The sequence below is a fragment of the Clostridioides sp. GD02367 genome (assembly GCF_045900275.1).
GTDB lineage: Bacteria > Bacillota > Clostridia > Peptostreptococcales > Peptostreptococcaceae > Clostridioides > Clostridioides difficile_A.
Genome location: NZ_JBJODK010000002.1, coordinates 288,357 through 403,699, shown reverse-complemented (window position 1 = coordinate 403,699; position 115,343 = coordinate 288,357). Strand labels below are relative to the sequence as shown.

The 115,343-nt window shown below is 27.8% G+C and carries 96 protein-coding genes, 1 pseudogene and 1 other annotated feature (2 of these 98 cut by a window edge); of the genes and pseudogenes, 25 read left to right on the top strand and 72 right to left on the bottom strand.

The annotated features are described in order from the left end of the window. The 6 genes from pgmB to Q3223_RS03740 all read right to left on the bottom strand — a co-directional run. Positions 1-378, bottom strand: partial view of a beta-phosphoglucomutase gene (gene pgmB, locus Q3223_RS03765; RefSeq protein ID WP_054276956.1) — the 5' portion only. 303 nt of this gene lie to the left of the window's left edge; the window shows 378 of its 681 coding nt (coding positions 1-378); it begins with the start codon at positions 376-378; its stop codon lies off the left edge, out of view. Positions 379-472: 94 nt separating this feature from the next. Beyond that, on the bottom strand, positions 473-1,357 hold the full coding sequence (locus Q3223_RS03760; RefSeq protein ID WP_054270660.1) for a hypothetical protein: 885 nt from the start codon (positions 1,355-1,357) through the stop codon (positions 473-475). A gap of 192 nt (positions 1,358-1,549) precedes the next feature. Beyond that, on the bottom strand, positions 1,550-3,433 hold the full coding sequence (locus Q3223_RS03755; RefSeq protein ID WP_074179609.1) for a glycoside hydrolase family 13 protein: 1,884 nt from the start codon (positions 3,431-3,433) through the stop codon (positions 1,550-1,552). Positions 3,434-3,689: 256 nt separating this feature from the next. Beyond that, positions 3,690-4,511 carry a histidinol-phosphatase HisJ family protein gene (locus tag Q3223_RS03750; protein WP_219673342.1) on the bottom strand — a complete coding sequence of 274 codons (822 nt, stop codon included), beginning with the start codon at positions 4,509-4,511 and terminating at the stop codon, positions 3,690-3,692. A 175-nt stretch (positions 4,512-4,686) separates the two neighbouring features. Further along, positions 4,687-5,049 carry a hypothetical protein gene (locus tag Q3223_RS03745; protein ID WP_222153423.1) on the bottom strand — a complete coding sequence of 121 codons (363 nt, stop codon included), beginning with the start codon at positions 5,047-5,049 and terminating at the stop codon, positions 4,687-4,689. Between the two features lie 59 nt (positions 5,050-5,108). Next, positions 5,109-6,551, bottom strand: coding sequence for a cell wall-binding repeat-containing protein (locus tag Q3223_RS03740; RefSeq protein WP_054270663.1), 1,443 nt, complete (start codon positions 6,549-6,551; stop codon positions 5,109-5,111). A gap of 605 nt (positions 6,552-7,156) precedes the next feature. Between Q3223_RS03740 and Q3223_RS03735 the strand changes: the two genes are divergently transcribed. Beyond that, positions 7,157-8,368, top strand: coding sequence for an ROK family protein (locus Q3223_RS03735; protein ID WP_407811663.1), 1,212 nt, complete (start codon positions 7,157-7,159; stop codon positions 8,366-8,368). Between the two features lie 91 nt (positions 8,369-8,459). Next, complete coding sequence (locus Q3223_RS03730; protein ID WP_021385062.1) at positions 8,460-8,975, top strand: ferritin; 516 nt, start codon at positions 8,460-8,462, stop codon at positions 8,973-8,975. Between the two features lie 262 nt (positions 8,976-9,237). Here Q3223_RS03730 and Q3223_RS03725 read toward each other — a convergent pair whose 3' ends face one another. From Q3223_RS03725 to Q3223_RS03695, 7 genes are all read right to left on the bottom strand, one after another. Continuing rightward, positions 9,238-11,337, bottom strand: coding sequence for an acetate--CoA ligase family protein (locus Q3223_RS03725; RefSeq protein ID WP_227832138.1), 2,100 nt, complete (start codon positions 11,335-11,337; stop codon positions 9,238-9,240). A gap of 122 nt (positions 11,338-11,459) precedes the next feature. Continuing rightward, positions 11,460-11,999, bottom strand: a complete 540-nt coding sequence (locus tag Q3223_RS03720) for a 2-oxoacid:acceptor oxidoreductase family protein (protein ID WP_054270666.1) — start codon at positions 11,997-11,999, stop codon at positions 11,460-11,462. Positions 12,000-12,001: 2 nt separating this feature from the next. Beyond that, entirely contained in the window at positions 12,002-12,742 is a 741-nt protein-coding gene (locus Q3223_RS03715) for a thiamine pyrophosphate-dependent enzyme (protein WP_407811662.1), read from the bottom strand. A gap of 1 nt (position 12,743) precedes the next feature. Further along, entirely contained in the window at positions 12,744-13,793 is a 1,050-nt protein-coding gene (gene vorB, locus Q3223_RS03710) for a 3-methyl-2-oxobutanoate dehydrogenase subunit VorB (RefSeq protein WP_021385064.1), read from the bottom strand. A gap of 16 nt (positions 13,794-13,809) precedes the next feature. After that, on the bottom strand, positions 13,810-14,028 hold the full coding sequence (locus Q3223_RS03705) for a 4Fe-4S binding protein (protein ID WP_021385063.1): 219 nt from the start codon (positions 14,026-14,028) through the stop codon (positions 13,810-13,812). Positions 14,029-14,060: 32 nt separating this feature from the next. Then, entirely contained in the window at positions 14,061-15,164 is a 1,104-nt protein-coding gene (gene hisC, locus Q3223_RS03700) for a histidinol-phosphate transaminase (protein WP_054276961.1), read from the bottom strand. Between the two features lie 104 nt (positions 15,165-15,268). Next, positions 15,269-16,699 (bottom strand): MFS transporter, encoded by a 1,431-nt coding sequence (locus Q3223_RS03695; protein WP_054270669.1) that lies wholly within the window; start codon positions 16,697-16,699, stop codon positions 15,269-15,271. A gap of 657 nt (positions 16,700-17,356) precedes the next feature. Here Q3223_RS03695 and Q3223_RS03690 point away from each other — a divergent pair. Together Q3223_RS03690 and Q3223_RS03685 are read left to right on the top strand one after the other, a co-directional pair. Further along, positions 17,357-18,721 (top strand): sodium:solute symporter family protein, encoded by a 1,365-nt coding sequence (locus Q3223_RS03690; protein ID WP_054270670.1) that lies wholly within the window; start codon positions 17,357-17,359, stop codon positions 18,719-18,721. Positions 18,722-18,744: 23 nt separating this feature from the next. Continuing rightward, positions 18,745-19,398, top strand: a complete 654-nt coding sequence (locus Q3223_RS03685; protein ID WP_054270671.1) for a TetR/AcrR family transcriptional regulator — start codon at positions 18,745-18,747, stop codon at positions 19,396-19,398. A 118-nt stretch (positions 19,399-19,516) separates the two neighbouring features. On the opposite strand, the gene Q3223_RS03680 is transcribed toward Q3223_RS03685, so the two are convergent. The 10 genes from Q3223_RS03680 to Q3223_RS03635 all read right to left on the bottom strand — a co-directional run bounded on the left by Q3223_RS03680 (position 19,517) and on the right by Q3223_RS03635 (position 32,523). After that, positions 19,517-20,299: an alpha/beta hydrolase family protein gene (locus Q3223_RS03680; RefSeq protein WP_054270672.1), complete on the bottom strand. Its 783-nt coding sequence runs from the start codon at positions 20,297-20,299 to the stop codon at positions 19,517-19,519. A gap of 118 nt (positions 20,300-20,417) precedes the next feature. Beyond that, the gene (locus Q3223_RS03675; protein ID WP_054270673.1) at positions 20,418-21,584 is read right to left on the bottom strand and encodes an AI-2E family transporter; all 1,167 of its coding nucleotides are present in this window, start codon (positions 21,582-21,584) and stop codon (positions 20,418-20,420) included. 149 nt (positions 21,585-21,733) lie between these two features. After that, positions 21,734-23,098: an aldehyde dehydrogenase gene (locus tag Q3223_RS03670; protein ID WP_223152882.1), complete on the bottom strand. Its 1,365-nt coding sequence runs from the start codon at positions 23,096-23,098 to the stop codon at positions 21,734-21,736. 290 nt (positions 23,099-23,388) lie between these two features. After that, complete coding sequence (locus Q3223_RS03665) at positions 23,389-23,928, bottom strand: flavodoxin domain-containing protein (protein ID WP_407811661.1); 540 nt, start codon at positions 23,926-23,928, stop codon at positions 23,389-23,391. 50 nt (positions 23,929-23,978) lie between these two features. Beyond that, positions 23,979-24,470, bottom strand: coding sequence for a MarR family winged helix-turn-helix transcriptional regulator (locus Q3223_RS03660; RefSeq protein ID WP_054270676.1), 492 nt, complete (start codon positions 24,468-24,470; stop codon positions 23,979-23,981). A 673-nt stretch (positions 24,471-25,143) separates the two neighbouring features. After that, complete coding sequence (hflX, locus tag Q3223_RS03655) at positions 25,144-26,409, bottom strand: GTPase HflX (protein ID WP_176702534.1); 1,266 nt, start codon at positions 26,407-26,409, stop codon at positions 25,144-25,146. A 638-nt stretch (positions 26,410-27,047) separates the two neighbouring features. Next, complete coding sequence (locus Q3223_RS03650) at positions 27,048-28,880, bottom strand: ABC transporter ATP-binding protein (protein ID WP_054270678.1); 1,833 nt, start codon at positions 28,878-28,880, stop codon at positions 27,048-27,050. Beyond that, positions 28,873-31,119: an ABC transporter ATP-binding protein gene (locus tag Q3223_RS03645; protein ID WP_074179746.1), complete on the bottom strand. Its 2,247-nt coding sequence runs from the start codon at positions 31,117-31,119 to the stop codon at positions 28,873-28,875. The genes Q3223_RS03650 and Q3223_RS03645 overlap by 8 nt, the downstream gene beginning before the upstream one ends. A gap of 67 nt (positions 31,120-31,186) precedes the next feature. Then, complete coding sequence (locus Q3223_RS03640) at positions 31,187-31,648, bottom strand: MarR family winged helix-turn-helix transcriptional regulator (protein WP_054270680.1); 462 nt, start codon at positions 31,646-31,648, stop codon at positions 31,187-31,189. 308 nt (positions 31,649-31,956) lie between these two features. Then, on the bottom strand, positions 31,957-32,523 hold the full coding sequence (locus tag Q3223_RS03635) for a carbonic anhydrase (RefSeq protein WP_054270681.1): 567 nt from the start codon (positions 32,521-32,523) through the stop codon (positions 31,957-31,959). A 714-nt stretch (positions 32,524-33,237) separates the two neighbouring features. On the opposite strand from Q3223_RS03635, the gene Q3223_RS03630 reads away from it, so the two are divergent. The 3 genes from Q3223_RS03630 (at position 33,238) to Q3223_RS03620 (ending at position 34,743) form a co-directional block, all read left to right on the top strand. Further along, positions 33,238-33,576, top strand: coding sequence for a helix-turn-helix domain-containing protein (locus Q3223_RS03630; protein WP_054270682.1), 339 nt, complete (start codon positions 33,238-33,240; stop codon positions 33,574-33,576). A gap of 12 nt (positions 33,577-33,588) precedes the next feature. After that, positions 33,589-33,915, top strand: a complete 327-nt coding sequence (locus tag Q3223_RS03625; protein WP_223195593.1) for a helix-turn-helix transcriptional regulator — start codon at positions 33,589-33,591, stop codon at positions 33,913-33,915. 150 nt (positions 33,916-34,065) lie between these two features. After that, entirely contained in the window at positions 34,066-34,743 is a 678-nt protein-coding gene (locus Q3223_RS03620; protein WP_284182054.1) for a hypothetical protein, read from the top strand. 67 nt (positions 34,744-34,810) lie between these two features. Here Q3223_RS03620 and aroD read toward each other — a convergent pair whose 3' ends face one another. Continuing rightward, positions 34,811-35,578, bottom strand: coding sequence for a type I 3-dehydroquinate dehydratase (gene aroD, locus Q3223_RS03615; RefSeq protein ID WP_054270684.1), 768 nt, complete (start codon positions 35,576-35,578; stop codon positions 34,811-34,813). A 282-nt stretch (positions 35,579-35,860) separates the two neighbouring features. Between aroD and Q3223_RS03610 the strand changes: the two genes are divergently transcribed. Continuing rightward, entirely contained in the window at positions 35,861-36,766 is a 906-nt protein-coding gene (locus Q3223_RS03610) for a LysR family transcriptional regulator (protein WP_054270685.1), read from the top strand. A gap of 66 nt (positions 36,767-36,832) precedes the next feature. Here Q3223_RS03610 and eis read toward each other — a convergent pair whose 3' ends face one another. Continuing rightward, positions 36,833-38,044 (bottom strand): enhanced intracellular survival protein Eis, encoded by a 1,212-nt coding sequence (eis, locus tag Q3223_RS03605; protein ID WP_054270686.1) that lies wholly within the window; start codon positions 38,042-38,044, stop codon positions 36,833-36,835. A gap of 416 nt (positions 38,045-38,460) precedes the next feature. On the opposite strand from eis, the gene Q3223_RS03600 reads away from it, so the two are divergent. Further along, positions 38,461-39,093, top strand: a complete 633-nt coding sequence (locus tag Q3223_RS03600; RefSeq protein WP_054270687.1) for a CatB-related O-acetyltransferase — start codon at positions 38,461-38,463, stop codon at positions 39,091-39,093. Between the two features lie 164 nt (positions 39,094-39,257). Here Q3223_RS03600 and Q3223_RS03595 read toward each other — a convergent pair whose 3' ends face one another. The 20 genes from Q3223_RS03595 to Q3223_RS03500 form a co-directional block, all read right to left on the bottom strand. Then, positions 39,258-41,258, bottom strand: coding sequence for an FAD-dependent oxidoreductase (locus tag Q3223_RS03595; RefSeq protein ID WP_219673337.1), 2,001 nt, complete (start codon positions 41,256-41,258; stop codon positions 39,258-39,260). A 257-nt stretch (positions 41,259-41,515) separates the two neighbouring features. Continuing rightward, positions 41,516-42,385, bottom strand: coding sequence for a radical SAM protein (locus Q3223_RS03590; RefSeq protein WP_054270689.1), 870 nt, complete (start codon positions 42,383-42,385; stop codon positions 41,516-41,518). A gap of 96 nt (positions 42,386-42,481) precedes the next feature. Next, positions 42,482-43,342 (bottom strand): alpha/beta hydrolase, encoded by an 861-nt coding sequence (locus Q3223_RS03585; RefSeq protein WP_054270690.1) that lies wholly within the window; start codon positions 43,340-43,342, stop codon positions 42,482-42,484. A 220-nt stretch (positions 43,343-43,562) separates the two neighbouring features. Continuing rightward, a complete protein-coding gene (locus Q3223_RS03580) occupies positions 43,563-45,581 on the bottom strand; it encodes an FUSC family protein (protein WP_407811660.1) in 2,019 nt (672 codons plus the stop codon). A 272-nt stretch (positions 45,582-45,853) separates the two neighbouring features. Further along, positions 45,854-46,630, bottom strand: a complete 777-nt coding sequence (locus Q3223_RS03575) for a formate/nitrite transporter family protein (RefSeq protein ID WP_054270692.1) — start codon at positions 46,628-46,630, stop codon at positions 45,854-45,856. A 60-nt stretch (positions 46,631-46,690) separates the two neighbouring features. Then, positions 46,691-47,659, bottom strand: a complete 969-nt coding sequence (gene asrC / locus Q3223_RS03570) for a sulfite reductase subunit C (RefSeq protein ID WP_054270693.1) — start codon at positions 47,657-47,659, stop codon at positions 46,691-46,693. Positions 47,660-47,671: 12 nt separating this feature from the next. Then, complete coding sequence (asrB, locus tag Q3223_RS03565; protein ID WP_054270694.1) at positions 47,672-48,463, bottom strand: anaerobic sulfite reductase subunit AsrB; 792 nt, start codon at positions 48,461-48,463, stop codon at positions 47,672-47,674. Continuing rightward, positions 48,464-49,471: an anaerobic sulfite reductase subunit AsrA gene (asrA, locus tag Q3223_RS03560; RefSeq protein ID WP_054270695.1), complete on the bottom strand. Its 1,008-nt coding sequence runs from the start codon at positions 49,469-49,471 to the stop codon at positions 48,464-48,466. Between the two features lie 183 nt (positions 49,472-49,654). Further along, the gene (locus tag Q3223_RS03555; RefSeq protein ID WP_054270696.1) at positions 49,655-52,519 is read right to left on the bottom strand and encodes an EAL domain-containing protein; all 2,865 of its coding nucleotides are present in this window, start codon (positions 52,517-52,519) and stop codon (positions 49,655-49,657) included. A gap of 109 nt (positions 52,520-52,628) precedes the next feature. Continuing rightward, complete coding sequence (locus Q3223_RS03550; RefSeq protein WP_407811659.1) at positions 52,629-55,268, bottom strand: GGDEF domain-containing protein; 2,640 nt, start codon at positions 55,266-55,268, stop codon at positions 52,629-52,631. Positions 55,269-55,448: 180 nt separating this feature from the next. Beyond that, positions 55,449-56,138, bottom strand: coding sequence for a Crp/Fnr family transcriptional regulator (locus Q3223_RS03545; protein WP_054270698.1), 690 nt, complete (start codon positions 56,136-56,138; stop codon positions 55,449-55,451). A 66-nt stretch (positions 56,139-56,204) separates the two neighbouring features. Next, the gene (locus Q3223_RS03540) at positions 56,205-57,050 is read right to left on the bottom strand and encodes a MurR/RpiR family transcriptional regulator (protein ID WP_054270699.1); all 846 of its coding nucleotides are present in this window, start codon (positions 57,048-57,050) and stop codon (positions 56,205-56,207) included. Between the two features lie 18 nt (positions 57,051-57,068). Further along, positions 57,069-57,956: an ROK family protein gene (locus Q3223_RS03535; RefSeq protein ID WP_054270700.1), complete on the bottom strand. Its 888-nt coding sequence runs from the start codon at positions 57,954-57,956 to the stop codon at positions 57,069-57,071. Positions 57,957-58,013: 57 nt separating this feature from the next. Further along, positions 58,014-58,817, bottom strand: a complete 804-nt coding sequence (locus Q3223_RS03530) for a sialate O-acetylesterase (protein ID WP_054276984.1) — start codon at positions 58,815-58,817, stop codon at positions 58,014-58,016. 160 nt (positions 58,818-58,977) lie between these two features. Beyond that, a complete protein-coding gene (locus tag Q3223_RS03525; protein WP_407811658.1) occupies positions 58,978-59,430 on the bottom strand; it encodes a YhcH/YjgK/YiaL family protein in 453 nt (150 codons plus the stop codon). Between the two features lie 135 nt (positions 59,431-59,565). After that, complete coding sequence (locus Q3223_RS03520) at positions 59,566-61,068, bottom strand: sodium:solute symporter (protein ID WP_054270703.1); 1,503 nt, start codon at positions 61,066-61,068, stop codon at positions 59,566-59,568. A gap of 32 nt (positions 61,069-61,100) precedes the next feature. Then, positions 61,101-61,982, bottom strand: a complete 882-nt coding sequence (locus Q3223_RS03515) for an N-acetylneuraminate lyase (protein WP_054270704.1) — start codon at positions 61,980-61,982, stop codon at positions 61,101-61,103. Positions 61,983-62,051: 69 nt separating this feature from the next. Further along, positions 62,052-62,723: an N-acetylmannosamine-6-phosphate 2-epimerase gene (locus Q3223_RS03510; RefSeq protein WP_054270705.1), complete on the bottom strand. Its 672-nt coding sequence runs from the start codon at positions 62,721-62,723 to the stop codon at positions 62,052-62,054. Between the two features lie 275 nt (positions 62,724-62,998). Next, a complete protein-coding gene (locus tag Q3223_RS03505; protein ID WP_054270706.1) occupies positions 62,999-63,490 on the bottom strand; it encodes a zinc ribbon domain-containing protein in 492 nt (163 codons plus the stop codon). Between the two features lie 21 nt (positions 63,491-63,511). Further along, complete coding sequence (locus Q3223_RS03500) at positions 63,512-64,876, bottom strand: zinc ribbon domain-containing protein (RefSeq protein WP_074179735.1); 1,365 nt, start codon at positions 64,874-64,876, stop codon at positions 63,512-63,514. 444 nt (positions 64,877-65,320) lie between these two features. On the opposite strand from Q3223_RS03500, the gene Q3223_RS03495 reads away from it, so the two are divergent. From Q3223_RS03495 to Q3223_RS03485, 3 genes are all read left to right on the top strand, one after another. Then, entirely contained in the window at positions 65,321-65,662 is a 342-nt protein-coding gene (locus Q3223_RS03495; RefSeq protein WP_054270708.1) for a helix-turn-helix transcriptional regulator, read from the top strand. Between the two features lie 76 nt (positions 65,663-65,738). Next, positions 65,739-66,245 (top strand): ImmA/IrrE family metallo-endopeptidase, encoded by a 507-nt coding sequence (locus tag Q3223_RS03490; RefSeq protein ID WP_054276988.1) that lies wholly within the window; start codon positions 65,739-65,741, stop codon positions 66,243-66,245. A gap of 392 nt (positions 66,246-66,637) precedes the next feature. After that, entirely contained in the window at positions 66,638-67,813 is a 1,176-nt protein-coding gene (locus tag Q3223_RS03485) for a GGDEF domain-containing protein (RefSeq protein ID WP_054276989.1), read from the top strand. A gap of 223 nt (positions 67,814-68,036) precedes the next feature. On the opposite strand, the gene Q3223_RS03480 is transcribed toward Q3223_RS03485, so the two are convergent. The 4 genes from Q3223_RS03480 to Q3223_RS03465 form a co-directional block, all read right to left on the bottom strand. Continuing rightward, positions 68,037-69,980, bottom strand: coding sequence for a YARHG domain-containing protein (locus Q3223_RS03480; protein ID WP_223195587.1), 1,944 nt, complete (start codon positions 69,978-69,980; stop codon positions 68,037-68,039). Positions 69,981-70,158: 178 nt separating this feature from the next. Beyond that, positions 70,159-70,620 carry a hypothetical protein gene (locus Q3223_RS03475; RefSeq protein ID WP_223195586.1) on the bottom strand — a complete coding sequence of 154 codons (462 nt, stop codon included), beginning with the start codon at positions 70,618-70,620 and terminating at the stop codon, positions 70,159-70,161. A 176-nt stretch (positions 70,621-70,796) separates the two neighbouring features. Next, entirely contained in the window at positions 70,797-72,194 is a 1,398-nt protein-coding gene (asnS, locus tag Q3223_RS03470) for an asparagine--tRNA ligase (protein ID WP_054270713.1), read from the bottom strand. 77 nt (positions 72,195-72,271) lie between these two features. Beyond that, positions 72,272-72,506, bottom strand: a binding site (T-box leader). A gap of 201 nt (positions 72,507-72,707) precedes the next feature. Next, entirely contained in the window at positions 72,708-72,902 is a 195-nt protein-coding gene (locus tag Q3223_RS03465) for a DUF3787 domain-containing protein (RefSeq protein WP_021385202.1), read from the bottom strand. Between the two features lie 608 nt (positions 72,903-73,510). On the opposite strand from Q3223_RS03465, the gene Q3223_RS03460 reads away from it, so the two are divergent. Continuing rightward, positions 73,511-73,684, top strand: coding sequence for a hypothetical protein (locus tag Q3223_RS03460; RefSeq protein WP_227832466.1), 174 nt, complete (start codon positions 73,511-73,513; stop codon positions 73,682-73,684). Positions 73,685-73,712: 28 nt separating this feature from the next. Here the strand turns inward: Q3223_RS03460 and Q3223_RS03455 are convergent, their stop codons facing one another. Continuing rightward, a complete protein-coding gene (locus tag Q3223_RS03455; protein WP_207644673.1) occupies positions 73,713-73,850 on the bottom strand; it encodes a hypothetical protein in 138 nt (45 codons plus the stop codon). On the opposite strand from Q3223_RS03455, the gene Q3223_RS03450 reads away from it, so the two are divergent. The 6 genes and pseudogenes from Q3223_RS03450 to Q3223_RS03425 form a co-directional block, all read left to right on the top strand. Beyond that, positions 73,843-74,907 carry a conjugal transfer protein gene (locus tag Q3223_RS03450; protein WP_207644672.1) on the top strand — a complete coding sequence of 355 codons (1,065 nt, stop codon included), beginning with the start codon at positions 73,843-73,845 and terminating at the stop codon, positions 74,905-74,907. The two genes, Q3223_RS03455 and Q3223_RS03450, sit on opposite strands and share 8 nt — an antisense overlap. Before the next feature lie 87 nt (positions 74,908-74,994). Continuing rightward, positions 74,995-75,615 carry a Crp/Fnr family transcriptional regulator gene (locus Q3223_RS03445; RefSeq protein ID WP_009897384.1) on the top strand — a complete coding sequence of 207 codons (621 nt, stop codon included), beginning with the start codon at positions 74,995-74,997 and terminating at the stop codon, positions 75,613-75,615. Positions 75,616-75,770: 155 nt separating this feature from the next. Beyond that, positions 75,771-76,553, top strand: a complete 783-nt coding sequence (locus Q3223_RS03440) for an aminoglycoside 6-adenylyltransferase (RefSeq protein ID WP_054273873.1) — start codon at positions 75,771-75,773, stop codon at positions 76,551-76,553. Between the two features lie 58 nt (positions 76,554-76,611). Then, positions 76,612-77,538, top strand: a complete 927-nt coding sequence (locus tag Q3223_RS03435) for a hypothetical protein (protein ID WP_074179690.1) — start codon at positions 76,612-76,614, stop codon at positions 77,536-77,538. A 13-nt stretch (positions 77,539-77,551) separates the two neighbouring features. After that, positions 77,552-77,818: a hypothetical protein gene (locus Q3223_RS03430; RefSeq protein WP_227832463.1), complete on the top strand. Its 267-nt coding sequence runs from the start codon at positions 77,552-77,554 to the stop codon at positions 77,816-77,818. Between the two features lie 12 nt (positions 77,819-77,830). Continuing rightward, positions 77,831-78,076 (top strand): annotated as a pseudogene (locus tag Q3223_RS03425) (GNAT family N-acetyltransferase); the annotation flags it as partial. A 75-nt stretch (positions 78,077-78,151) separates the two neighbouring features. Here the strand turns inward: Q3223_RS03425 and cspC are convergent. From cspC to Q3223_RS03405, 4 genes are all read right to left on the bottom strand, one after another. Beyond that, positions 78,152-79,825, bottom strand: a complete 1,674-nt coding sequence (cspC, locus tag Q3223_RS03420) for a bile acid germinant receptor pseudoprotease CspC (RefSeq protein ID WP_074179689.1) — start codon at positions 79,823-79,825, stop codon at positions 78,152-78,154. A gap of 9 nt (positions 79,826-79,834) precedes the next feature. Then, positions 79,835-83,230, bottom strand: coding sequence for a bifunctional germination protease/germinant receptor pseudoprotease CspBA (cspBA, locus tag Q3223_RS03415; RefSeq protein ID WP_074179688.1), 3,396 nt, complete (start codon positions 83,228-83,230; stop codon positions 79,835-79,837). A 241-nt stretch (positions 83,231-83,471) separates the two neighbouring features. Then, entirely contained in the window at positions 83,472-84,668 is a 1,197-nt protein-coding gene (locus Q3223_RS03410) for a VWA domain-containing protein (RefSeq protein WP_054270718.1), read from the bottom strand. Between the two features lie 20 nt (positions 84,669-84,688). Continuing rightward, complete coding sequence (locus tag Q3223_RS03405; protein WP_054270719.1) at positions 84,689-85,510, bottom strand: MoxR family ATPase; 822 nt, start codon at positions 85,508-85,510, stop codon at positions 84,689-84,691. A gap of 469 nt (positions 85,511-85,979) precedes the next feature. Between Q3223_RS03405 and Q3223_RS03400 the strand changes: the two genes are divergently transcribed. Both Q3223_RS03400 and Q3223_RS03395 read left to right on the top strand, forming a co-directional pair. Beyond that, entirely contained in the window at positions 85,980-87,074 is a 1,095-nt protein-coding gene (locus Q3223_RS03400; RefSeq protein ID WP_054270720.1) for an AI-2E family transporter, read from the top strand. 150 nt (positions 87,075-87,224) lie between these two features. Then, positions 87,225-87,581 carry a hypothetical protein gene (locus Q3223_RS03395; RefSeq protein WP_407811651.1) on the top strand — a complete coding sequence of 119 codons (357 nt, stop codon included), beginning with the start codon at positions 87,225-87,227 and terminating at the stop codon, positions 87,579-87,581. 92 nt (positions 87,582-87,673) lie between these two features. Here Q3223_RS03395 and eam read toward each other — a convergent pair whose 3' ends face one another. Both eam and Q3223_RS03385 read right to left on the bottom strand, forming a co-directional pair. Then, a complete protein-coding gene (gene eam / locus Q3223_RS03390; protein WP_054277022.1) occupies positions 87,674-88,942 on the bottom strand; it encodes a glutamate 2,3-aminomutase in 1,269 nt (422 codons plus the stop codon). 379 nt (positions 88,943-89,321) lie between these two features. Then, on the bottom strand, positions 89,322-90,725 hold the full coding sequence (locus tag Q3223_RS03385) for a PLP-dependent aminotransferase family protein (protein WP_054277023.1): 1,404 nt from the start codon (positions 90,723-90,725) through the stop codon (positions 89,322-89,324). A gap of 125 nt (positions 90,726-90,850) precedes the next feature. Here Q3223_RS03385 and Q3223_RS03380 point away from each other — a divergent pair, with 125 nt between their 5' ends. Next, positions 90,851-91,552 carry an aspartate/glutamate racemase family protein gene (locus Q3223_RS03380; RefSeq protein WP_054270723.1) on the top strand — a complete coding sequence of 234 codons (702 nt, stop codon included), beginning with the start codon at positions 90,851-90,853 and terminating at the stop codon, positions 91,550-91,552. A gap of 134 nt (positions 91,553-91,686) precedes the next feature. Here Q3223_RS03380 and Q3223_RS03375 read toward each other — a convergent pair whose 3' ends face one another. Then, complete coding sequence (locus Q3223_RS03375; RefSeq protein WP_054270724.1) at positions 91,687-93,222, bottom strand: hypothetical protein; 1,536 nt, start codon at positions 93,220-93,222, stop codon at positions 91,687-91,689. 274 nt (positions 93,223-93,496) lie between these two features. Here Q3223_RS03375 and Q3223_RS03370 point away from each other — a divergent pair, with 274 nt between their 5' ends. Then, entirely contained in the window at positions 93,497-94,546 is a 1,050-nt protein-coding gene (locus Q3223_RS03370; RefSeq protein ID WP_074179687.1) for a PTS transporter subunit IIC, read from the top strand. A gap of 48 nt (positions 94,547-94,594) precedes the next feature. On the opposite strand, the gene Q3223_RS03365 is transcribed toward Q3223_RS03370, so the two are convergent. Both Q3223_RS03365 and Q3223_RS03360 read right to left on the bottom strand, forming a co-directional pair. Continuing rightward, on the bottom strand, positions 94,595-95,629 hold the full coding sequence (locus Q3223_RS03365; protein ID WP_074179686.1) for a DUF6398 domain-containing protein: 1,035 nt from the start codon (positions 95,627-95,629) through the stop codon (positions 94,595-94,597). 17 nt (positions 95,630-95,646) lie between these two features. After that, complete coding sequence (locus tag Q3223_RS03360; RefSeq protein WP_054270727.1) at positions 95,647-95,994, bottom strand: cupin domain-containing protein; 348 nt, start codon at positions 95,992-95,994, stop codon at positions 95,647-95,649. A 255-nt stretch (positions 95,995-96,249) separates the two neighbouring features. Between Q3223_RS03360 and Q3223_RS03355 the strand changes: the two genes are divergently transcribed. After that, complete coding sequence (locus tag Q3223_RS03355; RefSeq protein WP_054277028.1) at positions 96,250-97,632, top strand: peptide MFS transporter; 1,383 nt, start codon at positions 96,250-96,252, stop codon at positions 97,630-97,632. An 83-nt stretch (positions 97,633-97,715) separates the two neighbouring features. Here the strand turns inward: Q3223_RS03355 and Q3223_RS03350 are convergent, their stop codons facing one another. The 5 genes from Q3223_RS03350 to Q3223_RS03330 form a co-directional block, all read right to left on the bottom strand. Further along, positions 97,716-99,509, bottom strand: coding sequence for an aminopeptidase P family protein (locus tag Q3223_RS03350; protein ID WP_074179685.1), 1,794 nt, complete (start codon positions 99,507-99,509; stop codon positions 97,716-97,718). A 235-nt stretch (positions 99,510-99,744) separates the two neighbouring features. Beyond that, positions 99,745-101,136 carry a peptide MFS transporter gene (locus Q3223_RS03345; protein WP_054270730.1) on the bottom strand — a complete coding sequence of 464 codons (1,392 nt, stop codon included), beginning with the start codon at positions 101,134-101,136 and terminating at the stop codon, positions 99,745-99,747. Between the two features lie 454 nt (positions 101,137-101,590). Continuing rightward, on the bottom strand, positions 101,591-102,733 hold the full coding sequence (locus tag Q3223_RS03340) for a peptidylprolyl isomerase (protein WP_054270731.1): 1,143 nt from the start codon (positions 102,731-102,733) through the stop codon (positions 101,591-101,593). Positions 102,734-102,843: 110 nt separating this feature from the next. Beyond that, complete coding sequence (locus Q3223_RS03335; protein WP_407811644.1) at positions 102,844-103,950, bottom strand: hypothetical protein; 1,107 nt, start codon at positions 103,948-103,950, stop codon at positions 102,844-102,846. Between the two features lie 82 nt (positions 103,951-104,032). After that, positions 104,033-104,467 carry a hypothetical protein gene (locus tag Q3223_RS03330; protein ID WP_407811642.1) on the bottom strand — a complete coding sequence of 145 codons (435 nt, stop codon included), beginning with the start codon at positions 104,465-104,467 and terminating at the stop codon, positions 104,033-104,035. Positions 104,468-104,732: 265 nt separating this feature from the next. Between Q3223_RS03330 and Q3223_RS03325 the strand changes: the two genes are divergently transcribed. Beyond that, on the top strand, positions 104,733-105,110 hold the full coding sequence (locus Q3223_RS03325) for a PadR family transcriptional regulator (RefSeq protein ID WP_054270734.1): 378 nt from the start codon (positions 104,733-104,735) through the stop codon (positions 105,108-105,110). 59 nt (positions 105,111-105,169) lie between these two features. Here the strand turns inward: Q3223_RS03325 and Q3223_RS03320 are convergent, their stop codons facing one another. The 8 genes from Q3223_RS03320 to Q3223_RS03285 form a co-directional block, all read right to left on the bottom strand. Beyond that, on the bottom strand, positions 105,170-106,036 hold the full coding sequence (locus Q3223_RS03320; RefSeq protein WP_407811640.1) for a hypothetical protein: 867 nt from the start codon (positions 106,034-106,036) through the stop codon (positions 105,170-105,172). A gap of 122 nt (positions 106,037-106,158) precedes the next feature. Next, the gene (locus tag Q3223_RS03315; protein WP_054270736.1) at positions 106,159-106,419 is read right to left on the bottom strand and encodes a hypothetical protein; all 261 of its coding nucleotides are present in this window, start codon (positions 106,417-106,419) and stop codon (positions 106,159-106,161) included. Positions 106,420-106,445: 26 nt separating this feature from the next. After that, positions 106,446-106,808 carry a hypothetical protein gene (locus Q3223_RS03310; RefSeq protein WP_054270737.1) on the bottom strand — a complete coding sequence of 121 codons (363 nt, stop codon included), beginning with the start codon at positions 106,806-106,808 and terminating at the stop codon, positions 106,446-106,448. A gap of 242 nt (positions 106,809-107,050) precedes the next feature. After that, positions 107,051-108,289 (bottom strand): hypothetical protein, encoded by a 1,239-nt coding sequence (locus Q3223_RS03305; RefSeq protein ID WP_407811637.1) that lies wholly within the window; start codon positions 108,287-108,289, stop codon positions 107,051-107,053. Then, positions 108,290-109,999, bottom strand: coding sequence for a hypothetical protein (locus tag Q3223_RS03300; protein ID WP_407811635.1), 1,710 nt, complete (start codon positions 109,997-109,999; stop codon positions 108,290-108,292). Further along, entirely contained in the window at positions 109,999-112,125 is a 2,127-nt protein-coding gene (locus Q3223_RS03295) for a hypothetical protein (RefSeq protein WP_243192614.1), read from the bottom strand. The genes Q3223_RS03300 and Q3223_RS03295 overlap by 1 nt, the downstream gene beginning before the upstream one ends. Next, the gene (locus tag Q3223_RS03290; protein ID WP_223153180.1) at positions 112,122-113,885 is read right to left on the bottom strand and encodes a virion structural protein; all 1,764 of its coding nucleotides are present in this window, start codon (positions 113,883-113,885) and stop codon (positions 112,122-112,124) included. Before Q3223_RS03290 ends, Q3223_RS03295 begins: the two co-directional genes overlap by 4 nt. 10 nt (positions 113,886-113,895) lie before the next feature. Beyond that, positions 113,896-115,343, bottom strand: partial view of a hypothetical protein gene (locus tag Q3223_RS03285; protein WP_407811632.1) — the 3' portion only. Its footprint extends 733 nt past the window's final position; only the last 1,448 of its 2,181 coding nucleotides appear in the window; its start codon lies beyond the right edge, outside the window — the gene reads right to left on this strand; the stop codon is at positions 113,896-113,898.

Here is a 115,343-nt window from a genome sequence, read left to right as displayed (position 1 = left end):
ATGATTTAGCACATTTGTTGCATTCTTACTTGCAGATGATAAACCTATTTTTATGTTATTAGATTTTATATCACCTAATAAATTTTCTATTCCAGGCAAAATATCATTTGAAGTTATCTCATCTATCAATGATACATAATAATTGTTTTTTTCTTCGGCCATTCTCACTTTTTCTTCTTCTGAAAATAAATATTTCTTATTTCCAAATTCTAATATTCTGTCCAATGACTCCATTCTACTTATGCCTTTTAAAGATTCATTAAATTTTGTATCTATATCTATCCCAACCTTATGAGCTAGTTTTCTCCAAGCCATATAATGATAATATGCAGTATCTGTAATTACACCATCCAAATCAAATATAAATGCTTCAATCATTCTTATTTCCTCTTTCTACAAGAAATTTTTAGACTAATAATCAATTTATTTTATACCTTCTCTCTTACATTTAAGGTATTATTTATAGAATTTTCTATTCTAATTCAGTCTTTAACTCAAAATCTATTTCCATTTCACTTTCTTTTACACCTTGTTTTTTTATTGCTCTACAAAAATTTGACCACATTCTTCCAGAAAAGGCATTTAAATAGTTTATATTGCAAATAAACTTTCCTTTTTCAATTTCTTTATTATATAATTGTGGTCCAACTATATATACTGGAAATATAGCCCATGCTTCTTTTCCCCTGTATTTTTTTACAAATTTTGTATAGTTTTCATTCTTCATAATACACACTAAAAATACACATACAAATGGATTTTCTTCAACATCCATACCAAAAGAAAAAGATATATCTGTTCCCAACTCTTTTTCTATTTTATGCAGATTTTCCCGAATCTGATTTTCAAGTTTTAGTGATGCTTCATTACAGAATTCTTTAATTTCATTATCTCGAATTGGAACCCATAATGAAGTATCTGATATATAGTCTATGGCTTTATTATCAAAAGGTAACTCTCTTCGCTTCATCTCAGCTATAGCAGACATGTAATTTTTATCAGATATAAAAAAAGTTACAATTTTACTTTTATCTACATATATTTTAACTGGACACCCTTGTTTTTTATTATTTATTGAAATCCTAGTGATATCATGATATGAATACTCTTTTTCACTTCCTATACATTTACGAACTTTAATATTATGTAAATCAAAAATAATATATTTTCTTGTATAATCAAAAATTGAAAATAATCCATACATTGTAAATATAAAAGTGATTACTGCTATATAATACTGTTTAACATATAGAAGTAATACATTTATAACGATTCCAATTAATAAAAATATAACACCTAAAATTAAATTTACAGTTCCTGATTTTACTATAACTATATGTTCTTTATAGTCATTCATATCGCTCCTTCCCCCTACCTATTCAGTAATTACTTTTCTTATTGAATTACAGAATGATTAGAAGTGTTAATATTTGTTTTTATTCAAATAAAAAGCATACTGAATCTATTTTACTGAAAATAGTTTCTATTTGAACTAGCACTTACGTCTATGATAGCGTATTTCATCTATCTTCTATAAATACATTTTATATTATTTTAAAATGATGAACTTGTATTTTTCTACTCTTATTTCTTCTTTTAAGTCTACTATTTTTTCTTCATACAAATCTTTTACTTTTCTATTAGACAAATAATCTGGTAATTTTAAAGTTATATCTTTAGATGAATTATTTATTATTATGGAAATGGATTCTTTTTTTAGTAGAATAGTTCCATTTTCCTTATCTGCTAATATCCATTCATTTGACATAGACCTAAGTTCTTTATTTTCTTTACGAAGCCTAATAATCTTCTTCATAAAATCAAATATATCCTTATTCCATTTTTCTTCATTCCATTCCATACATTTTCTTTGTCCTTCAGATATTGAACTCAGTTCTCCATCCATTCCAATTTCGTCACCATAGTATATACAAGGACTGCCTGATTGTATAAACATAAACAAATATGCAAGTTTAACTCTATCAACATTTCCTCTAGCATAATTCAGTATCCTTGTAGTATCATGACTTCCAAGTAAATTAAAAATAACTTCACTAACTTGCATTGGATAACTTACCATTATATCATTTATCATGTATTTAAACTCTTCAGCATTTATCTCATCTGTACAAAAGAATTTTTTCATAGCTTCTGACATCAAATAGTTCATAACTGAATCAAATTGGTCCCCCATCAACCATGGTAAACTACCATGCCAAATTTCGCCCAGTATATATATATCTGGTTTTATTTTTTTAAGTTCTTCTCTAAACTTTCTCCAAAAAACGTGGTCTACTTCATTTGAGACATCCAATCTCCATGCATCTATATCAAACTCCTGTATCCAGTACTTTCCTACACCTAATAAATATTCTATTACTTCTAAATTTTCTGTGTTAAGTTTAGGCATATACTTTTCACAGCCAAAAGTTTCATAAGGTATATTTTTTTCATCTATTTGTTCTATTGGAGTATCAACTTTGCTCATGTCTTTTATATAGAACCACTCTTTATACCTAGAATTTTCCTTATTTTTAATTACATCTTGCCACTGTTTAGAATAGTATCCTATATGATTAAAAACAGCATCCAGCATTATTTTTATATTTCTCTTATGAGCTTCTTTTATTAGCCTTTTTAAAGTCTCTTTATCTCCTAATGAAGGGTCTATCTTCATATAATCAATTGTATCGTATCTATGATTTGTATTTCCAACTGTAATAGGGCAAAAATAAATTCCATTTATCCCTAAATCACTCAAATAATCTAAGTGTTCTATCACACCTTGCAAATCTCCACCTGTAAAATTATCTCTTGTTGGAATAGCTCCCCATTCCTCCACTCCTACTGGATTTATAGATGGGTCACCATTTGCAAATCTATCTGGAAATATCTGGTACCAAATAGTCTCTTTAACCCAATCTGGTACTTTAGGTACATCTATATAATTTAAATATGGGTATCCAAAAAAATTACTTATCTCACACAATTCTTTTTTGTCATTTTCATTGCCCAACTCTATTATCCTTTTTTCTGTAAATAGAATCTTTTCCTCTTGGCCTTCTATTATAAACCCATATCTTGAACGTTTGTTTAATGGTTTGCACTTAGCTATCCAATAATCAAATAATTCAGTTTCTACTTCTTTATCCATTATTATATTTGAACCACCAGACCAACCAATCCCAGATGCATTTAAATTTCCTCCTCCTGCACCACCTTTGTCCCATACATATTGGTCTCCTATTCTCAAAATCACTTTTTTTGCTTCATTTTTTTTAGTTCTAAGTCTTATATGTAATGTTTCTCTATCATAACCATAGGCATAGTTACTCATTGGTATATGTAATATGGCTTCTTTTGTTAAATTTTTTTTAGTAGTTTCTTTGATTTTATTGCTTAAATTTATATTCTTTTTATTTTTATTAGACAATTTAAATTTCTCCCTCCTTTATAATAATTTACATAATTTAAAGATAGGTTAATATATTTTATTATTATATCACAATAAAAATATATAATAGTAAAATATATTAACAATATGCTATCCAAGTTAAAATAAATTATATTATTAAATTTAATTTTATCCAGTTATTTTTGCAAAATAAAAACCTCTAGTATTTTTCTAGAGGATACAATATTATACTATTAACTTTTTTACTATCTGTTAATTCATTTCAAAACATACTCTAAGCTATATTGTTAGATTTAACTTTTTCTATATTTATAAAATAAGTTTCTCTTTCTTTAAATAAAGATACATATTTAAAATCAAGATACTTAAGCATATCATAAGCCACATCAAAATCTCTACATATATCTTCTACTCTGTGAGAATCAGAACCTACAGTAACTATAAATCCGCCAAGCTCTTTATATCTTTTTAATATATCTTCATTTGGATGTATAGCATTTAATCCATATCTATAACCAGAAGTATTTAACTCTATACCACTTCCATTATCGATTATTGATTTTAAAACTTCATCAATAACATCTTTAAAATCATTGTATATAACTCTATTATCTGAATAGATTCCATATCTAGATATATAATCTAAATGACCATATATGTTATAGTCTCTAAATTCACGATTAGTTTCAAGTATACTATTAAAATATTTATAATATGCATCTTCTTTGCTAAGCCCTTTAAAATACTCCTTTGATGGAACAGGTATATTATCAATTGTATGAGTTGAACACAATATGAAATCAAAAGGATTAGAGTTTATTATTTCATCTATTTCATTTTTTAGATGTTTTCTATAACCAACTTCAACTCCTAATAATAACTCTATGTCCTTTTTATATTTTTCTTTGAACTTATTAAACACTGGAACATAGTCATTATAATTAATGCAAAAACCTCTACCTTCATCATGCTCTAAATGGTCTGTAAAAGTTAAATATCTAACACCAATACTTATAGCCTTTTTTATTGTATCTTCCATCGAATCCTTTCCATCACTTGAAAAATTAGTATGAATATGATTATCTATTAAATTCATATTATCCCTCCCTTTATTTTATCTATCTCAATTATACTACGAGTTCATTGTATACAAGTGTTAAAAGAATATTATAAGAGTTAAATTTTATTTACATAATCTTTCATAAAAAAGAAGCATCTATTTTGATTTTAGAAAATCATTAAAGATGCTTCTCTTTCATACACTTTTTTATTTAACTTTTAAAAGTCTTAATTTTGTAATAGAGTTTAGCAGTTATATGCCCAATCATATAGAAAGCTGCATAAAGTAAAACATATACATATGCTGAATCATTTAAAAATATATACATTAATATTATATAAGTTACTAAAGACACTACAAGTGATAAAATCCAATTAGTTTTATTTAATACACAAACTATCCCCTGCATTAAAAAGGCAACTGGAAAAATCAATACCATTCCTATTACAAAAATCCCTTTAGCTTGAACATTTGGTATATTAAATATATCTGTAGCAAAGGTTAAAAACATTAATATCATTATAATTGTGGGAAATATGATACTAAAAATATTACTCTTTTTCACAATAATCATTCCTTATTTGTCAGCTATTTGATAATCTTTAATAAGCATATCTTAAATTAATGCTTTAATTACTTTGTAGCCTCAATTTCCCCCATCATTCTAACTAAATCTTGTCCATATTGACCTCCAGCCCAATTATTAGAAAGACCTTCAACTGTTTTAGCTTTCCCAAATAAAGATTTTTCATGTCTAGGGTCTACTGGATTTGAAAGTGGATAACCATCTTGTCCTGCATATAGGCATAAATGTTGAATCTGAGCTAAGATTCCTTCTTCCCACGTACCAAATCTTGAGTGGGCATTCTTATCAGTATCAGAACCTCCTGAAGAAGTCTTAAGTCCACAAGGATTCTTGAATGATGCATCTAATACCCCACCAAAATTACAGAAACCAGTTTCTTTTGCAGATTGAGCTACTGCTAATACAGGATTTACACCTTCTTGAACAGCAGTATCATACAATATTGGTATTAATTCTATAAATAAATCATTAGCTCTTTTAGATTTAGCCCATTTTAAACAAGCTTCTAAACTAGCTGTTGGTTCACCTAATATGCTTGTCTCATTTTTCATAGGAGAATCACCTTTTGTAGATGAGTCACCATTATTCTGTGCAGCAGAAACACATTTATTATATATGCTATCACTTATTGTACCTAATCTAGTAATTTTGTCTGCTCCTGCTAATATAGATTTATCACTACTTTCTGACACCAACACAATTGGATTTTCTTTAGCAATTGTAGAACCTGTAAGTGCATTTACTAAATCATATCCATCACTTAAATAAAATTCTGACGCATCTGGATAAAATTCTTTTATAACTTTCTTATTTGTATCATATCTATCTGAGCCACCAAGTCTTTTAGAGTTAGTCTTATTAACTAAGCTAGTACTCATAGATATACTTCCACCTACTGCATATGATTTTACATCACTTGTTGAAAAAGGAACACTCTTTCCATCTGTAAGTACTATAGGAGCTACATCTCTTACTGACACAGGTGCTGCACTTATAGTATCAGCTTCTCCTTTATATGCATTAGTTAATATCACTTCATCAACTTTTTTAATACTACTTACCTCTTTAGCAACACTATAACTAGTCTTTATTCTGTCATCTCCACCTAATCTAGTTACTTGTGCTCCTGTGTTTTTAAGTTCAGTTTCTACTGATTTGCTTATTGATAATTCTTTACCTATTATGTATATTTTTTTGACATTTTTTAATCTTTGTTTCGTTTCATTTGGTATGTTATTTTTTTGTGCAAGTAAAATTGGAGCATCAACAGCACCAGCAAGACCACTTGCTGAAAGACCATCTGCTATCGAACTATCCATATTTACCATAATCGCTGTATCATAACTCTTTTTGTCTGCTATTAATCCAGCCGTCTCATATATATTGTTACCTTTAATAGTATCTGATGTTAATGCATTTACATTAGGCACATTTATTAGAAATATAGCTAATGTTAAACCTAATGCTAAAACTCTCTTAATTGTTCTCATATTCTTCCCCCTTGATATATCAAGTTTAATTCAAAAATGACTATAGCATAGTACTACATCTATGCTATAGTCATTTATTATAATTTAATAATTATATATTTGTTATTATATCATAAATTACAAAAAGTTTCCATAATATTAGATAGATTAGAGGAAAAATTTACATTTTAGTTACAATTTCTAAGGTTTCAGTTCATATGTACATATATTTAGTAACAATTTGTAATAAAAATCGACATTTATATCTCATATTTATTATATTTTTTTACAAAATGAAAATTTATTGTATACAACAAACAGATTGTATTTTTACAGAATCTATTCATTATTAAGTAAATTCTTTATCAATATTATTAAAAATACACCTTCTAACAAATTTATTATGTGTCAATTTTTTTATTAAGTACATACTGTTTTTACTATATAATATGTAAACATATTTTCAATTTTAATTTAATTCTAACATATTTTTATGTGTCTTATGATATATAATGTGATATATTCTAATTAATGGTATTTTCAAATTAAAAAATGTTACTGTTTTATAAAGTGACATTGTGCTTGAAAATAAATAAAACACTTAACTTTATTTAAGGAGATTTACGATGAGCAACAAACAAGGTTCTAACATAAAAGATGTAAAAATTAAAAATAAGTTAATAATATTGAAATTACTTTCTACAAATACACCTATGTCTAGGGTTGATTTAGCAAAATCTACAGGACTTACCAAAATGACTTTATCAAATCTAGTTACAGAACTTATTAATGAAAATATGATTAGAGAAATAGAGTCATCAACTTTAAATGCACATTCATCAGGTCGTAAACCTATTTTATTAGATATTTCTAATATATCACCTTGTATCTGTGGAATTCTAATAAGAAGAAATATATGTAAGGTAATTATTTCAGACTTGAAAGGTACTATTGTAAAACAACTTTCTGAAACTTACCCTAAGTATCTATCAAATGAGGTCTTAAAAGATATAATAAAAAGAATGTTTACTAAGATAATGAAGAATAATAAAAGAGATATAATTGGAATTGGTATTTCTTCAATAGGTCCAGTAGATAATATAAATGGTATTATATTGAATCCTCCAGACTTTGGAAATGTATCAAATCTAAATATAGTTAATTTTATAGAAGAAATGTCTGATTTGCCAATATTTTTGATAAATGATGCTAATTCAGGTGCTTTAGCTGAAAAAATGTATGGTTTAGGTAAAGATATATCAAATTATATATACTTGCACATAATGAATGGTATTGGAGCTGGTCTAGTACTGGAAAATAGGCTTCATACTGGTAATCTGGGTCAGAGTGGAGAAATAGGACATACATCTATTAATTTTAGTGGACCATTATGTAGTTGTGGTAATAATGGATGCTTGGATTATTACACAAGTGTTAGTAATTTAATTAAAAGAATTGAATCATTGAGCCATATTTATCCTGACTCTCCATTAATTAACTGTAAAGACTTTTCTCTAGTTAAGTTAATAGATGAGGCAAATAATAAGGATACTCTTGCTATGTTTTTACTTGATGAATTTTGTACATATATATCATACGCATTAGTAAATACACTTACATTGATTGACTGTAGTTCTATAATAATAGGCTATGATTTTAATATACCAGGCACATTCATAGAAAATACATTATTAAAAAAACTAACTGCTTCGGCAAGTTTTTCTAAATATAAAAAAATAAGTGTAAAACATTCAAATTTTGGAGCAAATGCACCATTAATCGGCTCTATAGCTATTGTCAGCTACAAATTTTTTAATGGAAGTATAAATTTTTATTAAATATGTAAAATATTTAAACACTTTTATTGAATATTTTTCCATTTAATATTATTATATTTTATAAGAGCGTTTAAAATTTGGAGGTATGAAAATGATTTCAGCTAAAATGGAAAAATTACTTAATGAGCAGATTAACCATGAATTATATTCTGCATATCTTTATCTTTCTATGTCTTCTTACCTTGAAGCAGAAGGACTTAAAGGATTTTCTAATTGGTTTTATGTTCAATATAAAGAAGAGACAGACCATGCTATGTTTTTCTACAAATATTTACATAATGTAGGAGGAAAAGTTCAACTTGATGCTATCCCAATGCCAGATTCAGACTTTACTTCTGCAATGGATATTCTTGAGCGTACATTAGCTCATGAAAAAAAGGTTACATCTTTAATAAACAATTTAGCAGCTGTAGCAAACTCTGAGGCAGACTTTAGAACTTCTCAGTTCTTACTTTGGTTTATATCTGAACAAGCAGAGGAAGAAACAAATTGTGAAGACAATATAAAGCGTGTTAAACTTGCTGGAGAAGGTGGTCTATTCTTTGTTGACCAGGAATTTGCTAATCGTACATATGCAGCCCCAACAAATCCACCTGTAACAATATAGTATTTAAAACCTTTTAATATAATAAAGTAGGTGTCTTAATGAAAATCAACATTGATTATTTACATTAAGACACCTTTTATTATTCGTTTTATATGTAGTATTTTATTGTTTATACAGTTCTATTTTATAATTTTTAAAAATCTATTTTCACTTTAAGATACTTAAATTTAAAATTTGGGGTGACTGAAAATCACACTACTCAATTTATAAATGTGATTTTCAGCCAGTACTTTGATTATGGTTGAATACCAAAACTTATGAGCTATTTATATTTAACTATTAAAGCATCTACTGCACATACACCTTTTCCTTTAGGGTATACAAACACTGGATTTAAATCTATTTCCTTAACTTCATCTTTATTTTCATAGGCATATTTTCCTAACTTAACCATCATATCTGCAAGGGCTTCAACATCACAAGGTTCGCTTCCTCTATATCCATCTAAAAGCTTAAATGACTTCAATTTTCTAAGCATCATCATAGCTTCATCATGATTTATAGGTAATGGATATAAAGTAGTATCCTTAAATACTTCTACAAATACTCCTCCTAGACCAACTAGTAACATTGGACCAAATTGGTCATCATTAGTAATACCAATAATAATTTCTATACCACTTTCCACCATTTCTTGAACTAATATACCATCAATTTTAGCATTTGGTTTTTCTTTTTTTACATTGGCTAAAATCTCATTATATGCATTTATTGCCTCATCTCTATTTTTAATTCCTACTTTAACTCCTCCAACATCAGATTTATGCAATATTTCGGAAGAATTTATTTTTAAAACAACAGGATAGTTAATATATTTCAAAATTTCATCTAATTCATCAATACTTTTTGCATTACCTTGCCCTGGCACTGGTACTCCATATTTCTTCATCTCAATCTTACTATCTAACTCTGATAGAGCTACTACATTATTTGATTCTCTTTTCTTAATAGCCTCAAACTCTAAAGTTCTCTTTGAATAATCATAATCTACAAATTTAGCCATTTTATTAAAACAAGTAAACGTAGTTCCAACTGATGACATTATAGGTACTTGATTATCTTCTAATCTAGTTCTATAATTTAGATATCTATTTCCTTCAAGTGTTGGAACTGCAAACACAGGCTTCCTTAACCCTTGTTCTCTTGCTTCACTTACAGCTTGACAAAGTGTCTCATGCATTTCATTTTCTTCATCTCTTATATTTGCACCTACCATAGTAAATCCAACACTATCATCTTTTTCAAATGTATGTAATAGACCTACTATCATATCCTTTTCATGGAATAACGCAGTTGTAGCATCTAATGGATTTTTAGGTGTCGCAAATCCTGGAAGATAATTTTTCATTTCTTCTTTCGTTTCAGAAGATATTTCTGCAAGGTCTACACCATTTTCTTCTGCTAAATCTGCACAAATAGTATTTTCTCCTCCTGAGAAGTTTATTGCTGCGAAATTAGAATTTGTAGGCAAGTTACCATCTAGAACACTAAAAGCCTGTGCTAAACACATAAATTGTTCCAAGTTCTCTACCGAAATCACTCCATATTTTTCAAAAATACTTTCAAAAGCCTTACTCGAGCCAGCTAAGTTTCCTGTATGAGAAGCAGCAGAAATAGCTCCTTTTTCTGACCTTCCTGATTTTAATATTATTACTGGTTTTCTCTTTTGTGCAGCTCTTTTTAGAGAGTCTATAAATTTTTGAGGATTTTTTAAGCCTTCAAGATAGATGGCTATTACTGATGCGTAATTATCATCTACAAGGAAGTCAACAGCATCTTCTAATGTAACTATATTTCCATTTCCCGTTGAGAAACCATAAGATATATTAAAATAATCACTTGAAACAATCTCTGCAGTTATAAATCCACTTTGACCTACAATTCCTATCCCAGGTTTTTTAGTATCTAAATCCCATTTAGAACCACCTGCCCATAGATTAACTTTATCTATACAATTTAATAATCCCATACAATTTGGACCTAATATTTTCATATCATATGTATTTGATATTTCTATAAGTTGATTTTCTAAATCTATTCCTTCTTCTGTTCCTTCTTCTGCAAATCCACTAGCATATACTACAGCTGCTTTTGTTCCCAATTCTCCAGAATCTTTTAATACAGATGGAACTATATTTCTAGGTGTACATACTACTACACAATCTACCACTTCTGGTACTTCTTGTATCGTTTTATAGCACTTTCTTCCAAACAATTCATCTCTTTTAGGATTTACATAATATACTCTATCTGTATCTTTACTTTTTACTATACTAAGTGCTGCACTTCTACCAAAACCAAGCTTATCAGTAACTCCTACTATAGCAATGCTCTTTGGTCTAATAAGTTTTTCCAAGCTCATAAATTCACTCTCCTATATTTTATAGTTGTGATTTTAAATGAATTTTATCTCAAGATGAAACTTATCTTGGCACTAAAGATTATTAAATCTTGAGATAAATCATTTAAGATAAGGGTAATTTATTAAATGGCGTTATTATAGCCTTCCATGAATGCTGCTTTATTTTGAATATTGAATTTACCTTTTCCTTTCTCTTCAAAGAAATCACACATAGTTTTTAAAGCTAATTCTTTTTCAAGTAATCCAGTTTTAGCAATTAATGCTCCAAGTACTACTATATTTGCTGCCTTGGGATTGTTTACTTTTTGAGCTAATTCTTGACAATTTATTTTAACTACATTTATATCTTCTCTTAATGCTATATTATCATCTATTACAGATGTATTAATAACTACTGTTCCACCTTCCTTGACTAAGTTTATATAATCTAAAGATGGCTTATTCATTGCTACTAAAACATCTATTTCTTCCATATCAGGTCCACCTATACTCTCATCAGAAAACTTTACTACACTATATGCTTTTCCACCTCTCATAGTTGGACCATATGCAGGCATCCAAGTTACCTGTTTTCCTAATTCAAGTGCTGACTCAGCTACAATTAGACCAAGAGTTAAAACTCCTTGACCACCAAACCCTGCAAATACTAACTCTTTTTCCATAACTATTCACCATCCCTTTGCTTAAATTCGCCAAGAGTGTAATATGGCACTATTTCTTCTTCCATCCACTTGATAGATTTCTCTAATGATACACCCCAGTTAGTTGGACAAGGTGCTAATATTTCAACTAATGAATACCCCTCTCCATTCAATTGAGCTTCTACTGCATTTTTTATATATTTTTTTAGATTAATTATTTCCTTTGGACTATGAACTGAACCTCTTGCTACATATGCTACATCAAAGAAGTCTGCCATCATTTCAGGAACTTTTAATGGACTACCAGTAGTGTTTATATCTCTTCCATTTACACTTGTTGTTGTAACTTGACCTGGCATAGTAGTCCATGACATTTGCCCACCAGTCATCGCAAAGTTATTGTTATTTATTACAAATACAGTAACATTATGATTTCTATATGCGGTATTTAAAGTTTCAGAAAGACCTATAACATAAGCATCTCCATCACCTTGATAAGTCATTACTAATGTTTCTGGAAGTGCTACTTTAATTCCTATAGCTGTTGATGAAGCTCTACCATGTGCAGTTTGCATCTTATCTCCATTCCAGCTAAAATTCATATTACAAACACAACCAACTCCTAAAGTTAATACATGATTTTTTTCATATCCATGTTCTTCTATTACTTCTGCTATTATACGGTTTACTATTCCATGACCACAACCTGGGCAAAATTTGTTTGGTATTGAAACAACGCTAGGTGTTAATTTTTCTGTAGCCATATTAGAACACCTCCTTGATTTCGCCAGATTTTATTTTGCTATAAGTGTCCATTACTTGCAGTGTTTTTGGTATATGATTTCCACTGAATAGTCCATAAACAGGTACATTTTCTTTACATACTTTTTTTGATGCTAAAGCAACATCTTCTACTAACTGACCTGTATCTGTTGACTCTACTGATATAAATCCTTTTACATTCTTATTTACCTTTTCAAATGCCTTATATGGGAAAGGCCACACTGTTATTGGTCTTATTATTCCAACTTTTTCACCTTGTTCTCTAAGTCTTCTAACAGCATTCATAGTTGTTCTTGATGGTATACCGAACGCTACAAACACATATTCCGCATCTTCGACTTGATAATCTTCCCATTGCTGTTCATTTTCAGTTATTCTCATACGTTTTTCCATACAAAAAGCTGGTTTTTGGTTATCTGCAACTTTTGCATGGTCTCTATTACTTCCATCATAAGTCCAACCTAAATCTTCTTCTCTCTTCTTGAACTCTGGAAATTCTACTGGTTCCATCATTTGACCTAAAGCTGCTTCTGTCAAAATTTCAACAGGTACTCTATATTTCTCTGCTACATCAAACGAATTGTACATTAAATCCACAGTTTCTTGGATACTGTTTGGTGCATAAACAATTAAATGGTAATCTCCATTTCCTCCCCCTCTAGTATCTCTTAAGTAGTCTGTCTGTGCTGAATCCAGTGAACCAAGTCCAGGTCCCCATCTTTGTACATTTACGATTACACAAGGATAGTGATTTGCACATAAATATGAAATTCCTTCTTGTTTTAGAGATATTCCTGGTCCTGAGGAACTTGTCATAGACCTCATTCCACTTGCATATGCTCCATATACCATATATATAGCAGCCATTTCATTTTCAGATTGTATAAAAGTTCTTCCAAGTTCAGACATTCTATGTGATAAAAATTCCATTACCTCTGTTTGTGGTGTAATTGGATATCCTGCATAAAACTCACAACCACCTCTTAGAGCTGCTTCTGCAATGGCGTGGTTCCCCTTCCACATCTTCTTCATATTATTCCAACTCCTTCTAAGCCTCTTGACATGCTTCTTCTTTAATTATTTCAAAAACATTATCTGGACACACTTGATAGCAAATTCCACAAAGTATGCATTTACTTTCATCAACTTCTACATGAGCATATCCTTCTTTATTTATGTTATCTGATATTTTTAATGCTCCTTTTTTACAAGATATAACGCAGTATTCACAACTTTTACATCTCTCTGCGTTTATTTTTAAGCTCATATCTACACCCCATTTCGTAATATTTCTACCTATTATCCAATGCTTGGTTCTTCTTTAAAATTTAATATTTCCTTCAAAACTGCTACAAATTTTTGGTTTTCTTCCATAGTTCCAATACTTACACGTGCATGTGTAGCACTTGGTCTTATTACAAACCCTCTTTTTTTCAAATCTTCAAATAGCTTTGGTACATCTGTCTTCATGTCTACATAAAGGAAGTTTGATTGTGAATCAACAACATCAAATCCCATTTTTGTAAACTCTTCTTTAAAATAAGCCATTCCTGCTCTATTCAAGTCATATGTTTCTTTTATAAATTCATCATCATCAAGTGCTGCTGTTGCTCCACTTATGGCAACACGATTTGCAGAGAAAGGCTCTTTTACTGTAAATAAAGTTCTTATTATCTCATCTTTAGCAATACCATACCCGACTCTAAGACCTGCAAGACCGTATATTTTAGAGAAAGTCCTTGTTACTATAACATTGTAATTTTCTCTTACATACTTAAGTCCATCTACATAATTAGGTACTGTTAAAAATTCTATATATGCTTCATCTAATATAGTTATAATGTTTTCAGGGACTTTCTTTAAAAATGCTTCCAACTCTTTATCATCCACAATTGTTCCTGTTGGATTATTAGGATTACATACACATATTAATTTTGTTTTATCTGTAATTTTATCTAATATACCTTGTAAATCATACTTATAATCTTTTGTTAAAGGTACTTCTACTGGTATTCCTTCATTTTTTACAGTTGCAGTTCTATATGATGGGAATGTTGGGTCACAGTATATAACCTCATCTCCTCTATTTATAAAAGCTTCACCTATTAATGTGATAACGTTATCCGCACCATTAGCAACAATAAAGTTTTCTGGTTTTAAATCTAGCTTGTCAGCTAATTTTCTTCTAAGTTCATTAGCTTCTGGTTCTGGATAAAGTTGACCTTGTTTTAACATTTCAATCATAGCTTCCATTGCTTTTGGTGATGGACCTAGAGGATTTTCATTTGAAGCTAGTTTTATTATTTCTTTTACACCATATTTCTCTTTAACTTTTTCTATTGGTTCACCTGGAACGTATTGATGTAACTCTTTTACTGTATTTCTCAATAATTTTTCTATCATTTTTTAAAAGCCCCCTCTGTATATGTATTTTCATTTATATAAACGCCATCGCGTCTACTTACTTTAATATTTTAAAATTAATCATCTATTTAAATCTCTTTTAACTAAGCATTTCTTTGATTTAATTCTTCTCTTATTTGATTTAGTTTCTTATCACTTACTGGATATAAGATGGCTATAACAACAGCTATTATTAAAGGTATTGCCATAGAATAAGAAATCATGTTTATGAAGCCACTTTTAACTGCTTCTGTAACTACCATATCAGCTTGATATCCCATTGAATTCATCAAAACTGTTCTTATAGTAGTTGCAAGTAACACGCCCACTTGTATTGCAACTGGATATAATGACATACTTAAACCAGGTAAATCTTTTCCTGATTTCCAATGTCCATAGTCACAAGAACCAGCAAAGAAGTTAAGGTTTATTATTGATACTACATTTGCAAAACCACCACCAATTGCCAGTAACATAGTTACACCTAAAGTAGTTTTTCCCCAAGGAGTCCATGCAACTAATAAGTGACATATTGCACATATAGAAAAAGAAATTATTGAAGCTAGTTTTTGTTCTCTACATATTTTTATAAATATTGGTGCGAAGAACATGAACGCTACACTTACTAAAGGCATTATTGATAAAAATACGGCTAACCCACGTTCATCTTCTATTACATATTTAAAATAATATGGAGCTAAAGGCCCTAGACCTATAGATCTTATACATATAAGAAATTCTAGACAAAATGCCATCATAAGTGGAACATTAGTAAATAGAGCTTTTGCCATCTCACTTGCTTTAATCTTTGGTTTTTCTTCTTTTTGAAGAACCTCATCTTCTGCACCAGATTTTATTATCTCTGTTGAAGAAAACCAAAATACTAAAAGACATCCTGCTGCAAAGAATAAATAGGTACCTAGATAACCCATTCCTTCTCCACCTAATACATCTGCAAATAAAACTAATAATAACGGATATGAAAAACCTACTAAAAATTTACCGACTTCTTTAAATATGTTTGTAGTAGTTGAACCTATAACTCTATCTTTAGGTGTTTTAGCTACTACAGGGTAAATAGCATAAATTATAGTAAAAACTACTTGTTGAGCACAAGATGCTATTAATAATAAAGCGGTCATTAAAGGTAAAAGTAATGCTGGACTTATTTTCATCAATGGAACTATGAAAAATATCCCATATGTCAATGCCAATGCTGCGGGTGTATATCTAAGCCATGGGTAATATTTTCCTTTTTTAAATGGTTGCTTGTCAAATACTGTACCTGTTATAGGAGCTACAGCAATTTTTATGAAAGATTGTACAATTTGCATACCACCTGCCATAATTACACCAAGCTTTGCTACATCAGTTAAAAAGATATTTGTTACTGTTGATACAAAATAACCTATAAAATTGTATGCTAGGTTTATAGAACTTGAATATGTGTATATTGCTCTTTTCTTAGGGTCTCTCATATCATCTCTAAAATTTGATATAAGGTTTCCTTTTGGTTTGCTTTCTTGACTACTCACATCTACCCCTCCCTTATAAAATTTAATTACTTTTTATTATTCACGTATAATATTTTATATTCTGAATCTTTTCCTTTTTCTTTTTGATTCAGTTTATTTTTTTATATGTGTATAATTTTAATTTAATTATATTCTCAAAATTCATAATTGTCAAACACTTTTTTATTTTTATTTTCCGCCTTTAAAATTAACTGAAAAGCTGATTTAACTTAATTTAAGTTTGTTTTTTATTGTTTTGCTGTTTTAAAACATCATAAAAACATATATTTCAAATTATTTTATCAAATTTTTGATAATTTTAAATTTCAATAAATTTATTCAAGAATAATTTATTCAAGATTTTTTTATACTACATCTAGATATTAAAAATATTTTTTTCTCTTTTAAATTTCTTTTATTTTTATACATGTACTATTGATTTAAAAATAAAAGCATGTTACAATTACAAAAAGAATCTATCAGACAAACATCATTATAAATATAAATTTCAGAATTTTCAATTTTTTCTTTTTATGTAATTCTACATAGTACTATAAGTTATTATAACTATACTAATCCAAAACTAATAAAAATAAATATTGTGCTACTTTTACATAAAATATATTTAAAATATATTTTATAAATTTTATTAAAATATTTTATAAAGGAGAAGAAACTATGTTACTTTTAATTGCTACGTGTGCAGTGTACATATGGATTGGTTTTTATTTTTCTAAAAAAGTTAAAACGGCATCTGATTTCCTAATTGCAGGTAGAAATCTTCCTTTACCCATACTCGCCGCAACTATCGCTGCTACATCTTTTGGAGGAGGATGCTTAGTAGGTGGAGTTCAATGGGGAGCTGAAAGAGGGTTATGGGTTGGTATGTACTCTACTATAGGTGCGGCTTTGGCTTGTTTTATAAACGCATTTTTTGCAGGAAAGTTAAGGAGTTTATCTTGTGATATAACACCTGCAGACTATATTGAAACTAGATATGGTCATAGTGTATTTTTAAGAACTTATCAAAGTCTTGTGACACCAATATCAATATTAGCCATCATGGGCAGTCAATTAATATCTTTTGGTTCTGTATCTACTGCATTTGGCATCCCTTATGATGTAGCAGTAATTATAGGAGTCATAGTAATCATTATATATACTTATACATCAGGAATGTGGGGAGTTGCAGTATCAGCTTTTATTCAACTTGCTATTTGTATAGTATTTTTACCAATAGTGGCTTATATAAGCTTAAAATTAGTTGGCGACAACCCTTTACTTATGTTACAATCAATGGTAAAAGAACCATTCTTTCCAGGAAATAAATCGATTAGTGATTTTATGTATACAGTTTTACCATTAGTTTTAGGCTCAATATTTTCTTATGAAAGTTTTTTAAGATATCAATGTGCTGATAATGCTAAAAATGCAGTTAAAAGTAGTATAATTGCAGGATTTATACTATTGTTTCTTGCTTTTCCTATAGGAATAATTGGAGCTATTGGTGGTAGTTTATTTCCAAACATATCATCTGTCCAGGTTTTACCTCAAATGATATCAACAACTTTACCACCTTTAATTTCTGTATTATTCTTAGCTGCTATATTAGCTGCCATAATGTCTACTGCAGATTCATTAATGACTTCAATGAGTGCTATCATATCAAGAGATATTTACAACAAATTATTACATCCTGATATAGAATTTAATGATTTGAAAAATACTTTAAAATATTCTCAAATTGCTTCAGCTTTAACAGCTGTAGCAGGTGCAATTATAGCACTTAAATTTGATAGTTTATTAGAATTATTATTTTGGCCAGCACCATTATGTACAGGTGTAATATTTGCACCATTTGTAATTGGCCTTTGCTGGAAAGGTGCTACAAAAAAAGGTGCTATCTATGCTGTTATAGTAAGTATGATATTGGCATTATTAAATATGGTTGGCATTCTTACTGTCTTTGACAGAATTTTAATTCCTATAATAGGTGGTTCTATTACAATATTTATAGTTAGCAAATTTTCAAAAAAAGATTGAAAAGAGAGGTATATACAGTAAATATGTCAAAATCAGAAAAAGGAAAAGAGACAAAAGCTAGTATTGTAAGTGCTGCTAGAGAATTATTTTTTGAACAAGGTTATCATAAAACGACAACTAGGCAAATTGCAGAAAGAGCTAATATAAATTTAGGTCTAATAAGTTATTACTTCTCAAGTAAAAGCGAAATAGGGGCTATAATATATGAAGATATAAGAGACGAAATGCAGTCTTTAATCTATAATTATCATGAAGAAGGTACTATGATGATGTTCTTTCTTGCCATGAACGCTGACCTTTGTTTTCTTCTAAAAAATGAAGCGTATAGGAATTTTTATTTAGATATAGCTTATGAAGAAGCTATTTTAAGCTATCAACGAAGTGTAACTGAAATGGTAATGAAGAGATATGTTAATGATAAAGAATCTATAGAACATGACGAGTTAATACTTTCTTGTATTGGTATACTTGCCATGAAACCTGAGATAATTAGGGTTTATATTTCACACAAGTATGATATATCTTCTCAAGCTGTAATAAGATATTTTACAAAACAATTCCTCATTAACCTTGGTCATAGCACTGATTTATGTGAAGATATTTTAGAAGAATTGAGTAAATACTATATAGATATAGTTGATAACTTCACACCAATAATAACTCGTATAAGAACTTAATAAAACTTTATTGAACTTTTAGAGACTGAAATATTAGAATCATAATTAGATTTTAGGATTTCAGTCTTTATTATATTTAAAGATATTTTTTAATATTTTTTCTTAATACCATAAGTACCTACACAATCATATCTATAAACTTCTTTATCCATAAATTCCAGAGACGCCACTCATGACCTCCAACACACTCTTCATATATAACATCTACATTTAAAGACTCTGCATATTTCTTAAATGTCTGATTATTTTCATATAAAAAATCCCTATCACCACAGAATTGATAAATTTTAGGAATATCTTCATTTCTTTCTTTAAGTTTCTTAAGTATGTAAAGTAAATCGTTATCACTATTTCTAGCATCCTCTGGTCTTCCAAAATCATGAAATAGAATATCTGCATTAGTTTCTATTTGTTGATTTTCTAACTCATGAATCATGTCAGGTGAACCAGAAAAACTTGCAACTGCTGAAAATTCTTTTGGTTTTGAAAGTGCTAACTTTAACGCACCATATCCACCCATAGACATGCCAGCTACAAAATTATCTTCTCTCTTGTCTGATAAAGGAAATATAGCTCTAACAAACTTAGGTAATTCCTCACTTACAAAAGTAAAATACTTGTGCCCATACACCATATCTGTATAAAAACTAGTTTCTACTCTTGGTATTACAAGAGCTATATTTTTATTTTTAGCATAATGTTCCACATTAGTATATCTAATCCATGAACTTTGGTCATCTTCTAAACCATGAAATAAGTATAATGTTTTAAACTTACCCTCAAAGTCATATATCTCTTTACCACTAAAAAGTTCTTTTCCATTTGCTACAGGTAAAACTACAATTACATCAGTTTCTCCTCCTGTATATTTAGATTTAAATTTACATTCTATAAACGCCACAAAAAACACCTCTTCTATAATGATTTTATATCTAAAAAGCACCAAGAGTTTAAGCTTCTCAGTGCTTTAAAGATTTCTTAATTTATATATTTTTAATTACACATAATATCTGTTTTGGCTACATATAATCGGAGGTATCTGTTGGTAATCCCTTTTTATCCAATTTACCTTCAACAACATCTTTAATTATAGAATAAATTACAGCAAACATTGGAACTCCTATAACCATTCCAACAAACCCTAATAATTTTCCTGCAACCAACAATGAGAATAAAATCCAAAATGCAGATATACCAATTGAATCTCCAAGTATTTTAGGCCCTATAATATTTCCATCTATTTGTTGTATTATTAATATAATTAACAATAACCATAAAGCTTTTATAGGAGATACAAACAATACTATTAGTGTTGATGGTATAGCTCCAAATAAAGGTCCAAAGAAAGGTATTATATTTGTAATACCAATTATAACTGATATTAATAATGTATATGGCATTTTAACTATTGTAAGTATTACAAATGTTAGAATACCTATAATAAATGAGTCTAATATCTTCCCACCTAGAAATCTTCCAAATGTATAATTACTTCTATGAGTCAATTCTAAAATTCTCGCAGCTTGTGTTTCTGTAAATACTGCATAAGTTATTTTTTTACTTAATCCATAGAATTTTTCTTTATCGATTAGTAAATACACTGAAACAATTAATCCTAAAACAATATTCCATATACTAGAAGCTACATTCTTTAACATATTTCCTAATATCGGTATTAAATCAGTTACAAATTTTATAATATATGCAACAAATTCATTCCATTTATCTACTGCTAAATTAAAATATTGTTCATCAAGATTTAAATCAGTCATTAATTTATCAATAAGCTTAGTTGCATTATTTACATACATAGGTATATCATTTGCTAGTCCAACAATACTCTCAATTACTTGAGGCAACACGAAATACATAAATAAGTAAAGTATCAATGCGGCTGTTGCATATGTTAATAAAAGACCCAGTCCTCTTTTTGATTTTTGTTTTAGGTTTTTTAATTTCTCACTTTTTATAAAAACTCTATCTTCATAAAATTTCAAAATAAAATTAAGAAGATATGCAATAGCAAATCCTATTATAAAAGGCTGTAAAGTTGTAAATATAGCATCTAAATTATTAGAAAACACATCGATTTGTGATGATACTAGATAAAATATAATACTACAAGCAGCTATTATAAATGTATAAATTGCTATTGTTGTGTACTTTGTATTCCAATTAATTTTCATTTTTTCCTCCTTATTTCTATATAACTAAATTTTATCACAAAATCACTACTTTTATAACAAATATACCAAATTAAAATTTTAAATTCTATAAAGTATAATTAGAATACAAGTTCTCAATTTTATTTATATTCATCTTTTTACAATATAATCTACATTATTTTTTTTAGAATCTTAATTAATTTATCATTATATGGTGCATATCTGATAGGAATATCTAATTTTAATTTCTTTAAGACACTCTTATAGTGAGTAAATGTATCAAACCCAGCTTTTCCATGATATGAACCCATTCCGCTCTCACCAACTCCACCAAATGGCAAGTAATTTGTAGCTATATGTGTAATTGTATCATTGATACAACATCCACCTGCTGGAATCATTTCTAAAATTTTATTTTCTAGCTTCTTATCTTTTGTAAAAATATAAAGTGCCAATGGATTTGGTCTTTGTATAATTTCTTGTACAACTTCATCCAAGTCTTTATAAATTAAAATAGGAAATATAGGTCCAAATATTTCTTCCTTCATTATATTGTCATCCCAAGTAACATCATTTACTATAGTTGGCTCTATTTTTAATTTCTCATTATTATAATCTCCACCATATACTACTTTATCTATATCGATAAGAGATACTATGCGATTAAAATGTCTTTCATTTATAATTTTAGGAAATTGTTCATTATTACATGGATTATCTCCAAAATACTTAATAATATAGTATTTTATTTTTTCTATTAATTCATCTTTCCTATCTTCATGTACTAATACATAATCTGGCGCTACACAAGTTTGCCCTGCATTTATTAGTTTTCCCCATGTAAGCCTTTTTGCAGTAAGGTCTATATCTGCATCTTTTAAAATAATACAAGGGCTTTTTCCTCCAAGTTCTAAAGTTGTAGGAGTCAAATACTCTGATGCTGATTTCATTACTATTTTGCCAACATTAGTGCTTCCTGTAAAAAATATATAATCAAACCTTTCTAATAATAATTTTTCACTTTCTTCTTGACCACCTTGAACAACTGCAACGTACTCTTTTGAAAAAATCTTTTCAATTATCTCTTTAACTATACCAGATGTTGACACAGAATATTCAGATGTCTTTAATATAACACAATTACCTGCTGCCACTGACCATACTAATGGTATAAGTGCTAATTGAAACGGATAATTCCAAGGTGACATTATAAGTGTAACACCATAAGGTTGTGGAATAATCTTAGATACAGATGGAAAGTTAACCATACTTGATTTAACTCTTTTTGTCTTACCCCATTTTCTTATATTTTTTATAGCAAAATCAAGTTCACTATAAAACATACCTACTTCTGTCATAAAACCTTCAAAATTTGACTTATTTAAATCTTTCTTTAATGCCAAAAGTATTTTTTCTTCATTTTCTAATACAACTGACTTCAATCTTTTTAACTTTTCTAGGCGAAATGATATATCTCTTGTTTTTCCTGTATTATAATATTGCCTTTGAAGCATCACTAACTTATTTATATCCATTATTTAAAATCCCCTCTTGAAGAATTTTTCTATTTTATATTGTAGATAAAATTCTATATACTTTTATTTTACCAATTTATATTCTAAGAAATTCACATAAATATAACATAAATTTATCAATAAAAAAAGCCCCTTTAATTAAATAAGTAGGCTAGTAATCATATTTTAAAATTGAATGATTTTTAAATTATAACACTATAATGAACAATCAAATTATAGGTTATCATTCATAAAATTATTTTGTAAATATTCTATAATGTATTTTTATAACATCTCATATTTAAAGATACTTATAAATTTATACTTTTAATATTGTCTAAATATTCAAGTATTGGCTTTAAGTATTCTTTATCACACCATTCAAAACTTTCTCCTGACAACAATGGCGCTTCTGCTGGTTTAAGTCCTTTACGCTCTTGTTTGGCTATAGCTTTTTTTAAAAAACCACAAAGTACACTATCTAACCATGACATTTTTGTTTCATTCCATTCTCCACGGCAATAAAAACAAGGAATTTCATTTAATTCATCTTTAAGGTTAGCTTCTCTTAATTTTTTTAATACTTCATCACTATATGGGGATGCTCCTACACCAAAAACTATTAGATTTTTTCCTTTTAATTCTTCATAATGCTTCTTTAGAAAAGAAATCCCTGCTATATTACAAGCATAAAGACCTCCTCCTAAGATAATAGTATCGTATTTCATAATTTTTTCTATGTTTATATCTTTAATCTCAAAACTATCACAAATCAATAATTCTGAAAGCCATTTAGCATATTTTTTTGTTGCTCCATATTTACTTTTGTAAATCACTACTGTATTTTTCATAAATTATCTCCTTTTGATGCCATACCAAGTTGATTTTTTACTTTTCTATCTTATAAATTATTGTCTTCTACATAATCTCTTACATACTCAATTCCTCTGCTTAATTTCATAATCCCAGAAAATAATTGTTCTACCTCTTTTTCTGTAAAATCTTTAAATAAAAGCTCTAATACTTTAATTTGCATATCTCTTACTCTTTCTGAATACTCTTCTACTCTATCCTTTGTTAAAAGGCAAGTAGCTCTTGAATCTTTTTCATTTTTTTCAATTTGTACAAACCCCTTTTTTTCTAAAGCAACAGCTAATTTCTTTACATTTTGTCGTGAGCATCCCATAAGCTCTCCAAGCTTAGTCAATGTCACAGTCTCATCTATAGATTCTGCAAGTGCTAAAAGTAACCATTGTTTCATTGTAAGTTCTGGGTCTAACTTGTCACATGCAGTTTGAAGTTTATTTTGCATTACAAATAGATTTGCAAATATAGCTTGTTTCCTACTCTCATCATCCACCACAATTTTTTTCATTAAAGTTTCTATATCCATTTTTTGTCCCTCTCTATATGCTAATCCTCAAACTTTCCATCACTATTTACAAATAGTAATTAGTTACTTTTTATTATAGTAACTAATTACTATTATGTCAATAATTTTATATTTGTTGCTTCTTTATTCATTATATCACGGAATTTTAATTACAACTTGCTATTGTAATTAGTTATTTTAATTCTTTACTTTACAATCTAAAATGTTGTACAATTTTTTTGTGTAAACACAGTAATATTGTTATTATTATTTAGGTTATAGATTGCCTTTTTCTCAATACTTTGTTTAATCAAATAATATGTTATTATATTCTTTTCTTTCATATTTTCCACAGTACATCATAAATATAATTTCCAAAAAATGTATTGAATATACATATTATAATATATATTAATTACTATCACTTTCTCCTATTGATGACAAATATACTAATTTAATAGTTATATTGCATATGAATCATTCAAAAAAATATGTATGTTATATATGAATAGTAAAATACACCTGTATTTTCTATAATCATAATGTAAGTTTTGATTTTTCATAGAACAATTATCATATATAAAAAGGGTTCTTAAGAACCCTTTTTATATATTTATATTTTATGAGTATAATTTAACTCATATTTAAACTATTTGCATTAAATACATTTTAAGTTATATTAATTTTTTAAAATCTACTCTAAAACATATTTTCTGTACTTATTAAACTCTATATCACTACATTCAACATCTAAAACGGTTCCTTCTTCGGTATATTCTGTACTTATTATGCTTGCATTATCATTAAAATAAGATGCTATATAACCCTCACTGTATGGGATTAAAATCTTACATCTTATATAATCCTTAAATATACTATCACAAATACATTTTATCATTTTGTCCATATTTATATCTTTTTTTACTGAAACAAAGATTCCATCTATATCGTCTACAATATTATTTAAAACTTCTTCACCTATTAAATCAACTTTATTGTATACATTTATCATAGGTATACAATCAGCACCTATCTGTTTTAAAGTATCTTCAGTTACTTTAATATGATTTTTGTAGCTTGGATTTGAAATATCAACAACATGTAATAATATATCTGCTTCACATGCTTCTTCTAAAGTTGACCTAAATGCCTTTACTAAGTCATGTGGAAGATTGCTTACAAACCCAACAGTATCAGATAATAAAAACTCTTTGTTATTTGAAAGAACTATATTCCTAACAGAAGTCTCTAACGTAGCAAATAGCATATCTTTCTCAAAAACTTTCTTTTCTTCAGAATTTTTAAATGTATCCACTAATTTATTCATGATTGAAGATTTCCCAGCATTTGTGTACCCAACTAAAGCAACATTTGGGAGATTTGATTTTCTCCTCATACTTCTTTGGGTTTCTCTTTGAAATTTTAAATCATCAAGCTCTTTATTTAGAAAAGTTATCTTTTCTTCTATTCTTCTACGGTCAAGTTCTAACTTTTTCTCACCAGAACCCCTATTTTTAGTACCAACACCACCACTTTGGCGTCCTAAATTTTCATTTGAACCTATAAGCCTTGGTAACATATATTTTAAACTAGCAACTTCTACTTGAAGTTTAGCTTCTCTAGTTTTTGCCCTCTGTGCAAATATATCAAGTATTAATGCTGTCCTATCTATAATTTCGCAATTAAATTTTTCTTCAAGGTTTTTGAGTTGTGATGTAGAAAGTTCATTGTAAAATACTACTATATCTGTATTTTCTTTCTTTATTAAGTCTAATAACTCATCGACTTTACCTGTACCAATGTAATATGCTCTATTGACTTGCTTTGCATTTTGAATTATACTTCCCACAACATCAATATCACATGCTGAACACAAGTTTTTAAGTTCAATCATCAGTTCATTAAAATCCTCAGATTTATTATTTATGTTTAGTCCTACTATTATTCCTTTTTTCGCCATATCCATATTCTCCTTATCTGCTATTTTTATTTAATATATAGCACGAGATTATGGCTCTATAATTAAATTCATTAAGAATTATACCTTTATTTTATCCTTAAATGACACTTCTAATTTAACATTATAATAACCATAATCGTGCATTATTTTCTCAATCTTATAGAAAAAATCACTTTCATACACCCCCTCTCAATTATATTATGTAGTTTTTTCAATAAAAAAACTCCTTACAAATCTAAGTAATACAAACAAGCTACTTATATCATAAGAAGGATTAAAATTCTAAATATATATTAAAAATATGCCAATTTAATTGACTAACATGTAATTATCATATTATATTTAACCCAATTCTTAAATTTAAGTAGTTTTTACATGATTAATAAAAGTAATAGAAATATACACTTTTATACAATCAACAACTATTAAAATTAAATTTTATTTATAATAAAATTTAAAGAATACGATTAAATATACATTTTGATAACCACCTCCAACATTTTCCTTATTACATAGTATAATAAAATACATACTTTGTAAAGACATAAAATAATAGATAAGACTATACTTATAAAATATAATCTTATCTATTTAGCTTATCTTAATAAATTACATATCTGTTCTAAAACAATTTTTTGTTACATTGCTTCATCTTCTTCAAATTGAGAATTATAAAGATTGGCATAGAATCCGCCTTTCTTTAGAAGTTCCTCATGATTTCCTTGTTCAACTATGTCTCCTTCATTCATAACAAGAATCATATCAGCATCACGTATAGTTGATAATCTATGAGCTATAACAAAACTTGTTCTACCTTCCATAAGATTATCCATAGCTTTTTGAATCAATACTTCTGTTCTAGTATCAACAGAACTTGTAGCTTCATCTAATATTAATATTTTAGGGTCAGCTAAAATGGCACGAGCTATAGTCAATAATTGTTTTTGACCTTGAGAAACGTTACTTGCTTCTTCATTTAGTTTCATCTTATATCCATCTGGCAATGTCTTGATAAATCTATGAACATGTGCAGATTTAGCTGCCTCTATAACTTCTTCATCTGTAGCATTTAATTTACCATATCTTATATTCTCCATAATGGAACCACTAAATAACCATGTATCTTGAAGAACCATACCAAACATTTCTCTGAGTTCACTACGATTGAAATCTTTAATATTATGACCATCAATCAGTATTGCACCACTATTAACATCATAGAACCTCATTAAGAGCTTAACTATTGTAGTTTTACCTGCTCCTGTAGGCCCAACAATGGCAACTTTTTGGCCTGGTTTAACATTTACAGAAAAATCATTTATTATAGTCTTGTTTGAATTATATCCAAAGTTGACATTTTCAAAATCAATTTTGCCTTCTAAACCATCTATTGAAACTGCATTTTCAACAATTTGGTCTTCTTCTTCCTCTTCTAAAAACTCAAATACTCTTTCAGAAGCTGCTGCTGTTGATTGTAGCAAGTTAGCAACCTGTGCAATCTGAGTCATAGGTTGTGTAAAGTTTCTTACATATTGTATAAATGATTGTATGTCCCCAACTTCAATTGTTTTCTTAATCGCAAGCCAACCTCCTAAGATTGAAACCATTACATATCCTAAGTTTCCAATAAACATCATAAGTGGTTGCATTATCCCTGATAAGAATTGAGATTTCCATGCTGAATTATACAAATTATCATTTAATTTATCAAACTCTTCTATTACTTCTTCTTCACGGTTAAATGCTTTTACTATTGTTTGACCACTGTAAGTCTCCTCAACCTGACCATTTACATTTCCTAAATATTCTTGTTGAGACCTAAAGTATTTTTGTGATTTCTTTACTATTCTCGAAATTACAAACATTGATATTGGCAATATTAAAATTGCTACCAATGTCATAATACCACTTATGGATAACATCATTATCAAAACACCTATCATAGTTGTCACTGATGTTATAAGTTGTGTCATACTTTGATTTAAACTTTGGCTTAAAGTATCTATATCATTTGTAATTCTTGATAATATTTCACCATGTGTCTTAGTATCAAAATATTTCATTGGCAATCTATCCAATTTTACTGAAATCTCTTTTCTTAAATTATAGGATACTTTTTGAGAAATTCCACTCATTATAAATCCTTGTACAAAAGAGAATAATGCACTTATCAAGTAAAGGCAAAGTAAAAATACCAAGATTTTTCCAATTGCATTAAAATCTATACCTACATTACCTCCAGAAACTTTGCTCACTAATCCTTCAAATATCTTTGTAGTTGCCTTACCTAAGATTTTTGGACCTACTATGGAAAATGATGCACTTCCAATAGCAAATACAATTACCAAAATTATTGATATTTTAAATTTAGATAAATAAGCAATTAGTTTTCGCATAGTTCCTTTAAAATCATTTGCTTTTTGACCTGCTCCCATAGATTTTCCCATAGGGCCTCTTCCCATTCTACTCATTATCTAGCTCCTCCTTTGAAAGTTGTGATAAAGCTATTTGCTCATAAACTTCGCAATTTTTTAGAAGCTCTTTATGTGTTCCTATTCCAACTATTTTTCCTTCATTTAGAACAACTATTTGTTCTGCATGTAGGATTGTGCTAATTCTTTGTGCAACTATTAGTACTGTACTTTCAGCAGTTTGCGATTTTAAAGCCTTACGAAGAGCTGCATCAGTCTTTAAGTCAAGAGCTGAAAAACTATCATCAAATATATACACTTCTGGATTTTTTGCTATTGCTCTTGCTATAGAAAGTCTTTGTTTTTGACCTCCAGATACGTTTGTTCCACCTTGAGAAATTTCAGTTTTGAAAGCTTCTGGTTTAGAATCAATAAATTCTGTAGCTTGAGCTATTTCAGCTGCAGTTCTCATTTCTTCATCTGTTGCGTCTTTTCTACCATATTTTAAGTTGGACTCTATAGTACCAGAGAATAATATTCCTTTTTGAGGTACATACCCAATTTTCTCTCTTAAGTCATGTTGAGAAACATTTTTTATATTAACTCCATCAAATAATATTTCTCCTTCTGTAACATCAAAGAAACGAGGAATTAAGTTTATAAGAGTCGACTTACCACTACCAGTACTTCCTATAAATGCAGTTGTTTCTCCTGGTTTTGCTGTAAAAGATATATCTGTCAATATAGGTTCTTCTGCATCTGGATACATAAATGAAACATTTTTAAATTCAACAAGACCTTTTTTATCTTCTTTAAATTCTTGCACTTCTGTTTTTTGAGGGTCTTTAATACTTATATCTGATACTATTACTTCATCTATACGTGTAGCTGAAACAGATGCTCTTGGAAGCATAATAGATACCATTGATATCATCAAGAATGACATTATTATCTGCATTGTATATTGTATAAATGCCATCATATCTCCAACTTGCATTGCCCCAGAATCAACACTATATGCACCTCTCCAAACTATAAGAACTGTGATAAGGTTCATTATAAGCATCATAGCAGGCATCATACATGTCATAACTCTATTTACAAAAAGATTTGTTTTAGTTAAATTTGTATTTGCTTCATCAAATCTTTCTTCTTCATGTTTTTCAGTACTAAAAGCTCTAATGACTGGTATACCAGTTATTATTTCACGGCTGACTAAGTTTAACTTATCAACAAGCTTTTGAACTAGTTTAAACTTAGGCATAACCACTGAGAATAATACTACTATTAATGATAAAATAGCAACTACTGCTACTGCTATAATCCATGCCATTGAAGTATTTGTATTTAGAACTTTTATTATTCCACCTATAGCCATTATAGGTGCATAGAATACTATTCTAAGTAACATAACCATCAACATTTGAATTTGTTGAATATCATTTGTACTACGAGTAATTAATGAAGCTGTAGAAAATTCATTCATCTCAGTATTTGAGAATGACATAACTTTTCTAAAAACTCCACTTCTTAGATTTCTACCAACACTTGCTGCTACTCTTGCTGCTAAGAATCCTACTGTTATTGTAGCTACCATACTAACCATAGCTATACCAAGCATTTTAGCACCAGTAAGTAATATATAATTATTTTGAGTTTTTTCTGTATCAATACCTATTTTCTCATACTCTGCCTTTACATATGATACCGAACTTTGTGTTATCATACTTTCTGGCATACCTTCAAAACCTTTACTCATCTCTTTAGTTAATGTTTCTAATTGCTCTTTTGGCATTGCAGATAACAACTTAAACATATCGATATCTCCACCTTGAGTAGCTTGTGGTGGAAGTTGGCTCATTAGTTGAGCTTTCATCGCTTTTACTTCTTTACTATCACCTTCAAGTCCTGCTACTATTAAAATGGCTTTACCAAAGATAGAATTTAAATCATCTATAGTATCTTCATCTTTAGTATTTAACTCATAAAGAGATTCATCTTTTAGACCTGGATACTTATCTTTATACTTACTATAATCTTCTTTATTCAATAAAGTATAGTTATCTAATACTTTATCCTTACTACTTTTATCCATGAATAAAGTAATTTTATCTAACTCTCCCTTTCTAATCACAGATGGAACAGAGTTTTCTACTCCACCTTGTTGTATACCTATATTTACTATATTGGATGTGTATTCTGGTAAAGAAAGGTCACATACTGCTTGAACTACCAATAGACATACTATTACCACTATTGATAATGCTGACTTCTTTAAATATTTAATTAATTTAAACATACATTTCTTCCCTTCTGTAATATTAATTAGTCTAATGACATTAAATTGAAAAATATTATTTTAAAATTTAAAAATATTTTTCATCCTCATGTTTATGACATCCTGCTTTTAAATTATCTCTTACTTGCATTAGGAGTCTTCTAAGTACTATCTTTTCTTCTTCACTAAATCCTAAAAAGAATTCTCTTTCTAATTCCTGATTAAATTCTTCAACTTTATTACATGTTTCTAAACCTTTATCTGTCAAAAAAATTCTAGACACTCTTTGGTCCTTCTCATCTTGTTTTCTTTCTACGAGTCCAGCTTTTTCCATTCTTTTTATCATAACTGTAGTAGTGGATGCTTTTACTTTTCTTTTATCTGCTAATTCTTTTTGACTTTGCCCATTCTTCATCTTTAGTGAAAAAAGTATTTGTGGCTGACCATGATATAAGCCTAATTTATCAAAATAAAAATGAGTTCTTATAAAATATATTCGCATTAATTGCAAGAAAACATCATTCAATTTTTCTTCAGAATTATTATTCATACTTCCCCTCCTTATTTTTATATTACTTAGTCGGCTAAGTGTTATTCTACTATATCATATACTTTTTTTCAATATATTTATAAAAAATTCATATAAATTTCATTTATTAAATGTTTTCGTATAGTTTAGTTATAATTTTAATAATTAATAGTAAGTTTTTTAATTAGCTAGCTACTTATAATTTTTTTTATTAGAAAGCTTAAAATAAACCTTTTCATATATTTTCAAATAAAAAAGTTGTTCCAAAATAAACTTGAAACAACATTTTATTTAACACTGTATTATTGCTTATATACTACTATAATATTTTATTTGTCTTCATACCCATTTACAACAGTATCTAATTTTCCGGTTTCTGGTGATATTATTAGACCATGTACAATAATTCCTTCAGGAATCAAAGGGTGTCCTTTTATTAAATTAATACTATCTTTTACAGATTCTTCCGCAGAATCAAATCCATGTAACCATTGCTTGGTATCAATTCCAGCACTACGAAGTGTAAGTATTACATCTTTAGATATCCCTCTATCTAAAATTTTGCTAAGTAGTTTATCTGTGTCAACATTACACATACCACATCCATGATGCCCTACAACTATAACCTCATCTACATCAAACTCATAAATTGCAACTAAAATACTTCTCATAATACTGCCAAACGGATGCATTATAGTAGCTCCTGCATTTTTTATTAGTTTTACATCTCCATTTTTTAAATTCATAGCTTTAGGCAAAAGTTCAGTTAATCTTGTGTCCATACAAGATAAAACTACTATTTTTTTATTTGGATGTTTTGATGTAGCATACTTTTCGTATTCTTTGTTCTCTACAAATGATTTATTATAGTCTAATATTTCTTCTAATTTTCTCATATGTACTCTCACTCTCTTTAAATTTTTTTATTATTATATCATTATTGAACTACAATATATATACATATAATGTAATTTATAGGGTATTAAATATTTTTATAAAATTATCACTCTTAGATAAGATTACATATAACTTCTATTTCTAAAGAATTGTATACTTATCTTTTTATTATTAAAACTAACACCATATATTTCCATTATTTATTTAATTATATATTTTTATTATCCATTTAATTATATATTTTTATTAAATCCTATTGTATACATTCTCATCTATTATAATAACTTTTCTATTTTATATCTATTTATTATATTTAAAAATACCAAATCTACTAACATAATAATCATATTTCAAATACTTATCAAAAAATTTTTACATATTTCAATCATCTAACATTGTCAAATACAAAATTATTCAAATTTTCAAAATATATTCTACATATATAATATGTAATTATAATAAAAAATGCTATAATTAACATATTATTAATTCGTTTTATTATTGTAGTACGGGTATGAAATTATGAAAAATATTTGTCTAATTAAAAATGTAATTTATCCATATTTGTTTATTGTAGATACAGACTATGCAAAATAAATAGCATATATTTCAGTTTAAAAACATATATAGTCTATATTCAGACTAAAAAAGTATAAATAGTCTATATAAAACAACTTAAACTATGAATATAATCTAAGGTGGAGGGATAATAATTGGCAAATATAGGAAAAATAATAGGAGATAGAATAAAAGTCTATAGAACAAAAATGGGATATAGTCAAGAATTTCTAGCAGAAAAAGCAGGTTTACATACAACATATATTGGTCAGATTGAGAGAGCTGAAACAAATACATCCATCAATATTATAATGAAAATCGCTACTGCTTTGAATATACCACTTGAATTGTTATTTGCAAATATTATTACAGCAGAAGGCATTGATAACTCTATACCTTTGGAATGTTATGAAATGATTAATAAATTAACTGAAAAGGAACAAGCCGCAATGTTAGAGTTAATAAAATGCATTATTAAATACAAAGAAATATAAGTGAGGAAAGTAATGACAGTAATGAATTGTATAGGTAAAAGACTTAAAGAAGAACGTAAAAAAGCGAATTTAACTTCAAAAGAGTTTGCAAATATGGTTGGAGTATCACCTTGGTATATAAATCAAATAGAAAGTGGTAAGAAGAATCCAAGTCTTAAAACATTCATAAAATTTGTAAGTGTATTAAATATCTCTGCAGATACTCTTATAAAAGATATTACTCCCATTGGAAAGACATATTTAGAAAATGATATAAATGAAGCGTTAAAAGACTTAAATTCGAGAGAGCTAAATCTGATATTGCAGATTATAGATATAGTAAAAAAGAATAGAATATAGATTCTTTATATTTTATATAAACAAAAAGGTTATTTGAAATAAATAACCTTTTTTTGTCTTTTTGTGTTAACATTGTCTTATAGTGCTAATTAGCACTATTAGACCATGTTCTATGGCCTTATTTTAATATAAAACGATTGGAGATAGGCTATGATTGTGATTGAAGGTAGCGATAAATTTAAGATTGCAAAAGAATATATTGATGTAGAATATACTCTTTTTAGCAAAATCAATTTTAGGTATGAAAAGTTGAAATTTAAAGATAACACTGAATTAGAAAAAATCAAGATGTTTAAATATAAAAATGACTACATACTTAATAAGTTAAACCTTATTTTGGGAAATGAGCTTTGCTCTTATAAAAAACAGATAATTAGAGAAACTGTAGATACTCTAAGATTGACAGAACTTTTTTCAAGTGACAATATAGAAGATATTAAATTCATAAAAGACGATATAGAAAAATTAGAAATTAGCATAGAAAAAGTTGTGAAATTTAAACGTCGAAAAAACAGAAATTATGTTTGTTGTTACTGTCCTGATATGTATAGAGATGTAAAACTAGATAAAGAATCCGTCAATAAAATATATAGTAGAAAAATAAAAATTGAAAAAGAAGTTAATATTTTTGAAGATGAAGATATTATAATAAACAAAAAAGTATTTAAATTCCCAAAATCTTGGACTAAGAATATGCAAAAATATTGGTTAAATGAAAATAAGTATCCTGTACATTCTAGTGTAATAGATGATGATAGATACAAATGTTGTAATGTACAATACTCAAAAAACAGAGTAATACTCTTGTATTACATATATAATTTATAGTGTTTTAATGGCATATTTCAAATATGCCATAGTTGATTTATAAGATATTACTTTTCACGTTTTTAAATCATTTAATACTATTATGTAATAAACTAAGTACTGAATTCAACTCTTTAAATGATATTTGCCCTGGCGCTGAACTATTCTTAGAAGCTCCAAAAGTCAATGCAGAACCGAATATTTCCCCACATAATCGACTTATAACTCCAATTCCTGACATGGACATTGTTATGATTGGTCTATCTGCATAAACTCTAGCCATTTCATTTGTAGCTTCAAGTAACACTAGCACATCGTTTTTATTTTGTGGCATAACAGCTATTTTAGGCAGATCTGCTCCTAGCTCTTGCATTCTACATAAACGAGATATAATTTCTTCTTTTTTTGGTGTTTTATAAAAGTCATGATTAGAGATGATTACTTTCACTCCATTTTTATGAGCAAAACCAACCATTTCATCTACAATTTCATCTCCTATAAATAACTCTACATCTATTAAATCTACCAAACCAGTATTAGAAATCTCTTTATTCAATGTAATATAATAATCTTTTGATATTGATTTTTCTCCCCCTTCCTCTACATTTCTAAATGTAAATAATAAAGGTATATCAGATATGTAACTTTTTAATTCATAAAGCATATCCTTAACTTCCTGAATATTTTCCACATTCTCAAAAAAATCAACACGCCATTCTATAATATCCAAACAAGTTTCTTTTAATAATTTAACCTCTTTTATAATATCTTCTTTGTTTTTCCCTATAACTGGTACACAAATCTTAGGTATGCCTTCTCCTATATTAATATTTTTTACTTGAACTATCTTATTCATACTCTCCTCCATGCATAAAAATCCTGTAGGATTTTAGATTCTCTTTTTTCCACAACTTTATTATACAGTAAAAATGATATACATTATATATAATAAATCTCATATATTAAGTATATTTAAAGTTAAATTTACTGTGATACTTTATAATATTCATAATATTCTTTAAATTGTATTTTATATAATATATATTATTCTCGATGTTGATAGAATTAATCTACAAATTATGGTATAATTATGTAGAAATAACTCGAATTTCATTACTTATGAAGGGATTGAATATCAATGAACCTAAATCATTTGCATTACTTCAGAGTTTTAGCTAAAGTTGAGCATTATACAAAAGCAGCTACTCAATTATCTATAACTCAACCAAGCTTAAGTCATGCTATATCAGCTCTTGAAAAAGAATTGGGTACTTTTTTATTTGAAAAGCAAGGCAGAAATGTTCGTCTTACTAAATATGGTAAATTTTTTCTAACCTATGTTGATAAAGCATTAGGTGAATTGGAAAGAGGAGAAAAAAAACTTAGAGAATATACTAGTATATCAAAAGGTGTTGTAGACCTAGGATTTATTTACACATTAGGTGCTCACTTCATTCCAAATATAATTGGTAATTTTTTAGAAAAAGAGTCAAATAAAAATATCTCATTTTCATTTGGTCAAGGTACTACAAAGAAGATTATACAAGGTCTAAAGGATGAGAAATTTGATTTGGCATTTTGTTCTTTTGTTCCAAATGAATCCAATATAGATTTTACAGCTATACTTCAAGAAGAATTGGTTGTAATAGTACCATATAGCCATCCTTTAGCATCAAATGATAGTGTAGATTTAAAGGATACAGAAAATTATCCGTTTATATTCTTCAGCGAAGATAGTGGGATTAGACCAATCATTGATAATCTATTTGAAAAGGTCAATGTAAAACCTCAAATTATCTGTGAGACAGAAGAAGATACTGCCGTTGCAGGACTAGTCTCCATTAATTATGGAATAGCTGTCGTTCCAAATATCTTTGCACTTAAATACTTTAATGTAAAAATTTTATCCATAGCAAACCCTATCCATGAAAGATACATATACTTAGCTACAATGAAGAATAAATATTTAACGCCTGCCGTTAGTGAATTTAAGAATTTTGTTATTGATTATAGCAAAACCAATAATTTAATAGATATAAACTAAGAAACGAACTAGAAAAGGGATTGTATCATATACTATGACACAATCCCAGGTAAATTTTAAAATTTATTAAAAATAGTCTGAGAAGTATGGATTTTCACGTTCAATAAGATTTTCTAACAAACAGACTATACCTTTATCACAAATAATCCGTTTTATTTTATGAAGATACGTTGGTCTTTTATAGCCAAGTAACATAGTTGTAAGTGTTTGTATATCAAGCATTAAATCAACCTTATTACCACCAACAGTTAAGATACCTTTCCCATCTTTAGAAACATTTAGTGTAAATACTCCTGTATTCCAATCTAGTAAAGGGTCTTTCAACTGAAAAACTAATTTTACATCACTTTCTTGTCTCTTAAATGGGTATTGACTTATAAATTGTTCTATGTCAACAATTCTTCCCATAAAATATGGTTTTATATTTTCTTCAATATCTCCATCTTCAAGTAAAAATGCCAATGGTTCATCTGTATATGTATTGCCAACTACTTTATTTATCATTGAAAAGTGAGCACTTATAAAATTCCATAATCCTGTACGTGCTTCTTCTTCTACAAATACCATCTCTTTAATATAGAATATTTCTTCAGAAATCCAATACAATACATAACCTTGTGCGTTATGATTTTTATCATAATAAATAGCACAAGTCAGTTCTTCTAAATCCCAACGCCAGTATTCTTCCCATGCTAGTTCACTTCTAATCATGCACGCATGGTTCATTTTAGAAAAACGTTCATAGACACTTCGTATATCTTTATGTTCTATGCTTGCACGTTTAACTTCTCCTGAAACAACTTTTGTTTTTGGTAATTGAGTATCCTTAATTTCAAAAGATATTTTATCGGATATTATTTCCCATCCCTTACGACGATAGTATGGAATTGAATATGGAAATAAGTAAGATATAGATTGTTTTCTTTCTCGCATATCTGCTAATGCTTGTCTCATTAATTTATCCATAAGACCTAGATTAGAATATTCTGGATATGTTCCAACACCAGTGAGACCACCCATATCATATTCTTTACCAAATATGTTGATTTTAAATGGATAAACGGCTATTTGAGATACTAGTTTATCTTCATCAAACCAACCAAGCACATCGGCTTGTCTTAATACAGGTAATTTAGCAAGTGTTATTTCTCTTTCTTCCCAACCAACTTGTTGTAAATCATGGTTTGTCACTTGAAATACATAACGTAACAATTGATTGAATTCTTGTAAATGCTTAGTTTCTACATTCTTCATTTCGAGTCTCTCTAGTCGACTCATAATAAAACCTCCTAAAAATAAGTACATATAAATACTATCTATTTACTTAACATAGATAATAAGTTTATACAAATACTAAGTTAATATTTATATAATCATAATTCTACCATACACAAGATATTATAGTCAAATTACTATTAAAAATTAAGTATCTCTAAGATACTCGTATAATTCAAATTAAAAATTATTTTTTATTTAATCTATACTAAGTGGTTGCAAGTTTTATGGTCTTGATATATAATCAATTAAATATACAATTGTTATAAAATGTTATATAGTCAAAAGTCTGTTTTTAAATATCAAATATATGGATTTAAATTTAAATATAAATGCTATTTAAGGAGTGATTCTGTGAAGAGATGTATTGCAATAACGGAATAGTCAAACATAACATATTATAAAGGAGAGATTTAAACATGACTATTCCAAATTCAAATAAAATATACCCAAGAAGTAATGATTATCAAACTGTATACCTTAAAAATATAATCACAAAAGAAAATATAGAAGTTGGAGATTATACAATATATAATGACTTTTATAATGACCCAAGAGATTTTGAGAAAAACAATGTATTATATCATTACCCAATAAATAACGATAAATTAATAATTGGTAAGTTTTGCTCAATAGCATGTAATTCAAAATTTTTAATGACTAGTGGAAATCATACAATGAAATCACAGTCTACTTATACCTTTCCTATCTTTTATGAAGAATGGGGCTTAGATGTCTGCCATATAAAAGATGCATGGGACAATAAAGGCGATATTGTAATTGGAAATGATGTATGGATAGGATATGATTCCATAATTATGTCAGGAGTACATATTGGTGATGGTGCAATTATTGGAACAAGAGCAGTAGTTACTAATGATGTTCCACCATATTCTATTGTTGGAGGCATACCTGCAAAAGTCATAAAAAAAAGATTTAGTGATGATACAATTTCAAAGTTATTAGAAATTAAATGGTGGAATTGGCCATACAAAAAAATTCAATCAAATATTGATTATATCCAATCAGGAGATATTGATAAATTAGTTTAATATTTGATGACTATTTATATTAAACTTAATTTTAGTTATTATCTTTATAAGAGATTATTTAGAGCTATTGTATTGCCTTTAATACATAAAAAAATAAAATAGTATTAAAATTCATAATCAAAAAGTAAAGTAACTTTATACAAGGTTACTTTACTTTTTATTACCTATAAAAGATTTAATTTTTCTAATGTTGTTATTATATTTCTTCCTTCCCTAACCCCATCTATTATTCTTCTAGCAACTTTGCTATCTCCTATGTTTAAAATTTCCACATTTCTTGGTTCAAAATACTCCTTTAAATCACTTAAAATTGGATTATTAGAACTCATACCTAAGCATATAAATCCGTAATCAAAATCTAGCAAAAATTCTTCTTCATCTTTCTTTACTTTAAAAGTATTTTTCCCAACTTCTAATAATCGTGTATTTGTATATACATCAACATTGTAATCTTTTAGCATTTTATCCATTGTCACCTTTGTTATAGGGTCTAAATCTTTTCCTACTACTGGCAACATCTCAACTATACAAGTTTTAGCCTTATTTTCTGAAAAGAATTCTACAACATCTAATCCAACAGCTCCTCCTCCTATAACAACTACTTTCTTAGCTCTCAAATCTTCCGTTTTGAAAGATTCTATATCATCAAACAGTTTGAATATGGAACTTACATTTTCTCCTTCTCTATCTATTCTATCCAATAAGCCAGTTATTGGAGGAATCAATGGTCTTGAGCCTGTAGCATTTACAATTATGTCAGGCTTTAAATTTTCCAAGAACTTAATATCAGCTTTTGTATTTCTAAATATAATTAAATTTTTTAATTTATTAACTCTTTGTGTCAAGTACTTTGGAAAATCGTGTATTCTCATTTTATCTGGAAAAGTCGATATTACTTTAGCAAGTCCTCCTATCTCTTCTTTTTCTTCTACGAGAAATACATTACATCCCACTTCTGCTGCTGTGGCTGCTGCTTCAAGACCAGCAGTTCCTCCTCCTATAATAACTACATTTGTTTTTTTGTTTACCTTCCTTTGTGTATATTCTTCTCCATTTATTAAATCGGGATTTACTGTACATCTAATAGGTCTATTGGAGCCAATCCTATTACCTGCACATCCTATATTACATGAAATACACTTTCTTATTGAATCTTCTTTTCCATTTTGTACTTTTTCAACCCAATTAGAATCAGCTATGAGACCTCTACCAATACCTATAAAATCTGCTTCACCATTTTCAAGTATTTTTGATGCTATTTCTGGATTTCGTATATTTCCCGTTACTATAGTTGGTCTACCAAATTTTTCTTTAACTGCTTTAGATATGTATGAACGCCATCCATCTTCCAGTGTCATCTTATCTATTTGAAATTGTATAGAATCATTTAATGCTACTGATACATTGTATATATCCACTTCTTCATCTAAATATTCTAGAACTTTTAGAGTATCAGCCAGAGTATTTCCTTCTTCCATAAATTCATCAGCACTTATTCTTAAAGATATTGGAAATAATGGACCTACCTCTTCTCTAACTTTATCAATCACTAGTTTTGCAAATCTACTTCTATTTTCAATATTTCCACCAAAGTCATCAGTACGCTTATTATAAATTGGAGATAAAAATTGACTTATTAAGTATGAATGACCTGCATGTATCTCAACTGCATCAAAACCTGCTATTTGAGCCCTCTTAGCTGCTTCTCCATATTTTTTTGCGATATTTAAAATTTCTTCTATATCTAGTTCTCTAGGAATTGCTCCTCCTTTTTTTGAAGGTACATTTGAAGAAGATACAGGAACTAAACCATCTATCCTATCTGGCATAGCAGAAGCTCCTGAATGATTAATTTGTATTGCTACACATGTGTTATACTTATGTAGGGTCTCTGTTAATTTATATAAAGCAGGTATATATCTATCATGGTCTATTCTTATCTGTGTTGTTCCATTAGAACCTAAAGGGAAATCCACACAAGCATTTTCTACTATTATAAGCCCTGTTCCCCCTTTTGCTCTTTGTTCATAATATTTGATATGTTCATCTTTAAATTCTCCACTTTCACCACCAAAATTTGTCCCCATTGGTGGCATAACTATTCTATTTTTTACATTCATCCTTTTTATAGTTAATGACTCAAAGATATTTTGATATTTTTTCATTTCTATTCCTCCACACATTTTATATTTGCAATTTTTATAAATTAAATTTATGTATTTATTATAATGCTAAGAAATATATTAAACCAGTGCATGTTTTAATCATTATTAATAGATATTTTCTATGAATCATCCTTATATCTTCTTACAAAAAAATCATGCTACATTAATAGTAAATGGCTATTAATGTAGCATGATTTTTTCAATCTAGACAATTTTAGCATTTTACTTATCAATCAATATGTATTGATAGGTAAAAGCTACAACCTTCTATATTCTTCTCTTTTTAATTTTTGATTACTTAGATAGTAATCAATCTCATCAATTAAACGCTGCTTATCATCAGGTAATATACCTTTTAAGTTAACATAATTAGATGCATGATTACTTCTAAATACAATTTTTTCACTGGCATCTATATTTTTTATCATCTCTTTAATTTCTTGTAATACAGCTTTATCTTCCAATATTGTAAACTCTCCTGCCTGAAGTAAATCATAAAGTTCAGTATTAGGTTCTACCATTAAACTAAGTACACCAACATAGTCTGGAGAAATTGCTCCTAACATTTTTCCAGTGTCAACTGCATGCTGATGTGTTTTTTTAGTTCCTCCAATACCTGCTATTACTGTAGATGATAATTTGATACCACTTTTTTTAACTTTTTTACCAACTTTTATTAATTGTTCACTATTAAATCCTTTTTTAATATCTTCTAATACATCATCATTTCCACTTTCAAGTCCTAAATAAATCATCTTAACACCAAGTTCTCTTAACTCTTTAAGTTCAGCATCAGATTTTTTCTCTATAGATTTAGGTGAGCCATATAAAGTAATTCTTTCACATTCTGGAAAAACTTCTTTTACATATAAGATTATATCTCTTAATTTCTCCATTGGTATTATCAATGCATCTCCATCTGCTAAAAATATTCTTTCTACATGTCTATAATGTCTTCTAAATATATCAATTTCATTTTTTATTACTTCTAATGGCTTTATTTTAAATTTTTTTGACTTGTACATGCTACAAAATGTACATTTGTTGTGAGAACATCCTAGTGTGACTTGTATTATAAGACTATAAGCCTCACTTGGTGGTCTATACAGTGGCATATCATATTCCATATTAAAATCCCCCTTGTAATCGAATCTTCATTCTATTATATTATTAATATTTAATTAAAATAATACTTTATATAATTATAGACTTTAAATTTTAATTTAAGATATATTCTTTAAAAATTTAATAATACTATTAGCAGTAATATTAAGTTGCTTTTCTTGACTTATAATAGCATCGTTATCTCCTTTTTGTTTTCCATAATCTCCAAATTGTGCATGATTTCCACCTTCAATTTCAACATAAGTTGTATCATCAGGAAGTTTTTGTTTTGATTCTACAAGACTTTTAAAATTGACTACACCATCTTTACTTCCCCATATAGATATAACTTTTTTGCCTAGCTGTTTCAGCTCATCACCCATTGGATAAGAAGATAAAAATACAACTCCATCGATTAATTTATTATCACGTGCAAAATTTGCTGCTGCAACTCCTCCTAACGAATGGCCTCCTATTACCCAATGCTCTATATTGTTGTAAGAATCCATAACTTTCTGAGCTTTGTTGGTTCCAAGTAAGGCTATATTAAGTGGCATCTTTACAATTACTACCTCATATCCACTTTCTGCTATTTTTCTAGCAAGTGGTGCATAAGATTCTATTTCTACTTTAGCCCCTGGATAGAAAATTAAACCTTTTGAAACTTTTCTTCCTTTTGGTGTAAATGAAATATTTCCATTTACAGTTACCTCTACTTTACTATTACTAACCAAAGCTTCTTTTGCTAGTTTTTGAGGTTCATATGTTTTATTTATCCATATGAAAAAACCAAGTAAAATCAATACAAATAGTATACCTATTCCCTTGAATATTTTATTCTTTATATTAAGTTTTTTATTATTATTATTTTTATCATCTTTGTTTTCAACCTCATCATAAAGTAAAGGTCTCTCAAGTTCCATAGTTATACTAAATGTATCATATTTCTTATTACGCTTTACCTTTACATCTTTACTCATAAATCTAACCCCCATAATATTTGAATACTATTATAGTTTATCCTAAGTAAATTGTTTTTTCAACCAATGAAAAAAATCAATATTTTAACTATTTTCATACAAAATTCATAAATATATGTTTTTTGCTTTTTATATACTATTTTTTTAATCTTATATAAAATAAATAGTCATATATTTATTCTAAATATATGACTATTTCATGGTTTAATTAAATCAATATCTATGCTGTTTCTTCTATTGAAACTCTAGTGATATCACTTATTCTATACATTTCGTTGACACCATTTAAAGTCTGTAGCAAATTTAGACAAATTATTTTGTCACCTATATTCTTAGAATTTTTAATACTTTCTAAAATTATCATTCTTCCTTCATCATACTTATCTACACTGTAATTTGAAATATAATTAGTATCTCTCAATATTTTTTCTATATCTTCATCTTTAATTTTATTCTTATTAATATTTATATATAGATTATACATATTACTTATTAGTAATCTCTGATTTTCTAAAAAATCTTCTTGATATTTATCTTTATATATAGCATTTATCAACATAATTCTATCTTCAATAAGTGATGGTACCAATAATAAATTCTTTATGTAATAAGTATTAGTCACATTTTCTATAGAATTATTGACTTCATCAATTATATTTTTAACTATTCCTTTATACATGTCTATGACATGTTGATAACCAGTTTTAGCATCATATGGTAATATAAACTTATTTACTATTAATGCAATAATGGCTCCTAATGCCACATATGAAATCCTACTTATGGTTAAAACATTAGGGTCTCCCATAACTACTGCTGAGCCAAGAGCTGAAACAGTTACACACATCATTAATTTCCTGTAATCAACTACATAAGAGTTTATATATCCTGCTAAGAGAACTATTAATGACCTTAATGTACTATCTTTTATTATTGAAAATGAAACAATAAATATTATAGCTCCCACAAGTGTACCTTCTATTCTTTTTCTAGACCTTTGAATGCAATTTTCTGCATAAGGTTGTGTTAATGAGAACACAGTTAACATTATCCATCTCCCATCTCTTAAATGGAAATAGTCCATAATAAATCCAGCTATAGATGTAGCTAAAGCAATCTTTACTGCATAAGAAAATCTTATAGAGTTTAAATTGAAGTTTTTCTTGTATATTGATAGTCTTTTAAATTCCTTTGGTATCTTTGATTTTCTTTCAGCCTTTTTTTCATCTCTTGTTTTTACTTTTTTATAATCTAATAAAAATTCATATAAATTTTCTAACACATTATAAATTTCTTTTAAATTTATATTTTTAGTATCTTGAGCAATAACATAATCTCTAAATCCTAATATTTCTTTATCACTTATTGTATCTTTATTTTCTAAGCACATTTTAATATAGTTTACTTCTTTAAACCCTACAGTTAATACGTCTGCTTTACTATCGGTGTTACTTTCTTCTATAATATTTTTTATATCTTCATCCTCAAATTCTTTACTATCTGTCTTATATCTGTCCAGTATTAAATTTATTCTTTCTAATGAAAATAAAATATTTATTATGTCTATTCCTTTAATACTTATATAAAAGTCATCTTTTCTGTTATCAAAAATAACCATTTTAAGACTTTTGGATATAGAGTTTATTCTATAATTACAACTATCCATTTTTCTAATATGAGATTTATTTATAGAATTATCATCATTAATAATATTTTTTAAAAGACTAATTTTTTCTAACAGTTCATCACATATAGATATTAGTTCCTTATCACCAACGTTTTTCATTCTATTTCTGTTCATAACAAACTGGGCAATCATTATTGTAACTGCGCCAATAGCTAAAGCTGACAATCTCATAGGAAGTTCACTTATTCCTACAGGTATACTTACCATAAATATATACATTAGACCAAAAGGTACATATACTGCTCTTTTTAGGTCATAACTAAACACATATCCTATTATAAATAATGCTATAAAATTTAATAAAATTCCTAAATACATATTTTGTACTGCAAAAAATGATAATACTCCTAAAATTATATTTATTGCTAAATATTTTAGTAAATTTTTAATTGGAGAAATGGTTAAATCTCTTTCTAATAGTGTCAACATAGCCGTTACTATACCTACGCCTATTAGTGTATTCTTACTTCCAAATAAATATATAAATACAGAAATAAATGCTATTATAAAAATAAACATTTTTGTTTTTGATATTACCAGTTTTTTTGTCATCATATCCCCCCTAAAAATTTCAACAAGACCTATTTTATCACATTTGTTGCCTTATTCAAAATCGTCTTTTTTACGGCAGGATTCTAACTTTTATAATTCATAATATATATATAATTCATAATATCACACACTTTATTATGTATATATACATATAAATTCATATGCTCCCATATGATTTCTCTTTCAAATATTTTTTCAAAAAATAAAAATAACTCTCTTAATAATACTGAAGTTATATCTATTAAAAGAGTTATTTTGTTTATACAATAAATTTATTTGAGTTTTTCTTTACCTAATATATAAGTACCCAACCCCATAAATAAAGCTCCTCCAACAATATTTCCAAGTGTAACAGCTACTAAATTATAAATAGCTCCTCCAATACTAACTGTTTTTATTGCTGATGAAAATAATGAAACACTATAAACTGTCATATTTGCTACACTGTGTTCAAAACCTGATGTTATAAAAGCAAATAAACATAAGAATATCATAATTATTTTTGCACTATCACTATTAGTTCTAAATGAACATAATACTGATACACATACTAGAATATTACATAAAATTCCTCTAAAGAAAAGAGCCATAAACGGCATGGAAGCTTTACTTGCTGCCGTATTCGCAAAAAATTCAGCTACAGGTCCTTTGTCTACTAGACCAGTTCCTACAAATATAAGACCTAAAATCAAAGCTCCAATTAAATTTCCTACCCAACTATATATCCATATCTTTGAAGTATCTTTTATACTTACACCTTTATTTAACATACCAGCAGACATAACCATATTATTACCAGTAAATAGTTCAGTCCCTGTCATTACAACCAAACTAAGTGCTATTGCAAATGATAATCCCATTACTATCTTAGTCATAGGTGAGCCTGCATCAGTTAAAAGTCCTCCAATAGTAAATATTAAAAGTATACCTATTCCTACATAAAGGCCCGCAAATGCAGAAGATACTAAATATTTTACTTTACTCATATTTAATAAATTTACTTTATTTATAGCTGCATTAGTTAATTTATCCAAAGTTTCTTTATGCATAATTCCCTCTTCCTTCTATTTAATTTTTAATTTACTCAAACATGTATTTTAATTAATTTATTAATATTTAACACCACTCCAGTATATATTTTCATGCATCTTAGTTACTTCTGGAAGTTGAACTCCTTCAAGTGCCCACTTTTTAAACTCCATAAATCCTGTTCTATCAATTATATATCCTATATGCTCTTTTCCTCCTGGAGCATCTTTATCTATATACTTTTCTACATATTTATAAGTATTAAGTATTATCTTTATTATGCTATCCTCATCTGCCCATAAAAGAAAATCTTCTGCTAACCTAGGATTTTTCTTTCCTGTTCTGCCCATTATGGCTAACCTATAGTATTTTTTCTCATCTCTAGTCCATGCATTTGTTGGACAATTAAGCACACATTCTCCACATCCTATACATTTATCTCCATCTCTTACGACCTTATTATTTTCTGTTTTTAATGCTCCAACAGATATTTTAGAACATTTTTTTACACATGCTCCACAATTTACGCATCTATCTTTTTCATATACTGGTAAAGCCATACCAATAATTCCAAAGTCATTCATTCTAGCTTTTATACAATCATTTGGACATCCAGTTAAAGCCACTTTAAAATGTAAATCATTTGGGAATATTGCTTTTTCTATTCTTTTAGCAAATTCAGTTGTATTATATTGCGCTTTTGGACAGACCTTGTTTCCTATACATGCGGCTATATTTCTTGTTCCTGCTGCTGGATACCCTGCATTTTTCTCATTTTGATTTATATTCATTTTTTCAATGACAGGCTGTATAATTTTATTTATTTCTTCCATATCTTCCATATCTATCCCTAATATTTCAAAGCCCTGTCTTGTAGTTATGTGTATCTGACCATTACCATATTCACTTGCAATTTTAGAAACTATAGTTAAACTTTCAGGGTCAATAAGACCACCTGGTACTCTAACTCTTAAAGAAGTTTTATATTTTGTTTTTGTAATTCTATAAGCATTTTTCATTACTTTTTTAGTATTTAAATCTCTTATCACAAATTCCGCCCCCTAATCAATAAGATTTTTAGCATATGAATAATCAAATACTGGTCCATCTAAACATATATAAGTATCATCCATCTTACAGTGTCCACATTTACCTATTCCACAACACATTTTTCTTTCATAAGAAACCCAAATATTCTTTTCATCTAAATCTCTTTTTAAAAATTCTCCTACTGTAAATTTCATCATCATTGGAGGTCCAACTACAATTGCAGAAGTATTATTTATATCTTTTATATCCAATTCTGGTATGTATTTTGTTACTAATCCTACGTTTCCATTATATCCTTCATCCGCTCCATCTACAGTAACTAAGATATCAAGTTTTTCACTCCATCTTTTTAAATCTTCTGCAAATAAAACATCTTTTGGTGATTTAAATCCTACTATTAGTTTAAATTTTTCACATTTTTCTTTATTGTTATAAAAATGTTCAACTATTCCTCTTACAGGAGCTAAAGCACTTCCTCCTGCCACTACTACAATTTCTCTTCCTTCATAAAGAGATACATCAAATCCATTTCCATAAGGTCCTCTTATAAAAAAAGAATCGCCTTCTTTATAATTAAACAACTCACTAGTAACTTTCCCTACATTTCTTATTGTAAAGTCAATATAGTCTTCTCCATACCCTGATACTGATATTGGACTTTCACCATATTTAGGTATAGATATCTCATAGAATTTTCCAGGCAATACACCTTTTGTATCGCAATTTACTCTAAAAGTCCATTCTTTATCAGTGTGTTTAGTTATATCTATTATTTTTGCACTTACTGGTATATATGAATTCATTTATATTTCCTCCTTACTAGTTACTAAATCATTTATTTTTTCTATACATTTTGAAAATGATATGTATTGTGGACAGGCATCATCACATCTTCCACATCCAACACACATATGATATCCAAATCTTTTTTTGAAATCATTTATTTTATGCATAGCTTTAAATCTCATTCTTTCACCTTGTTTTTTTCTAAAAGAATTTCCACCTGCTATATCTGTATATCCATCTACTTGGCATGAAGCCCAAACTCTTCTTCTTTCACCTACGTTTTCATTTTCCTTATAAAAAATATCCTGCATTGTAAAGCATGAACATGTTGGGCATACAAAATTACATCTACCACATCCAATACATCTTGTATCATACTCATCCCATATTGAATTTCCTATCATTTCATTTGAATCAATATTCTCTGGTACATCTACAGAAATTAGATTCTCAGTTACATAATTAACATTAAATTCAGCTGGTTCTCCATTAAATACTTCAAATTCACTATCTTTTATATCTAAATATAGAGTATTTCCTTCTATATTTAGTCCAATTGAATAATTATCAGTTTTATTAGAATCCATACTTACACAAAAACAATTTCTAAAGCTTTCTTTGCATCCTACAAGTACAAACTTTACTTTATCCCTAATGTTTTTATAAAAATAGTCTTTTTCTTCTCCATTATTTAGATATATTTCATCAAGTCTCTTTATTCCATTTATGTCACAAGCTCTTAAGAAAATCAAAATTTTCTTATCGTCTAAATCGCTTTCCTTAAACTCTTTTTCAGTAAAATAAAATAAGACTTGATTTATAGGGAGTATCACTTCTTTTGGTGAGAAATTTGCCTTTTGAGCAAACTCCATTTCTTCGAAATCGTTTACCTCTTGGTATCTTATTATGTCAGTATCTGAAAAAGTACCTTTAAATGGTATTAAAACTGGTGCAAATATTTTGTAGTCTTTTTTTAGATGCTTCAGACCTTCATTGAATTTAGATGAATCTAATTTTAATTTCATTTTTATCACCTTTCTTATATTTTAATTTTACTTACTTGTTATCTTGTTTAAATCTTAATACTTTATTTTCTATACTTCTGTGATAATTGTCACAGTTTCAAAAATAAAAAAAAATATTAATAGAGTTTAGTAAACTCTATTAATATTTTTTTTATTATTTATATTCTTTAATTAAAAATCTAATCATTTAAATACAAGTTTTTCAAAAGATTCTATATCCATGGGTTTTGCAAAGTAATATCCTTGTCCAATATCACAACCTGCATTTTTTAATAAATTCAGTTGACTTTCAGTTTCTATTCCTTCAGCGACAATTATCATATCTAAATCCTTACCTAATTTAATTGTATTCTTTATAATTTTTTCTCCACGTATAGATGTAATCGTCTCATTTAAAAATTCTCTATCAATCTTCAATACATCTATTGATAATTTTTTTAAAAGACTAAGAGAAGAATATCCACTTCCAAAATCATCCATAGATACAATAAATCCAATATCATGTAAATCATTTAATATATCTAAGAGAACACTTATATTAGATAAAAATAAGCTTTCAGTCAACTCAAGTTCAATGAGATATGTAGGTACATTATACTTTTTTATTAAAGACGTCAGACTGGCTACTATATTTCTATTACTTAGATGGATTCTTGAAACGTTCATAGAAATTGGTAACACTTCTAATCCATTTTCTAACCATCTTGCCATTACATTAAATACCTTATCCCAAACATATAGGTCAAGTTTTTCTATAAAACCATTTTTTTCAAATAAAGGAATAAAATCACTAGGAGGAATAATCCCTTTAGTTGGATGCATCCAACGAACAAGAGCTTCTGAGCCTATAATTTCGCCTGTTTTTAGATTAAATTTAGGTTGTAAGTAAATTACAAATTCTTCATTCAAGAGTGCATTGTCCATATTATTTTCAATCTCTTTCTCACGCAATATAGAAAGCCTTATTTTATCATCATAAAAAGCTACCTTACTTTTATAATTAGTTTCTATTGTTTGGCAGGCTATCTTAGCCCTGTCAATCATTACATCAATATTGACATCATCTTTATCAATTAAGTATACACCACATTTAAGTATTATATCTATTTTGAATGTTCTTTCTTTATTTTTACTAACTGTTTCAAAAAAATCTATTGCTCTTTTTCTTAAATTTTCTATGGTATTTTTCTTTGTCATTACAATAAATCTATCATCTGATAGTCTTGCATATATCTCGTCCTTAAAAAGGCTCTTTCCTATTTGCTTTGCTATGTACTTTAGAATATTATCCCCAAACTCAAAACCAAACATATCATTTATATACTTAAACTTATCTATATTAATATAATATATAACAAATTTATCTACTCCATATTTCTCAAAAAGCTTATTAGCATCGATTTTAAACTTCAATAAACTTCTTATGCCTGTTACTTCGTCGACATAAGCTACATTTTCTAATTTTTCTACCTGTCTTTTATAATTAAAAATAAATATTGCAGAAATTATGAATACAATAAATGCTACCATTAAAATAAATACCACCATATTATGTTGTATAAAATCTAACATTGTAACTTCATGTTCTAAATATTTTGTACTTCCTGTAACTGCAATTGCCACTTCTTCTTCTGTAACTCTACTAATAGATTTATTAAGTATTGACAATAATGTTGAATTTGTTTTTCCAGAAACACCTATACCAATATCTACAACTTGATTTTCAATGGGCATAAACATAAGACCATCAAATTCGTCAGTATTAATTATATTATTTAATATATAATTACTTCCAATAAATATATCACATTCCCCTTTTTTTATGGCTTCTATACATTTGTTAGCATTTGGATAAAAAATAACATTTTGGTTCGGATAATATTCTTTTACGAATGACTCTATTCCTGTCCATTTTATCATTGCAACCTTAGTTTTTTCATCCATTCTAATAGTTCTTTTTGCTATGCCTAACATAGTAGTTTCAAGATATCCATCAGTAAACATAATATTGTGTTCTAACTCAGTGCTCCGCGACATAAACATGTTTGCACATATGTCTGCCTCACCATTTTCAACCATTTTTAAACCTTCTGAAAAGTTTTCTACTTTTATATATTCAAATTTTAAACCTGAGTTTTTAGAAATTGATTTTAATATATCTATTGATATTCCTTTATAAGAATTTGTATTTTTATCATAAAAAGATAATGGTGATGTATCTGTACCAGATACAACTTTTACTGTAGGATGTTTCTTTATATACTCTTTCTCTTCTAAAGAAAATCCTTCTGAAGCTATTGAAGTATCTTTATAATGTTTATTAAACAAATTACCATCATAATATATATCTTCTCGCTTTATCTCTTTTAATGCATAATTTAAACCATCTAGTATCTTCTTATTACCTTTAGTCGTTGCATAATATATAGGTTCTGATGAAAAGCGTAGAGCTACCTTTGTATTTGGCATATCTCTAATACTACCTGTAAGTAACATATCAATAGTTCCTTTTTCAAGTTCTTTTTGAAGTTCTTTTGAACTTTCAATATATTTATATTTTACAGATATTTTATTTTTTTTACAGTATTCATCAAATACACTCTTAAAATGATTATCTGATACAGTCCCTACCACTTTTCCATCAATTTCTTTTAGATTATTATATGATATGCTATTGTTCCTCTCATTTACATATAATGCTCCATATTCATATCCAAAGTTTAAATCTGTATAATCATAATATTTTTCACGCTCTTCACTTTTTTGCAATGCTCCAAATATATCAATTTTTCCTTCTCTGAGCATTTCTAATCCTTGTCTCCATCCACAAGATATATATTCTAATTCCCAGTTATTTATCTTAGCTATTGCATTAAGATAATCATAGGTATATCCATACAAATTACCATCCTTTGTAACAGAGATTCCATAACTAGGCCAATATCCCACTCTCACTTTTTCTTTATTAGAATCTGCTAAAATCAAGCATGGATTTAACAAAAGTAAAAAAACAACCAAAGTAATAATAAATCTATATTTTTTCTTCATAGTCCCACTCCTTTTATGACTAAATCATATGAAGACAGTTAATTTATTTTTATTTAATTTTATGTAATATCTAATTAAAGTGCATAAACAATCGTTTATATTTGAAAACTTAAATAGAATCATTAAATATAATAAATCTGTCCTTTCCTCGATGTTTTGAATAATAAAGTGCCTTATCTGCTTTTTTATACAACTCAATAAAGGTTATTCCATGATTTGGCATAACAGATATGCCTATACTACAAGAAACTTTATACGACTTATTTTCTCCAGTATAATAATTTCTAAATGCATTACATAACTCAATTGCTTTATTTTCAATGTGTTTTGTATCTTTTATATTTTTCATAAAAACTACAAACTCATCTCCACCAATACGTCCAATTATATCATCTTCTCTAAAAATAGAATTTAATTTTGTTGAAACTTCAACCAAAACTTTATCACCAAAAATATGACCTAGACTGTCATTGATAGATTTAAAATCATCTAAATCAATAATAAAAAATGCATGTACACTGTCTTTTGTACTTTCTAAGCTAATAAATCTCTTTATTAAAATTTCTGTTGTTCCTTTATTATAAATTCCTGTTAAGATGTCACGTTCAGCTTTAAATTTAAGCTCCATCTCGTCTTTTTTCTGCTTGTCTATATCTTTAATATATGCAAACCCTTTAATCTGATTAGATTGAAGTTCTTTAAATAAATGCATTGTGCATAGCTCCCACAAAAGCTCTCCATTATTGTCATATCTACGATATTCCAGTTTTAACTCATTTACTCCTCTGCTATATGAATTCAAAACATTTTCAAGATGAAACATATTTTTAAAATTTTCCTTATCTGAAATAAATATTATATCATCAGCAATATTCTTCATTACATCAGAGTAATTGCCATCAATCCTTAAATTTAAATTATTATTAGAATCTATATTATTTGATATAAGTTTATCTTGAGAAAAATTAACTTCATATATTGCAATTGCTTCAGATAACATAGCTTTTCGATACTGTTCTTCTTGATTATATTGCATTTCAATTTTTTTCTGCTCATTTATATCTTCCAACAATCCTATTGCTTTAATTGACATATCTGTTTCACTAAATATATTAGTTAAAGTCATCCTATTCCATATGTATTCGCCACTAACTTGTTTTATTTTTATCACAGACACTACACTTTCTTCACCTTTTTCGATTTTATTAAAAGATTCCTCAAAAATATCAATAAAGTCATTATGTATTATTTTTGAATTAACAAAATATTCTATTGAGTTTTTGACATTTTTCGTTAATCCATATATTGAAGAAACATCACTAAAATTGTGTATAGACTTCGTTTTAACATCATAGTCGAACACTATATTAGAAGTCTTAAATAAAGCAATCCTAAGCCTTTCTTCATTAATTTTCAAATCTTCTTCTGTTCTTTTTAAATCTGTTATATCAACTAATACACAATAAAAATACTCTTTTCCATCAGAATCTTTTATAAGTTCACACTTATTTACAACCCATACAAAATTTCCATTTTTAGTAATCATCCTATATTCTACTTCAACTACTTTTGACTTCAACAGTTGAAATTCAAACTCTTTCTTTACTCTATCTATATCACCTTTGTAAATTACATCATAAAAATTATTGTCAAATATGGATTTTATCTCTTCTTTAGTGTACTCAAAAAGGTCTATAAAACCATCACTTAAAAATACAAATTCATATTTTTCTCCTATTGTACACTTAAAGACTCCTCCAGGTATATTATTAGTAAGTGAAGATATTTCTAAATTAGCCTTCACAATTCTATCTTTTGACTTTTTTTCCTTATAAAATACAATTAAAATTAAAACTAAAAGTGATATGAAGTTTTTAAGTGTTAATATAATTGCAAGTTTGTTTATTTCTGAAATATCTTTCAGTACTAAAGATTTTGGAATAAAAGATAAAGTATACCAATCATTTATGCCAACTTGAGCATATATAGCATATCTATCTTTTCCATTAAACTTATATTCTATGAATCCACTTTTCTTGTTTGATATATCTCTGCTAAATTTCTTATAATTATAATCTTCTCCAAAAGAAATTGAATTGAAAAAATCACTAATATTATCTATGTCATCATTAGTTTTTCTTTGAGTAGACTTTAAGATAAGTTTTCCTGACTTTTCAAAAACATAAGTATGTCCTTCTCCATTAAAACTATTTCCATCTATAAATTCACTTAATCTGCTTGTATAATAAGACCCATACAATACCCCTATTACTTCATCATTTTTATATATTGGAGATGCTACCATAAAACTACTTTCATTACTTGCAGGTGAACTTATAATTTCAGAAATATTACTCTCACCTTTCATTGCTTTCTTAAAATAACTCTGTTGTGATATATTATCTACTTTTTTATTATCTTTATAAACAGTACCATCTGGATATGCAATATAAATTTTTTCAAAATTAGATTCTTTTGATACATCATTTAATATTTTTATTAATTCTTCTCTCCTCATGCTATCTGAATCTGAAATAGTTTTAGAAATACTATTTATAAATCGGATTAACGAATTAAGTTTGATATTTATAGCGTTTGAACTTTGTAATGCTAGTTCTTCTAAATGCATTTTTTTATTTCTTTCTACTAATGAATTAACATTACAAGTAAAGTCCCAAAGCGAAATCATCACAAACATACATATAAAAATAAAACCTAGAGCATAGCCTATGAACTTTTTATTTTTCATTTTAATACATCCTTTTCTTAGAAGCTGTGTTAACATATGTATATCCACTTTTTATTGTTAAACTAATTATACTATCAGAGTTCAGCTGTTTCAACAAACTTAATACAAATATTGGCGAATTACACAATAAAAAAGAATCTATAAATAGATTCTCTTAATAATGTCTTTATTTAGTTACAATTAATTGCTTTTAAAGTATTTTGATAGTTCAATTTCTTTAACATAAAAGCCTTTACTATCAATCTTTATAAGTTCTTCCTTTTGCAATACTTTTACCATTCTAGAAACAGTTTCTCTTTTACATCCAAGCATGTCAGCTAAATATGTAACTGTAATGTTTACATTTAGTAAAGTCCATTCACCACAACAAATTCCAAATTCTTTACTTAATCTATATAGTTTTGCTGCAAGCTTTTTATCTACTTTTATAGATATAGAATTTTTTAACTGTCTGTATAGACGTCTTATTCTTCTTTCCATATAAGAGATAATATCTTTTGTAAGTTGAAAATCATTTTGCATAATTTCTAAAAATTCTTCTATACTGTAATAAGCTACAATTGAGTTTTCAAATGCCTCACATCCTACAGTAGAATTTTTACTAGAATCAAAGGTAATATCATTTATAATTTCACCACTATTTAATATGAAAATTACTTTTCTCTCACCATTTTCACTTATCTTAAAAATAGACATTTTTCCATCTAAAAGTACATAAACACTGTCTAAGCTATCTTTTTCATAAAATAGAATTTCTTTTTTTTGTAATCTTTTTAGTTTAGCTTTTTCCTTAAGTTGATTCTTTGTTTTATCACATAAATTATTAAAAATCATTACTTTATCAATATTATAATCTTTTAATTTAGACATGTAATATCTCTCCATTCCTAAATTTATAAGAAAGCTCTATAAAACATTACAAATTTCTTATTTTATTCATTCTTTAAACAATTTTATAGCATTTGTTGTTTTAATTTTTCTTTCAATAGCTTCATTAGAAAGTTCTTTTACTACCTGTGTATATACTAAATCAATAATGAAAAATTGTGCTAATTTGGAAGATATTGAACCAGTTTCCAATACAGTTTCTCCTGATACATAAGATAAGTGTACATCTGAAATATCCTTTAATTCAGAGTTTTTATTTTCAGTAATTGATATAATTTTAGCATTATTATCTCTTGCAAGTTTTACAGTTTTTATGATTTCCTCAGTTTCACCAGAATGTGAAATCGCTACAATTAAATCGCCTTCTTCCATTATGGAAGACATCATTATCATTGTATGGCTACTATCAAAGCTCACACAATTAAGTCCTATTCTCATAAATTTATAGTTTGAATCCTGTGCTATTATACCAGAATATCCAATACCTATAAAATAAATTTTCTTTGCATTTATTATAAGTCTTGCACAATTGTGAACATCAGTACTATTAATTATCTCTACAGTATTCTCTAAAGTAGTTACATTTGAATTTAAAAGTTTCTTTGCTGTATCCAAAGCTGGTTCATCATTTTGTATATTTTTATTTATAATATTTTTTTTGTTCATGGTTGATATCTCTTGTGCTAAAGTTACCTTGAAATCTTGTAACCCACTAAAGTTCATCTTTTTTACAAATCTAGTTATAGTTGCTTCACCAATGTTACTTTCTTTCGCTATTTGTGATATTGGCTTATAAAATACATCCTCTATATTCTCTTTTATATAAGTTATCAATAATTTATCTGACTTTGTGACTTTAAACGTTGGTGATTCCAATTGTTCTAAAATACTCATTAAAAACCCTTCTATTCTTTATATTTTATTTAAAAAATTATATAATGCCCCAAGCATTCCTGCATCATTTTGTCTATTTGCAAATTCTACATTAGTATTTTTGTAAACTCTATCTATAAGAACCTCCTTTAATGCTTTGTCTATTTTAGGTTTTAGAAATTCCTCCTGTGCCATAATTCCACCACCTAAAATTACTACTTCTGGATTTATTACATAACATATATTTGCGATTCCAACTGCTAATGATTTTATCATATTATTGAGCTCTTTTAAACAATCTTCGTCATTATTCTTTGCTAAATCAAAAATTATTTTTCCATTTAAGTCATTTTCATTTAAACTCTTTATTTTTGCTACTTTTTTAACTAGACTACTAGTAGATGCTAACTCTTGAAAAGAACTTCCATTTATATTCATATATCCTACTTCACCAGCACTATTACTAAATCCATTTATTAGTTTATTGTTTATTATAACACAACCACCAATTCCAGTACCTATTGTCAGGCATACAGAAGATGTTGCACCCTTTCCTGCTCCAATCCACATCTCACCAAGTCCAGCACAATTAACATCATTTTCAACTTCACATTTTACATTAAATTCTTTTTCTATCTCTTTTTTTAATTCCATACCTTTATAGTTTGGAATTAGCTCTTCCAATGCAAATAATATCTTCCCCTCAATTGGGTCAACCATACCTGCAGTAGATATACATATACCACTTATGTCATTTTCTTCTATATATTTTTTCACTATCTGTTTTATTTTAGATAATATTCCTTCTCCACCTTTTTCCTTTGCTTCAGTATCCATACTTGATTTATCAATTATAAATCCATCTTCCCTAATAAATCCATATTTTATTGAAGTACCTCCAACATCTATACAAACGTAATTTTTCATAACATATCTCCATACAAATTATTTTTATAAATTAACAACTCTATTCAAAATTTTATATTACACAAATTTTTTACTTATCTTTTCCAATTCACAAATATATTTCCTTGCTTCTGATAAATCTATTGTATCACTTAAGACACTTTTTTCCTTAGTTATATGATACTTATAAATATTTTTACATAAGTCCTCTCCTAGGATATTAAGACCTTCTTGAGTATAATGAACATCGTCAATAGTTAAGCCTTTATCATGAAATTGCATAGCAATTTTACTTCCTACACACAGTATATCACATTCATTACAAGCAGATTCTTGAGCTGCTGCAATTCGTCTAGTTCTAACAAAATATTCATCTTCTCCAAGCCAATAACCAGTTAAGCTTACAAACATTTTATCAATCATACATTCTTTTTTAAGTCTATACGCAATCTTTTTTAAACTTTCTTTATAGTATAAAGCATCGCTACCATATTTTGCATCACTTTCACCTTGAATCCAAATAACATACTTACTTTGTATATTATAATGTTTACTTAAAGTACTACATCCTGCATTAAATTTTTCTATAGTATCATTTAGAAACCAGTTATTATCATGATTCCAATTTTTTATTCTTGACCCATCTTTTGCATTATGAATAAAACAAACTTTATTTCCAGTGAACTTATTCCATTCATTTGAAAATGCAGGTGCTATAGTACCATCACCTTCTGAAGTCTCTAGCTCACACCTCATATTTATAATTTCATCAGTACTCAAATATTCAAAACAATTTTCATTAGGAATAACACTCTCTTTTTGATTTCCTAATCCTCTGGCATTACTTTGTCCTATTAATAAAAATACATCTATATTTTCCATGATTTAACTCCTCTATAAAATTTTAACTTTTTGATTACATCCAATTTTCATTATAAAAAACTAAGGCTGAAAATAGTAATCTAACTAAAATTTACGAAATATCACTAATCGCTGAAAGTTAAATCACTATTTTCAGCCTTAGTGGTTGTATAAATCCTCATTATCTAACCAAAACCTTAAAAATAGCTTTTTTGATATTTTCTTTTTCTAAAACTTTTATTGCTGCCATATGAGCATCTTCTGGATAACACACTAAGAAATCATTTTTTCTAAGTTCTACATATCCATTGTTTTTACCATCAAGGGGTAAAAAATCTCCCTCTTCTTCATATGGTTTTTGCTCTAAATTTTCTATAAAATTTAAGTCTATTCTTTCACATCCATCAAGCATTAAGTGTACATCTATATACTTCTTATGAGCTTCCCAGAATCTTTCTTCTTTTTCGCAAGTTTTATACTCTACAATATTCACAAAAATATCATCACCATCTATTGTATAAGTACCTTTTTCATAATCTATTAATGAATTCTCTTTAGCATATTCGAAACATCTAAGTAAATCTTCATGTAATGTTGAATATGTCTTACTATGATTTATATTTCCAAATATCATAAGCATTGTCTCCCTATATAATTTTAAATACATTTTTTTATACTTTTACATATAAATTGTATTCTACAGTCCTATAGAGTAACTAAATTATTTATCTAATCACTCTATAAGACAATTTATCATTTAAACATCATATTATTTTTCATAATAAACAGTCGTTTCAGCTCTTGGTAAAGATACTTTTGCTTTAACCTTAGCTTCTATTGCACTAACTATTGTACCTACTACAACAGAAGTAGTTATTGTTATTAAAGAATATGCCCAAGAAGTTACTTCTGGCATACGATATTTTAGATAAACAACCAAAATTGCTGATATTATAAATCCAACATAAGCTCCCATTTTAGTTGCCTTTTTACAAAATGCTCCAAGCACAAATACTCCTGCCAGAACTCCTAAAACTAGTCCCATGAAACTATTGAACCATTCATATGCTGACTTTATTTCTCCATTTGCTAAGATTATTGCAACGACTATAGAAAGTATACCTACACCTAATGATATATATTGTGCTATCTTAGTTTGTCTTTCCATACTTATATCTTTTGTTATTATAGTTTGTATATCTAAAGTCCAACTTGTAGCAACTGAGTTAAGTCCTGTTGATAAAGTTGACTGAGATGCTGCATATATTGCTGCAAGTAGTATTCCTGTTATACCTACTGGTAATTCATAAGCTATATACGATGCAAATACTTGGTCTTGCTGAACTGTTTGAGCTAAATCTGGATTTTGAGTATAGTATATAAATAAACAAGTTCCAATTAGATAAAACACAGTTGCAAGTCCCATTGATAAAACACCATTTCCATATGTCATTTTGTTAAGTTGCTTTATATCAGTTGTTGTAGTAAATCTTTGAACTATATCTTGACTTGATACATATGATGAAAAAGTATTAAGACCAGCTCCAACAAATATTATAAATGCACTTGTAGATAGTATATTTTTATCAAACATAACTTCATTAGTTGCTAAGAATTTATGTCCACTTGTAAGTGTATCCATCACTGTTCCAAAACCACCATTTATACTTGCTATTAAATAGAACAATGTCCCTGTAACACCTACTATTAGTACCATCCCTTGTATAAAATCGGTCCATAAAACAGCCTTTAATCCACCTGTATATGAATAAATTATTGCTATTACGCCCATAACTACTATCAATACATTTACAGGTATTCCTGTAAGACCAGCTAGAACCACTGATGGAAGATACATTATGATAGACATACGTCCTATTTGATATATTATAAACATTAAAGCTCCAATTACTCTAAGACCTTTACTTTCGTATCTCATTTCTAAGTATTCATATGCTGTATCTATTTCTAGCCTACTGTACAAAGGCAAGAAAAATTTTATTGTCAAAGGTATTGCTATAAACATACCTAATTGTGCAAACCATAAAATCCAAGTTCCACCATAAGAATTTCCTGCTAATGATAAAAACGATATTGGACTTAATAATGTGGCAAATATTGATACTGATGTAACCCACCAAGGAATAGTCCCATCACCTTTGAAGAACTCTTTTCCTTTCATTTCCTTTTTTGAAAATAACAACCCTGCAAATAAAACTGCCAATAAGTAAACTACCAGTATTGCAAAATCTATCCAAGTAAATCCTACCATTTTACTAATCCTCCCATACTAAAAGTATTTTATTAAAAATACTTTCTGTATATTTCTTTTGCTCTTGATTTCATTTCATCAGTTGCTTCTTTCATAGGTTGTCTACAATATCCAGCTTCAACACCTTGCTCTTCAAGTAGTAATTTAATTGTTTGATATAGACCATTTCCTAATATATCTGTTATTAAATCATTAGTCACATGTTGTACTTCAAGTGCTTCTGATATTTTTTCATTTTTAGTTAATTCAAATATTTGTCTGGCTCTGATACCGTTTACATTAAATGTAGAACCAATTGCTCCATCTACTCCTAAAACTGTAGCTGGCAACATCATTTCATCAAATCCTGCAAATATTAATTTATTTGGGAAAGTTTTTCTCATTCTTTCTAATAAGTAGAAATCTGCTGCTGTAAATTTAACACCTATTATTTTTTCATTTTCAAATAATTCTCCAAATTGCTCTAAACTCATATCAACACCAGTTAAAAATGGTATAGAATATATTATTAATCTATTATCTACAGAATTTATTATTGTATTGTAATAGTGTTTTATTTCTTCAAAATCAAATTTATAATAAAAAGGTGTAACAGCACTTATAGCATCATATCCTAAATCAGTTGTAAATTTAGCAAGTTCCACAGCTTCTTTTAAATTAACTGAACCAACCTGAGCTATTAATTTTATTTCTTCTTTTACTTCATCTTTAGCTATTTCAAATATTCTTTTTTTCTCATCAGTTGAAAGCATGAAATTTTCTCCTGTACTTCCCCCTACATAAAGACCATCTATTTTACAAACATCTATGTTATGTCTAATTATTTGTCTTAACCCTTTTTCATTTATATTTCCTTCCTTATCAAATGAAACTAATAATGCTGAATAAATTCCCTTCATATCTGTTGTTCTCATATCCTTACCTCCAATTTTAGTTTTTAAATATAGTTAAATATAATAATTTTTTAATTTATAAATTAATTTTTAATTAATTTCAATTGCTTTAACAAACTTTTCTGTTATTAGTTGTGGTCTTGTTATTGCTGAGCCTACTACTGATGAATGAACACCTAACTCAAATACCTTTTTTAAATCTTGAGGAGTATTTACCTTTCCTTCAGCTATTACAGGTATTTCTAAATCTTTAACTAATCTTTCCATTAGTGCAAAGTCTGGACCTTCTAAAACTTCTGTATATGGAGTATACCCAGATAGTGTAGTTGAAACACAGTCCACACCATACTCTTGAGCTTTAACAGCCTCATCATAGTTTGAAACATCTGCCATTACTAAAACCCCATTTTCTTTTATATACTTTATAATTTCCTTTAAATCTTCATTATTTGGTCTAACTCTATTAGTGGCATCTAAAGCTATCATCTCACACCCTGTTGTCAGAAGCTCATCAACCTCCTTTTTAGTTGGTGTTATATATATATCTGAATCTTCATAATTTCTCTTTATAATACCTATAACAGGAAGTCCAGTAACTTTTTTTATTTCAATAATATCATCAACCCCTTGAGCCCTAATTCCAACAGCTCCACCTTCCATAGCAGCCTTAGCCATTCTACCCATTATAAAAGGACTATGAAGAGGTTCATTTTCTAAAGCTTGGCATGATACTATTAATTTACCCTTTACCTTATCTAGCATTTTTTCAATTACCTCATTTCTGAAATTTATTTTCTTGATTTATGTATTAATAATAACATGAAAACTTTTTCTTTGCAATATTTTTTCATATTTTTTTCTTATTTCTATATTTTTACCAGTTTATCCCATGAGTTAACTTGTTTTTCTTATTTAAAAGAAATTTTATTTCATTTTTTTGGTGTTTATTTTCATTTTATATAAGTACTCTCATAAATACTCCTTTTAAATTATTTCAATAAAAAAACCTATGTATACTATACATAGGTTTCCCAATATTACTCTAAATCCATTATAATTTTTCTACCACAGCATGGACAAAATTCAGACTCTGAATCGATTTCACTTTCACAGTAACCACAAACTATAAAATCACCAGATTCATTTTCTAACTCAAATTTTTTACCACATTCCGCACAATATTTATCATTTACACTTCCAACATAACCACATTCACAAGTTACATTACTTTCTGCGATTTCCATTTCGTTAATTTCCACATTTTTTTCATAGATTATCTTATCGAGTTCTAATAATTCATCACAAAACGTATCAAAACTTTCATCATCAAGAGAATCTTCTCTAATTTTTTGATATGTTAGTATTCCCATTTCTAAGAATATCTTTGCTTTCTTTTCTTGAATATCCTCAATCTCTCTATTTATCTTTGATTTCTCTTTATATAATTCAACTTTAAATTTTCCATTACCAAATTTTTTCTTAACTTTAGAAAACTTATCGTCTACTGTATTCTTAGTATTTTCTTCCATAGAAATTTCCTCCAATCATATTTAATCAGCTGAGTTTAGCTTATACCCTATTAAAGATATCACAAAACTATATATAAATGAAATTATAATAGTTTGGAATACTTTAAATTGCATTATTAAAGTTGCACCATAACTAGTTGTATTAAAGAAATTAATATTACTATCAAGTATAAATGTGCTAAATAAAGCCAGCATACCCATTAAAAATGCATAATACACACTAAACACTATTACAGGCTTGATATTATCTGTGTTATACTTAAATCTCAATTTATATCCATTTAACAATAGTATTAATGCAGATAAAGCTCCCATTGCATAAAACATTAATTTAGTATCTCCAAATAGAGATGATGAGCCCAAACTAAATATTGATACTGTTGAATTTATTATAGTAACTGAAATTCCATTTGCAAAAGCCCACATATAACTAGCTATTTGTGGCAGTATAGCAAATAAGTTTGCTCCATTTGAGTAACTACTCATATCTAATTCGTTTAAGTAGCTACTATCAGATACAGTTAGTACAAATAGGATTGCCAATACTAAAACATATCCTAATATAAATATCTTTATAGAATTTGAAAAAAGAGACATATACATATTTTCTTTTTCATAACTCTTTTTGTAATTAGTTATATATGTACATATAAATCCTAATACAAATCCATTTAAAAGAACACTAAAAAACTGATAACTATATTCTAGTGCATAGCCATACTCTAACATACTATGTGAACCAGTCTTTACATTAGTAAAAACAGATAGAACAGCTAAAATTAATCCATAAAGAATCCCAACTCCTAATGAATTTGCTAATGTAGTTTTTGAGTCTTTACATCTTTTTCTCATAAAAATTAAATTTGATATTATTAATCCTAGAATAGGGATTATAAGTAATATTAACAATCCTATATTAGCATTTATAAATCCAGAACCCATCATAGTAGACATAGATACACTAATCTGACCCAAGTTAAGAGCTAGAATTATATGTGCTGGATTTATTAAATAACTAATATCATTAAATTGAATAGTTATTACAGCTTTAAATATCAATGCAATAATAAATAATATAAATACATTTGTAAAGGTTGTTAAAAATATTCCTCTTGTATTTGCATGATGTGAAAGCTCTTTTATTTTAGATTTTAAGTCTAATTTTGTTTCAAATGGTTTTAAAGATGCTACTTCATAAAGCTCATTTCCACAAAATTTACAGTAATTATCTTTAGAATTATTTTCTTTGCTACAACTAGGACAAATTTTTTCTTCTTTCTTTTTAAGTGTGAAGTTGTTATTTTTTATTTTTCTAGTTAGTTCGCCTGTTGTTTTGGAATAGTTATTATGTGAATAATTCATATTATTTATTTTTTTTTCATCCATTTTTTCCCTCCAAGTTTTACTGTTGTAAATTATCAAATATAACTATATCATATAAAACTTAATTATACCTTAATTGGATATATTTATCTATTTTATTTGTTTATTGTTGTTATTTTTTAACAAGTGTTGGTATTTCAATAATTTATTAATGTCAGTTTTGTTGTTTATGTTTTATTATGCTTAATTTAAATTTATTCTATTCTTTATTTTCAGTGGCAAGATGATGGCAAGTTAGGTTTTGCCACCATTTATTTTTGATTCCAAAATTAAGTTATAAATAGTTATTATTATGTTACTTATAACTATATAAATTTAGTACATAGTTTATGTTTTAATACAAACAAAGCTTATCAATATTTAAATGCACTTTTCTGTTAACTTTTCCGAAATAAGTTAACATTGTCATAAACTTATGCTATACTTTTTATAAAGGGGGTTTTATTTATGTCAACTTTTGGTGAGAGGTTTAAACTTTTAAGAACAGAAATGAATCTAACTCAAGAGGAACTTGTTGAAAAATTTAATAAAGTTTATCTTACGAGTTTTAATAAATCAACAATATCACAGTATGAAAATAACAAAAGAAAACCAGAAATAAACGTTTTAGAAAATTGGGCAGATTTTTTTAATGTATCTATTGATTATCTTTTAGGGAGAACTCTTGTTAGAAATCACATCGATACTGTAGCAACGCATAAATCTAATCCTAACAAAGTTTTACCAGAAGAAGCTCAAGAGCAACTTAATGATTATATAGAATTTTTAATAAGCAAATATAAAAAATAAATATTTAGAGCAGTTCACACCTGCTCTTTATATATAACAAAACTCAAAAATACATTCTTTTTATAGGGGGATTTCCATGAATAAACTAGACGCACTTTTAGATTTAGCAAAAAATGAAGAAATAGAAATTTACTACACTGACAAAATAACAGATGACATAAAAGGATTGTATATAAACAAACAAGGGCTAAAAATTATATCACTACTTAATTCATTAAAACAAAATAAGACTAAACTAATAGAAATTTTAGCAGAAGAATTAGGACATCATTTTACCAGTGTAGGAGATTATGTATCTTCAGAAAACAGCTACAAAAATAAAATATTGATAGATAAAACTGAAGAAAAAGCTCTAAGATGGGCAGGTGAATTTCTTATAGCAGAAGAAGAGATAATACATGTTATTAATTCATATGCCACAAATGTCTATGAAATAGCTGAGGAATTACAAGTTAGTGTAAAATTCTTATTAAAAAGATTAGAATTTCTATCAAGAAAGAAAAACATGTTAGACTTAGGAAATAATAGATTCCTAGTATTAACTAGCTTACCAAATTTCTACATATATGAGGATATTTTTTAAACTCTTTTATTCTACTTTTATAGTTTATCATCTAACAAATACATATTTAAATATAATTATAATAAAATGTATATAAAAACTAGGTAATTGTAAGAATATCAATATAATATCATAGTATAAACTGAATAAAAAAGATTCATATAATATTGTACATAAAAAAAATATATAAAGAGCAGTTAATCTGCTCTTTTATATAAATATAAAACTTAATTATAATAAAATACTAATTGAAAAATTCATTTAATATTAATTAATAAATACAATCTAACACAATTTTAGATTGTTACACATAATATATTTTGATATAATTAAGTTATTAATAAAGTATTCCAAGTATCTAAGAAAAGAAAAGGAATACTTATTTTTATGTTTTATTTTTAATGGAGGCTTATATGAACTTAGAAAAATTAAAAAAATTTTTTGGATTTCCTCTAGACAAAGAACATAAAGAAAACGTTGAAAAAGAGCTTTGCAATTATCTTTATCATACAGGGAAAATCATTTGTATAATAATAATAATATCCCAAATAATTATGATTATATCAATATCAGCTAGAGAAGGTGGCCCTTTTGCCACTCCAAGACGCCAATGGTATTTTTGTATGTACATAACACTGTTTTCTGTATCTTCAATCTTTATGTTTGTATTTTCTTATCTTTGGAATAAAAAAAAGGAATATTGCACTTTTTATATAAACTTATGGGTAATTTATGTATCCTTTTTCTGCCTATGGGGATGTGTAATTACTCTACTCGACCAATTAGGTGGAAATGACTTAAGTGTATTTAGTTACATTATGTTAGCAGCTGCGGCTTTTTCAGTATTAAAATTCGGAGAATCAATAATAGTTTTTGGTGGATGCTTTTTATTTCTTAACTTTTTCTTACCTGGAATTCAAACTATACCAGGTAATGAATTTAGTAATATCGTTAATACTTTTTTTATAACATCACTTGCTATTTTTGTTTCTACAATGCTATATAGAAGTCGTGTATTTACTTATTATGACAAACTTCTAATTCGCCAACAATATGAGGAAATATATCATATAAATAATTTACTTAATCATAAAGTTATGATAGATGAACTAACTAAAATGAATAATCGTAGATACCTTGAAGATATTCTACAAAAAAAATTAATCAGCTATGCAAATCAAGTACCTATAACTGGAATGATGCTAGATATCGATTACTTCAAGCAATTTAATGATACCTATGGGCATCAAAAAGGAGATTATTGCTTGCAAAGTATCGCTAAAGTAATTTTAGATTTTACAAATTCTGAAAATGCACATGCTATACGATATGGTGGCGAGGAATTTTTTATATGTATTTTCAACTGTGATGAAGAAGATGCTAAACTTAAATCAGAATGTTTACGAAAAATTATAGAAAATTGCCATTTTGAACGTGATGATGTTCCTTCAAAATGTGTAACTGTTAGTATTGGAGTTTATACAAAGAAAATTGAAGAAAAAATAACATTAGAAGAATTTATAAGTTACTGTGATAAAGCTCTATATACTGCAAAAGAAGAAGGACGTAATTGTGTGGAATTTTATTAAAAAATATATAAATAAAAGTATTAATCCTTCATGCTTAAATTTTTCAGGAAAAATTTTTTTATATTTACAGTAAGTAAACACTATTAAATAAACCTATAAATTAGACTTTTAAACTTAAGTCTCACTTATAGGTTTATTATTTTCTGAATATTAATTATTTTGAATTTTAATATTTATAAGCTATACCATTAAATCTAAGTTATATTTTCAAATATATTATTATCTAATTTTCCATTTCTTTAATCAACGAAACATTTTGCTTTTCTATAGAATTTAACACATCTGTATCAGCTCCTATATCATAATCTGGCTGATACCATGATTTATTACTAAAATAACTCTTATATGGCTCTTCTTTAAACACATACCCATATCTTGCAAATATTTCATTTCTTATATAGGCTAACTCTCCTTTGCTATAACCCTCGAGTTCTTCTCTAGTCAAAACTCTTGAATCACTATCATATATAATATAATCATCATCATAACTTACTTCTTTACTTTTTGAGTTAGAATCTGAATTTGAATCACTTTTACTATTCTTGGTATTATTTTTTTCTTTATCACTCTCATCACTTGTTTTATTATTTATGCTTTTGATAAATTTATCAGCTTCTTCTTTGGAAATTTTGTTAAGTGTACCACTTACTTTGTCAGCTTCTAATGAAATTTCATTACTATTATATCTAGTTACAGACAGTTTTTTATTTGATGAACTATCCTTACTTTTTAATACCATACTATTGCTATCTGAACTTTCTACTTTATATTTAATCGTATAATTACCTTCTTCTTGGTTTTTAGTATAAAGTTTTATTTTATCAGGTTCTTCAAACTCAAATATATTATACTCATCAGCCTTCCAAAAACCACTTAAATCTTTTGGCTCTAGATTTTTAGAATAAATCAATTCATTTTCTAAATAAATCTCTGAGTACTTTTGTATATTACTCATTTCAACTTTATCTTTCTTAGTCTTCATATTATAAAAATGTACTTCCTTATTCTTGCTAGAATATACTATGTTCTCTGAATTAAAGGAATAACCAATCACATCACTTGCTATCTTCTCTTTATCTAAAAATAATTCACCACTTGATTTAATATAAAGTAATTTATCATTATTAATAATAGATAAATTAGAATTTTCTTTCATGTCATTTCCTATTTTTTCTTCTTCTTTATTATCTTTCTTGATATATATGTCACCATCAGAATTTATAAATACAATACCATCATTAATTAAACTTATATAATCAATATCAGATTTTATTTTCTTAGATTCGTCTTTTCCTACTTCTTTTTCATATAATTCATCATCACTATTTATAAAGTAAAATTTATTATTTCTATATCTATAAGACCTAACATCTGATGCTATTTTTTCACTTTTTCCATTTTTATATAAATACAATTCTCCTTTTAAGTCTTTATAATTATACTCACTTATATACATAATATCTTCATCATCAGATTTTACTCCCCATAAATTCGATACATCCGAACTAATCTTAACTTTATCATTTTTATCTAAGCTTTTTAAGTATAAATTATCATCATTATTTATAAATATCACATCGCCTTTATTGTTTATAATATCAAAATTTTTTATATCTGTTGATATTTTTTCTTTATCTCCATTTTCTTTATATAGATATAACTCTTCATCTGTATTAACATAATATATATACTTTCCATCTTGAGATATCTTATATAATACAACATCATTGGCTATTTTTTCTTTGTCTTTCCCATCATACTTTACATACAAAGAATTTTCTGATGATATATATGCCATAGTCTTTGAAGAAGGAATAAATTCATATGAGTTAAGTTCACTAGAAATTAAGTCTGATGCTAATTTTTCCTTTTCTTTTTTTAAATTGTATTTATACAAATTATTCTCTTTATCCTGAATTAATATAGATTGCTCCCCATTTATATAATCTCTCTTTGTATCTATAGGTATATCTGATGCTATTTTTTCTTCATCCTTACCTTGTGTCTTTATATATACATCTGTCATACCATCAGAATTATCCTCATCTCTTTTTAATAGTATAAGAGAATTATCTCTTTTATCCTGACTATTTTTAGAATTATTTTTTGTACAACCTGTGCATATAAGTACCAAACTTAAAACCATAAATAACCATTTCTTAGACATTCTTACTCCCCCTCATATAATAGATAATGTAATAAATATTTTTTATATTTAACATTTTACACATTTTCATACTATAGCCTTATATATTTGTAATATAAAGCTAGCCTACAAATTCATTTATATTTTTTCCATAATTATCTAAAATCACTTTATAGTTTATAGTATATCACAACAAACGTTATCCTATCACATTAACTATAACTACTCCAAAAGCCTTTAATGCTTCTTGAAGTACTTCATTTCCTCCATAAGGATATCCTATGGGATTAAAATAAAGTTTTGAAGTTTTTTCTTCAATCATTTTACAACCTTCTATTGTATAATCACCTATACCAATTTCAGAAAATACAGTTTCAAAATCCCACGGAACAGATTTCAAATACTCTTGTCTTTTTTCTTCATCTAACTGTTTATATTTCTCCCAAAACATTTTATTTTCTTCTTCTGTTGGCCACCAAAAATAATCTAATTCTTCTCTATAATAAAAATCTTCCACTCTTTCTAAAATATAATATTCCAAATCATTAACTTGTACACAATCATTTTTTATACTTGCTATATATGAAAATAAATTCTCAATCCTCTTAAATACTTCAATATTATCAACATTAAATTCAATAAAACAAAATTCACACATCATATTCCCCTCCTAACTTGAATACTTTATACTTATATTGTATTGCAAAATAAAATTAATTAAATCATATGTTTACAAGTACAATAAAAATAACTTGCATATATCCAAACTAGATAATATACAAGTTATTTACTATTTTTATGCTTAAAATTATATAATTGTACTATAATTTATAATTATTAGAATTCAGCATTCTTAGGAGTTCTTGGGAAAGGTATAACGTCTCTTATATTAGACATACCTGTCATATACATAATTATTCTTTCAAATCCAAGACCAAATCCAGAGTGAGTAGCAGTACCAAATTTTCTAAGCTCTAAATACCACCAGTAATCTTCTTCTCTTAATCCCATTTCATGAATTCTATCTAATAAAACGTCTTCTCTTTCTTCTCTTTGAGAACCCCCAACTATTTCTCCAACACCAGGAACTAATAAATCCATTGCTCTAACAGTTTTACCATCTTCATTCATTCTCATATAGAATGCTTTTATATCTTTTGGATAATCAGTTACAAATACTGGACAGTTGTATATTTGCTCTGTTATATATCTTTCATGCTCAGTTTGAAGGTCACATCCCCATTCAACTGGATACTCAAATTCATGACCTGATTCAATTAATAACTCTACTGCTTTAGTGTATGTTATTCTAACAAATTCAGAGTTTACTATCTTATTTAATCTTTCTAATAATCCTTTATCTATAAAACTATTAAAGAATTCCATTTCTTCAGGAGCATTTTCTAAAACATAACTTATAACATATTTTATCATATCTTCTGCAAGTTCCATGTTATCTTCAAGGTCTGCAAAAACTATTTCTGGTTCTATCATCCAGAACTCTGAAGCATGTCTTCCTGTGTAAGAGTTTTCAGCTCTAAATGTAGGTCCAAAAGTATAAACATTTCTAAAAGAAAGTGCCATTATTTCAGCATTTAATTGTCCACTAACTGTTAAATTTGCTTCTTTTCCAAAGAAATCTTGAGTATAGTCTATTTTTCCATCTTCAGTTTTTGGAATATCATTTAAATCCATAGTTGTTATTCTAAACATTTCTCCTGCACCTTCACAGTCACTACCTGTTATGATTGGAGAATGTGCATATACAAAGTTTCTTTCTTGGAAAAACTTGTGTATAGCATATGCAGCTATTGATCTTACTCTAAATACAGCTGAGAAAGTATTACTTCTTGGTCTTAAATGTGCTATTGTTCTTAAGTATTCAAGTGTATGTCTTTTCTTTTGTAGCGGATATGAACTATCTGATTCCCCTTCTACAACTATACTTTTTGCATGTATCTCTACAGGTTGTTTAGCTCCTTCTGTAGATACCAATTCACCTTCCACAAATATAGATGAGCTTATTGCTAATTTTCCTATTTCTTTAAAATTTTCTACTTTCTCATCAAATACTATTTGCATATTCTTAAAAAAGCTTCCATCATTTAACTCTATAAATCCAAAGTTCTTAGATACTCTAGATGTTCTTATCCATCCAGCTACTTTTACAGTTTTTCCTATGTACTGCTCTTTGTCTCTGTACAATTCTTTTACTGTTATAAATTCCTTTTGCATTTTAAATCCTCCTAGTATAATTATTATTAATTTCTTATAAATATAATTTCAATAAAAAAAAGCCCTTCATCCCTATATAAAGGGACGAAAGACTATTACTCTCGCGGTACCACCCTAATTGTCATAAATGACCTCTTAGTTAAGCAATGCTTAAAGCCTATAACGGTGCCTTCCGTCTAAGTCTACTTGCTAAACAAGCTTTCGATTAGAAACTCCAAGATGTTCTTCAATATAAACCTCGTATTGAGCTCTCACCGTCCTCAACTCGCTAAAACTACATTTTATATCTACTCTTCTCTTCACAGTATTTATCTTTTATTATTTCCGCTAATTAACAAAATTATACCAATTTATAAATTTTTAGTCAATAAATTTATGAAATTGATACTGATTGCTATTTATAAAAAAAGTAGAGTAGCACATTGTTCATCAAACTAGATATAAGTCTACAAGCCAATACTACTCTACAAAATTACAATAAATACTTATTTTTATCATTGAATCTTACAATTTTTATAACTTACTTCCATTGTCAACCCAATCTTTTGCTTCCTCAACACTATTAAGTGAAGGTATTGAAACTTTACTATGAGGTTTTAATTTTTCAACATCAGCCCATGCTGCTGTTGACTCATTTCCAACTAAAAGTGGACTTCTAAGTCTTTTATTATCTTTGCCTTTTAATGCTCTTGCTTTCTTATTTTCCAAAACTATCACCTCTATTATTTATTTTGTAATAGTTTTAGCAATTTTTCAAATTAAATTCATAAGTTGAGATTATAATGATTTTTAAATAAATAATATACATTTTTAATACCTAATTCATTCCTATTTTTATCCAAAATTTTTATTTCATATTACAAAATATACGACTATCTTTTTATTTTAATATTAATTTTTGGTACTATTTTTTAATATAAAAAACATACTAAAAATCTGATTATCCCCTAGAACACAGTACCTATCCGCATATATACAGGACTAACAAAGCCATTTTACTACTAATTTACTACTACCGAATGAGCCTTGATACGTTGATAAGTCCTAGAAATGCAAAGATATGGTATTAACACATCAGTATTGTATCAAAAAAAACTAAATATTTTATAGAACATGGAACACGAAAAAAGGTGTTCCTTTTCTATTTGCAGGCGTTCTTAATTGAGCGTCTTTTTTCATGCAAAATTACTATGAAAGGAAATACTATGAAAACAAAATCGAAAAGTATATTAAGAAAATTAACAACCTATATCATGGTTTTAGTAACTGTCTGCGGTACGTTTTTAACAAACCCTACCTCTGTTTCAGCTAGTGAATTGGTTCTAAACGAACCGACTGAATATAGTTATACAGGAGTAAGCCCACACTTAGGTTATGCAATCACGCACAATCCAATTTATGTTATGAAGATGGACGGAAAGAAAGTATTCTGTGTAGAATCTGGAATCTTCACTACGACAGGTGGTGGTTATATTCCAGAGGGTACATAACCGTTACAGAGGTAACCGCTCCTAACGGCTATTTCAACAAAGGAGAAATCAAGAAAGTTGTTATTAAGCCTAATGAAACAGTCAAAGTTACGTTAAATAACAAAGAACAATTAGGGCAGGTTCTTCTTGCTAAAACAGGAAAAGAATTTGGTACGACTATGTTCAATCAATACTACTCCTTAAAAGGTGCAGTCTATGGAATCTATAAAGAAGATGGTACGAAAGTTACCACCATAACAACAGACGAATACGGAAAAGCTATTTCTTCAAATATTAAGCTAGGAAAATACTATGCTCTTGAAGAAACAGCTCCAGCAGGTTATGTATTGAATCAAAACAAGATTCCATTTGAGTTAAAATATGCAGGTCAAACCGTAGATACTGCGGTTCAATCTACTACTGTAAAAGAAGTTGTTATCACTGGTGGCTTTGACCTTGTGAAGTTTGGAAACTATGACTGGCAAACAACATTAGCTAGTATCTTAAATCCAAAAGAAATCATTGAGAAACAGGTTGTTGATACGAATAGCATTGAGAGTTTTGTAGAATCCTTTAGCAAGGAATATTTTTCATGGCAACAGTCGCAAGATTCACAGGACAAACGAATTGAACGTTTGAAGAATTATCTGACTGAAAACCTACAACAGTTGAATACTGAAATGGTTCGCTCGGATATTCCTACTAGTTCTATTGTCAACAGCTTTCAAGTAAGGAGTGTGAAACAGAACAATGAAAATGCCTATGATGTACTCTTTTCAGTAGGACAACAGATTTCAGAGGGCGAGAACAAAAAGAATATCGTTTCCACCTATACTGTTACTGTCTATGTAGATGAAGTAGGAAATATGGTAATTATTAAGAACCCTACCATTGACATCAAGCCACAAAAGGCAAGCTATGAGCCTGTACTTTCTGATAGTGACGGAACGGTGGACGCAAATACAACAGAGGAAATTAATAGTTTCTTAGACACATTCTTCAAGCTCTATCCTACTGCAACAGAAAAAGAGCTATCTTACTATGTAAGTAATCAAGCACTTGATGTAATTAATAAAGATTATGTATTTGTGGAACTTGTGAATCCTGTTTATACACAAGTTAACAATCAAGTGACCGCTATTGTAACAGTGAAATACCTTGATAAGGAAACCAAAGTTACACAGCTTTCTCAGTTTGAGCTTACTTTGCAGAAAAATGACAACTGTAAAATAATAATGGAATAGTTTCTATGTAAATATATTTTTACTATCTTACCTAACTAATTGAAAGATGATATAATTTAATCAAATATTTGGTAAGGAGGGATGAATATGCATTTAATTGATTTTATGAATGAAGATATTAAAAAGAAGCTTGTTAAAAAAACGTATAAAAAGAAAGAGACTATTCTTTTTGCTGAGCAAGAAAATGAATATGTAATTCTTATGATTGACGGTATTGCAGAAGCATTCATCTTAAATGTGAAAGGAAACATCTCAACTATTCATCTTTATAGAAGTGGTAGTTTTTTTGGAGAAATGGAACAATTTAATGATGGGAAAAAACCCGTTGAAATTGTCGCTTTCACAGATTGTAATGTATATAAACTTCATAGAGATGATTTTTTAAACTGGTTAAGGGGAGATTTTGAAGCTACAAAATTTCTGATTCGAGAAATATCTAGTAAATTAGTTGTAAATGCTGAATTAATTGAAGAATTATCATCTTTAAGTGTTAAAGAACGACTTCTGAGGTGTATATCCTTACACTATTATAGAAGTGAATTAAATCTGCTTACCAAAAAACAGCTTGCTAGCGAAGTAAACGCTCCAATTAGAAGCATTAATCGTGCTATAAATGAATGTGTACAAGAACATCTAATTGCTTATGAAAACAAAAGATTTAGTGTAATTAATCAGCGAGAGGTATTAAAGAATCTTCCTACAACATAAGTATAATTTCAAAAAAGTATTGGATAATAATTATTCAATACTTTTTTATTTCGGGTCAAGTGACCTATTTTTTTTTATTTCTTCATTATATAATACTCCTATGCATAATTATGTTGGATTGATAGCTAATAAAAGAAAGTGAGAGGTGTTATATTATGACTAAAACACAACAGGAAATGATACAAAACGTATTAGAATTTTCAAAAAGAGATAGTAGGATAATAGGACTTGCAATTAGCGGTTCTTATATCACAAAATCGTTAGATGAATATTCTGATTTGGATTTTCTGATTGTAGCAGATGATAAATCCTATGAAGAAGTTATCGAAGAGAGATTACTTATTGTGGAACAGTTTGGAACATTAGTTTCTGCTTTTACTGGCGAACACGTTGGAGAACCTCGATTGATAATTTCCCTCTATGATTCCCCTGTTCTTCATGTTGATTTTAAGTTTACAACCTTAGATGGTTTACTAGATAGGGTTGAAGATTCAGCTATTCTCTATGAAGAAAACAACTGCATAACAGAAATTTATTCTAAAAAAGAAGCATACTTCCCAACTCCAGACTTACAGTGGATTGAAGATAGATTTTGGATTTGGGTTCATTACGCTTGCACTAAGATTGGACGTAGAGAACTATTTGAAACAATTGATTTTTTATCTTTTTTAAGACAATCAGTACTTGCCCCATTAATACAGCTTCTCTTAGGTAAATTACCTCGTGGAGTTAGAAAAATTGAATTGGACGCACCCCAATATATTGAAGCATTAGAAAAGACGGTTGCTACCCATGAATATGAAAGCTGTGTTAATGCATTGCAGGCTACTATCAACCTGTATCTTGAGTTAAGAGAGGAATTATCACAAAGTCCTATTGTCCGAAAGGTTGAAGCTGAAAGGGTTGCATTACAGTATTTTCAAGATTTAATCAAATAAACCCAAAGTAAAAAAACATTGAATAGTAAATTTGAAAGTAACAGTATGGAGGATAACTATGAGTGATATTTTAAGTAGAATTACAAATAAAATTGGGGATAAGAATATAGTTGATAAGTTAGCAGCTCTATCAAAATCAGATTTGAACTCACTTCTATTAGAAGTGTTTGATAGACAAGCAAATACTTTAACTGCAACTGATATTCTAAAGTCATACCAACTAAATAGATTTACTATCCCTAGCGGTATAGATCCAGAAGAAATTCATGCTTTGGAATCAAAATTATTGAGAAAAGCATTCAATATGGATATCAAGACGATTATGCTTTCTCCCTCTGCTCCATTAGGTAGCTGTAGCGTTTTTGGCTCCGTAGATCAATATAACGTAGTAAGTGCTCTACGAGGGACAGAAACACTTGCAGACCCCTCAAATATGTTGGCAATAATTATTGCTGATAAATTAAAAAGAAAAGAAGAAAATAATACCATACCTATCCACATGGCTACTACTGCTAGGGCAATAAGAGCACAAAATTTTGTAGGTAAAGGTTTATATTCACATTTTGGCTTATATTGTATGGTTTCATCTGGTATAGATACAGGGTCTTACACTTGTGAAAAAATGTTGTTAGAAAAGCATTTAAACTATTATAAAGATATATTAAGTGAAATAGAAAATGTTCGTTTCTCTATTATTCTACGCAAAAGAAACGGATACAAAGATAATGACGGATTTTTCGACAGAATGGTTGAAACTATCAAACTTATTTTTCCTAATATAGAGTTATCAATTCATAATGATGATGTTGATAATAATTATTATAAAGGTATCAATTTCAAATTATTGGTCAAACAAGGAAATGAAACCGTTGAAATAGTTGACGGTGGATTTGTTGACTGGACTTATCAAATGCTTGGAAATAAAAAAGAACGCTGTTTGATAAGTGGTATTGGCTTAGAAAGATTTCTTGTAGCTGTTTCATAAAAGGAGAAGAAAAATGGAACTTATAGAGTGGAATTATGCTTATATTACCGATTTAGTTGAGTTTGCGAATGATAAAGAAATTGCAAAGAATCTTCGTGACAACTTCCCCCACCCTTATAGGGAGCAAAACGCTAGAGATTTTATTAGTTTTTGTTTGGCAACTCCAGATGTTAAACAACTTAGCTATGCTATTTTTTATCAAGAAAGGGCTATTGGAAGTATCTGCCTAACATTTGAAGAAGATACCTCTATTAATAAAAATGCTGAATTAGGTTACTAGCTTGCTAGGAACTATTGGGGCAAAGGGATAGCAACAAATGCAGTAAAAGAAATATGCAAAATTGCCTTTGAAAAATACAACCTTAACAAAATTCATGCTAATGTATATTCCTACAATAGAGGGTCAAGTAAAGTATTGGAAAAATGTGGTTTTAAGATTGAAGAATACTGTCACAATTCCATAATAAAGAATAGAAAAATGCCGATACTCCTTGTAGATACAGGATATATCGGCATTTACCAACTTATGAAAAGATAATCAAATTTAATATAAGTTTTTTTTATGACAAACTATACAATAAAATTAAACTACTAATTAAAGATACTTTTTTATTTACAAAGTATTTGCTATCTGTTGAATTGTATTTTTCAAATCTAAAATCCCATATCCTTGTGATACATTAGGATATGTATATATATCAAGTTTTGTTGCTCCCAATATTAAATATGTTTTTAAAACTTGTGTAAATAATGATAACCTTGGTATATTATCTTGTTTTTCTAGATATTCCATTAATAAAGCTAAGACACCAGTAACTATAGAACTACTAATACCTGTTCCTGTTCCTGTATTATATGTTCCGTTTTTGTATGTAGATATTATGTCTACACCTGGTGCTACTATATCTGGTTTAATTCCTCTTCCTCTAATTGGACCTTTTGAAGAACCAATCCACATACTATCTGTTTTATTGTTAAATGTACCCACTGTGATTACATCATCACTAGCTGCATACATCGTTATTGTCGCAATTGAATCAGGGTCCAGAAATCTTGTATCTGGAGCTATCAGGTTTTTATTCGGTAAATATATATCATATTCTCCTCCTATTATAAGTTCTGAAGTCAATCTTAAAGTCCATACTCCAGGTTTTATATCTCTTAACTTTATCTCCAAGTTTTCTTTTCCAGAAGTGATATATGGATAAATAAATCGCATTGCATAAGTAGTATTTTCTAAGTTGAATTTTCCTCTATATACATAAAAGTCTGGAGAATATCTTATATCATGACTAACTTCACCTGAAGGAGATATTATCTGTGCTCCTATCTTATCTGGACCATTCGTATTTAGTGTTATATCAAGTGCATAGTCATCTCCATCTTGTATTATTACATCTTGTACTTCACCTACACTACTAAATCTTCCAGAATAATGAATATCTGTATTGCCTTGATTACCTGCACCACTCACTACTACCACACCAGCACTACTCAATAGATTAAAAGTATCTAATATTGAAGTAGTTGCTACAGCACCTGATTTAACTCCAATAGTTAAATTTATTATTATAGGCTTATTTTCTGTTCTTGCTATATTAGTGACATATGTTATAGCAGCTAGAAAATCTGAAACACTGTAATTTATCCTTCCAGTGTAATAAGTATCCACATATGATTTTAATTTAACCACTATTAAGTCTGATTCTGTAGTAATACCTCTATACTGTGAATTTACCCTTCCATTTCCAACCAATATACCAGAAGCCAAAGTTCCAGTACCTATATTATCTTGACTTAAACTCCCATCATTTCTACTTATAGCTATATTTAACTCACTTCTTGTAAATTCACTTCCAAAAATAAAACCTTCTGGAGGTGGATTTGTATTTGCTTCTTGGTCCCATAGTTTTAAAACTTTACTACTTCCATCCGCATTTATAAAGTCAGGATGTAAGTAATCTATGCCTGAATCTATAACTGCCAGTAGGATTCCTCTTCCTGTTATATCATTGTATGGATTTTCATAGATATATTCAGTTTCGGCAGCTGTAGTGATAGTTTCTCCGTTATTTACATTGTTAGTTATATCAATCAAACTACTCATGGGAGCTGACTCTTCCCACCATGCTACTTGCAATATGTTATTTAAAATAGTTTCATCAAAATCCATAGGTACATATATTACTGCAAGCTGGCTATTTAAAACCATATACCTATTTATACCATTTTCTTGGAGTGCAGTTTCTATATCGCCTTGATAAATTATACAATAAGATTTTTCCATAAATCCCTCCTACCTTAACACATCAAACATACCCCTAACATCTAAAGAACCATATCCGGCACTTGTATTTGGATATACTGTATTTAAATTTTTCTTAGCCCCAGCTTGCATAAATGTTTTTACTTTTTGAACATATGCTTGATTTGGATATCTACCATCAGCAAAAGTATATTGAAAATACATTGCAGCAGCTCCTGCAACGTGTGCACTTGCTGCTGCTGTGCCAGTTATAGTTGCATATTTATTTCCAGGATAAGCTGCTATTATATTTACTCCTGGTGCCACTAAATCTGGCTTCAATCTATTTTCAATGGTTGGCCCTCTTGATGAGCTTTGCCATAAACTATTGTTGATAGTGTTATATGCTCCTACAGTTATTAAATCATCTTGAATAGCTGGATAATTTATAGTAAAAAAAGGGTCAACTTGTCTAAATCTAGTTCCACTTTTTAGAAGCACTCTATTTGGTAAATACAAGTTATATATACCATTTATAATATAAACCCCAATTAATCTGATTTTCCAAAGGCCTCTTTTAGCATTTTTCAAGGTAATATTAGTGAACTGCTGACCTGAAAAAGTAGTTGGATATACATATGTTATAAAATAATCAGTTCCTTCTAAATCAAATAAACCAGTAACTCTATTGTAACTTGATACACCTACACTTTTACTCTCTTCACCTGAAGGTGATACTATTACTACATCTGCCTTATCTGGCTTGTTTAACCAAAGTTCTAATGATAATTCTTCTTCATCTTCACTTAACTCCAACTCAATATCAACAGAGCCATCTTCATGTAGTATCCTTCCAGATGTATGTGTTTGTGTATTGCCCTCATTTCCTGCCCCTGCTGTTATGCATAGACCTCTTGTAAAGAAAGCTTTTTCACTATTACTCCTATTAGTTAAGCCAGCTAGACTACTACTACCCAAAGATACATTTATAACTAATGGTCTTCCAAGTTCAAAAGCTTTTTTATATGCATATTGAGACGCAGCAAATAGCATTGCACTATTATAAAAACCATCTATCTTACCAAGTTTTATTATTATTAATTCTGCATCTTCTGCTATCCCTGCATATTCACTATTTACATTTCCCAATCCTGCACATATACCACTAAGCATTGTTCCTTGACCAACCTCATCCTGAGATAGACTAGGGTCATTATTTGCAATAGCTCGATTTATATCTTCTCGTGTATATTCTGTTCCAATATAAAAACCTTCAGGCGGACTTCCTTCTTTGGTTTGATCCCATAAATATACTATCTTTGAAGTTCCATCTGGATAAATAAAATCTTTATGTAGATAGTCTATTCCTGTATCTGCAATCGCTATTAGAGTACCCCTTCCTGTTATTGTAATATTTGGATTGTTTTTAAAGAAATTTACACCTATCTCTTCTGTTGCAACTATACCACCAAAAGTCCCTTGATTAATAGTTCCAAGTAATGACATCTTTATAGTTGATTCTGACCTTATAATTGATGGAAGTTCCAATATCCTTTGTATACTATTATAATCAGAAGCATCTATAGGTAATATGCCTAATGAATCGCTTAATTTAATAAAATTAGAGCCCATACCTAAAGCATTTAATTCACTTTCAAATTCAGGAGTATGAATTATATTTATTCCTGCCAGAACCCCAGTTTGTCTATTCATATCCTCATTACAAAAACTATCTAAGCTAATATCATTTTTTATATTATTATAACCATCTATAAGTTTATAATTATTTTCTTCATCTTTAAATGATTTGTTAACACTTCTATATACAATACCATCAGTCTCCAAGTCTTGATTTATATTAGATAAGGTGTATAAATCTATATCTGCTAAACTTAAAAATCCAAAACCTGATGAATTGTTTGGGTAAGATTGATTAGTTAATCTTCTTGCCCCTTTTAAAAGCAATGCTCTTAATTTCTGAGAGTATAAAAATAAATCATTTCCATTTACAATTCCCCACTCCATAAATAATGAACAGACACCTGTAACATGAGGAGTAGCCATACTAGTTCCACTTAATGCTCCACTTGTACCTCCTGGTAAAAAAGATATTATATCTTCTCCTGGAGCCAATAAATCTGGCTTAAATACACCTAATTGTGTATCTCCTTCCCCAGAAAAAATGGATACTATATCTGTTCTTGAATTAAAACTACCTACTGTTATAACTCTACTTGCTGTCCCAGGAACTGTTACAGTAAGTTCTTGAGTAGGAATCAGAAATCTAGTATTTCTATTTAATCCTTCAGAAGTTGGCAAATATATGTTTACATTACCAGTTACAATGTCTATTGGTTCAAATATAATTCTCCATAAACCTGGATTTATTTGTGTATTTGAACTTAATTGCAAGGTCACTCTCCTTGTGAGAGAATATGGTGCTATAGGATAAAAATAACCAGTTACTCTAGTTTCTCCCAAAGTATTTCTTATTTCGCCTGAAGTCAGAGAAATTGATTGTGTTTGAGTATTTGATGGACTTACCAAATGTACACTAAAGTCATCAACAAAATCTGGCCATATATTTATATTTAATATACGTTCTCCTTCTCCAACTACAAACTCAACTTCTTCTGTAATATTATTTCGCAGTCTAATCCTTTTATGACCACCTTTATCTGCATTATTTCCAGCTGCTACAACTATATTATTTTTCCAAAATAAACACATATCATCTATATATTGTTCAAATAAGGATGTTCCCCTATGTGAGCCTTCATTACTTCCATAACTTATGTTTAGCGTAACAGGCATTCTTAATTCTAATGCCCTATCTAAAATAAATTTAATTGCCCTCATGAACTCTGTACTTCTTGAAAAAACATCTGTCTGTATATTTCCTACTCTCACCACTATTATCCTAGCATCACTTGCAATAGTTGCACAGATACCTCCAACATGTGTCCCATGTAAACTGGTTGTTGAAATAGGTATATACATATTTCCATCTATTGCATTATTTATATCTTCATTAGTATATAATGTCCCCTCTCTAAAACCCTCTGGTGGATTTCCCTGAATAGATTGGTCCCAATAATATAATATTTTAGACCTTCCATCACTATCTCTAAATACAGGTAGAGTATAATCTATTCCCGAATCGATTATACCAATTATAGTTCCTTTTCCAGTTAATCCAGTTCTATTCTTAAACCCTGTTATTCCTGTGCTTGAAAAACTTTGAACATCCTGAGTCTGTAATATGAAAGGTTTTTCTATAAATTCAATTTCTGGATAAGTTAAAAGTGTATTTACATCTTCTTCATTATTTGATGTTATTATCGCATATGATGAATTAAGTATCTCTACTGAAACTCCTAATTCTTGTTCTAATTTCAATATATCTCCATTGTATTTTACAATTAATTCATAATTTATTATAATCACCTCGATTTCTAAAATTATTATTAATGTATATGTTTTCTGTAGTTCTAAAATGTATCAGAGTATATAATTTTTAAATTTCATTTATGCAAACATATCTTCTAAATAGTATATACTATTTATAAATACTTTAGTTTTTTAGTTCATTACACCCTTTTTTGTATGAAATCAGATATATTTTTATTATTTCAACAATTAAAAAGAGGCTTATCTCTATTTTGAGACAGCCTCATTATTATTTATTTTACCTTGACACCATTAAATTTTTTAGTGCTTTCTCCAAACCTTTTACAGTTAATGGAAACATATTAAATTCACCTTGTATTAATCTTTGAGTCTGATACCAATAACTAATTGAATCCCATCCATCTCTCAATTCTGGATTCAACCATACTATTTTACTATACTTTCTTTTAAATATTTTTAGCCATTCTATTCCAGGAGTATAATTGTATGGTCCACGATAATTACCACCAATATTAAGTAACTCAGTAGGTGACATGGAAGCATCTCCCACAATTATAACTTTATAGTTTTTATCTATATTTTGTAATATCCATTCAGTATCAATAGATTTACTTAGCCAACATTCAGGTGTTGTAAATAATCTATCATAAATACAGTTATGAAAATAATATACTTTTACATCTTTAAAATGGTTTGATTTACTTACAGACTGGAATAATGTATTACATAGAGTGCTATATCCTCTCATTGAGCCACCTGAGTCCATAAGTAATAAAAGCTTCACTGTATTTTTTCTTGGCTTCTCAAAAAACAACTTTAAATACCCTGCATTATTACAAGTCTCTTCAATAGTCTTATCCAAGTCAAGCTCTGTTTTTGGAGTATCTATTCTAGTAGAAAATTGACGAAGCCTTTTTAGTGCTACTTGAAACTGACGCATATTTAGAACTTCATCATCTCTAAAGTCTCTATATTTTCTTTCTCCTGCAACTTCCAAAACAGCTCTCCCATAGGTTGAATTTCCACCTATACGTATACCAGTTTGTCCCTTTCCTGAATGCCCTAATTCAGAAGTACCTCCTGTTCCTATCCAATAATTACCTCCATTATGTGGAGAATCTTGTTCTTTTATACGTTCTTCTAATTTAGCTCTTAATTCATCAAGATTTATATTGGGATTTTGTTCTAGTCTTTCAAATTCTTCTAAATTTATATCTGTTTTATTAAGCCAATTCATAATTTCTTCTGGAATTTCTTCTTGATGTTCTATTCCTTTAAAATACTCTAAAAATACTGCATCAAACTTATCAAAATTACTTTCACTTTTTATTAAAATCATCCTACAAAGGTAGTAGAAATTTGAAAAATTTGAATAACAGAGACCTTTGTCCAATGCTTCGATTAAAGTCATCCATTCATTTAAAGATATATCTAATCCTCTTGCCCTCAATAAATAAAAAAATTTAATAAACATAATTATCCAGCTCCTATTAACTATAAACGTCTTTGCATAGATTCAATATCCTCGTTATTTTTAAGTAGTATTCCTGCAAAAGGAACTTCTTTCTCTATTTTTTCGATAGGAATTCCACTCAAAGTTAATGCTTGTATCCAGTCTATTAATTCTGATGTACTAGGTTTCTTTTGTATTTCTTTTAGCCCTCTAATCCAATAAAAAGTAGTCATTACTTGTTCTAATAGATGTTCTTCTACCTTATCAAAATGTACTTTGACTATTTCTTCCATCATCTCTTTATCAGGAAATTCTATATAATGGAATATACATCTTCTCAAAAATGCATCTGGAAGTTCTTTTTCTGCATTTGAAGTTATAATAACTATAGGTCTTTGTTTAGCCTTTACAGTTTCTTTTGTTTCATTTATGTAAAACTCCATTTTATCTAATTCCCAAAGCAGGTCATTTGGAAATTCTAGGTCTGCTTTATCTATTTCATCTATTAAAAGAATTACTTGTTGCTTTGAACTAAATGCTTCTCCTAATTTACCATATTTTATGTACTTACTAATATCGTCTACTCCTTCTCCTCCAAATTGACTGTCATAGAGTCTTTGAACAGTATCATATACATAAAGACCATCTTGAGCTTTTGTAGTTGACTTTATATTCCAAATTACTAAATCTTTTTTTAGTTCATTTGAAATCGCTTGTGCAAGCATGGTCTTACCTGTTCCAGGTTCACCTTTAATCAAAAGTGGTTTTTCAAGAGCAATAGCAACATTAACTGATGCCATTAATTCTGGTGATACCACATAATCACTAGTACCTTTAAAATTACCTATTTCTTTTTTTATCATAAGTTCTACTCCTTTTAAACAATAATTTTCTAAATGTATATAGAGACTTTATTACTATTTTTAATATAAAAAATAATAAGACAATACATTTGTATAGTATTATTCTAAAATTCTATATCCAAGTAAAATTACCTCTAAAATATTTAAATTTTATCTTTATTTGTCATAATTAAATGAAATATATATTTAAAAAAGCATGAAAAGAGAGTATCTTATACAAAATTTAAATTATAATAAACTTACTTTAACCGAGAATATCACTTTTTTTAGAATTAAGTTATATATAAACATAACTTAATTAATTTTCATCATTTTTAATCATAAATATAAAATTTTAATGTATTTATAATTTCATATTAATCATACTATATTAATACTGCTTTTTATTGTATAATAAGCTATAAATATTAACTTGAACTTAAATTTAGATATTTTAAAATTTAACAAATATAAGAAAGGTTGTGTTGTTTTGCAAGATAAAAAAATTTATTTAAATATTGTACTTACGGTGGTTGTTTCATATATCTTAATTAAAGTTATTGATAATTATAAATACTTTTTTGGAATGGTAAGTCTATTAATGTCACTATTGACACCATTTATAATAGCATTTATATTAGCATATATATTCAATCCATTAGTAAAGTTTTTGGAAAGCAAACTAAATTTTAAGAGAATATACTCATTACTTCTTACTTATGGTGTACTCATAGTTATACTAATTGCCTTTATACTATTTACAGTTCCATCCATAGTAAATAGTTTAGCTGATTTGGTATCTCAAGTTCCTACATATATAGATAAAACAGAGCAGTTTTTATTTGATTTAGGTAAAAGTTTACAATCAGTAGACCCTAACACACTAAAAGAATATGGTGACAAAATTATGAGTGTAATGCCTAAGTTTAGTAACTTACTTATTGGCTCACTTGGAGGAATATTTAGTACTACATTCTCTGTTGGAAAATTTATAGTACAATTTCTTTTAGGTTTTATAATTTGTTTCTATATATTATTAGAAAAAGAAAAATTCTTATTATTTACGAAGAAGATAGTTTATATTTCTTTGGGTAAAAAGTATGGAGATTTTATAATAGAATTATGTCAGAGCTTAAACATGAATATTGGTAAATACTTTACAGGAAAGATTCTAGACTCTTTTATAGTTGGAGTACTTTCTGGAATTGGTCTTTACTTTTTAAAATCTGAATATGCACTGTTATTTGGTACGCTTATGGGTGTTATGAATATGGTTCCATATTTTGGTCCAGTAATAGGTATGGCACCAGTTGTAATAATTAATTTATTCTCTAATCCAACAACTGCACTAACTTCTTTGATTTATTTAATAATAATTCAGCAAGTTGAAGTTACATTTATAGAACCAAAAATCGTAGGTGGACAACTAGGTCTTAGTCCATTTTTTACAATACTAGCAGTTACTGTTGGAGGAGGATTTTTTGGTATACCAGGCATGATTCTATCAGCCCCTGTGATGGGTGTTATAAAGATATATTTCTGTGAATTTGTAAATCGTAGACATGATAAAATACAGATGGAATAAAAATACAATTTAATTACGATTTTGTAATCAAAGGTTACAGCTGTGTAACTGTAATATTATTCTCTTTAATGGTAATATTTAATTATAGGAAACATACAATATTATTAAGTAATGAATCTTATATAATTAAACACGAAAGAGGGTTTTAGTATGAAAAAAGCACTTATATCTTTATTAGTTTTATCTTGTTTGTTATTAACTGCACCAGTAAATGAATCTTCTTATGCTGATTCACAAAAGAATGTTACTGTAAGCCAAAATACTAAATTGACTCAAGAACAAGCTAAAGAACTTTTAATAAAATACAACAATGAAGTTGATTACATATATCAAGGAAATGCTAGCGATTTCGAAGCACTAAAAGCTAAAAATCTTAACGGTTATGTATTTTTACCAGATGCAGATGGTGACATCGGTTACTTTGTAAATGAAAATACTTCTGAGATATATTACTTCCACCCAAGTGGATATCTTGAATTAGTTAATCAACAACAAAATAATAAATAACTAATAAAAAATGGATGCAAATTGATATAAATTTAGCATCCATTTTATTTTTATTTTAAAGTTGTTTCTTTTTTTTGCAATTTAAATATTTATTAATCTTGAGCTTGCTCTTTTATAAGTTTCTTTATATCTACAGCAGGTTCATCTTCCATTTTTACAACTTTACCTTCCCATGTTCTAAGCATAACATAATCTGTTCCTTTTGATACAAGGTATTGTGGAAGTAATGGAGTTTTTCCTCCTCCTTTTGGAGCGTTAACTATATATGTTGGTATAGCCATTCCTGATGTATATCCTCTTAGATACTCCATTATTTCAAGACCATCATCCACTGATGTGTTAAAATGTTTTGTTCCCTTTACATGCTTGCTTTGGAATATATAATACGGTTTTACTCTTATTTTTAATAATTCTTGATTTAAACATCTCATTACAAATTTATCATTATTTATACCATTCAATAACACTGCTTGATTTCCTAATGGAACTCCTGCATTTGCTAGCTTTTCACAAGCTTCTTTAGATTCTTTAGTTATTTCCATTGGATGATTGAAATGTGTATTTATATATATAGGATGATATTTTTTTAGCATATTACAAAATTCATCTGTAATTCTTTGTGGCATTGTAACAAGAGTTCTAGTTCCTAATCTGACATAATCAACATGTGGTATTTCTTTAAGTTGACTAAGAATCCATTCTAAATAATCATCTTTTAATGTAAGAGCATCTCCTCCAGTCACCAACACATCTCTTATTTCTTCATTTTCTCTAATATAGTCTATAGACTCTTGTATAATAGCTTTTGACTTGTGAGAATCTTGTTGACCAATATTTCTTCTTCTTTGACAGTGTCTACAATACATAGCACACTCATTTGTTACATTTATTATCAGTCTATCTGGATATCTTCTTGTTATGCATCCTGCTGGATTTGTGTACTCTTCTCCCATTGGGTCTAAATCTTCTTGCTCATCTTCCAATTCTATATGTGTTGGTATGGCCAGTAATTTTATTGGGTCGCATATATCTTCTGGGTCTATCAGACTCAAATAATACGGGGATATCGCCCATCTAAACTGAGTACCAACCTCTTTTATATATTCTTTTTCTTTTTTAGTTAGAGTTATAATTTTTGATAAAGTATCTACGTCTGTTATTCTATTTGATAATTGCCATTTGTAGTTATTCCAATCTTCTTCTGTTCCATTTAATAAATTTAATATTTTCTGTTTTCGTTTATTTATCTCTTCTTCTTTTTCAAGCCCTCTGTTAATCGTTTTTCTAGCCTGAATATAATCATCAATTTTTGATTTTAGTTCAGCAGCTCTCTCTAAGGATATTCTAGTTTGTTCATTCATAATTCTTCGCTATCAAAATTAACTACTCATATTATTTGATAGCATCCTCCTTTCTGATGTGTTTATATCATTCTGATAGGCAGATTTAACTTTGCCATATAGATTTTATAACAAATAAAATTGAACTTATTTTTGCATTTTTTCTGTTATTTTATACATTTGTGAATATTTTTCCACTTTCGTCAATAAATTACAATATATTATGCATTTTTTTTAACAAATGATTAATTTTTTCTATTTTTAAGAATTATTTTACCATAAAACGATTATATTTTCAAGATTATTAAAGTTAAAATTTTAATAGAAAATAAAGTATTTCATTAAATAATAAAAGCGGAGGCTTATTATAATAAATTTCTCCGCTTTTTTATTTATTTAATTAAATCATAGTAAAATAGCTCTGATTCTTAAGAAGTGACTTTATTATATTCAGACCTTTTTCCAATTCTTCTACATCCTTTGGAGCTGTTACACAAATACGAATTGCTTTTGGTACTGTAGAATTGCCAACAGAAAAACGTTCAGCACAATACACTTGAACTCCTAGATTTTTTGCACATATTTCAAATGACTTTCCATCCAATTCGTCAGGAAGAAGCAACCAACGAAAACTACAATTTTTATCACCAATTAAACTGTAATCTGATAAAATTTTATCAGCAACTTCATTTCTTTTTACAATCTCATCTTTTTTCTCTTCTATAATCTTATCTATAATAGGAGAATATAGTAAACGGTGTACTATTTCTGCCATAAATGGAGATACCATTAAATTCATGTTATATAGTGCTTTTTCTAGATTTTCCATATAGCCTTTTGGAGCAACTACAAATGCTATTCTAAGACCAGCACATAAAAATTTAGACGTGCTAAAAATATATACAGTATTGTTACTAGCCAAAGAAAATATAGGCGTTTGTATATTAGGTCTAAGAATACTATTTATTGCATCTTCAATGATTATTATATTATACTTTTTTGCTATATCTGCTATTTTTTGACGAGACAAGTTAGACATAGAATGTGTTGTTGGATTATGATAGTCTGGTATAAGATATATGCCTTTTATATTTTCATTTTTACAGTAACTTTCAAGAGATTCTGCTGACATTTCATTATTTTCTTGAGGAATTGGAATCAATTGAATACCTATCATTTTAGCTATTGATTTAATTCCAGAAAAACTCAAAGAATCTGTAGCAATCCTATCACCAGTTTTAAACAACCCTAGTAAAGTTGCACATATAGCATTCTGAGCACCTGTAGATAGTAGTATATTTTCTTCATTAGTATATAAATTATTTCTTTCTAACCATTTTGCAATTGATTTTTTTTGCATATATGTACCAGACGGAGACATGTATTGCAAAAACCTATCCATTTCTGGTTGTTTTAACACATTTTTAATAAAATCAACAATATATGTATTTTGCTCATAGGGAGGATGCACTGTTCCTAGTTCAATTATATCTTTTGATTCTGTTTGATATAACAATGTATTGCTCACATTTACATCAGATGAAATAAAAGTTCCTTTTCCCACTTTTGCACATATCAACCCCTTCTCTTCACAAAGTTTAAATGCTCGTGTTATTGTACTCAAATTTAAATCGAGAAAATCTGCTAATTCTCGTTGTGGAGGTAATTTATCTCCAGGATTTAAATTTCCTCTTTTAATATCTTCTTCTAATAACATCGCCAAAGTTTTATATATTGGTGGCTTTCGACTATTTAATTTTGGCTTCCATGTCATAGGATAGTTTTCAAATGAATTTATTGGCATATAATTACTCCTTTTAATATAATTGTCCTCCATACAATTTTATTATTGTATGCTTTTATTCTAGATGCTATACTTGTATTTGTAAATAGCTATTTCCAAATACAGAGAACAAGAGAGGTATCAATATGAAGACTATAGGCTTAATTGGAGGAATGAGTTGGGAAAGTACCATTACATATTACCAAGTTATTAATACAGTAATAAAAGAAAGATTAGGTGGGCTACATTCTTCTAAATGTATACTTTACAGTGTAGATTTTCAAGAAATTGAAGAATGCCAGTCTAGTGGAAATTGGGAAAAAAGTGCTAAAATTCTATCTGATGCTGCAATTAAATTACAAAATGCAGGGGCAGATTTTATTGTTATATGCACTAATACTATGCATAAAGTAGCAGATAAAATACAAGAAAAGATACACATCCCACTACTAAACATAGCAAATGTAACTGCTGAAGTATTGAAAGAAAAAGAAATAAAAAAAGTAGCTTTATTGGGTACTAAATATACAATGGAGCAAGATTTTTATAAAGATATAATTATTAATAATGGAATTGAGGTTTTAGTTCCAACTGAAGAAGAACGTGTAATAATAAACAATACAATATTTAACGAACTTTGTGTAGGAATTGTATCTGAATCTTCAAAGAAAGCTTTCTTATCTATTATAGATACGCTTGGTGAGCAAGGTGTAGATGGTATTATATTAGGATGTACAGAAATAGGTCTTCTAATTAAACAAAATGATACTTCTATTCCACTATTTGATACAACACTAATACATGCAATAGAAGCTGCATTAAAGTCAATTTCAGATTATTTAAATTAATAAAAAATATTTCTTAAACTAAAAACTTGAAACCCTTATATAAAAAAGGATAGTATAATTCTACTTATACTATCCCTTTTTAATTTAATTTTTCAATAAATCACAAACTTAGTACTCTTAATCTGTATACAAATCTATCTTACGTTTATAACATCACTATTTTGAGAGTTTTTCCCATCGTAATTTGCAACAACATAGATATCCATATTTAAGTCTCCTTCAGGAATACTTATAGTATGCTCATTACCTTGTATATCACTTTGATACAATGTAAAATCTCCCTCTCCATTAGTATTGTTTTTTACATATATACTATAGGTACAACCCTTATGAGATACACTACTCCAATTAACCCTAATAACATTGTTTTCTCTGTCAACATTAGCTGATATGTTTTCAACCTTCATATCTTGAATATTATTATCATCATTTGAATTTGAATTTCCATTAGTAATATTTATGACATTACTTGGCTTAGTTGTATCTGAATCTTTCTTACCTACAACATAAATATCAAAATCTAAATTTTGATTATCTTTTATATCTACTTCTATAGTAGCATATACTTTTTGTGATTTTCCTAAATCACTTTCATTTACAGTTATAGATTTTATTTTCTTAAATGATTCTCCTGACAACTTGTCTTTAAGATATATATCATAATCAAAGACATCTTTCATATAATCCCATTCAAGCTTAATAATAACTTTATTATTTACTATTTTATGTGACCCTACTAAATTTTGTATATAGTCATTCGTTATAGTTTCTTTAACTACTGTTATAGTTATTATTTTAGATTTATCTCCACAAGTTATCCTTACTCTTTCCTTACCTTCTCTAAGTCCTACGATATTTCCATCACTACCTAGACTTATTGCTCTTTCTACAGGTAACTTTGAATCCGCTAACTCATAATATATTTTTGGTGGCTCTAAACCAGGTGGAGAAGTTATTATATCTGGTTTTAATTTTTCATTTTGGTCAACTTCTATTTTTACATCATTCATATTTATTTCAGCAACTCTAGCTTGAATTCTAAAGCTTCTCTCTACTTCTTTATTTCCACACTTAGCATATATTGTGGCTTTTCCAACTCCAACTGCACTTACTGTATTTCCTTTAATTTTTAGCACATCATCATTACTACTCTTATAAATAGGTTTATATGACTTTTTAAATTTGTCATAATCAACCTCTATTGTACTTTCTATAGTAGCACTATCACCAACATGTTTTAAATCCCCATTAATCTCCATATCTAGTGATTCTACTTCTGGGTCTACTACCTTTATAGTAGCCTTTTTCAACACTCTTGAATTCTTCATAATACCCACAGAAGAATACCCAACCTTTAATGCTGTCATCTTATTTCCATCTATTTTTAAAGTCCCTGAATTATCCAACACATTAAACCAAATATTTGGGTCTTTAGCATATGAAGGAACCTTGATATATTCGCCAGTAGATAAAGTAACTGTTTCATTTAGTTTTACTACATATTTATCTAAATCTTTAACATATTCCCCATCTACAATTTCGATTTCTACTCCCTTTACCATTGGTCTAAGTATTCCAAATTTAAAAAGGTAGTACTGCGCAACAAGCAATATAGGAATAGATATAATTATGGCAATTTTTCTGTATTTCTTATTTTCTACAAATCTCATCTATCCACTTCCTTTAGCCTAATATATAATCATTTGTTTTGTAAGCAATCTACCTAAGTTAAATATTGGGATAAACTGGAAAAGTATTATATTTCAGAATATCCCTATACTAATTATAAACCATAAATTTAAAATTTAAAACTAAAATTAGTGTTAATTTCTTACTATTACAATAGTCTAATTTTAGTGAAATAACATTTGTCTTGTCAGCTAAAAAGTTATATAATTAATTCAAAAGAAATTTATACTTGTATTATATGAGGAGGACTTTAAATTGGAAATCAATTACAAAAAAAAAGATTTCAAATCATTTGCTAAAAGAAAAAACATTGAAATTTCTGTTCAAAGGTATCTTATTGATGCGTTAAGTTACATGGCACTCGGTCTTTTTTCTTCCCTTTTAATTGGAACAATTTTTAACACATTAGGAGACAACTTCAATATTTCTCTTTTTACTGAAGTTATAAGCCCTCTTGCTAAACAAGTTACAGGTCCAGCTATAGCAGTGGCTATTGCGTATGGACTTCAAGCACCTCCACTTGTGCTATTTTCTTGTGCACTTGTTGGAGCTTGTGGTAACGAATTAGGGGGTCCTGTTGGGGCATTTGTCGCTACACTTTTTGCTGTAGAGATTGGAAAATTAGTTTCAAAAGAAACAAAAGTAGATATATTAGTTACACCTGCTGTAACAATACTAATTGGAGTACTTGTAGCTCAACTTATTGGTCCAGCTGTTTCTGCATTTATGACTTCATTTGGAAACATAATAATGCAAGCTACAACTATGCAACCCATCATAATGGGGGCTCTAGTCTCTGCACTGGTTGGAATAGCTCTTACATTACCTATAAGTAGTGCAGCTATTTGTATGATGCTTAGTTTAGGAGGTCTTGCTGGTGGAGCAGCAACTGTTGGTTGTTGTTGCCAAATGGTAGGTTTCGCTGTTATGAGCTTTAGAGAAAATGGGGTAGGTGGTCTAGTTGCACAAGGACTTGGTACATCTATGCTTCAGGTTCCCAACATAATAAAAAATTGGAAAATTTGGATTCCACCTACTGTTGCTTCAATATTACTTGGACCATTATCTACAACAATATTTAAAATGGAGAATATCCCTATTGGTTCTGGTATGGGTACTTGTGGATTGGTTGGTCAATTTGGGACAGTAACTGCTATGCAGAGTGCTGGAAAAGGAGGTATAACTATGTGGGTTGGTATACTTTTACTTAACTTTGTACTTCCTGCTATTGTAACTTTGCTAATTTCAGAATTTATGAGAAAAAAAGGTTTAATAAAACCAGGAGATTTAAAACTAGATGTATAAATTAAAAACTACTCCTTTTACTTGTATAAAAGTAAGGAGTAGTTTTTTTTATGAAAATTCCAACATCTTTTTTAATAACCAGTCTATTGAACCTTTTACTTCATTCCAAAGAACTATATTTTCATCATAGTAATATACAGCTTCAGCCTTTTCTTCTTCTGTAACAAATTCTCTACCAAAAGCATTTCTCCAGTCTAATAAATATAATCCAATATATTTATTTTTACTTTTAGCAACCTTAATAGAGTCATTTGCTAAAAACATACTGTTATTTTTAAAGTAATAAAGAGCTTTACTGTACATCCATGTAGCAGACTTTTCTTCTTTATAAAGCTCAAATAATTTATTTATTGAAGTTCTATCATTTAATCTAATCAATATATTTAACAACTTATATCTTATTCCTTGTTCATCACTAGGATTAATTGCTATTAAATACTCTAATACTTTTTTGGACTCATTTAAGTTGTCAATACTTTCTAGCTTCCTAGCAAGAGATTCAAGCGCTATCATATAAGCTCTAGTAGATAGACCTTTCCAAAATCCAAGCTCTTTATCTTCTTTTGTAATCATACTTTTCCCTATATTTACAGCTTCTTCCATATATCTAATTGATTCAATATTGCTATTAGCATCTTGTGATAGCTTAATGTATCTTTTATACAATATTTTCTTCTTTTCTAAATCTAAGTCTATAGAATTGGATTTAGAATTTGTCTCTTTAACCCAAAATTCTACATTAGAGATAGCTATAGTATCTTGATTTAAAAAGTCAATACTGCAAACTTCTTTTATCAAAGATGATTTATTATTTATAGTGTTTAAAGAAACACCTATTTGTTTTGAAAATTCTTTTTTTGTTATATGTAATGGATGCTTCTTATTATATAAAAGATTTTGCTCCAAAACTATATTTAGTATAGCTGAAGACCATATATCAGCTCTAGAAGAATGAATTGTTTCTTTGTTATTATCCAAAAGGTTTTGCAAAATTTTAAAACTTATATCTTTATATTCTTGATTCAAATTGGAGTTGCAAAATCTATTTATCTTGTCTTTAATTTCTTCTATCTTGCTTGTCATGACTTCTCCTCCATATTTTACATATATAAAACTAGTGCTACAAATTCAAGTTCTTCTTCTCCTATATTTTCTATAGAATGTTTTGCACCATCAGCTGTATACACTACATCACCCTCATTAACTTCTATAAACTCCCCATTATCAAATACTTTACCTTTTCCTTTTAATATATAGTATACTTCAAAATCTGTTGTATGGTCATGCACACCAATTGAACTTCCTGCTGGTAAAGCTATTCTTTTAAATAGTCTTCCTTTCCCTTTAAGCTCTTCATTTTGTATTATGTTTTCAAGCCTAACTTTTCCAATACCACCATTCAAATTTTCTTTTAATTCTACTTGTAATTCAGATTTCTTTCTTATCATAGCTCATCCCACCTGCCAAACAATCAATCTAACTACTAAATTGGCATATCCTTTCCATAATATGTTGTATTTTAATATAATAATAACATATATTCTCATAAAAAAATATTACTGAATATATAAAAATGACACTATTTTTACATATATTGCAATTTAATTAAATTGTCCCATAAGTTGACGTCTCTAACAAAAAAACATATACTCATATAGTATGGGAAATTTTTGTTAAATTTTTTATCTGGAGGTTCTATACATATGTCAGTTTCAAAAACTCAAGAAAAACTTAAACAACCTAAGGATTTATATTTCTGCTGTTCAATATTTACCTTTGTAGGACTTGCATACTATGGTATGAAGTTGGTATTATTATTATTTTTAGCTGAACAAGTATCCAAAGGTGGTTTAGGATTAACACCAGCAGAATCAGCATCAATGCTTGCATCTTTTTTGGCATGGACTTATTTTTCTCCAGTTATTGGTGGATGGGTAAGTGATAGATTTTTAGGTCCCAAAAACTGTATTATACTTGGAATGATAATGGTATCAATTGGTTATTTTTTAGGATATTTAGCAGATAGTAAAATGGATATAAATATCATGATATTCTTATCTGGATTAGGAATAGGTTTTTATAAAGGCAACCTACACACTTTGGTAGGAAATCTATATACTAATGATGACCCACGAAAAGATGGAGCTTTCTCTATTACATACATGGCTACCAATTTAGGAACATTATTTGGACCTTTAGTATGTGGTTTAGTTGCTAATGAATGGTTTGCTATGAAAAGTGGTGCCTCTATAAACATGTATGGTTATAGATATGTGTTCTTATTTTCATCAATTACTGTTCTAATAGGTTTATTATTTTTTATCCTTGGCAACAAAAAATTTTATAAATCTTCAAATAATAAATTTAGTAACGGAAGAGAATCTATAAAGAAATCACTTGAATATAAGAAGATGTTAGCTTCCAAACCATTAACTTTAGTTGAGAAAAAAAGAATAGTGGTAATATTAGTCTTAGCTTTCTTTACAGTATTTTTTTGGATAGCATACAATCAAGCCTCTATGTCTATTGCCTTATATACAAAGGAACACATAAATCTTGCTGTTGGTAATTTTCAAATCCCAACTTCATGGATAGACTCATATAATGGTCTTCTTTGTGTCATCCTTGGACCTATATCTGCTCTAGTATGGGTAAAGCTATCTCAAACTAAAAAAGGTGATTTAAGTGTACCTAAGAAGATGAGTCTAGGATTTATACTATTAGCTATTGCATTTTTATTCATGATAGTAGCTGTTATGCAAACAGGAACAGACCCTAATTCTATTCATAAGGCAAGTGTATTTTGGGTAGTTGGATTTTTAACATTCCAAAGTATAGGAGAAATTTGTTTTTCTCCAGTTGGATATGGTATGGTAAATAAACTTTCACCTGAAAAATATATTTCATTTCTAATGGGTGTTTGGTTTTTAGGTAAATTTGCAGCAAATAAATTATCTGGTTATACACAAGCTATTATAGACCAGCTTGGTATGTTACAAGTATTCATAGTAATACCATCATTCTTATTACTATTTGGAATTATATTGCTTATAATGAACAAAAAATTAGTAGAATTATCAAATTAAAAACTTTTTCTAAATAGAGTAAAAAATACAATAAAAAATCGAGGTACATAATACCTCGATTTTTTATTATATTTAGTTACAAACTATATAGCTCTAGTATATACTTTTAACCATTCTCTTTCTTCATCAGTTAAGAAAGAAGATATTTTATCATAAACTAGTTTATGATACCAGTTTAAATAATCTTTTTCATCTTGATTCATTAACTCTGGAACTATACCATCTAAGTCAATAGGAGCTAATGTAACAACTTCAAACTCCATAAATTGACCATAGAAGTTCTTTTCAGCTTTTCTAACTACTATTTCATTCTCTGTTCTTATACCATGAGAACCTTCTATATATATACCTGGTTCATTAGTAGTTACCATTCCTTCTTCAAGAACTGCACTATCAAATCTTTCAGGTACTACTCTCCATCTAAATCCATTTGGTGCTTCATGAACATTTAGCACAAATCCTATACCATGTCCAGTTCCACACTGATAATCTATTCCCATATTCCACATACAACTTCTAGATAATATATCTAAATTATATCCTCTACAACCATGTAAAAACTTGACTTTAGAAAGATTTATCATACCTCTTGCCACAGAAGTAAAGTGTAGTTTTAACTCATCACTTATAGGTCCTAATACTGTAGTTCTAGTTATATCAGTAGTTCCATCATAATATTGTCCACCTGAATCTACTAAGAATAACCCTTCAGCTTCTAACTTATAGTTTGATTCTGGAGTAGCACTATAGTGCATCATAGCTGCATGCTCTTTATATGCAGCAATTGTATTGAAACTTGGCTCAAAGAAACCTTCTTGTTCTCTTCTTAAGTTTTCTAATTTTTCAGTAGCACTTATTTCAGTTATTTCAATTTTACCGACATTTGTCTTTAACCAGTACATGAATTTAGTGAAAGCTACACCATCTTTAATGTGTGAGTTTCTTATATTTTCTAATTCTATTTCATTTTTTTGTGCTTTAAAGAACATTACTGGATTAAATTCATCAACCTTCTCAACTTCACAAGGTATGTTATTGTAAATCGCATAGTTAAGCTTAGTTCCATCTACTAAAACTTTTTCAGCCTTGTCTATAGATTTTACAAACTCATATACATCATTATATGGCTTTATTTGAACATTCTCTTTAGCTAGTTCATTTAATATTTCTTCATTTAATTTGCTCTCATCAACAAATAGGTAAACTTCTTTTAAAGTTATTACTGCATAAGAAAGTACAACTGGATTGTATTTAACATCTCCACCTCTTATGTTAAACAACCATGCTATATCATCAAGAGTAGTTATTACATGAGTAGAAGTACCCTTTTCACTCATTTTTTCTCTTAATCTACTTAATTTTGAACTAAAATTTTCTCCACAATATTTAACATCTAATAAGAATGCCTTACTATCTGATAAAGTAGGTCTATCTTTCCATACACTATCTATTAAATCATATTGGTATTCTACCTTTATTCCTTTTTTAGATAATTTTTCAGCTAATGTAGCTCCTTCTTTAGCACATATAACTCTACCATCAAACCCTAAAGTTCCACCTTCAGGAATATTTGTATATAAATATTCATCTGTAGTTGGGCAACCTTCTTGTCCCATTTTAAATAATTTTATAGTACTTCCTTCTAATTGAGACTCTGCCTGTATGAAATATCTTCCATCTGTCCATAATCCAGCTTCATCTTTAGTAACAATAACTGTACCAGCTGAACCATTAAATCCTGATATAAATTCTCTTGATTTAAAGTAATCTCCTACATATTCACTTTGATGATTATCAGAAGATGGAATCATATAGGCATCTATATTTTTTTCTTCCATAAGTCTTCTTAATTCACTTAATCTGTCTTTTATATTCACAACAAGACCTCCTCAAAATAATAGTTTTAATAACTAAATATATAAGTATGTAAAGTTTATTACATAAATATTTCTCTTATAATTTATATAAATCTTATACACTCTAATTATCACAATTATAATTTTAATTATATTATGTATCTGTGTAAAGCTTTTTTTCATAATTAAAGAGGAAATTACATTTTTATTTTATATTTAAATGTAATTTCCTTTATTTTCACTAATTTAGTATGAATTATTCTTCTTTTGTTAATAAATCCATAGCCATTAATTTTGTTAATATATTTCTTATTCCTAATAATATTAAACCAAATATTATTAATACTGATGCTATTCCTCCAAATATCTGTAAAAAACCAAGTGTAGCTGTAAAACCAGCAATTTTCCCTGATAATAAACTCGCAAAGAAACTTGTTAAATACCATGCTCCCATAGATAATGTAGCATACTTAGCTGGAGCTAATTTATTAAACATCGCAAGTCCTATAGGAGACAAAAATAATTCACCTACTGTTGTAAATATATAAGTTACTACTATAAACAACATGCTAGCCTTTACCATTCCATTTGGACCGTTAGCTAATGTAGAAAATACCATCACTATAAAACCAACACCCATTATTATCATTCCTAAACCCATTTTAACTGGAATAGAAAAGTCACCTCTTTTAGTATTAGATAATTTAACCCATAAAGCAGCTAATACTGGGCATAAAGCTACACATAATATAGCATTTAGTGATGTAAGCCATGCTACTGGCATTTCAAATCCAAATACAGTTCTATTTACATTATCCCTTACATAAATCATAAATGAACTTTGTGTTTGATAGTATGCTGTCCAGAATAAGACCACAAATAAAAATAAAACAACCATTGCTATTATTCTATTTTTCTCTAACTTAGTAAGTGGTCCATACTCAATTTTTTCACCTTTATTTCCTTTAGTAACAGGATGTTTTCCAATTTCATTTAGTAATTTTGGCGCAAGAAGTGTAAATATAATCATACCTAACATCATACCTATACCACAAATTAAAAACGCCATCTTGTATCCATAAGATACTATATCACCACTTGCTCCTCTTACTGCAAAGACATTATCAGAAAGCAATCCACATATTATTGGAGCTATAAATGCTCCTACATTTACTGCCATATAGAATAAACTGTATGCTGCATCTTTTCTCGATACATCAGTTTTAGGATATATATCCCCAACTATATTTGAACAACTTGATTTAAAAAAACCATTTCCTAAAATGATTATTGATAGGCCTACCCAAACCATTGCAATAGATGTTGATGAAGCAAATAGTACAAAATCGCCTATTGCTATTAAGAGTGCACCTATAGAAATACATTTTTGTTGACCTAAAACTTTATCTGCTAACCAGCCACCAACTAATGGCGTAAGATATATAAGACCTGTAAATAATCCAAACATAGATGTTGCTTCTTGTGTAGAAAGGCCTAAACCGCCTTGAGCTATACTTGCTGTAAAAAATAATACCAATAAAGCTGTTAAACCATAATAACTAAATCTCTCCCATAAAATTGTCATGCAAATAAGCCAGAAACTCTTCGGATGACCAACTTTTTTAGATACGCTTTCTGTATTTGACATAAAAAACGCCCCCTCATTGTTTTTATAGTTAAATTTAGTACTAAGATTACATTAATCATTTTAGTACATACTTATAATATCATCTTTTTTATGTTTACTCAATAGATTACCATCAGTATTTTCATTTTTTTATTATTATTTTTAAAATTATGAAAAATATTATTTTTCCAGTATTTTAAACTAAAAATATTAATATATATATATTTAAATAATATCTTTAATATTTAATTTTTTTTGTATTTATTTTTTTGATTTTCATTTATTTTTATTTAAATAATTCAATTATGAAATATTTTTTATTAACCTTTTTTTGCAAGTTATTTTTTTATCAATTCATGTGTGTAAATTGTTTTTATTATGAAATAACAAAAGCTATTTTAAATTCTCTATTTGAGAACAAAAATAGCTTTTATCTATATATCAAGATTTTCTTTTTTTAATAAATTGACTTAAATTATTGTTTAGCTTTCATTTGGTATTTATCTGTAATTTTAACTTTATATTTTTCTTTTAAATTTGTTATAAGTAAATTTTGTTTTTCTGATGTTAGACTACTTACTAAATCTGATTTTATTTCTTCGAATGGTTGATATTTTTCATCTGTCTTCTTAATTATATGATATCCATAATCACTTTCTACAAGTTTACTAGATATTTCACCTTTTTTCAATGCAAATGCAGCCTTTTCAAAAGACTCAACCATCTGACCTTTACCAAAGAATCCTAAATCTCCACCTGACTCTGCACTACTATCTTCAGAATACTTTTTGGCTAGAGTAGCAAAGTCTTCTCCAGCTTGTGCTTTTTTAAGTATCTCTTCAGCTTCTTTTTTAAGTTCAGCTTTTTTACTATCACTAACTTGTTTACCTTTATCATCAACAGTTTTTATTAAAATATGTGAAGCTCTAACCTGTAAATAATTGCTCTTGTTTTTATTGTAATAATTCTCAGCTTCTTTATCAGTCACTTTTGCTTTTTCACTTAAGTATTTTGATGCTACTAGTTCTTTTTTCATATCAGCTTTTATATATTTTTCAGTCAAATCAAACTGCTTTAAAAATTCTTCTTTAGTCATGCCCATTGCAGATTCTATGTTAGTCATTAAATTATTATATTGAGCATCTAGTTCATCATTAGTTATACTTACTTTTTCTTTAGCTGCTTCAGTAGATAATATGTCAGACGTAATCATAGTCTCAATCATATTTGATTCATATGAACGTATTTCATCATCACTCATAGTAGTTTTTGCATTTAAATAAAATAATGGCTCCATTCTTTTTCTCAACATCTCACCTGTTATTTTTTTATCCCCAATAGTAGCCACTGCTTCATTGCTACTATAATGCTTTGAAGTGGCTGGTAACTTTCTTCCGGCTTCTTTGCCAAAAACATAACCTCCACCTAAGCATATAACTCCTACTGCAACAATTGCTACAACTGCTTTAATTGTTTTGTTACTTAGTTTTATTTCTCTTTTCTTGACTTTGTTGTCAGTGTTTTTTTCATCTGACACATCATCTTTTTTAGAACTTACATTATCTGACTTTTTAATTTCATCTAATGAATTTTCTTTTGGATTTTTTTCTTCAGACATTAATATCCTCCTTAATTTTGTTTGTACAATACTTCACTTTTATTATTTTACATTAAAATAATATTAAATGTGTGAATCAGAAATGAAACTCTCATGAATTTAAAATGAAATTAAATATTTCTCAAACTATATCTTATAAAATTTCTTCCTACTTTTGTATCTCCATACTTTAACATCTGTATAACTTCATTTTTTTCTTTTTGCAAATAAATAGAACATTCTTCTAAAGACTTAAATATCTCTAATACTTCGCCTTTTTTATTTACTAATTCAATCTTTTTCTTTCCACCTCTTTTGATTATAGACTTATATTTTTTAAAATATTCATCATACTCCTCATCGATACATTCAAATTTATAATTCATTTTTAATGCCTCAATTTTATCATTGGTTAAAATTTCATTTCTCTTTTTATCAGAAAGTCTTGTACTAAATATCTTATCATTTAGAATATTAAATATCTCAGATGGAGATTTACTATTTTCTAAATAGCTCCATTCATTTTTACAATACTCTTCTATATTTAACACTTTACTTAAATACTTTATGGCATCTCCAAAATAATCCATATATCCATATTTTAAATTTTCTCTTATATATCCTAATGGTACTTTAAGGGCTTTGCTACATTGTATATGTGTATCAAAAATATTTTCTTCTTTAGTATACAAGTTTATTGCTTTTATGCTTTTTCCCCTTTTTATTTTTATTTCTTTTATGTATTCTAAATCTTCTTCTGTTAAGTATTCACTTGTTTCACTTATTTGTTTTTCTTCAATACGACTTTTTAATAAAACACAACTTTCTCCTTGGTCAAGTTCTTCAACCTTTTTTGAATCATCTTTTTTATTTTCAATTAATGTTTCCTTATCTCCATCACTTATATATTTATCAATAATTACTGTTTCCACTTTATTCAATATTTTATTATCATTATTAACATTTGTTTTTTTTATACATGGTACTTCGTTTTCATTATTACATACTATATCTTCCTTGTCTAAAATTTTATCATCTTCATTAGACAAAAATATTTCTTGTTCTAAAACTTTAACTTCTTTATTTTCAATTTCTTTTTTATCAGTTAATACTTGTTCCTTTTCGATTAACTCTTCTTTATATAATCCCTCTTCATTTTTTAATACTATTTCACCTTCTTCTTCTGCTTTATCAAATTTTTGTCTTTTTTTCATAATACCAAACAACTTTTTTAACACTCAAGGTTCCTCCTAATACTTTCTATACCCTTATATTGCCATATAAAATATTACTTTGTCAAAACTCTTATTTAGTATATAACTACTTATTACTATTTTCTTGATAATTTCTTGCTAAATCAGTTTTCCATATAATATAATCTACAGCTATTCCAAGTGCAAGCATTATCCTTCTTATTGATAAATTCTCTATATCAAAATCATCTTCTGTGACTTTTTCATAATCACTTTTTGGCATAATAGCTTCCATAATCTTATTTAAAACCATGTCTTTTGCTAAATCACACTCTTTCGAAAAATGTTCTTCATTATCACATAATGATTGTGCTAAAATAACTAGTAATCTTCCCACAGTTAAAAAACCATGTTTTAGACTAAAGTTTTCATTATTATTGATTTCACCATAAATCTTATTTATAATATTATCTACTATATTAGTAACTATCTTGTTATCTTCTTCATTTATCTTTTTGATTTGTTCTAAAATAGTTTCTTCTTGTATATTTTTATTACACATATTTATTCACCATTCCTTTATTTAAAATTTTGCTTATAGCATAAAACTAAACATTTTATAACCTATTAATTGTTGTTTGCGACTGTTTGATGTTATATAATAATAATCAAGCGTATATAAAAGTTATATAAAATATATAAATTAAAATTCATAGTGTAGATTCAATTATATTATTCAAATACATAATGTAAATTATTTATCATGTAAATTGTCTATTAATACTCTATCAGAATTTATAAAAATAATATTTAAAAGGAGAAAGTATATGAAATATTCAACAATGGGTATGAAAGCAGTAAATACAAAAGAAAATGACAATAAATTTTCTAGTGGCATATTTTTAGAGCTGTACACGTTAAATTTAATGATAAAAAAAGACGATTGTGTTTATGGGAAAGAAGTTACAGATTACATAGGTAGTTTTAATTTGTCTTGGAAACCTAGTAACGGAACCATGTATCCAATAATAGAAAAAATGCTCACAAAGGGTCTTATTGAAGTTGCAACAAAAAAAGAACGTAAAAAACTCTATAAGATAACTGAAAAAGGAAGAATCTACTACAATGAGAGGGCTGCTGAGTTTAAACAAATGCTAATAGAATCGGCAAACTTTTATAATACCATTGCAAGTGAATTAGAATAATTCCAAAGAAGACCACTCTTCAAGTTAGAGTGGTCTAAATTTCATATCAGTAATGCTTCTCATTCACTTAAGTAATTAATTAATCTAACAGCCTTTTTCAATTTAGATTTTGCACAAGCTCTTTTTTTATTTATTGTTCCTCTGCAAAGTCCAAACATCTCTGCTATTTCTGAATCAGTATTATCCTTCATATACCACATCACTAGTATTCGTCTTTCAAATGTTGTAAGATCTTTAAATATATTAGAGCATGTAATTCCATCAATCCAATTGTTATTTAAAAATTCTTCATCATATATATTTATAGTCATATCCTTTTCAATTATCGCAATCGACAATTGTAGATTATAAAAAAGCTCGACATAATCGAGCACTTCATCTATTTCTTTTTGTGCATTTTTATCACAAATAGTTTCTTCTATTGGTAATTGTTGATCAGAATCATATATATTAAATATCTTTTTCTGATAGTATAGGCCCCTTGCTATAGGGTCTTTAGATAATTTTTCTAAATGTCTAAAAACATAATAATGAAAATTTCGCTTTACATAATTGTGAAAAGACGGTTTTGTATCTTTATATTTATGACACATAGATAAAAAAATAGCACATATCTCCTGTTGTATATCTTCTTTATCATTGTTTGAGAATATACCAACTATTTTTGCAACTGTCTTATCTGCAATCATTTGACCATGACCATTAACAAAATACGAATTTATTTTCAATCGTTCATGTTCTTCTTCTACAAATAATTTAATAAAACTTCTTATTGAGTAATCCTCTATAGAATATTGTCCATATACTATTAAAGAAATATACTTATTTAACATTGCTCTAAACGAATTAATTAGTTCTTGTGCTGCATCTTTTGATCCAGCTTGTAATTCATATACCAAATCATGTATTTTTTGATACTCATTCATTCCATATTTTTGCAAATTATTTTTATAAGTTATTTTTTTTTCATATTATATACCTTCTTAGCATTATATTATTACTTCTTATCTATTAAGATTATAAAACTATACATTTATACTAAAAATATCTAATCAAATAAATATTTTCTTTCATTAAGTAAACCAGGAACTGACTTGTCTGCCAGTTTCTCTATGTATTCAAAGCATTTTGGATGTATATGCCACTTAAATTCTCTCTTTCTTTTATATTCATCTATAGAAAATTGTTCTGGTAGTATTGGCTTATTACATATTTGGCATATCATTATCTCTCCTTTTCTTGGTGGCTCTGGTACTTTACTTCTTTTTGTAATATAATTTTCTATATTTTTATCAATAGTAAAATTCATATTTCCCCTCCATAAGTTTGATAAAATCATATATAAACTTCTGTAATATCTTTATGTACATTCTCTTTTGATTTTAATATCATAGTTTTAATATCATAGTTCAATTTCAATTCTATTTTTTTAGTTTCACAATCTCTTATTAAATCTGTTAATACATAACTCTTTATAACAACTGTCTTTGTAATTGAATTGTAGAGCTTTATATTAAATAACAAGTTTTTATTTTGTAAATCAAACTTCAAGAAATAATAGTTTAAATCTTCTTTACTTATATTACATATCAATATATTATTAATAAATAACTTTAACTCATCAATGATTTTAAAGATAAGATTAACTATTTTAGTTACTGTTTTTATTTCACTTTTATTTTCATATAATAAATGCATAGTTTTCACCTCCTAATTTTCAATCTCACTCTGCCTACTATTTTAATAATAAATCTAAGTATAAGAGTATATAGGTCACTTGTCACAATCGACAACTAATAAACAAAAAAAAAGTCTTCTATAAAAGACAAAGTTAAAAAAAGCTTTATTATAAACCTACACAAACACTATCAAAAGTACCACCTCCAAATTTGTACTACTAATTATATCACATGCAAAATATTAAATACAGTTATTCACATCTAAAAATGCTCTGAATCCTCTCCAGAGTAGGTATAATTTATATCAATACTCTTTATATTCATTTCACTATAAGTTTCTCCTATTCTACATTTGAACATTAAGTTTTGACTAGGAGGTCTAAATGGAAAAGCATCAACTATTTTATGATAATATTCACCTTTATCTTCATAATATATATCAAATATAAAATCTTTAGAATACTTTCCACCATCACTGCTATTATTAAAATGGGGTGTTATACCTGTAATCATTACATCTCTCTTTTCATCAATATTACATTTAAAACTAAATGTAGAAGATTCATAATTATTATAATAATTTATATATGCTCCTAATGATTTTATACCATAAACGAAAGTTCTTAGATTTGTCTCACATTCTTCATAATTATAACTTCTTAAAACTATCTTTATTTGATTAACTTTTTTATTAGGAAAATTTATTCTAAATGCTCTAACTGAATTTGAAAATTCATTTGTTGAATTATTTTGTGTTATTGCTGAATGATATCCAATTCCCTCTACTTCTTCCCAATAACTAGAATCTCCAAACCTTATATATACATTTTTTACACTACATAAAAACGGATGTATATATATTTCATTCATTTCTAATGTAGTCATAATATCTTCTGGAAGAGTAATCTCATATTCTGTGTCCAAAAAATCTACAGAATTACCTGTAACTACTCTTTTTATCCAATATAGATTATTATCTTTAGAAAAAGGAGCATACACATCGTTGTCCTTTTCTGATATAACACCAAAACTAATAATTTTAGTTTTAACTGATAGACTTTTTGGAATAAACATGGAATTTGATACATCATCGAAAACAGCTAATTTTGAAATTTTTTTTGAAGGTCTTATAGTTATATCTGATGTTATATTGTTTATTATGGCTCCAAAAGTACTCTCATCAGACTTACAATCTTGTGGTAAGATTATTTTTCTTCTCAATTTATTAGACTTTTGTATATCAATATACTTATTTAATAACTGATTATATTTTTGTATCAAGTTTGAGTTTACAGCTTCTAGTTGAGCATTTTCAAGTTTTATTAAATTTATATTATCATTTAACATACGTTCTATCTCATTAGTTTTATTAAACAAATCTAATATATCATTTAGCATGTTATTTTGATTATCATTATGCATTGAACTTGTATTTATAGCTTTATATCCAAAATCTTTTCTATTTGATACTGGTAAATTATTAATAACTACTTTATTCACCTAATCCCCCCTTACATCATAGAATGTGTCTATTTCTTCTTGTATATTTCCAATTATATCTGCAAAACTTCCATAACTGCAATTAGAGTCTATAGACACGTCTTCTTTCATTACATCTAACCTATCTATCTTATCTCTTAATTTTCTTATATTATGCTCTGCTTGATGGTACATTGAACTTATCTTATAGCTTTCTTGTGCTCCTCTATACCTATTATTAAACCTTACAGCATTTGGAACTTCATCTAATACTCTATTTGAAGTGTCATATACTTTACCATCTACATGAAAAATCTTACTTTCTACATTAGATTTATTACCTGAATAATCAGTTGTATAAACTCTAAACATATAATATCCTTTTTGAAGGGGTTGTGTCATAATGGTCTCTCTTTGAGTCTTATTATATATAATTGGTGAATTATCTAAGGTGATTGGATTAATATCACTTTCTACAGTATGTAAACACCAATTATACTCTTTAATACCTGTTGTAACTATTGTTGTAGCTACATTTGATTCTGTTACTACCTTTGAATCTAAATCTACTCCTTCTACATAATACTGATATATACTTCCTGTATCTGTAGAAGTATACTCCAAAATGACCTTTCTATCCTCAGTAGTATACTGATTTGTTATACTTGGTTTAATTGGAATAGATGTATCTCCTGGCTTGTCTTCAACAGACATATTTTCAGTCAATTGTTTCATTCTAAAAATAGTATTTGCCAATATCTTCTTTTCATATTCCGCTATATCTTCAATATCATCTATATTGTGTCCTATTTGAATCATAGCTGTATTATTCCATGTTGTAAGATAATAGGAAGATGCTTTCTCTTGTGAAGCAGACCAATTTGAATTTCCTTCTATTTTTTGTGGTACTATATTAAACCATATATCTCCATAAGCAAAATTTGATGTAGTATGAGTATATGATATTTTTATTTTTTCTTCATTATTCACCATATTCCAAGGATATAATGTAACTGAATCTGATTTATTTACAACTACTTCATTTCCCCATACAGAACTTGTGAATCCATGACCTTCATCAAAAAATATATTATTGTCATTCCACTTTCCAACTTTTATATTAAAAAACTCTCTTAATTTATTCAAACTTTCATCTTCTCTAAATATAGATGAAATTAAATCATGACTCGCAATAACACTTCTATTTGTTTTCATAAACTCAAATATAGCATCTAGTGCTCTTTTGTTTAATTTATTTTCAACAATATAATCTTCACCACTAGAAAATCCGATAACTATTACATCATAAATATACATCCCTCTACTATCTTTTAAAAAATCATCTGGATTTTCACAAAATTCTCTATTTGATACAGGAGTTACATTTATCTTAGCTAAACCATACCCTCTTTCATCTTCTTTACAAGGCTCTTCCATCCATTTTTTTAAAGAAGCAGATTTCTTAATGGTCCATGTAATACCTCTATAACATTTGAAACTAATCTCTTCTCCTATATTTGGATGTATATTTAATACCTTTATGTCACTTTCTAATCTTTCTAGTTCACATACAGAAATAGGTTGAAATACTTCGTCAACAGAATTCCCAAAATCATCTCCTATTTTTTTTCTAAATACTCTATACAAATGTGGTGAACTTGATGTATTCTCCCATTTTAAACTAACTTTATTTTCTCTATCAGATGATTTCGTATATAATGTTATTGACATTATTCAGCCACCACCTTTATATTATTGATTACAGGAGTAACAGATATATCTGATGTAGATAATTTTGCCATTACTCTACATCTTATTAAACTATTACCATCCAGAGATTTTAATCTTTCAATTGTTGAGGGTAACATATGTTTATATTTTACAAATATTCTAAAGTATTCAGCTGTATTAATTTTTATATCTGGTCTTTGATATTGTGGAATCTTTTTTTCTTTTAATTCAATACTTATAGGGTCGTTTGGAGTAATTACATAATTAGGGTCAAACTTTATAACTATACTATCCACATTATCTATAGATTTTATTGCATAATACTTAAGAGAATTATTACTTATATTTTTCACTAAAGAATTATAGGTTATTCTTTCCATCTTTGAACCAGCAAATATAGAATCACTATGAGACATTAAATTAAAATTATGCTTAATGGTTTTTACTGATTTTGATAAATCTAATTCACCAAGTAAAAACATTATTTGAAGTTTATTTTCTCCCTTTTTTAACTTAAATGCATATTTATTATCTTTTTTAAATACTTGTCTTCCATTTACAAGTACAACTACATCAAATACTTCTTTATCTTTCTCAAAACTAAAGTATTTATCTTCTATTATAGTTTCTTCAAGACAATTAACATACTGACTCATCACTATATAATTCCATTTACTTTTACACATTATCTCCATTGTATTTGCATCCATTGGAGCTATTCCAGTGACTCTATGCTTTGCATAATCATTTATAGATACTCTCAATGAACTTGGATATTCTTGATTGTATTTATCACTTACATCTAACCTCTCAATAAGCCATTGAGAATGTCCTGTTCTCATTTCAATAGAATTTAAATTTACATACCTTGGAAGTTGTTGCACATAAAATAAAAAGTTTTTTAATTGTATATCAAAATCGCGTCTTCCAAATAAATCAGATGTATAGTAATTAAGTATTTTTTCTTCTTCGTATAAGAGATTTAAATCTAAAGCAATATTTGGCTTTATGTTCTTCCATTCTACACTATTATTTTTGTCTTCTATACCTATGAAATACGATATATTGGTCATAGGTGGCACTTTATTTTGAGGATTTAAAGTTATTTTTGATATAGGTTCATCAACATTAATTCTATTACTTGTGTACACACTGGTTTTAGAGTATTTATCATTATAAAGTGAAATATTATTTAATACAAATAATGAACCTAAGTTATCTAGTTCTTCTTGACCAATCTCATATTTTTCTATTATAAATTTAATTACTAATATATCTTCTTTGTTAAATCTCCATATATTATTTTTTTCTCCTTTATATTTAAACTTTTCTTTAAAGTTCTTATTGTCAGAAGAAATTAATAATGTTATAGTGGTATCCTGTAGTGAATAACCACTAAGTTCAATTCTAGATACTGTTTTAATAGTATCTAACTCTAAATCTATAGTGATTATTTGAGTTTCACTTTTAATTGGTGTTATGTCTAATGATATATTTTCATTAAGAGCCTCATTTAATACCAAATTTATATTTGTATTTGAATCTATCTCTTGCCCATTTAACAATACTTTCAAATTTGACTTACTCAAATCTATTTTATCACTTGGGATTGAATGAAGTTCATTTCTAAGTGTAGATGTATTGTAATCTATTTCACAAGTTGACTTAGGTATGTTATTTTTTACTAAATTAATGGTGTTCGTATCTTCAAGTGTATTAAAGGTTATAACATAAGGATAATACGATTTTTTTTTGCTTGAAAATTCATTTGCTATTTCTGAATAAGCAATAATCTTATTTGCTTCGTTATATATGTTTATCATTTCTAAGTCATATTTATTTATAGTCTCTATAGAAGATTCTACTTGATTATTATGTACTTCATAAATAGATTTCAAATCATATTCTATATTTTTAAACATAGTATTAAATTGTTCTTTATCTGAATTTTGATATGGTAATAATGTAAATGGCTTAAAATATGGTAACCCAATTATTTTTTTCTCAAAAAACTCACTTATAAACTTGTTTACTTCGTAAAAAGTTACTAAATCACCATTATTCAGAAGTCTTTTTATTATCTCTTCTTCTTTAATTTTTAATTGATACTCTTGAATGTTCATCATATAATTTCCTCCGAACCTACATCTATCCTATAATTATATACTATAGGTGACTCATCAATTATTTCATCTGGTCTATCTAACTCTATTTTCAACCTAAATTCATTCACATCATTAAGCATGTCAACATATGTAATATTTTTGTTTCTATTTATAGTTGATATATTACTATTTATAACTATTGCACAAGAGCCATATTCAGCTCTATGTCTTGGTCTTATTCTAGTCCATACTGAACCATCATCAAAACTTATATAGTATTTAATATAGTCATCAATTTTTTTATTTTCATCTAAATATTCCATAAATCTTCTTGGTATGTAATCTTTAGAATTCAAAGTAATTGACCTTATACTTTCAGTTGATAAAAATTTCTCTGATAAATATACTCCATACTTATCATAAACCTTGTATTTAAGTTCAATATTTTTTATACCTATAACATATCTCTTTGCATTTACTTCTTCATATTGAAACTTATAACTATCTTCACTTATCTTTTTATAAAATAATTGAGATTTCACATACTCTCTTGTTGAAAATTTGTTTGTTGACTTTGTAGATGGATAAATTATATTTTTATTATCATGGTTATACTTAAGACCTATAATCTCTATACTTTTTTGAGGTTTATCAAATTGTATATAATCTTTATTATTGTCATAAAAAAAATATGGAATTTTAGTTGGATCTATATTTAAAAAATACTCTCTACATACTTTAGTAAAATTGCTATCTTCTTGCTCTAATTCAACTACAATTTCTTTAACTATACTTGATTTAAAGGTTATTATATTTTCTTCCTTTAAAGATTCGTTTAGTTGTAATATTTGAACATTCTCATATTTATCTCTTACAACTATCCTTTTTATTATAGGGTTATGTAGATTTACATTTTGATTTGGTATTCCAGAAATTTTAAACCAATTTATATTAACAGGAATATCTAAAACAATCTTAAAATGTAATTTTAAAATCTTATCATCACTTATCCAACTTATACCTTCTTTATACTTAAATCCAACCATTGCAGTTTTTATTTTTATATCATCTTCTAAATTATACATTTCAAACTCAAACCAAGTATCATCATTTCCATCTAATATGTCTGATAAATATATATGAGGATCATCTTCTCCAATATATTTTATTTTATTGTAAGATGAATATATTTCATGTGTATTCCCAGGAAAGCCATTTGATACATCTAGAATTTGTATATTTATATTATCATTTACACATTTACTCGATATTGTTGCTAATGTTAATGCTCTATTTAATACACTACAAGAAACATTATTTAAGTTGTTTATATTACTAATTTTTGTAAAATCATCTGAATAAATCATATTGCTGACAGTTTTCAAGGAGTCTACTTTTTTATCTAGTTCATTTATCTCTATTTCTATACAATTTAATTTGTTAATTAATAGTTCATTCTCTTCTTTAACATCTTTAAAATATATTTGTAAGTTATTTCCGATTTCCTTATAACTGCATATTAAAATATGCATATCACATTTGGCTTTTTTCAACATATCACTATAGCTTGAAAAGGATGGTATATCTACTGCCTCATGGAATTCAAATAATGGTTTTCCAAGTTTATTATAAAAATCGATAATCATATTTTTAAATTCATAAAAATACTCTGTTTTTGTTTTGATTTTCCCAGAATCAAAATCCTTATTTAAATCCTCTATTAAAATTTTAATTCTTTCTTCAAACAATATACTTGGCCTTTTATATTTATAATTATTCATATTATCACCTTTAAAATGTATCTATCATATATTTTATTTCTTTTAAAACAGGTGTCAGCCAGCCATCTTTAACTGTATTTCTTCTAAATAATGCTTTTAATTTTATTTTTGATACTAAATGCTTATATGATATATCTATCATATATTTACTTTCTATCTCTTTATTAAAATAGATTGAATTCTCAAATATATAAAATTGAAATTTATCATCTAAATTATTAAAATTCTTATAACTACTACCATTTTCTGATATATCTGTTACATTTACAGTTTCTATTTCATAGTTAATATTACTAGTTAATGTATCTGTAACTTTTACATCACAATAATCAGCATCATATTCTGTAAATGGCCTATATTTAAGTTCAAAATTTGATTTATTTTTTCCATTAAAAGATTCTATAGTTGTTTCTAACTTTGATGATAAATCCACAGAATCACTACCAGCAACAGGTTTATAACTTATACTATATACTGCATTATAATCATAGTTAAATATTTGAATACAGTAAAAAAATCCAGTTTTTTGATTTTTATGTATATAAAACTCCTCACTATTTAAAGGTATCTCTTCTCCATCTTTCATTACTTTATAAATAATTTCTGCCTCAAATCTAAAATAAGCTCTAGTACTCCCTGTTATAAATAAAAGTTCAGATTCTATAATATCCTTATTAGTTGGTAATATAGGAATCCAGTCTTTAGTTTCTGGATTATCAGATGCAGTAATATAATATTCTATATCAGTAACGGTTTTTCCAAATGAATTTCTGGGATGTAATTCATCAGTTACTATCTGTACATTTTTTATATTGGAATTTAAATTTATAGACTTACTTGTATAAATACCTGTCCTATCAAAATGATTATTATAGCATCCTATATTATATAAACCATAGTTGTATTCATACTTTAAGACCATATGATTTAACTTGTCATTTCCGACTATTTTAGACAGTAACTCATCATAAGAATAAGACAGGACTCTATCATTGATTTGTTGCCATAAAGAATTAACCATCTTCCTATCATAATATACTGGTTTAAATACAGCTTTAGTTACTTCTTCTTTTCTATCATTTTTATTATTAAACCAAAGTAAACTTTTATTTATTTCAGTTGGATTATATACATATGTTTCTCTTATATAATGTTTCTGTGTAAATAATATGTATATTCTCTTACATACTATATCTGGAAACCTAAATGTAATTTTATCTTTTGTAAAAACACTTTTTAATGTTTTATCCTTATTATCTGGTGTTACTAGTTCTATCAATGCTTCATCTTCATCATCTGTCATTTTATATCTTATAGCTACTATATCAATAGGATATTTTGTAAATGGGGTAAGATTTATCTCATTTATTTTATTGATAGATTCAAAATTAAGTTCAAGATCACAAACTGCACCAGAGTCTATTCCATAAAAATAATTATCTCTTACATATATAGCTT

What these genes read in the sequence shown, in the direction of transcription:
- Q3223_RS03745 (WP_222153423.1), bottom strand. Translation starts at nt 5,049, where the DNA reads ATGATTATTGTGAAAAAGAGTAATATTTTTAGTATCATATTTCCCACA.
- Q3223_RS03750 (WP_219673342.1), bottom strand. Translation starts at nt 4,511, where the DNA reads ATGAATTTAATAGATAATCATATTCATACTAATTTTTCAAGTGATGGA.
- Q3223_RS03375 (WP_054270724.1), bottom strand. Translation starts at nt 93,222, where the DNA reads ATGAGATTTGTAGAAAATAAGAAATACAGAAAAATTGCCATAATTATA.
- Q3223_RS03650 (WP_054270678.1), bottom strand. Translation starts at nt 28,880, where the DNA reads ATGAGTAGAATGGGAAGAGGCCCTATGGGAAAATCTATGGGAGCAGGT.
- Q3223_RS03505 (WP_054270706.1), bottom strand. Translation starts at nt 63,490, where the DNA reads ATGGAAGAAAATACTAAGAATACAGTAGACGATAAGTTTTCTAAAGTT.
- Q3223_RS03430 (WP_227832463.1), top strand. Translation starts at nt 77,552, where the DNA reads ATGGAACTTATAGAGTGGAATTATGCTTATATTACCGATTTAGTTGAG.
- Q3223_RS03290 (WP_223153180.1), bottom strand. Translation starts at nt 113,885, where the DNA reads ATGAATAATTATAAATATAAAAGGCCAAGTATATTGTTTGAAGAAAGA.
- asrB (WP_054270694.1), bottom strand. Translation starts at nt 48,463, where the DNA reads ATGAATTCATATATACCAGTAAGTGCAAAAATAATAGATATAACTAAA.
- Q3223_RS03410 (WP_054270718.1), bottom strand. Translation starts at nt 84,668, where the DNA reads ATGTTTATTAAATTTTTTTATTTATTGAGGGCAAGAGGATTAGATATA.
- Q3223_RS03690 (WP_054270670.1), top strand. Translation starts at nt 17,357, where the DNA reads ATGTTACTTTTAATTGCTACGTGTGCAGTGTACATATGGATTGGTTTT.
- Q3223_RS03610 (WP_054270685.1), top strand. Translation starts at nt 35,861, where the DNA reads ATGAACCTAAATCATTTGCATTACTTCAGAGTTTTAGCTAAAGTTGAG.
- Q3223_RS03475 (WP_223195586.1), bottom strand. Translation starts at nt 70,620, where the DNA reads ATGATGTGTGAATTTTGTTTTATTGAATTTAATGTTGATAATATTGAA.
- Q3223_RS03595 (WP_219673337.1), bottom strand. Translation starts at nt 41,258, where the DNA reads ATGAAAAAATATCAAAATATCTTTGAGTCATTAACTATAAAAAGGATG.
- Q3223_RS03300 (WP_407811635.1), bottom strand. Translation starts at nt 109,999, where the DNA reads ATGTCAATAACATTATATACGAAATCATCTGATAGAGAAAATAAAGTT.
- eis (WP_054270686.1), bottom strand. Translation starts at nt 38,044, where the DNA reads ATGAGTCGACTAGAGAGACTCGAAATGAAGAATGTAGAAACTAAGCAT.
- Q3223_RS03600 (WP_054270687.1), top strand. Translation starts at nt 38,461, where the DNA reads ATGACTATTCCAAATTCAAATAAAATATACCCAAGAAGTAATGATTAT.
- Q3223_RS03440 (WP_054273873.1), top strand. Translation starts at nt 75,771, where the DNA reads ATGACTAAAACACAACAGGAAATGATACAAAACGTATTAGAATTTTCA.
- asrA (WP_054270695.1), bottom strand. Translation starts at nt 49,471, where the DNA reads ATGAAATTAAAATTAGATTCATCTAAATTCAATGAAGGTCTGAAGCAT.
- Q3223_RS03310 (WP_054270737.1), bottom strand. Translation starts at nt 106,808, where the DNA reads ATGCATTTATTATATGAAAATAAAAGTGAAATAAAAACAGTAACTAAA.
- Q3223_RS03325 (WP_054270734.1), top strand. Translation starts at nt 104,733, where the DNA reads ATGAAATATTCAACAATGGGTATGAAAGCAGTAAATACAAAAGAAAAT.
- Q3223_RS03590 (WP_054270689.1), bottom strand. Translation starts at nt 42,385, where the DNA reads ATGGAATATGATATGCCACTGTATAGACCACCAAGTGAGGCTTATAGT.
- Q3223_RS03540 (WP_054270699.1), bottom strand. Translation starts at nt 57,050, where the DNA reads ATGAGTATTTTAGAACAATTGGAATCACCAACGTTTAAAGTCACAAAG.
- Q3223_RS03385 (WP_054277023.1), bottom strand. Translation starts at nt 90,725, where the DNA reads ATGCCAATAAATTCATTTGAAAACTATCCTATGACATGGAAGCCAAAA.
- Q3223_RS03485 (WP_054276989.1), top strand. Translation starts at nt 66,638, where the DNA reads ATGAACTTAGAAAAATTAAAAAAATTTTTTGGATTTCCTCTAGACAAA.
- aroD (WP_054270684.1), bottom strand. Translation starts at nt 35,578, where the DNA reads ATGAATAAGATAGTTCAAGTAAAAAATATTAATATAGGAGAAGGCATA.
- Q3223_RS03490 (WP_054276988.1), top strand. Translation starts at nt 65,739, where the DNA reads ATGAATAAACTAGACGCACTTTTAGATTTAGCAAAAAATGAAGAAATA.
- Q3223_RS03620 (WP_284182054.1), top strand. Translation starts at nt 34,066, where the DNA reads ATGATTGTGATTGAAGGTAGCGATAAATTTAAGATTGCAAAAGAATAT.
- Q3223_RS03435 (WP_074179690.1), top strand. Translation starts at nt 76,612, where the DNA reads ATGAGTGATATTTTAAGTAGAATTACAAATAAAATTGGGGATAAGAAT.
- Q3223_RS03495 (WP_054270708.1), top strand. Translation starts at nt 65,321, where the DNA reads ATGTCAACTTTTGGTGAGAGGTTTAAACTTTTAAGAACAGAAATGAAT.
- Q3223_RS03645 (WP_074179746.1), bottom strand. Translation starts at nt 31,119, where the DNA reads ATGTTTAAATTAATTAAATATTTAAAGAAGTCAGCATTATCAATAGTG.
- Q3223_RS03705 (WP_021385063.1), bottom strand. Translation starts at nt 14,028, where the DNA reads ATGAGCTTAAAAATAAACGCAGAGAGATGTAAAAGTTGTGAATACTGC.
- Q3223_RS03585 (WP_054270690.1), bottom strand. Translation starts at nt 43,342, where the DNA reads ATGAGTAAAGATGTAAAGGTAAAGCGTAATAAGAAATATGATACATTT.
- Q3223_RS03640 (WP_054270680.1), bottom strand. Translation starts at nt 31,648, where the DNA reads ATGAATAATAATTCTGAAGAAAAATTGAATGATGTTTTCTTGCAATTA.
- Q3223_RS03545 (WP_054270698.1), bottom strand. Translation starts at nt 56,138, where the DNA reads ATGTCTAAATTAAAAGATTATAATATTGATAAAGTAATGATTTTTAAT.
- Q3223_RS03760 (WP_054270660.1), bottom strand. Translation starts at nt 1,357, where the DNA reads ATGAATGACTATAAAGAACATATAGTTATAGTAAAATCAGGAACTGTA.
- Q3223_RS03445 (WP_009897384.1), top strand. Translation starts at nt 74,995, where the DNA reads ATGCATTTAATTGATTTTATGAATGAAGATATTAAAAAGAAGCTTGTT.
- Q3223_RS03555 (WP_054270696.1), bottom strand. Translation starts at nt 52,519, where the DNA reads ATGAAGAAAAAATATAGATTTATTATTACTTTGGTTGTTTTTTTACTT.
- Q3223_RS03500 (WP_074179735.1), bottom strand. Translation starts at nt 64,876, where the DNA reads ATGGATGAAAAAAAAATAAATAATATGAATTATTCACATAATAACTAT.
- Q3223_RS03720 (WP_054270666.1), bottom strand. Translation starts at nt 11,999, where the DNA reads ATGGAAAAAGAGTTAGTATTTGCAGGGTTTGGTGGTCAAGGAGTTTTA.
- Q3223_RS03665 (WP_407811661.1), bottom strand. Translation starts at nt 23,928, where the DNA reads ATGAAAAATACAGTAGTGATTTACAAAAGTAAATATGGAGCAACAAAA.
- Q3223_RS03295 (WP_243192614.1), bottom strand. Translation starts at nt 112,125, where the DNA reads ATGATGAACATTCAAGAGTATCAATTAAAAATTAAAGAAGAAGAGATA.
- Q3223_RS03575 (WP_054270692.1), bottom strand. Translation starts at nt 46,630, where the DNA reads ATGCATAAAGAAACTTTGGATAAATTAACTAATGCAGCTATAAATAAA.
- hflX (WP_176702534.1), bottom strand. Translation starts at nt 26,409, where the DNA reads ATGGCGAAAAAAGGAATAATAGTAGGACTAAACATAAATAATAAATCT.
- Q3223_RS03740 (WP_054270663.1), bottom strand. Translation starts at nt 6,551, where the DNA reads ATGAGAACAATTAAGAGAGTTTTAGCATTAGGTTTAACATTAGCTATA.
- Q3223_RS03450 (WP_207644672.1), top strand. Translation starts at nt 73,843, where the DNA reads ATGTTCAATCAATACTACTCCTTAAAAGGTGCAGTCTATGGAATCTAT.
- Q3223_RS03340 (WP_054270731.1), bottom strand. Translation starts at nt 102,733, where the DNA reads ATGTCTGAAGAAAAAAATCCAAAAGAAAATTCATTAGATGAAATTAAA.
- Q3223_RS03675 (WP_054270673.1), bottom strand. Translation starts at nt 21,584, where the DNA reads ATGAAAATTAATTGGAATACAAAGTACACAACAATAGCAATTTATACA.
- Q3223_RS03530 (WP_054276984.1), bottom strand. Translation starts at nt 58,817, where the DNA reads ATGGAAAATATAGATGTATTTTTATTAATAGGACAAAGTAATGCCAGA.
- cspC (WP_074179689.1), bottom strand. Translation starts at nt 79,825, where the DNA reads ATGGAAAAATCTTATTGTATAATTTATCAAGGCGATATAGAAACTGCA.
- Q3223_RS03405 (WP_054270719.1), bottom strand. Translation starts at nt 85,510, where the DNA reads ATGATAAAAAAAGAAATAGGTAATTTTAAAGGTACTAGTGATTATGTG.
- Q3223_RS03320 (WP_407811640.1), bottom strand. Translation starts at nt 106,036, where the DNA reads ATGAATGAGTATCAAAAAATACATGATTTGGTATATGAATTACAAGCT.
- Q3223_RS03520 (WP_054270703.1), bottom strand. Translation starts at nt 61,068, where the DNA reads ATGGTAGGATTTACTTGGATAGATTTTGCAATACTGGTAGTTTACTTA.
- eam (WP_054277022.1), bottom strand. Translation starts at nt 88,942, where the DNA reads ATGAATGAACAAACTAGAATATCCTTAGAGAGAGCTGCTGAACTAAAA.
- Q3223_RS03725 (WP_227832138.1), bottom strand. Translation starts at nt 11,337, where the DNA reads ATGAGCTTGGAAAAACTTATTAGACCAAAGAGCATTGCTATAGTAGGA.
- hisC (WP_054276961.1), bottom strand. Translation starts at nt 15,164, where the DNA reads ATGATAGAAAAATTATTGAGAAATACAGTAAAAGAGTTACATCAATAC.
- Q3223_RS03715 (WP_407811662.1), bottom strand. Translation starts at nt 12,742, where the DNA reads ATGGCTACAGAAAAATTAACACCTAGCGTTGTTTCAATACCAAACAAA.
- Q3223_RS03510 (WP_054270705.1), bottom strand. Translation starts at nt 62,723, where the DNA reads ATGCTAGATAAGGTAAAGGGTAAATTAATAGTATCATGCCAAGCTTTA.
- Q3223_RS03345 (WP_054270730.1), bottom strand. Translation starts at nt 101,136, where the DNA reads ATGTCAAATACAGAAAGCGTATCTAAAAAAGTTGGTCATCCGAAGAGT.
- Q3223_RS03330 (WP_407811642.1), bottom strand. Translation starts at nt 104,467, where the DNA reads ATGTGTAATAAAAATATACAAGAAGAAACTATTTTAGAACAAATCAAA.
- Q3223_RS03660 (WP_054270676.1), bottom strand. Translation starts at nt 24,470, where the DNA reads ATGGATATAGAAACTTTAATGAAAAAAATTGTGGTGGATGATGAGAGT.
- Q3223_RS03635 (WP_054270681.1), bottom strand. Translation starts at nt 32,523, where the DNA reads ATGAGAAAATTAGAAGAAATATTAGACTATAATAAATCATTTGTAGAG.
- Q3223_RS03550 (WP_407811659.1), bottom strand. Translation starts at nt 55,268, where the DNA reads ATGAAAAATAAAAAGTTCATAGGCTATGCTCTAGGTTTTATTTTTATA.
- Q3223_RS03480 (WP_223195587.1), bottom strand. Translation starts at nt 69,980, where the DNA reads ATGTCTAAGAAATGGTTATTTATGGTTTTAAGTTTGGTACTTATATGC.
- Q3223_RS03355 (WP_054277028.1), top strand. Translation starts at nt 96,250, where the DNA reads ATGTCAGTTTCAAAAACTCAAGAAAAACTTAAACAACCTAAGGATTTA.
- Q3223_RS03395 (WP_407811651.1), top strand. Translation starts at nt 87,225, where the DNA reads ATGAAAAAAGCACTTATATCTTTATTAGTTTTATCTTGTTTGTTATTA.
- vorB (WP_021385064.1), bottom strand. Translation starts at nt 13,793, where the DNA reads ATGAAGAAGATGTGGAAGGGGAACCACGCCATTGCAGAAGCAGCTCTA.
- Q3223_RS03535 (WP_054270700.1), bottom strand. Translation starts at nt 57,956, where the DNA reads ATGAAAAATTACGTTTGTATAGATGTTGGAGGTACTTCAATAAAATAT.
- asnS (WP_054270713.1), bottom strand. Translation starts at nt 72,194, where the DNA reads ATGCAAAAGGAATTTATAACAGTAAAAGAATTGTACAGAGACAAAGAG.
- Q3223_RS03625 (WP_223195593.1), top strand. Translation starts at nt 33,589, where the DNA reads ATGACAGTAATGAATTGTATAGGTAAAAGACTTAAAGAAGAACGTAAA.
- Q3223_RS03380 (WP_054270723.1), top strand. Translation starts at nt 90,851, where the DNA reads ATGAAGACTATAGGCTTAATTGGAGGAATGAGTTGGGAAAGTACCATT.
- Q3223_RS03315 (WP_054270736.1), bottom strand. Translation starts at nt 106,419, where the DNA reads ATGAATTTTACTATTGATAAAAATATAGAAAATTATATTACAAAAAGA.
- Q3223_RS03515 (WP_054270704.1), bottom strand. Translation starts at nt 61,982, where the DNA reads ATGAGAACAACAGATATGAAGGGAATTTATTCAGCATTATTAGTTTCA.
- Q3223_RS03360 (WP_054270727.1), bottom strand. Translation starts at nt 95,994, where the DNA reads ATGATAAGAAAGAAATCTGAATTACAAGTAGAATTAAAAGAAAATTTG.
- Q3223_RS03730 (WP_021385062.1), top strand. Translation starts at nt 8,460, where the DNA reads ATGATTTCAGCTAAAATGGAAAAATTACTTAATGAGCAGATTAACCAT.
- Q3223_RS03365 (WP_074179686.1), bottom strand. Translation starts at nt 95,629, where the DNA reads ATGACAAGCAAGATAGAAGAAATTAAAGACAAGATAAATAGATTTTGC.
- Q3223_RS03580 (WP_407811660.1), bottom strand. Translation starts at nt 45,581, where the DNA reads ATGACAAAAAAACTGGTAATATCAAAAACAAAAATGTTTATTTTTATA.
- Q3223_RS03670 (WP_223152882.1), bottom strand. Translation starts at nt 23,098, where the DNA reads ATGGATATAAATAAGTTAGTGATGCTTCAAAGGCAATATTATAATACA.
- Q3223_RS03685 (WP_054270671.1), top strand. Translation starts at nt 18,745, where the DNA reads ATGTCAAAATCAGAAAAAGGAAAAGAGACAAAAGCTAGTATTGTAAGT.
- Q3223_RS03525 (WP_407811658.1), bottom strand. Translation starts at nt 59,430, where the DNA reads ATGATATTTGGAAATATAAATCATAGTAAGACATATTCAACATTACAT.
- Q3223_RS03735 (WP_407811663.1), top strand. Translation starts at nt 7,157, where the DNA reads ATGAGCAACAAACAAGGTTCTAACATAAAAGATGTAAAAATTAAAAAT.